Source organism: Paenibacillus sp. UNC451MF (assembly GCF_000686845.1).
In the GTDB taxonomy this organism is placed as follows: Bacteria; Bacillota; Bacilli; order Paenibacillales; family NBRC-103111; genus Paenibacillus_S.
The window spans coordinates 217,014-332,356 of record NZ_JMLS01000005.1; the positions used below are offsets into that span (position 1 = coordinate 217,014).

96 protein-coding genes, 1 riboswitch and 1 other annotated feature (2 of these 98 cut by a window edge) are annotated in these 115,343 nt (G+C 48.3%); of the genes, 67 read left to right on the top strand and 29 right to left on the bottom strand.

From position 1 onward, the window contains the following. Both BP97_RS0110415 and BP97_RS0110420 read left to right on the top strand, forming a co-directional pair. Positions 1-269, top strand: the 3' portion of a protein-coding gene (locus tag BP97_RS0110415) for an alpha-mannosidase (protein ID WP_051620492.1). The gene continues 2,311 nt to the left of window position 1, outside the view; only the last 269 of its 2,580 coding nucleotides appear in the window; the start codon falls outside the window, past its left edge; its stop codon occupies positions 267-269. 258 nt (positions 270-527) lie between these two features. Beyond that, on the top strand, positions 528-1,868 hold the full coding sequence (locus BP97_RS0110420; RefSeq protein ID WP_036745694.1) for a gluconate:H+ symporter: 1,341 nt from the start codon (positions 528-530) through the stop codon (positions 1,866-1,868). Between the two features lie 195 nt (positions 1,869-2,063). On the opposite strand, the gene BP97_RS0110430 is transcribed toward BP97_RS0110420, so the two are convergent. Both BP97_RS0110430 and BP97_RS0110435 read right to left on the bottom strand, forming a co-directional pair. Continuing rightward, positions 2,064-3,653: an ATP-dependent nuclease gene (locus BP97_RS0110430; protein ID WP_028549047.1), complete on the bottom strand. Its 1,590-nt coding sequence runs from the start codon at positions 3,651-3,653 to the stop codon at positions 2,064-2,066. Between the two features lie 160 nt (positions 3,654-3,813). After that, positions 3,814-4,914: a PRK06851 family protein gene (locus BP97_RS0110435; RefSeq protein ID WP_028549048.1), complete on the bottom strand. Its 1,101-nt coding sequence runs from the start codon at positions 4,912-4,914 to the stop codon at positions 3,814-3,816. A 186-nt stretch (positions 4,915-5,100) separates the two neighbouring features. Between BP97_RS0110435 and BP97_RS0110440 the strand changes: the two genes are divergently transcribed. The 8 genes from BP97_RS0110440 (at position 5,101) to BP97_RS39375 (ending at position 14,707) form a co-directional block, all read left to right on the top strand. Next, positions 5,101-5,772 (top strand): FadR/GntR family transcriptional regulator, encoded by a 672-nt coding sequence (locus BP97_RS0110440; protein ID WP_028549049.1) that lies wholly within the window; start codon positions 5,101-5,103, stop codon positions 5,770-5,772. Between the two features lie 366 nt (positions 5,773-6,138). Beyond that, positions 6,139-7,461: an ABC transporter substrate-binding protein gene (locus BP97_RS0110445; RefSeq protein WP_231506267.1), complete on the top strand. Its 1,323-nt coding sequence runs from the start codon at positions 6,139-6,141 to the stop codon at positions 7,459-7,461. Between the two features lie 67 nt (positions 7,462-7,528). Then, the gene (locus tag BP97_RS0110450) at positions 7,529-8,461 is read left to right on the top strand and encodes a carbohydrate ABC transporter permease (protein WP_028549051.1); all 933 of its coding nucleotides are present in this window, start codon (positions 7,529-7,531) and stop codon (positions 8,459-8,461) included. Then, entirely contained in the window at positions 8,461-9,297 is an 837-nt protein-coding gene (locus tag BP97_RS0110455; RefSeq protein WP_028549052.1) for a carbohydrate ABC transporter permease, read from the top strand. Before BP97_RS0110450 ends, BP97_RS0110455 begins: the two co-directional genes overlap by 1 nt. Before the next feature lie 36 nt (positions 9,298-9,333). After that, on the top strand, positions 9,334-10,539 hold the full coding sequence (locus BP97_RS0110460; protein WP_231506268.1) for a trans-sulfuration enzyme family protein: 1,206 nt from the start codon (positions 9,334-9,336) through the stop codon (positions 10,537-10,539). A gap of 164 nt (positions 10,540-10,703) precedes the next feature. Next, positions 10,704-11,807: an acyltransferase family protein gene (locus tag BP97_RS0110465; RefSeq protein ID WP_028549054.1), complete on the top strand. Its 1,104-nt coding sequence runs from the start codon at positions 10,704-10,706 to the stop codon at positions 11,805-11,807. Between the two features lie 311 nt (positions 11,808-12,118). Further along, positions 12,119-13,540 carry a M14 family zinc carboxypeptidase gene (locus tag BP97_RS35860; RefSeq protein ID WP_036745725.1) on the top strand — a complete coding sequence of 474 codons (1,422 nt, stop codon included), beginning with the start codon at positions 12,119-12,121 and terminating at the stop codon, positions 13,538-13,540. Positions 13,541-13,594: 54 nt separating this feature from the next. After that, positions 13,595-14,707, top strand: a complete 1,113-nt coding sequence (locus BP97_RS39375; RefSeq protein WP_064745682.1) for an N-acetylmuramoyl-L-alanine amidase — start codon at positions 13,595-13,597, stop codon at positions 14,705-14,707. 119 nt (positions 14,708-14,826) lie between these two features. Here BP97_RS39375 and BP97_RS0110480 read toward each other — a convergent pair whose 3' ends face one another. After that, positions 14,827-15,621 (bottom strand): YheC/YheD family protein, encoded by a 795-nt coding sequence (locus tag BP97_RS0110480; protein WP_028549055.1) that lies wholly within the window; start codon positions 15,619-15,621, stop codon positions 14,827-14,829. A 191-nt stretch (positions 15,622-15,812) separates the two neighbouring features. Here BP97_RS0110480 and BP97_RS0110485 point away from each other — a divergent pair, with 191 nt between their 5' ends. The 5 genes from BP97_RS0110485 (at position 15,813) to BP97_RS0110505 (ending at position 20,519) form a co-directional block, all read left to right on the top strand. Continuing rightward, positions 15,813-17,045, top strand: a complete 1,233-nt coding sequence (locus BP97_RS0110485; protein WP_028549056.1) for a phenylacetate--CoA ligase family protein — start codon at positions 15,813-15,815, stop codon at positions 17,043-17,045. Continuing rightward, on the top strand, positions 17,042-18,016 hold the full coding sequence (gene sbnA, locus BP97_RS0110490; RefSeq protein ID WP_028549057.1) for a 2,3-diaminopropionate biosynthesis protein SbnA: 975 nt from the start codon (positions 17,042-17,044) through the stop codon (positions 18,014-18,016). The genes BP97_RS0110485 and sbnA overlap by 4 nt, the downstream gene beginning before the upstream one ends. A gap of 11 nt (positions 18,017-18,027) precedes the next feature. After that, positions 18,028-19,002, top strand: a complete 975-nt coding sequence (locus tag BP97_RS0110495) for an ornithine cyclodeaminase (RefSeq protein ID WP_028549058.1) — start codon at positions 18,028-18,030, stop codon at positions 19,000-19,002. Between the two features lie 211 nt (positions 19,003-19,213). After that, on the top strand, positions 19,214-19,591 hold the full coding sequence (locus BP97_RS0110500; RefSeq protein WP_028549059.1) for a hypothetical protein: 378 nt from the start codon (positions 19,214-19,216) through the stop codon (positions 19,589-19,591). A gap of 118 nt (positions 19,592-19,709) precedes the next feature. Continuing rightward, positions 19,710-20,519, top strand: coding sequence for a YitT family protein (locus BP97_RS0110505; protein WP_231506275.1), 810 nt, complete (start codon positions 19,710-19,712; stop codon positions 20,517-20,519). 57 nt (positions 20,520-20,576) lie between these two features. Here BP97_RS0110505 and map read toward each other — a convergent pair whose 3' ends face one another. From map to BP97_RS40155, 3 genes are read right to left on the bottom strand one after another with little or no spacing between them, the layout of a single operon-like run. Continuing rightward, the gene (gene map, locus BP97_RS0110510) at positions 20,577-21,326 is read right to left on the bottom strand and encodes a type I methionyl aminopeptidase (RefSeq protein ID WP_028549061.1); all 750 of its coding nucleotides are present in this window, start codon (positions 21,324-21,326) and stop codon (positions 20,577-20,579) included. Beyond that, a complete protein-coding gene (locus BP97_RS0110515; RefSeq protein WP_028549062.1) occupies positions 21,326-21,820 on the bottom strand; it encodes a hypothetical protein in 495 nt (164 codons plus the stop codon). The genes map and BP97_RS0110515 overlap by 1 nt, the downstream gene beginning before the upstream one ends. Before the next feature lie 11 nt (positions 21,821-21,831). Further along, on the bottom strand, positions 21,832-21,969 hold the full coding sequence (locus BP97_RS40155) for a hypothetical protein (protein ID WP_156043187.1): 138 nt from the start codon (positions 21,967-21,969) through the stop codon (positions 21,832-21,834). A gap of 325 nt (positions 21,970-22,294) precedes the next feature. Here BP97_RS40155 and BP97_RS41560 point away from each other — a divergent pair, with 325 nt between their 5' ends. From BP97_RS41560 to BP97_RS38775, 3 genes are all read left to right on the top strand, one after another. Next, on the top strand, positions 22,295-24,112 hold the full coding sequence (locus BP97_RS41560) for a glycosyltransferase (protein WP_081824020.1): 1,818 nt from the start codon (positions 22,295-22,297) through the stop codon (positions 24,110-24,112). A 16-nt stretch (positions 24,113-24,128) separates the two neighbouring features. Continuing rightward, positions 24,129-26,024: a BclA C-terminal domain-containing protein gene (locus BP97_RS41400; protein ID WP_051620493.1), complete on the top strand. Its 1,896-nt coding sequence runs from the start codon at positions 24,129-24,131 to the stop codon at positions 26,022-26,024. A gap of 64 nt (positions 26,025-26,088) precedes the next feature. Further along, positions 26,089-27,765: an RCC1 domain-containing protein gene (locus BP97_RS38775; RefSeq protein ID WP_051620494.1), complete on the top strand. Its 1,677-nt coding sequence runs from the start codon at positions 26,089-26,091 to the stop codon at positions 27,763-27,765. Positions 27,766-27,855: 90 nt separating this feature from the next. Here the strand turns inward: BP97_RS38775 and BP97_RS0110540 are convergent, their stop codons facing one another. After that, the gene (locus tag BP97_RS0110540) at positions 27,856-28,860 is read right to left on the bottom strand and encodes a pectinesterase family protein (RefSeq protein WP_028549064.1); all 1,005 of its coding nucleotides are present in this window, start codon (positions 28,858-28,860) and stop codon (positions 27,856-27,858) included. A gap of 234 nt (positions 28,861-29,094) precedes the next feature. Between BP97_RS0110540 and BP97_RS0110545 the strand changes: the two genes are divergently transcribed. Further along, on the top strand, positions 29,095-30,099 hold the full coding sequence (locus tag BP97_RS0110545) for an AI-2E family transporter (protein WP_028549065.1): 1,005 nt from the start codon (positions 29,095-29,097) through the stop codon (positions 30,097-30,099). A 59-nt stretch (positions 30,100-30,158) separates the two neighbouring features. Here the strand turns inward: BP97_RS0110545 and BP97_RS41405 are convergent, their stop codons facing one another. The 8 genes from BP97_RS41405 to BP97_RS0110585 form a co-directional block, all read right to left on the bottom strand. Continuing rightward, positions 30,159-32,765, bottom strand: a complete 2,607-nt coding sequence (locus BP97_RS41405) for a winged helix-turn-helix domain-containing protein (RefSeq protein WP_028549066.1) — start codon at positions 32,763-32,765, stop codon at positions 30,159-30,161. Positions 32,766-32,957: 192 nt separating this feature from the next. Beyond that, a complete protein-coding gene (locus BP97_RS35880; protein ID WP_051620495.1) occupies positions 32,958-34,880 on the bottom strand; it encodes a hypothetical protein in 1,923 nt (640 codons plus the stop codon). A 42-nt stretch (positions 34,881-34,922) separates the two neighbouring features. Then, entirely contained in the window at positions 34,923-36,755 is a 1,833-nt protein-coding gene (locus BP97_RS0110560) for a sensor histidine kinase (RefSeq protein WP_028549067.1), read from the bottom strand. Continuing rightward, positions 36,755-37,858 carry a response regulator gene (locus BP97_RS0110565; protein WP_028549068.1) on the bottom strand — a complete coding sequence of 368 codons (1,104 nt, stop codon included), beginning with the start codon at positions 37,856-37,858 and terminating at the stop codon, positions 36,755-36,757. Before BP97_RS0110565 ends, BP97_RS0110560 begins: the two co-directional genes overlap by 1 nt. Positions 37,859-37,977: 119 nt before the next feature. Next, positions 37,978-38,874 carry a carbohydrate ABC transporter permease gene (locus BP97_RS0110570; protein WP_028549069.1) on the bottom strand — a complete coding sequence of 299 codons (897 nt, stop codon included), beginning with the start codon at positions 38,872-38,874 and terminating at the stop codon, positions 37,978-37,980. Positions 38,875-38,898: 24 nt separating this feature from the next. Further along, positions 38,899-39,813: an ABC transporter permease gene (locus BP97_RS0110575; RefSeq protein ID WP_028549070.1), complete on the bottom strand. Its 915-nt coding sequence runs from the start codon at positions 39,811-39,813 to the stop codon at positions 38,899-38,901. A 102-nt stretch (positions 39,814-39,915) separates the two neighbouring features. Then, positions 39,916-41,553, bottom strand: coding sequence for an extracellular solute-binding protein (locus BP97_RS0110580; protein WP_051620496.1), 1,638 nt, complete (start codon positions 41,551-41,553; stop codon positions 39,916-39,918). Between the two features lie 388 nt (positions 41,554-41,941). Further along, entirely contained in the window at positions 41,942-43,111 is a 1,170-nt protein-coding gene (locus BP97_RS0110585) for an oxalate decarboxylase family bicupin (RefSeq protein ID WP_028549072.1), read from the bottom strand. A 266-nt stretch (positions 43,112-43,377) separates the two neighbouring features. Between BP97_RS0110585 and BP97_RS0110590 the strand changes: the two genes are divergently transcribed. From BP97_RS0110590 to BP97_RS0110605, 4 genes are all read left to right on the top strand, one after another. Next, complete coding sequence (locus tag BP97_RS0110590) at positions 43,378-44,109, top strand: SDR family oxidoreductase (RefSeq protein WP_028549073.1); 732 nt, start codon at positions 43,378-43,380, stop codon at positions 44,107-44,109. Positions 44,110-44,168: 59 nt separating this feature from the next. Beyond that, a complete protein-coding gene (locus BP97_RS0110595; protein ID WP_028549074.1) occupies positions 44,169-44,834 on the top strand; it encodes a ThuA domain-containing protein in 666 nt (221 codons plus the stop codon). Positions 44,835-45,038: 204 nt separating this feature from the next. Beyond that, the gene (locus tag BP97_RS0110600) at positions 45,039-45,383 is read left to right on the top strand and encodes an ArsR/SmtB family transcription factor (protein WP_028549075.1); all 345 of its coding nucleotides are present in this window, start codon (positions 45,039-45,041) and stop codon (positions 45,381-45,383) included. Positions 45,384-45,413: 30 nt separating this feature from the next. Continuing rightward, positions 45,414-45,929, top strand: a complete 516-nt coding sequence (locus BP97_RS0110605) for an SRPBCC domain-containing protein (RefSeq protein ID WP_028549076.1) — start codon at positions 45,414-45,416, stop codon at positions 45,927-45,929. Between the two features lie 137 nt (positions 45,930-46,066). On the opposite strand, the gene BP97_RS0110610 is transcribed toward BP97_RS0110605, so the two are convergent. Next, positions 46,067-46,555, bottom strand: a complete 489-nt coding sequence (locus BP97_RS0110610; RefSeq protein WP_028549077.1) for a DUF2798 domain-containing protein — start codon at positions 46,553-46,555, stop codon at positions 46,067-46,069. Positions 46,556-46,933: 378 nt separating this feature from the next. Here BP97_RS0110610 and BP97_RS0110615 point away from each other — a divergent pair, with 378 nt between their 5' ends. From BP97_RS0110615 to BP97_RS0110675, 13 genes are all read left to right on the top strand, one after another. Further along, on the top strand, positions 46,934-47,134 hold the full coding sequence (locus tag BP97_RS0110615) for a PspC domain-containing protein (protein ID WP_028549078.1): 201 nt from the start codon (positions 46,934-46,936) through the stop codon (positions 47,132-47,134). A gap of 37 nt (positions 47,135-47,171) precedes the next feature. Continuing rightward, positions 47,172-47,825 carry a PspA/IM30 family protein gene (locus BP97_RS0110620; protein ID WP_028549079.1) on the top strand — a complete coding sequence of 218 codons (654 nt, stop codon included), beginning with the start codon at positions 47,172-47,174 and terminating at the stop codon, positions 47,823-47,825. Positions 47,826-48,221: 396 nt separating this feature from the next. After that, positions 48,222-48,887: a GntR family transcriptional regulator gene (locus tag BP97_RS0110625; RefSeq protein ID WP_028549080.1), complete on the top strand. Its 666-nt coding sequence runs from the start codon at positions 48,222-48,224 to the stop codon at positions 48,885-48,887. Positions 48,888-49,229: 342 nt separating this feature from the next. Next, entirely contained in the window at positions 49,230-50,684 is a 1,455-nt protein-coding gene (locus tag BP97_RS0110630; protein WP_028549081.1) for a 4-hydroxyphenylacetate 3-hydroxylase family protein, read from the top strand. A gap of 81 nt (positions 50,685-50,765) precedes the next feature. Beyond that, entirely contained in the window at positions 50,766-51,221 is a 456-nt protein-coding gene (locus tag BP97_RS0110635; protein ID WP_028549082.1) for a PNPOx family protein, read from the top strand. A 39-nt stretch (positions 51,222-51,260) separates the two neighbouring features. Then, complete coding sequence (locus BP97_RS0110640; protein ID WP_028549083.1) at positions 51,261-52,034, top strand: carbon-nitrogen family hydrolase; 774 nt, start codon at positions 51,261-51,263, stop codon at positions 52,032-52,034. A 26-nt stretch (positions 52,035-52,060) separates the two neighbouring features. Then, positions 52,061-52,732, top strand: a complete 672-nt coding sequence (locus BP97_RS35885) for a DUF2848 family protein (RefSeq protein ID WP_036745697.1) — start codon at positions 52,061-52,063, stop codon at positions 52,730-52,732. A 4-nt stretch (positions 52,733-52,736) separates the two neighbouring features. Continuing rightward, entirely contained in the window at positions 52,737-53,081 is a 345-nt protein-coding gene (locus BP97_RS0110650) for a cupin domain-containing protein (protein WP_028549084.1), read from the top strand. Positions 53,082-53,131: 50 nt separating this feature from the next. Beyond that, the gene (locus tag BP97_RS0110655) at positions 53,132-54,181 is read left to right on the top strand and encodes a TRAP transporter substrate-binding protein (RefSeq protein WP_028549085.1); all 1,050 of its coding nucleotides are present in this window, start codon (positions 53,132-53,134) and stop codon (positions 54,179-54,181) included. Between the two features lie 9 nt (positions 54,182-54,190). Then, positions 54,191-54,721, top strand: a complete 531-nt coding sequence (locus BP97_RS0110660; protein WP_156043188.1) for a TRAP transporter small permease — start codon at positions 54,191-54,193, stop codon at positions 54,719-54,721. Beyond that, positions 54,718-55,995 carry a TRAP transporter large permease gene (locus BP97_RS0110665; protein WP_028549087.1) on the top strand — a complete coding sequence of 426 codons (1,278 nt, stop codon included), beginning with the start codon at positions 54,718-54,720 and terminating at the stop codon, positions 55,993-55,995. The genes BP97_RS0110660 and BP97_RS0110665 overlap by 4 nt, the downstream gene beginning before the upstream one ends. An 18-nt stretch (positions 55,996-56,013) precedes the next feature. Beyond that, positions 56,014-57,462 carry an NAD-dependent malic enzyme gene (locus BP97_RS0110670; protein ID WP_028549088.1) on the top strand — a complete coding sequence of 483 codons (1,449 nt, stop codon included), beginning with the start codon at positions 56,014-56,016 and terminating at the stop codon, positions 57,460-57,462. A 41-nt stretch (positions 57,463-57,503) separates the two neighbouring features. Continuing rightward, positions 57,504-59,285 (top strand): methyl-accepting chemotaxis protein, encoded by a 1,782-nt coding sequence (locus tag BP97_RS0110675; protein ID WP_028549089.1) that lies wholly within the window; start codon positions 57,504-57,506, stop codon positions 59,283-59,285. 87 nt (positions 59,286-59,372) lie between these two features. Here BP97_RS0110675 and BP97_RS40160 read toward each other — a convergent pair whose 3' ends face one another. Beyond that, positions 59,373-59,537, bottom strand: a complete 165-nt coding sequence (locus BP97_RS40160) for a hypothetical protein (RefSeq protein WP_156043189.1) — start codon at positions 59,535-59,537, stop codon at positions 59,373-59,375. A 274-nt stretch (positions 59,538-59,811) separates the two neighbouring features. On the opposite strand from BP97_RS40160, the gene BP97_RS0110685 reads away from it, so the two are divergent. Continuing rightward, positions 59,812-61,092: an ArsB/NhaD family transporter gene (locus BP97_RS0110685; RefSeq protein ID WP_028549090.1), complete on the top strand. Its 1,281-nt coding sequence runs from the start codon at positions 59,812-59,814 to the stop codon at positions 61,090-61,092. Between the two features lie 20 nt (positions 61,093-61,112). Then, positions 61,113-61,391, top strand: coding sequence for a hypothetical protein (locus BP97_RS0110690; protein WP_028549091.1), 279 nt, complete (start codon positions 61,113-61,115; stop codon positions 61,389-61,391). A gap of 46 nt (positions 61,392-61,437) precedes the next feature. Here the strand turns inward: BP97_RS0110690 and BP97_RS39630 are convergent, their stop codons facing one another. Together BP97_RS39630 and BP97_RS35895 are read right to left on the bottom strand one after the other, a co-directional pair. Beyond that, a complete protein-coding gene (locus BP97_RS39630; RefSeq protein ID WP_081824026.1) occupies positions 61,438-62,178 on the bottom strand; it encodes an ATP-binding cassette domain-containing protein in 741 nt (246 codons plus the stop codon). Positions 62,179-62,297: 119 nt separating this feature from the next. Beyond that, positions 62,298-63,950 (bottom strand): stalk domain-containing protein, encoded by a 1,653-nt coding sequence (locus BP97_RS35895; RefSeq protein WP_051620498.1) that lies wholly within the window; start codon positions 63,948-63,950, stop codon positions 62,298-62,300. 309 nt (positions 63,951-64,259) lie between these two features. On the opposite strand from BP97_RS35895, the gene BP97_RS0110705 reads away from it, so the two are divergent. From BP97_RS0110705 to BP97_RS0110750, 10 genes are all read left to right on the top strand, one after another. Continuing rightward, on the top strand, positions 64,260-64,949 hold the full coding sequence (locus BP97_RS0110705) for a response regulator transcription factor (RefSeq protein ID WP_028549094.1): 690 nt from the start codon (positions 64,260-64,262) through the stop codon (positions 64,947-64,949). Then, positions 64,946-66,409 (top strand): sensor histidine kinase, encoded by a 1,464-nt coding sequence (locus BP97_RS0110710; protein ID WP_231506269.1) that lies wholly within the window; start codon positions 64,946-64,948, stop codon positions 66,407-66,409. Before BP97_RS0110705 ends, BP97_RS0110710 begins: the two co-directional genes overlap by 4 nt. Positions 66,410-66,493: 84 nt before the next feature. Continuing rightward, positions 66,494-67,585 (top strand): TolB family protein, encoded by a 1,092-nt coding sequence (locus tag BP97_RS0110715; RefSeq protein ID WP_028549096.1) that lies wholly within the window; start codon positions 66,494-66,496, stop codon positions 67,583-67,585. Positions 67,586-67,606: 21 nt separating this feature from the next. After that, positions 67,607-68,614, top strand: coding sequence for a hypothetical protein (locus BP97_RS0110720; RefSeq protein WP_028549097.1), 1,008 nt, complete (start codon positions 67,607-67,609; stop codon positions 68,612-68,614). Positions 68,615-68,868: 254 nt separating this feature from the next. Further along, positions 68,869-69,546 carry a YesU family protein gene (locus tag BP97_RS0110725; protein WP_028549098.1) on the top strand — a complete coding sequence of 226 codons (678 nt, stop codon included), beginning with the start codon at positions 68,869-68,871 and terminating at the stop codon, positions 69,544-69,546. Between the two features lie 46 nt (positions 69,547-69,592). Then, the gene (locus BP97_RS35900) at positions 69,593-72,604 is read left to right on the top strand and encodes a chondroitinase family polysaccharide lyase (protein WP_081824028.1); all 3,012 of its coding nucleotides are present in this window, start codon (positions 69,593-69,595) and stop codon (positions 72,602-72,604) included. Positions 72,605-72,709: 105 nt separating this feature from the next. After that, positions 72,710-74,950: a helix-turn-helix domain-containing protein gene (locus BP97_RS0110735; protein ID WP_028549099.1), complete on the top strand. Its 2,241-nt coding sequence runs from the start codon at positions 72,710-72,712 to the stop codon at positions 74,948-74,950. 291 nt (positions 74,951-75,241) lie between these two features. Next, positions 75,242-76,216, top strand: a complete 975-nt coding sequence (locus BP97_RS0110740; RefSeq protein WP_028549100.1) for an ABC transporter permease — start codon at positions 75,242-75,244, stop codon at positions 76,214-76,216. Positions 76,217-76,225: 9 nt separating this feature from the next. Continuing rightward, complete coding sequence (locus tag BP97_RS0110745) at positions 76,226-77,113, top strand: carbohydrate ABC transporter permease (protein WP_028549101.1); 888 nt, start codon at positions 76,226-76,228, stop codon at positions 77,111-77,113. A gap of 57 nt (positions 77,114-77,170) precedes the next feature. Continuing rightward, positions 77,171-78,793, top strand: a complete 1,623-nt coding sequence (locus BP97_RS0110750) for a type 2 periplasmic-binding domain-containing protein (RefSeq protein ID WP_028549102.1) — start codon at positions 77,171-77,173, stop codon at positions 78,791-78,793. An 87-nt stretch (positions 78,794-78,880) separates the two neighbouring features. Here BP97_RS0110750 and BP97_RS0110755 read toward each other — a convergent pair whose 3' ends face one another. Beyond that, the gene (locus BP97_RS0110755) at positions 78,881-79,828 is read right to left on the bottom strand and encodes a DMT family transporter (protein ID WP_028549103.1); all 948 of its coding nucleotides are present in this window, start codon (positions 79,826-79,828) and stop codon (positions 78,881-78,883) included. A gap of 148 nt (positions 79,829-79,976) precedes the next feature. Here BP97_RS0110755 and BP97_RS35905 point away from each other — a divergent pair, with 148 nt between their 5' ends. Next, entirely contained in the window at positions 79,977-80,906 is a 930-nt protein-coding gene (locus tag BP97_RS35905; protein ID WP_051620511.1) for a LysR family transcriptional regulator, read from the top strand. A gap of 132 nt (positions 80,907-81,038) precedes the next feature. Here BP97_RS35905 and BP97_RS0110765 read toward each other — a convergent pair whose 3' ends face one another. Further along, positions 81,039-81,929, bottom strand: coding sequence for a LysR family transcriptional regulator (locus BP97_RS0110765; protein ID WP_028549104.1), 891 nt, complete (start codon positions 81,927-81,929; stop codon positions 81,039-81,041). 169 nt (positions 81,930-82,098) lie between these two features. On the opposite strand from BP97_RS0110765, the gene BP97_RS0110770 reads away from it, so the two are divergent. The 5 genes from BP97_RS0110770 (at position 82,099) to BP97_RS0110800 (ending at position 89,228) form a co-directional block, all read left to right on the top strand. Next, a complete protein-coding gene (locus tag BP97_RS0110770) occupies positions 82,099-83,073 on the top strand; it encodes an ABC transporter ATP-binding protein (protein ID WP_028549105.1) in 975 nt (324 codons plus the stop codon). A gap of 23 nt (positions 83,074-83,096) precedes the next feature. Beyond that, positions 83,097-84,191, top strand: coding sequence for an ABC transporter substrate-binding protein (locus BP97_RS0110775; RefSeq protein WP_028549106.1), 1,095 nt, complete (start codon positions 83,097-83,099; stop codon positions 84,189-84,191). A gap of 9 nt (positions 84,192-84,200) precedes the next feature. Continuing rightward, positions 84,201-85,877, top strand: coding sequence for an ABC transporter permease (locus tag BP97_RS0110780; protein WP_028549107.1), 1,677 nt, complete (start codon positions 84,201-84,203; stop codon positions 85,875-85,877). Positions 85,878-85,881: 4 nt separating this feature from the next. Beyond that, positions 85,882-87,231, top strand: coding sequence for an MBL fold metallo-hydrolase (locus BP97_RS0110785; protein ID WP_036745699.1), 1,350 nt, complete (start codon positions 85,882-85,884; stop codon positions 87,229-87,231). A gap of 608 nt (positions 87,232-87,839) precedes the next feature. Next, entirely contained in the window at positions 87,840-89,228 is a 1,389-nt protein-coding gene (locus tag BP97_RS0110800; protein ID WP_051620512.1) for an amino acid permease, read from the top strand. A gap of 294 nt (positions 89,229-89,522) precedes the next feature. On the opposite strand, the gene BP97_RS0110805 is transcribed toward BP97_RS0110800, so the two are convergent. Continuing rightward, the gene (locus BP97_RS0110805; RefSeq protein WP_028549111.1) at positions 89,523-90,428 is read right to left on the bottom strand and encodes a DMT family transporter; all 906 of its coding nucleotides are present in this window, start codon (positions 90,426-90,428) and stop codon (positions 89,523-89,525) included. Between the two features lie 105 nt (positions 90,429-90,533). Between BP97_RS0110805 and BP97_RS0110810 the strand changes: the two genes are divergently transcribed. From BP97_RS0110810 to BP97_RS35920, 9 genes are all read left to right on the top strand, one after another. Then, positions 90,534-91,409, top strand: a complete 876-nt coding sequence (locus BP97_RS0110810) for a LysR family transcriptional regulator (RefSeq protein ID WP_028549112.1) — start codon at positions 90,534-90,536, stop codon at positions 91,407-91,409. Positions 91,410-91,737: 328 nt separating this feature from the next. Next, positions 91,738-92,745, top strand: a complete 1,008-nt coding sequence (locus BP97_RS35910; RefSeq protein WP_051620500.1) for an ornithine cyclodeaminase family protein — start codon at positions 91,738-91,740, stop codon at positions 92,743-92,745. A gap of 24 nt (positions 92,746-92,769) precedes the next feature. After that, complete coding sequence (locus tag BP97_RS35915) at positions 92,770-94,002, top strand: trans-sulfuration enzyme family protein (protein WP_051620501.1); 1,233 nt, start codon at positions 92,770-92,772, stop codon at positions 94,000-94,002. 50 nt (positions 94,003-94,052) lie between these two features. Next, positions 94,053-94,514, top strand: a complete 462-nt coding sequence (locus BP97_RS0110825) for a DUF6917 domain-containing protein (RefSeq protein WP_036745700.1) — start codon at positions 94,053-94,055, stop codon at positions 94,512-94,514. Next, entirely contained in the window at positions 94,498-94,746 is a 249-nt protein-coding gene (locus tag BP97_RS0110830; RefSeq protein ID WP_028549114.1) for a hypothetical protein, read from the top strand. Before BP97_RS0110825 ends, BP97_RS0110830 begins: the two co-directional genes overlap by 17 nt. After that, a complete protein-coding gene (locus tag BP97_RS0110835; RefSeq protein WP_028549115.1) occupies positions 94,743-96,575 on the top strand; it encodes a cobalamin B12-binding domain-containing protein in 1,833 nt (610 codons plus the stop codon). Before BP97_RS0110830 ends, BP97_RS0110835 begins: the two co-directional genes overlap by 4 nt. A 187-nt stretch (positions 96,576-96,762) precedes the next feature. Further along, positions 96,763-97,182 (top strand): HIT family protein, encoded by a 420-nt coding sequence (locus BP97_RS0110840; RefSeq protein ID WP_231506270.1) that lies wholly within the window; start codon positions 96,763-96,765, stop codon positions 97,180-97,182. Between the two features lie 208 nt (positions 97,183-97,390). After that, a complete protein-coding gene (locus BP97_RS0110845) occupies positions 97,391-98,740 on the top strand; it encodes an ABC transporter substrate-binding protein (protein WP_028549117.1) in 1,350 nt (449 codons plus the stop codon). 246 nt (positions 98,741-98,986) lie between these two features. Next, the gene (locus BP97_RS35920; protein ID WP_442952358.1) at positions 98,987-101,956 is read left to right on the top strand and encodes an OmpL47-type beta-barrel domain-containing protein; all 2,970 of its coding nucleotides are present in this window, start codon (positions 98,987-98,989) and stop codon (positions 101,954-101,956) included. Positions 101,957-102,047: 91 nt separating this feature from the next. Here the strand turns inward: BP97_RS35920 and BP97_RS0110860 are convergent, their stop codons facing one another. Continuing rightward, positions 102,048-103,547, bottom strand: coding sequence for an MDR family MFS transporter (locus tag BP97_RS0110860; protein WP_028549118.1), 1,500 nt, complete (start codon positions 103,545-103,547; stop codon positions 102,048-102,050). 174 nt (positions 103,548-103,721) lie between these two features. Here BP97_RS0110860 and BP97_RS0110865 point away from each other — a divergent pair, with 174 nt between their 5' ends. Continuing rightward, the gene (locus BP97_RS0110865; RefSeq protein WP_028549119.1) at positions 103,722-104,339 is read left to right on the top strand and encodes a TetR/AcrR family transcriptional regulator; all 618 of its coding nucleotides are present in this window, start codon (positions 103,722-103,724) and stop codon (positions 104,337-104,339) included. 82 nt (positions 104,340-104,421) lie between these two features. On the opposite strand, the gene BP97_RS40665 is transcribed toward BP97_RS0110865, so the two are convergent. The 3 genes from BP97_RS40665 to BP97_RS0110880 form a co-directional block, all read right to left on the bottom strand. Next, a complete protein-coding gene (locus BP97_RS40665; RefSeq protein WP_197035445.1) occupies positions 104,422-104,595 on the bottom strand; it encodes a hypothetical protein in 174 nt (57 codons plus the stop codon). Positions 104,596-104,700: 105 nt separating this feature from the next. Beyond that, the gene (locus BP97_RS0110875) at positions 104,701-106,824 is read right to left on the bottom strand and encodes an S-layer homology domain-containing protein (protein ID WP_028549120.1); all 2,124 of its coding nucleotides are present in this window, start codon (positions 106,822-106,824) and stop codon (positions 104,701-104,703) included. A 113-nt stretch (positions 106,825-106,937) separates the two neighbouring features. After that, positions 106,938-107,771, bottom strand: a complete 834-nt coding sequence (locus BP97_RS0110880; protein ID WP_028549121.1) for an AraC family transcriptional regulator — start codon at positions 107,769-107,771, stop codon at positions 106,938-106,940. Positions 107,772-107,953: 182 nt separating this feature from the next. Between BP97_RS0110880 and mgrA the strand changes: the two genes are divergently transcribed. The 3 genes from mgrA (at position 107,954) to BP97_RS35925 (ending at position 111,151) form a co-directional block, all read left to right on the top strand. Further along, the gene (gene mgrA, locus BP97_RS0110885; protein ID WP_028549122.1) at positions 107,954-108,946 is read left to right on the top strand and encodes an L-glyceraldehyde 3-phosphate reductase; all 993 of its coding nucleotides are present in this window, start codon (positions 107,954-107,956) and stop codon (positions 108,944-108,946) included. 58 nt (positions 108,947-109,004) lie between these two features. Then, positions 109,005-109,278: a binding site (T-box leader), on the top strand. A gap of 168 nt (positions 109,279-109,446) precedes the next feature. Beyond that, a complete protein-coding gene (gene trpS, locus BP97_RS0110890) occupies positions 109,447-110,430 on the top strand; it encodes a tryptophan--tRNA ligase (RefSeq protein ID WP_028549123.1) in 984 nt (327 codons plus the stop codon). Between the two features lie 51 nt (positions 110,431-110,481). Then, positions 110,482-110,596, top strand: a riboswitch (SAM riboswitch). Positions 110,597-110,680: 84 nt separating this feature from the next. Further along, complete coding sequence (locus BP97_RS35925; RefSeq protein WP_051620502.1) at positions 110,681-111,151, top strand: NUDIX hydrolase; 471 nt, start codon at positions 110,681-110,683, stop codon at positions 111,149-111,151. Here the strand turns inward: BP97_RS35925 and BP97_RS35930 are convergent. The 3 genes from BP97_RS35930 to BP97_RS0110910 form a co-directional block, all read right to left on the bottom strand. Beyond that, a complete protein-coding gene (locus BP97_RS35930) occupies positions 111,113-112,003 on the bottom strand; it encodes a YitT family protein (protein WP_051620503.1) in 891 nt (296 codons plus the stop codon). The genes BP97_RS35925 and BP97_RS35930 overlap by 39 nt on opposite strands. 200 nt (positions 112,004-112,203) lie before the next feature. Beyond that, positions 112,204-114,543, bottom strand: coding sequence for a UvrD-helicase domain-containing protein (locus BP97_RS0110905; RefSeq protein ID WP_028549124.1), 2,340 nt, complete (start codon positions 114,541-114,543; stop codon positions 112,204-112,206). 155 nt (positions 114,544-114,698) lie between these two features. After that, positions 114,699-115,343: the 3' portion of a YwmB family TATA-box binding protein gene (locus BP97_RS0110910; RefSeq protein WP_028549125.1), read on the bottom strand. 102 nt of this gene lie beyond the right edge of the window; 645 of the gene's 747 nt are visible here — the last part of the coding sequence; its start codon lies off the right edge, out of view — the gene reads right to left on this strand; the stop codon is at positions 114,699-114,701.

Sequence of the window (115,343 nt, forward strand, 5' to 3'; positions counted from 1 at the left end):
ATCATAAGGGAAGTCTGCCGCAAAGCAGCTGCGGAATCAGCTTGTCGTCCGATCAAATTATAGCTACAGTGTTCAAGAGAGCGGAGGACGGAGACGGTTACCTTCTTCGGTGCTACGAGACGAGCGGCAATGAAGCGGAGACAACAATAGAGCTTCCTATGCTTGGACGCACATGGACGGCTCATTTCGGTCCGTGTGAGATTAAGACCTTCAAGCTTCCTGATCTTGCGGACCTTCCAATACAAGAGACGAACCTGCTGGAATTATAAGCGCACCAACTTATCGCGCACTTTTTCCTATCCTACTGATATAGAAGAAAGCACGGGCCTTGTGGTCGGTGCTTTTTTAGTGTGCTTGCGGGGTTATAAACCATTGGATAGCCTACCATCTCGGAACATGGGGAGGGTGCATAAAATGAAGAATCTCGTCGCAAAATAGCAAATAGTAAGTTTTACCCAAAAAGTAGAAAAATGACATTGAAGTAAATGCAGGATGGATATAAGGCTTGAACTTGAGGAGGAAACAGGATGACTTGGCTGGTGGAAGCTTTGCCCTTAGTTTGGATAGCTCTCGGCGTAGTTCTGATGTTGGTCCTAAATATTACCTTCAAATTAAACAGCGTGCTGGCTCTGCTAATCGTGTCGGTGATAGTAGGGATATTGGAGGGGGAGCCGCTGGATAAGCTGGTGCTATCCATCCAGAACGGATTTGGGGGCACTTTAGGAAGTCTGGCACTGATTATCGGCTTTGGGGTAGTCATTGGCAAGCTAATGGTCGATTCGGGAGCCGCGCAGCGAGTAGCCACGACCATATTAAATAAATTCGGCAAACAAAATGTACAGTGGGCAATTATGCTGTCCGGTCTCATTTTTGGAGTGTCGATGTTTTACGAGGTCGCCTTCGTCATTCTGGCTCCGCTGGTCGTCAGTATAGCTATTGAAGCGGAGGTCGCCTTTCTTCCCTTGGGGATGACGATGGTAGCGGCAGCCACCACAGCGCACAGCCTGTTTCCTCCACAGCCTGGTCCCACAGCACTCGTAGCCGCTTATCACGCGGATATGGGGATGGTATACATTTACGGGATTATCGTGGCTATTCCAACGATTATCTGCTCTGGCATTATTTTGCCGAAGCTGCTCAAGAACTTGGATAAGCCTGCGCCTCCGATGCTGCAAAAGCCTAAAGTGTTCACGGAACAGGAAATGCCCAGCTTCGGGATAAGCTTGTTTGTACCGCTTATTCCAGCCATTATTATAACAGCTGCAACCATACTCAAGCTGGTAATGGACCCCAAGAGCGAAGCGTTTATCATTATTAACTTCCTTGGAAGTGCGGTCATTAGTATGTTCATCGCCGTAATTGTCGGGATATTCGCTTTCGGGTTAAATCGCGGCAAAAAAATGCCGGAGATTATGACCTCGTTCGCTGACGCTATCGCATCGGTCGCCATGATTATCTTCATCATAGGCTCTGGCGGCGCATTTAAGCAGGTCATATCCGACTCGGGTGTAGGCAATTATATAGCGGCTCTGATGCAGAATTCAGTCATATCGCCATTTATTATGGCGTGGATTATAACGGTCATACTAAGGCTGGCCACAGGAGCAGGGACGGTTTCGGCGATTACCGCAGCGGGGATTGTGGGACCTCTCATTCCTACCTTTCATGTGGACCCAGCGCTTATGGTGCTTGCCACGGCTTCGGCGAGCAATACGATTACGCATGTGAACGACGCGGCGTTCTGGCTGTTCAAGGAATATTTCAATTTGTCGATTAAGGATACGTTTAAGACGTGGGGGTTACTTGAGTTAACGAACTCCGTAGTCGGGCTGATTATTGTTTTGATATTGAGTTTGTTTATCCATTGAAATAAAAGAGGGGCAGCTGGTTGGCAGCTCCCTGGGTTTGTAGAGAAACCAGTGATGCTGCAAAATTGCGTTTGTCTCCTCTGGGGAATCCCCCATCTCCCACCTTTCGCATTTTATTAGGAATTGATTTCTCAATAGCCATTAGGGAAGCTGATTAGTCAGCTTCCCTTCTTCTTTATGTGGCTGAGTCACAGTTTATCTGCTCTTGAACCATGAAAACATTGCTTTCAGCTGCTTCTCCAGCAAGGAGAGATGTTTATAATCGGTCAGCAAGTTTTTTACTTCCACTGCTAGCTGCGCTTTTTGTACAGAGGTTTCGGGGTACAGTCGTTTAAAGGCTTCTGAAAATTTATCCAATGGCCCATCTTCGCCTTTATTGGGATTTTTCCTAGCATTTTGTAAGTCCTCTACCGTAATAGAGGACTCATGGACAATGTTAAGGGCGGAGACCAGAAGTTCGTCCTCCATCATGTCTTCAAGCTCGCAAGAATCAAAGCCCTCTCGTTCCAACATAATGATGTTCACTTTGTTAGTAAGGCTCTTGTCTTTAGAGATTTTGTCCAGGGCATTCTTTCCTGGTTGGTCATTATCTACGATGACGCAGGTCGACAGGCCGGTCTCTGAAATCACTTTGGCATAGAAATGAGAATTGCTGACGCCTTCAGCACTGAATATATTGATCTCGTCCAAATGGAAACTTGCATTATTGCGATTCAAAAAGAGCTCCATGATTCTAGGGAAAAGAATCTTTTCGGAGAGCCCCTCAACCACGAGGTTATATTGTCCGAGAAACAAGGAATCGCTCAGATGAATGCCTAGATCATTTTTCAATTCGAACCAGTTGTTCCGAACGGCATTTGTGGAAACTATGGTTTCTTTGTCTACGTTACGTTTGACGTGAAAGACGCACTCGTGGTCTGCTCTGTCCAAGAAAATTTGGGAATGAGTCGTCAAAAATATTTGAATTTGTGTTGAGAAGGCCTTTAGGTACTTAAACAATTTGCGCTGTATACCGACGTGCAAATTGGTTTCCGGTTCTTCAAGAGCGAGGACGTAGTCGGATTTATTCAGCATGAGATTGTAGGCGAAGAACAGGACCAGGTAGGTTAGCTGCTGGACCCCGGAGCTTTTATCCCTGAACGCATTACTGTTCCCATGCTCGTCTATGATCGTAACATCAAACAACATTTGTTCTGGATTGGTTATATGGAGGGATACAGCAATTTGCTGATCCCAAATATCTTTAATAAGCTGATTGGCGAACGTTTCAATGCGCTGAATGCTCTCGAGATTTGGTAGCTTAATGTATTGATTAAGGGATTGGACGCTGATTTCCTTATCGGAAAGATCTCCTAGGTAGATGAAGCTAGGAAGATGTTCTTTAAAAATATAATGAGTTTCATGTATTTTATCCCAGCTATCACTTATACGTTTGATAAGAAAAGATTTATCATTATTTATGAAACGAGCTTTCATCACAAGCTTATTGTCAAAAATGGCACTTGGAGAATTATTGATAATGGAATCAGGCAAATCTGTAAAGCAAATTTCAATTTCGTAACTATAGTCAAATTCACTAAACCTATTGGAAAGAAAGTTATTTAATGATAAAGGCAGATCTGAAGGATCAAGCTTATCTTTATTAAAAAAGGCATTCAGCGCCTTAATGATGTTGCTTTTGCCAACGTTATTAGATCCGATAAAAATATTCAGATTGTCATGAAACGTAAGCTCAAAATCTCCTAAAGATTTGAAGCCATTGGTTCTAATGGATTTGATTTTCATAGTATACCTTTCGACATTTTTTTACAGTTTCTTATTTGAAGTCATTATACTTGGTTCTAACTGGATAGTCTATCCAGAAAAATGAAATGTCTCCATGAAAAAAGAGCCACCATTGAAATGGAAGGCTCTTCAAGTTGACTATCTAAAAACATAAATAGAATCAATCACTCAAAACAGTTAATGAAGTTATCTCTTGCAAAATACGCTCGCGAATACGATCCACGACCCGGAAATCCATAGCCTGAACATAGATTTGCTCCAGCTCGTCATGAAGAGATTTGGCTTCAGCCAAATGCTGAGTGGACTGCTTCATTTGAGTGGTATACCTCTGCTTAATTTCGCTTAGCACCTCCGCGTTAGCTTCGTCCGTCCCTGGCTTGATGCAGCGAAGATACATATCGACGATATCGTCTCCTGCGCGGTCCGGGAAATATTCATGCGGCGCGGTGCTGTCGAATATTGCGAAACCGAGCTCACGTACGATGATCATGTCGAGGCTGTTAGGATCGAATCCGCAATGATAAATTTCAATGTCGAATCCGCGTTCGATAGCTGCAGCTGCCAGCTTTTTCAGCATGGTCGATTTACCAGAACCGGGACGGCCTTTGAGGAAGAAGCGTCTGGCCAGGCCTTCCGTCAGATTGGGGACAAAATCGACCGCTCCTGTTGGCGTAGCAGCTCCCAGGAAGCGATGATCTACCCGGCCTTGCTTCTCTAGCTGAAGATCCCCGTACAAAATATCTTTATATTCCTCGGTCAGCTCATCGGCTGCCGCAAAATCCATCGTATCGAAATAAACAGCCTCCCACTCATCATGAATCCGCAGAGCTTCTGCAAATCCAGCGTATGCGCGTTCGTAGGCTTGCTTGATTTGCTCGTTCAAAGCGGCAATGGTATCCCTTTGCTCGTTCAGTTCAGATGCATCCCAAGCTTCTCCAAGATTGACGTATTGCTCTACTGCGCCGGGCAGCTTAGGTTCGATGACATGTGGTGCCGTCCCATCGACAATACCGATCTTAAGGCTTGGAACAATCAGTCCATCCAAAGAATCGCTGTCCGAGGCGCAATGGATCAAGAGAATATCATGCCCGTTGTTTACCAAGTGGTCTCCGATAAAACGAATCAAGCTGGATTTCCCCGTTCCAGGTCCCCCTTTTAAAATATAAAGACGATCCAGTCCTTGTAACGAAGAATCGAAAAGATTCGAGAAGCCGTGAGCTGTATTGCCGCCTGCAAAAAAGTTTCTGACGTTTCCTGTCATTTCCGACACACCTTTCTGGGCTAATGTCATGGTTGCCTAGTTCATCGTATTATCGATCTGTTGAAAAGGTGCGGCTAATTTGCGTTAGGTTCAAAATAAGGAAGTGGTGGGTTCTTTTCCTAAACATAATTGCTATAATGGACTAAAATGAGCTGTTTAATGGGAGAAGGAAGGGAAGAACGAAGCATGAAGAAAATTAACAAGCTGAGGATGCATGAGATGGTTGCCGACGAGCTCAAGACATTCATCCGGGAGCGGGATCTGAAGCAGGGTGACAAGCTTCCTTCTGCCGAGGCGATTATGAAGCTCCTGGGGGTCGGACGTTCTTCTTTACGAGAAGCGCTCCGCTATTTGGAAGCGACGGATGTGGTCGAGGTCGTTAATGGGAAGGGAATCTATGTGAAGGAAGCGGCACAATATCAGATGTCCGCCAAAATAAAAGTTGAGGATGAGAAGTCCGCCCTTCTGCAGCTGATGGAGGTTCGCCGGGCACTGGAGGTGCTTGCGGTACAGCTGGCAGCGCAGCGCTCTACAGCAGAAGATATCGAGGAAATGCGGTACTACTTACACGAAATCGAAACAACGGAAGGACCAGGCAGCTCGGTAGCGGATATGAAGTTTCACCAAGCCATTTATAAAGCCGCAGGCAATCCGATTTTGCAAAGTCTGGTTGAATCCGTCTGGGAGATGTTCTCAGTGTTCTGGAATGCCCCGCTAGGAAGACAAGAGATTTTTAACGATAGTTTTCCATTTCATCAGACCTTATTCGACGCCATAGTTGAGCAGAATCCGACAAAAGCTTGTGAGGAATTGAATAAAATGATGAATAGCATGGAGAAATCGATTCGTAATGTATAGTCCATGTTATTTATAATTACATCATGGTTCTACAAAATTCGATAGAACGCTTACAATGAATAAATTTGAGTTAGGAAACATAACAAAAAAATATTGACTTCGTCCAAACCCCATATTATGATTTGGATAATTAGCAGACCTTAACCTGTCATACAGGTATATAGGTTAATGAGAGATGAATAGGAACCTTTTTTAAAACCTTAACGTCCCTACATACAGAGGGTAGCAAACTATAAGCTTGCTATCATACAGGTATACAGGTGATACATCACATTGGTAAGAGCTTCCGTAATACACGTATTGCAGCGGAGGACTATAACAGACTCATGTCTTGTATAGAAAATAACCATGGTGGAGGTTGGTATTGTGAAGGGGACAAAACGATGGTTGGCCGTTTCATTGATTCCAGTTTTGGCGGCGGGCGCATTTAGCGGATGCTCGAGCGGCGAGACGAAGGGATCGACGGATGGGGGCAGCAGCTCCGGAACCGTCACGCTGAAGATGATCGAAAGCTTGACCAGTCCGGCTCGAACCGATGTCATTAAGAAAATGATCGCCAGCTTCGAATCCGCAAATCCCAACATCAAGGTTGAACTCATCTCTCCTCCACTAGAAAGCGCAGATAATAAAATTTCCACCATGCTGGCGGCCAAAGAAGCTCTCGACGTACTGGAAGTACGCGACGTAACCGTGAAGCAGTTCGTCACCAATAAATGGATTGCCGATTTAACCCCGTACACATCCTCTTGGAGCAACTACAAAGACCTCAATGCCAACTCGCTCGCCATGGCCAACTATATTGACCAAAAGCCCTATTACATACCTTACGGACTTTATCAGAAAATGCTGTTTTACCGAAAAGACTGGTTCGATCAAAAAGGTCTGACTCCGCCAAAAACGTGGGAGGATTTGAGCAAAGCCGCCAAAACGCTGACCGACCCAGCTAACAATCGTTTCGGTTATTCGTTCCGGGGAGGCTCGGGTGCGGATGGATATATTGTCGATCTGCTGCGCGACTACAACGGTAAGAATGTGAATACCGATGATGCGATGTTCTTGAAAAGCGGCGCAACCATTTTCAGCACCCCGGAAGCTAAGCAAGGGATGCAGCTGTACGTGAGCTTATACAAGGACGGTTCCCCGAAAGATTCCGTCAACTGGGCGTTTGCCGAGCAGGTGCAGGGCTTTGTCTCCGGAGCTACCGGTATGCTCATCCAAGACCCTGACACTATCGATCCGGTGAAGCAAAAGCTGAAGGAAGGCACATGGGCTACCGCACCGATGCCGACAGGTCCCTCAGGTGCTTCGCACTATAAGGTAGGAGCTGCAGGCTGGGGAGTGACGTCCTATTCCAAGCATCCGAAGGAAGCATGGAAGCTGATCGAATTCATTTCCAGCCCAGAGCAAAATGCCGTGTTCACGAAAGTAGCGGGAGTGATCCCGATTCATAACAGTGCATCCGTCGATAAATATTTCAAGGAAGGCGCTTATAAGCCTTATATTGATATGGCGAACGACACCGCCCATTACATCCCATACAAGCCGGAGACGGATTATAAAGGCTTCGGTGAATGGAGAAAAATCGTTCAACAGGACGCTCAAGGAGTCCTCCTCGGACAGTTGACGATCGATGATGCTTTGAAAAAATGGGACACTTACTGGGTCAACGAGAAAAAGCAGGGGAAATAAGCCAGTTTATTCAAACGACGGGTAGACGCCGTGCTGCCCGTCACCTCTATTATGGGAGGGACCTCGGATGAAACAACGTGTTGCGCAGCCGTTACGGGAGGGGGGAAGGCCGTTTCGGCTGAACCGTACGCAGACCTTTATTTTCCTATGCTTGCTTCCCACACTGCTCCTTGTTTTCGGATTCACCTATTTTCCCATTCTGAAGGGCATCAGCGTAGCATTTCAAAATTATTCGCTATTTAACTTAACCGATGTCCATTATGTCGGGTTCAAAAATTTTCAAACGGTGCTCGAAGCAGCCCAGTTCAAAACTATATTGAAAAATACGGTCATGTGGGTTGTCATCTCACTCATATTGCAGTTCCTGATCGGCTTCATGATGGCGCTGTTGATGCGCCGCAGCTTCCTGGGACGCGGTATATACCAAGGTTTTGTCTTTTATTCCTGGGCCTTATCCGGATTTTTGATCGGCATTATATGGCGTTGGTTGTTTAACGGACAGATTGGCGTTATCAATGACCTATTGTTGAAGCTCGGCCTGATCACGGAGCGTATCGGTTTCTTGTCCGATCCGAAGTGGGCCATGTTCTCCGTTATCGTGGCGAATATTTGGTATGGGGTAGCATTCTTTGCCATTATGCTGCTGGCAGCCTTGCAGTCGGTACCGTCTGAGTTGTACGAGGCGGCGGAGATGGATGGGGCAAGCAGTTTAAATCAGCTGTTTCAGGTCACCATTCCATACATTATGCCTACGATTATTTCCACGACGGCGCTGCGGGTCATTTGGATTTTTAACTTCCCCGACTTGATCTATGGGATGACCAACGGAGGTCCGGCAGGCTCCACTCACATACTAACGACATACATGCTGGATAAAATCGTTTTTTCAGGTGACTACGGGCAGGCGAGCGCCATCGGAATTATTTGTATTGCCATTCTGGTACTGTTTACGACCTTTTATCTGTTTGCGACTAGAGCGGAAAAAGCGGGTGATTTCTAATGAACAGACGGATGACATTACCCGGAAAAATAGGCAAAGCCTTTATTCTTGCCGTGTACCTGTTATTTATGGTGTTCCCGTTATATTGGATGGTCATTACGTCGCTGAAGCCTCGGAATGATATTTTTACGCTGCCTCTTCAATATTGGCCGAAACAAATTTCATTTGAAAATTACGTGCAAATTTTTAAAATATCCAAATTTCATATTTACATCGGTAACAGTCTTGTAGTTTCTCTTATTTCCGCGGCTATCGTGCTGATTGTGACCATTTTGAGCGGTTATGTTCTGGCTCGGTTTACCTTCAGGGGCAGCCGTCAGCTGATGCTCGCTTTTTTCATAACGCAAATGGTGCCGTTGTTCATAGGCTTCAGCACCTTGTACTGGATGATGTCAAGGATGGGGCTGCTGAATAAACAGGGAGCCTTGATTCTCATGTACACGGTCGGTCTGGTTCCGTTTTGCACCATTATGCTGAGGGGATTTTTTCAGCGCATTCCTGCAAGCCTCGAGGAAGCGGCGATGGTGGACGGCTGCTCTCGAATGAGCGCCTTGTTCCGGGTTATCGTCCCTATTATGATGCCGGGGATATCGGCGACGTTTATTTTTGCCTTCGTGCAGAACTGGAACGAGCTGTTCATGGCGATTATGTTCATTGATAAGGAAAGCTCTAAAACGCTGCCTGTAGCGATGAATTCGTTTATTACGAAGTTCGATATCGACTGGGGCTCTATGTCGGCAGCTACGGTGCTGTCTGTGATTCCGACGGTCATTTTGTTCGCTATTTGCCAGCGTTTTATTGTCGAAGGATTGACGCAGGGAGCGGTGAAGGGTTAGCTCGCAGTGACAAAAACCATCGGAAGGAGAATTCCCGTGGACTCTAACCAAGTAAGGCTGGAAGACGAGGATAACGTTCCTCGACGTACTGTCGATACGAGCACGCGAGTTGCTCATGACCCGCATGACGATAAGCATCAGGGTGCTGTTGTGATGCCGATTTATCAGAATAGCTTGTTCACCTTCGCTACGTATGAAGATTTCGATAGGGCATCTATGGGGAATGACGATGTCCCTGTATACTCACGCGGACATAATCCGACTGTACAGCAGCTGGAAAAGCGCTTAGCTGCTCTTCAAGGCGGAGAAAAGGCCCGATGCTTTGCTTCGGGAATGGCAGCTATCACGACGGCGGTCATTTCACATGTTCGGTCTGGAGACCATGTGATATGCGTGGATCAAGCCTACGGACCGACGCGGGAACTGTTGGGCGTGTTTCTAGCGCAGTATGGAGTGGAGACGACCTTCGTCGATGGAACTTCTATGGAGTCTTTTCAAGCGGCGGTGCGTTCCAATACGCGGGTCATTTACCTGGAGAGCCCGACGACGCAGACGTTTCGGCTTCAGGATCTACGTGCTTGCGCAGAACTTGCCAGCAGCATTGGAGCGGTGACGATTATCGATAATACGTGGGGGACACCCTGTTTCCAGAACCCGTTCGAGTTCGGTATCGACCTCGTGCTGCATTCCATCAGCAAATATATCGGAGGCCATAGCGATATTATTGGTGGCGTGTTGATCGGGAGCGATGAAACGATCAGTCGAATCAACCGCAGTGAGTATCTGCTGCTCGGTGGCATCATGACGCCTCATTCGGCGTCCTTAACGATGCGCGGACTGCGGACGCTGCCCTTGCGTATGGAGAAGCTGGAGCAGAACGGACTCACGGTAGCGCAGCATTTGGAGCAGCTTCCTTTTGTAAGAAAGGTCAACCATCCGGGACTAGTATCCCACCCGCAGCAGGAACTGGCGAAGCGGCAGATGCACGGTTCGAGTAGTTTATTTTCCTTCGAGACCGACCTGCCGCCGGAAGAGATGAAGGCTTGGGCGGGAAGGCTCAACTATTTCCGTATCGGCGTCAGCTGGGGCGGTTACGAGAGTTTGGTTACTGTGGGACGGTCCGTGCCGGGCTGCGAGCCCATACAGGGATCGATAGTTCGGCTGTACGTCGGTTTGGAGCATCCTCAGGTGCTGATAGAGGATATTGAGCAGGCTAGTACGGGGTTAGGTGGGATGGGTTAAATGGAAATATAGGAGCTTTGCCACTGAATAGGGTGGTAAAGCTCCTTCTTTTTATGCACCCTTGAGGTCAGCAGAATATGTAGAAACTTAATGCTTGATGGAAATAACTGTATAATATAAAATAGAGACGTTCGTTATAAAGAATTATTGAAAGGGTGGCTTATTTGATAAATTCTTTGACGTCTTTTAGATTTTTTGCTGCACTAATGGTTTTCTTATACCATATTGGAGTGACAGCCCAATTAGAATTGGGTACAGCTGGAGTGCAATTTTTTTTCGTCTTATCTGGATTTATTTTAGCGTATAACTATCATTCAAAGTTTACAGAATTAGAAGGTGTTCGTATTAAAAAATTCTACATAGCTCGATTTGCAAAAATATATCCCGTACATGTTCTAACGTTTTTAATTTCGCTTCCCCTTGCATTGCTATACTTCAATCCACAGGGTCTATATTTCATAAAGCTCGCTTATATGTCCTCAATAAATTTGCTGCTAATCCAAAGCTTCTTCCCAAATCAGGCTACATATTTTAATTTTAATGGGGTGTCATGGACGTTATCTGTTGAAGCAATATTTTATTTGACGTTTCCATTCTTAGTTTGGATATTTACAAAGCTTAGGATGAATAAAAATGTGTTCCGGGCATTCTTTCTATTCTTGGCGATCTGGATTGCATTGTTACTGTTAAATGCTAAATTAACAGAGGATAATAGCTTTTATGTTTGGTTGTTACATATTTTCCCGGTAGCGAGATTGTTTGAGTTTGCGTGTGGCGCAGTGTTGGGATTAATTTTTGTTGAAAAGTTTTCTGGTGTTAATCAGGTTAAAAGTAAATTTACCGTTCTTGAGCTACTTAGCGTTGGACTTTTTATTGTTTTATTAGTAGTTTCCAGAGGAGTAGATGTAGGGATTGTCCGAGGAGTATATTTCGTTCCTATATGGTGTTTGTTGATATTCGTTTATGCATTTCAAGGTGGATTGATTTCAAAGGTACTTTCAAATAAGACCTTAGTCTATTTAGGTGAAATTAGTTTCTCATTTTATATGGTTCATCAGTTAGTGATTCGATATATGGATTTCTTAACTATTCCAGTCATATATAAATCTAGTATTTCCTTCATCCTTTCAATTCTGTTGAGTTCTTTGATCTTTAAATTCTACGAGGAACCATTGCGCAAAAAACTTCGTTATGGCTTTAACCATTCAAATAAACAGAAATCGATGCAGCTCCCATCATCCCCTTCTATTGAATCACGGTTATCATAGAATAAAAAGAAGGAAGCGAATAATATATAACAATGGCCAGAAAGGGATACCCACCGGAGTATTACAAACAAATCTGAATTTTCATGGGTTTCTCGGCAGACTCAGCGCCAGCCAATCGGCTGGTGCTTTTTCATATTCCCTCGAACACTAAACATCATAAACCGACAAATATCGACCCAATTATAGTAATTTTTATATGAATCTATTAAAATGTACTTGCATATTAGGAAATTCCTCCCACGGAATACATATCATACATCAACGTAAATAGGAGAGATAGAAGCTTGGGAACAGAGAAAAGGTTGAGTAGGATGCAGAATGTAACAGCCGTCCTACTGGGGATGAGTCTTATTTTTGGCAGTACAAATGCAGTTTCAGGAGCGGCTTCTGACCCCATACCGGTGAACAAGGAGATTGTTGACCCATACCAGGAGTACACCTATGAATTAATGTCAGAGCAGATCGATAAGCTAGCTGCCGCTTATCCCGGATTAATCGAGGTCAAGTCGATTGGGACGACGGATTTTGGCCGAGATATTAAGGCAGTCAAGCTGGGTAAAGGGGAAGCTTCCGTCCTAATAGACGGGTCTCAGCATGCCAGAGAATGGATGGGGACAAACCTTATTCTTTATATGATTGACCGGTATGCTTACGCTTATGAGAATAATATGAAATACGATCAGTATGTGGTTCGCGATTTGTTGGATCACTGCTCGATCTGGTTTGTTCCGATGGTGAACCCGGATGGTGTGACGCTTCAACAGAAAGGGCTGGATGCTTTTCCGGAATATTACCATGATTACATGATTAGTATGAACGGTGGCAGTTATAATTTTAAACGCTGGAAGGCAAATGCGAGCGGGATTGACATTAACCGGCAGTATCCTGCTATGTGGACTGGTATTGTCAATTCTCCCAAGTATCCGATGTTCAAGAATTATAAAGGCTCCGAGCCTGCGGAAACAGCGGAAGCGACGAGCATGATCCATTTTACATACCAGATTGATCCGGAAATTGCCTTATCCTATCACAGCTCAGGTGAAGTGCTATATTGGTATTTCAACACGGCACCCGAACATATGGCTCGGGATAAGAAGATGGCAGACAGCATAAGCGCGATGACAGGATATAGTCAGGTCAAACCGGTAAAAGATCCTTCAGGTGGGGGCTTCACCGATTGGTTTATCGCCCAATTTGGGCGGCCTGGGTTTACAGCGGAGTTAGGACCATACCAAGAGGAGACCGAGCTGCCGCTCTGGACCTTCACAGACATATGGAGTGAGAATCAGAATATTGGATTATATATGGCTTCGGAAGGGTATAAGCTCTGGCATGAGCGGTATCCGATGGAAATGATAGAGGAAAACATTCAGCTGCTGGAGCCAGTGCAGCTCTATAATCGTCCTAAGGAGTCGTTTCCGGTTGGTGGAGAGCTGGGCAAAGTAAAAGTAAAGACGGATGCACGCCTAGGAGATTGGTACCGTGTCCCTACGTGGCTTGGTCCGAAGTGGATACGTCTGAACCAAACCCCTTTCTTAAAAGGATCTAGCGAGAAAATGGAGGAGCGTATAAACTTAAGGAGTCCAGCATCTGTTTATAAATATCCTAATCAGGACAATTCTGTACGGCTTGGTGAGTTGAATCCGCAGGAAGTGCAGGCCTTGGAGCGTTGGAACGGCTGGATATTGATCCGCACCTGGTTAGGTGATGGCTGGATCCAGGAGCAAGAGTAGCTTGTTGGATAGATCCGGTATTTAGTAGAGCAAGAATACATAGGAGGGCAATTCATGGTCCGCAGCAATATGAGTTTTATTTCTCTAACGATTGCGCTATTGATCAGTGGGTGGCTGGGACCGACGCAGGTCAGTGCCAGCACGCCTAATGAGCAGATGGTTTGCCTCGATCCCGGGCATCAGCTGTACGGTAACAACGCTCTGGAGCAAGCTTCACCGGACTCCAAAGAAATGAAGGCAAAGGTGACTTCTGGAACCAGAGGGGTCAAGACGAAGAAGCCGGAATATGTGCTCACCCTGGAAGCTTCGCTGTTGCTGAAGGGCAAGCTGGAAAAACTGGGATACAACGTAGTTATGACTCGGGAAACCCATGATGTAGACATTTCGAATATTGAACGGGCCCAGAAGTGCAATGATGTCCAAGCAGACTTGGCGGTACGAATCCATGCGGATGGAGATAATTCTCCGAAAGCACAAGGCATATCCGTGCTGTATCCGGCATCGAGTAAGGGGACACAAGCGTTCTTCGCTCAAAGCAAGGAGGCTGCAGGCGTCATCCTGAACGAAGCGATAGCCGCAACAGGAGCCGTATCGAGGGGGATTGTTCCACGCTCCGATTTGACCGGATTCAATTGGTCGACCGTTCCTTCCGTTCTCATAGAGATGGGCTTCATGACCAACCCGGAGGAAGATGAGAAGTTATCGGATACGAATTATTTGAATCAATTAACAAATGGTATGACTACCGGCATTAATCAGATACTGTCTTCTCCAGCAGATGAACCGGAAGTGGATGCCCAGTCTCAGGTATACTTGGCGGCGCACAGCCAATTATTTGAATTTACAAACGGCAAAATGCTCCGAACCCAGGTAGCACTTTCTCCTCAACTCGTGCAGCTTTCCGCAACAAAAGGTGATTGGGGAAAAGTGAGCACTTGGATCGGGGATAAATGGGTATATATTGGGCAGGGTGCTTATCAGGTTAAGCCTGTAGATAAACAAGTCGTATTATCCGAGGACGCTCCGTTCTACCGAACTCCCTCGGATATGAGTCCGGCGGGAAGGCTGTCCACTCAAAAAATCAATGTGCACGGACAGTGGGATGAATGGTATTTGATCGAGACGTGGATGGGGAGCATGTGGATTTCCGCATGGAATGTAAGTTAATGTTGAAATGGAGGGGGCACGCAAGTACTCCTTCTGACCATAGAAGGTGTTGCCAGGGAGCTAACCGTTACAAGCGGTTCAGCTCCCTTATTGTTTTTCCTGGCATAGAACGGCCGATTTTACCGACGCCGCTGCGGTGCCCTTTTCGCTTTAGAGCACTTCAAGCAATATCGTTTGCCGTAGGCTCTGGCGTAGGCGACGATTTTGCGGATCATCGATTTATTCGGCAGCTTGGTGAACGGGCAAGGATCGGGGCAGGTATTCACTTCCAGAATCCACGGATTTAAGCGGTGATCTATGGCGATATCGAGCCCGAGCTCTTTCATGGCGGGATATGCACGGCTGAACTGCGCCGCCGTCAAGTAGGCTAGGCGATCCATTCTTGCCAATAGCCTGGAGGCTTGCTTCTTTCCTGCGGCAGGTACAAGAAGAGCATGTGCTGGGAAAATAGTGCCGCCCTGGCTGCCATTGCTGACGATTTTGCGCGGATGGGCAACACGAGCGACGGTTCCGGTCCGCTCCCATTTTCCAGCCGGATTTTTTTGGATCATGACGCGAAAATCATAGGGACGGCCTTGGTGTCTCAGCACATGAATCCCTTTTTGAACCAAGTAAGGCTTTCGTCCGATGTGCTTCGTGAGCGAATGGAACATGGTATGGAAGGTTGGAAAGGTTACAGCTCGTACGTCTCTTTGGTAACGATAGGTCCGTTTTGATTTATCCACTTTCATAACTCCGACGCCCTTAGCGCCTGAATCCGGCTTCACATAGACCATATGATGGCGATGCAGCATCTCAGCCAGTCGCTCACGCGTCAATCGACGAGTGACAGGCACATGCCTTGCCAATGTCTGATCGCGCAGTACGACTCGGGTCTTTATCCATTTACTGGATATAAATGTTTGTTTGCTCAATTGATGCCACCCTCATTTCTGCGCAAATATAGCTTACGCTATATCATACGAAGCTTCCTGAACATAGGTGATTGCTAGTCGGCTTTTCCCTCTGCAATAGGCTAATGGACGAACACAGGCGGATGGGGGTGCATAAAGTAACTATGGAAAACAACCAGACTCGATAAGCTGAGAGGAAAGGGGAGGAGACCGTGTCGGTCCCTTTAGAGCTTCAGCAGACCCTAGAACGTATGGCCCGACAATACCCGTGGTATGCGCTTGAGGCCGATGGGAAGCAGTTAGATGGCGGGGGAGAGTGGGAACGTCTGCCGCTGATCACAGCTTCGTTGTTGGAGAAGCACTACTACAGTGATCATAATCCTTTGTCAAAGCGGGACGATTTGAATCGTTACCAGACATCTGGAACAAGCTCCAACCGGCGCAAGACGATCTTCTATTCGGAAGCGGATGAAGAAGCATATATGCGGATCAAGCTCGATGTATTTCGTCATATTGTCGGCTATGGAGGATTTCATAGAGCCTTGGCAGATATGGGTACGGGCCATGCGGAAGCGACTGCGGTTGGGGTATTCCGGCGCCTCGGAATGGAAGTGGAATCCGTGTCGTTTCGGTTGCCGATAGCTCGGCATTTGGACCGGCTAGCACAGTTTCGTCCCGAGGTGCTGTATACGATGCCCTCTATATTGGATCGAATTTTGCTCGCTTCCGAAGATCCTACAGTCTATGGAATTCGCCATGTCATTCTTGTAGGGGAGATGGCTTCTCCTGTCTGGATTCAGCGGGCAGCCGAACAATTGGGTCTGAACGTGCAGCAAATTACGGATACGTACGGTTCTATTGAGATCGGAACTATTGCGTATTTTTCTCATGAGCATGGGAGGTACTTGTTAACCGAGGGATTGCTGGCGGAGGGCATTGCCGCCGAGGATATCGGAGAACATTTGGAGCCTCTTGTGGAAGCGGATGAGCAAGTGCTTGTCTTGACCTCGACGTTAAGGGAAGCGTTCCCCGCAATCCGTTATGTGACCTATGATATCGTGCGTGATATGCGTCCTATCCTAGTAGACGGAGTTTTGCGGCAAAGCTTTCACAGTGTAGTGAAGCGAATCGGTCCGGACTTAAAGCACGGTGAGAAAATAAGCATCTACGATATTGAAGACGTCGTTTACCGTCACCTGAATGCAGCAAGCGTCCGAGTTAAAGTAACTGGAAATGCACTATCCGTTTCTATATATAGTCCTGATGCGGAAGGAGAGGTTCTGAAGAGCATTCGAAGTGATCTGGAGAATCGCATTCCGGAGATAGGCGCGATGATTCGTGCAGGGATTTTGGAAGGGATACAGGTCATCGGAGCGGCATTTGACGATTCGGATCACCGCAGCTCCGTCAAGAATAAAAAAATAAGCTATGAGGTTGAGGGATGAATATGGAGCTCGGAGGAGGCATAGTCGAGACGATCGGCGGTACCCCGCTCATTCAGCTGCGCCAGCTATTCAAAGGCCAGCCATTCCGCGTCTTCGGGAAGATGGAGTGGATGAACCCGGCGGGCAGCGCCAAGGATAGGCCGGCCCTGTTCATGCTGCGTGAGGCGATTCGACGTGGTGAGATTACTAGAGACAGTGTGGTGATTGAATCCAGCTCCGGTAATCTGGCAATCAGTCTCGCGCAATTATGCTGTTATTTGGGGCTGCGCTTTATTTGCGTTGTCGACCCTCGAACGACAGAACAGCATAAGCAAATTATTCGCTGCTTTCATGGGGAAATCGATCTGGTGACGGAACCGGATCGGGAGACCGGTGAATTTTTGCCTGCACGGATTTATAGGGTAGGAGAGCTGCTGCGGCAAATACCGAACAGCTATTGGACGAATCAGTATGGCAACCCGGACAACTACCGCGCTCATGCCGAGACGACCATGAAGGAAATCGGCGAACAGCTCGGGCCCGTCGATTATTTGTTTTGCGGCGTCAGCTCGTGCGGCACGATTCGGGGCTGTATGGAATATATCCGCAGCCAGAAGTGGCCGACTCGAATTATAGCGGTAGATGCGGAAGGCAGTGTTATTTTTGGCGGACCCAAAGGGTCGCGAAAATTTCCCGGGCTCGGCTCCGGCATCACGCCCAGCTTGCACCACCCGGATATGACTGATTTGGTAGTGTATGTGTCGGACCGGGATTGCGTTCAAGGTTGCCGTGAACTGGTCCGTCAAGAAGCGATCCTGGCAGGGGCATCTTCCGGAGGTGTGATTGCTGCTATTCACAAATTGAGCGGCAGCATTCCTGAGGGCTCAGTATGCGCGGCGATATTGCCGGACCGCGGTGAGCGATACTTGAACACGGTTTACAATGATGAATGGGTAAAACAAGAGCTGGAATCCAATCCGAGCTCTTTTTAGGAGGGCGCTGCATGATTTATTTACACGACGGTCATATTCGTGAGATCGGCATCGACTGGAACGAGCTGACCGGGGTGATTGAGGAAGTCATCAAGGTGAAAGACAGCGGGCAGAGCGCTCATCCGTTGAAGCCGTATTTACGGTTTCCCGATGAGCCAGCCAACCGGATTATTGCTATGCCTGCTTATGTGGGAGGAAGCTTCAACATGGCAGGCATCAAATGGATTGCAAGCTTTCCGGGCAACCGGCGCAATGGGCTGCCGCGTGCGCATAATACGATCATACTGAACGATGCCTCCACCGGGGAACCGGTCGCCTTTCTATACAGCGGCTTGTTGAACGCTATTCGTACAGCTGCGGTTAGCGGGGTGATGTTTCGCGCCTATTTAACAGCACGGAAGCCGGCCAACAAATTGCGTGTAGGCATTATCGGATGGGGGCCGATCGGGCGGCTGCATCTTGGAATGTTAGAGAGAATGCTAGGCGACAAGCTGGAGCATGTCACCTTATACGACCTGAATGGAATCGACCCGGACTCTATCCCGGCAGGCGTCAAGAACATTACGACCATTGCGGACGATTGGCGGTCAGTCTACCGCAGCTCTAACGTATTCGCTACTTGCACCGTCGCGGCTGACAGGTATATCGACGAGGTGCCGCTGTCCGGGACACTGCTGCTAAATGTATCCTTGAGGGATTACAAACCGGCCAGCGTGGCCAAGTTAAAAGCAGTCATTATCGATGATTGGAAGGAAGTATGCCGAGAGAATACGGATGTGGAGCAGCTTCATCTCCAACATGGTTTGCAAGAATCCGATACCCGCTCGATCTCGGACGTTATTTGCCGCAACGGGCTGGCTGACTATGCCGCTGATGAGCCGGTTTATTTTAATCCCATGGGGTTGGCTGTATTCGATATAGGCATAGCTGAGTATTATTTGCGAAAAGCGCTTCGGCGTGGAATAGGGATGAACTTGGAAGGATGACGCATCAAAGGACGAACGAATAGGGTTGCCATACCGGATGGAGGAAGGAGTGACTGCGCTTGCAAGCGCTTAGCTTTGTCCAAATTTCGATATTGGCAACATTTTTTTTTACAAGATGCGGTCAATAGGTATATTATTAAGATAGTGATATTTGTCCGTAACAATCCGTACTACTCCTATAGGATATTAAAATATGAAAGGAGGGGGCAGCATGCTCAATTCCCGGCGAAATCGTCAATGGATCATCTTGGTTTGGTTTGTCGTATGCTTGGTTGTATTTCCATTAACCCCTCCCATTTCACAAAATCTTACGTTTGAAGAGAACGTGTTAAGTCAGTTTAACGAAACGCCGGCCTTTATGCGTGTCGCGCCCGAATCCTCCAAGATTACCGTTCCAGTACTCATCCCCCCGGTACCCTGGTACGAACAAGAACGTAATCCCGATCCATGCTATCTACTTCTGATAGTCACCTATATCATCTTTTTACATTCCAAAATACCAAAGCTGCTCAAGAAAGTTGTACTGGCTCCACTGAAATATACCTCGGATTACGTGGTAGTTCCTTATTCAATTCTAACAATGAAGTAGAAATGAATAAGTGTAAGAAGAGGGGATTTCAATGACTAATATTCCGTTATCACAAGAACAAATCGCTGCACAGCATCAAAAAGTAACCCGGACTAAATTTTTCCGTAGAATCTTATTCATGATCTTCGGATCAGCGTTATTCTCTATGGGGTTGGAAATTTTTCTCGTTCCGAACAATATTATTGACGGTGGCATTGTAGGTATTTCCATTATTTTATCTCATTTACTTCATATTCCGTTAGGGATATTTCTGGTTCTGCTCAATCTGCCTTTTCTCATGATAGGCTACAAGCAGATTGGGAAAACCTTTGCTATATCGACATTGTTTTCCGTCCTTATCATGTCTCTGGGCAGTTCGCTTCTGCATTCGATTAAACCGTTCACGATGGACCCTCTGCTTGCAGCCGTGTTCGGAGGCGTTATTCTCGGTATCGGTGTAGGCTTGGTTATCCGTTCGGGCGGCTCACTAGACGGGACAGAGATTGTCGCTATTCTGTTCAGTAAAAAAACGCCGTTCTCTGTAGGCGAAATTGTTATGTTCTTCAACCTGTTTATTCTTAGCAGCGCCGGCTTCGTCTTCGGCTGGGATCATGCTATGTATTCTCTTATTGCTTACTTCGTTGCTTACAAAATGCTCGATATTACAATTGAAGGTTTGGATCAATCCAAATCGGTATGGATCATCAGCGACGAATCGGAAAAAATCGGACAAGCAATCACCTTCCGGCTTGGCCGCGGCGTAACATATCTGAATGGAGAGGGCGCATTTAGCGGTGACGACAAAAAGGTCATCTTCAGCGTCATCACCCGTTTGGAGGAAGCGAAGCTCAAATCCATTGTGGATGAGCACGACCCGAACGCATTTCTGGCTATCGGCAACATTCACGATGTGAAGGGCGGACGCTTTAAGAAAAAGGATATCCACTAACAAAAGCAGGGCAGTTCCAAGAGGTTATTCTTGGAAGCTGCCCTTTTTTATGTCTTGTTAATCCTGTGCTGTCAAAATTAATGGCCCATTGGCGGTAATCGCTACCGTATGCTCATATTGTGCGGATAAGCTGCCATCAACGGTTCTCGCCGTCCAGTCATTCAAATCCATCTTGGCATGCCAGCCTCCGGTGTTGACCATCGGTTCGATGGTGATGACCATGCCTTCCTTTAAGCGGAGGCCAGTTCCGGCTTTCCCATAGTGAGGAACCTGAGGATCCTCATGCAAAGTAGGACCGACCCCATGCCCGCAAAAATCACGCACAACGGAGAACCCTGTTGGCTCCACGAACGATTGGATCGCTTGGCCTATATCGCCTAGGCGATTACCGATCAAGGCTTGCTCAATCCCTTTATACATGGATTGCTTCGTAATCTCCATTAACCGATGGGCCTCTTCCGAAATAGAGCCTACCGCATAGGTCCAGGCGGAATCGGCCAGACTGCCGTTCAAATTGATAACGAAATCAATGGTGACAATATCTCCATCCTGAAGCGGCCGCTCATTTGGAAATCCGTGACAAATCTCGTCATTGATCGAGGCGCAGGTCGCAAAGCGATAGCCATTGAACCCTTTCTGCTCTGGTGTTGCCCCAATTTGAGTCATAAATTGCTCTGCAAAGGCATCGATCTGCAGGGTGGTGATGCCGGGTCGGATGATCTTGGCTATTTCTTTGTGCAGAGCGGCGACTTGTTTGCCAGCTTCATGCATCATTCGGATTTCTTGCTCACTTTTTATAGTTATCATTATTTATTCTCCTTTGGGTGACGTTCTGTTTGCAGACCTTTGAACAGTACCGTGATGACATCACGAATCCATTCTTCAGGGTTTATTGCTCCGTCGCTATCTTTATTGCCGATATAAGCACCCGATGCTCCGATTAATGCCGCGAAAAATACCGAAACCGTTGTTCCAGGCTGCGTGGCTGCAATCTGTCCTGAGCGAATGCCTTCCCCCACTGCCTCCAGAACAGGCTTATACAAGCGCTCGTGAATACTCGCTAACAGTCTTTCGTTGTAATGAACAAGAATAGGCTCCGAGTGAAACCAATTTTTGAACAAAACAAAACCAAAGGGCTGTCGCACCCAGCTCTCCAATTGGAGAGCGGCATATTGTTCCAGACGAACTAACGGGGGCTCCGTTGAATGCATCGCCCTAGCTGTAATATGCTCGGCTTCTTCAAATGCCTCCAGCAGCAAATCCTCCACCAGATGGATCTTATTATTATAGTAATGGTACACGGTCCCGCGGCCTAATCCGGCTTTCGGGCGATATCTCCCATCTCCATCTGCATACCCTTATCCAGAAAAACTTCTACGGCGGTGTTTCGGATTTGGGCAATCCGCTGCTTGCGGATCGCATCGTTTTGTTCAATAGTTCGAGGTGTCAAAGGAGATCCTCCTATTTTAGACATTCATGAATGTCGATTTAAAACTACTTTCATTATATATCCATATCAGGAAAGTTCAACTGAATTCGGAGAGGAAAAAATTTGTCATATGACAAAAGTAATGACAACGTTCACTACAAAACAAATTTCTTTTGATTTATATTAGTAGCTTGATAAATCAACTGCAAGCAAATGTGTTAAATTTAACATTTTATGTTAGCAATTTGTGAGTGGTTAGTAAGGAAAATATGATAGTCTAAAGGTAGATAATGGACTTATTTGTATAATCTTGTTGTCGAAAGGTGTTTCCTTGGGAGGGGATGGTATGAAATATAGCATTGTTTTGTTGGTTCAACATGCGGAGCTGGCAGAGGCATGTATTGCAAGAATCAAACAGTACACCGGCGGGACGTATGAGATCATTGCTATTAATGACGGAGGGGGAGATATTGTAACACGGGTTTTAAAAAGAACCCAAGTACATCACCTTCTAACGAACCATACCAGACTTGGTGTTGCGGCAAGTTATAATCTGGGCGCCGTGATAGCCAAAGGAGAGCGGGTGGTTTTCATAAGGGACCATATTGGGGTCTCCGAGCAATGGCTATTTCATTTGTCTGATTGTTTGGATAACCATCCTGACGCGGCTCTGGTAGGTCCGATGAGCAATGATGTCAGTGGAATGCAAAGGCTTCCTATTCCGTGTGAAACCATGATGCAATTGGACAGGACCGCTAGGGCAATGATATTGACCCAATCGGGCTGTTCTCAAAAAGTGACTCGTCTACTCAGCCATCTTCTTCTAATGCGCAAAGAGGTTCTGGAGCAGTTGGGTGGCTTTGACGAGCGATTCGGTCTGGAAACATATGAGGACGATGATCTTTGCTACCGAGCGCTTCAGGCTGGTTACAGTCTGTATATCGCGCAAGATTGCTTCGTTCGGTATACATCGCCCCCATCTTTATTTCCAGAGGAACCGAATTGGTACTCATCGCAGTTGACGAGAAACCAAGCGATAGCACAGGAAAAGTGGGGAATTGATGTCACCGAGGCTCTAATGAAGTGGACCTATCCGGTTACGGTGAGCTTGTGCATGATTGTCAAAAATGAGGAACAAACATTGGACCGCTGCTTATCGAGCGTCAAAGGGTTGGTTGACGAGATCATCATAGTGGATACGGGTTCAGAAGACAGAACCAAAGAAATCGCCAGCAGTTATACGGATCAATTGTATGACTTCACATGGGTCCAAGATTTCGCCAAAGCAAGGAATTATGCGTTCAGTCAAGCTACTCAGGATTATATCCTATGGCTCGACGCGGATGATGTAGTACAGCCGCACGATGCGGAGAAGCTGCAAAGGCTGCTATCCGCGGTTCAATGGGATACGGATGCAGTTTCGATGAACTACAATATTGCGTTTAACGAAAACGGCCAAGTGACCGTAAGCTCACGCAGAAACCGCTTGGTCAAACGGGAAAAAGGATTTCAATGGATCGGTCCCGTTCATGAGTATTTGAATGTGTATGGCAACATTGTTGCATCCGATATTAGCATTACCCATGACAGGATGCATAAGAACTTATCACGAAATTTGAACATTTATGAAACAAGGCTTGCCGCAGGAGAAGCGTTTAATGCCCGCGATTTATATTATTTTGCCAACGAACTGGCGGACCATGAGCAGTGGGAGCGGGCCATTGGACAGTATGAACAGTTTCTTAAACATACCGACGGATGGGTAGAGGACAAGATTAGGGCCTGTGGCCGGATGGCGGATAGCTTCCACAATCTCGGGAATATCCAAGAGGCCAAGTCTCAAGCGCTTCAATCGTTTATACACGGTCTGCCGAGGGCAGAGAACTGCTGTAGACTTGGATTTTATTGCTTGTCAGAGGAACGGTATGAAGAAGCTGCTTTTTGGTACAAGCTTGCTGCAGATACTCCGAAGCCGGACATGACTAACGCTATCATCGATCATGATTGCTGGACGTGGCTGCCGCATTTACAGCTGTGTGTCTGCTATGACCGATTAGGCAAGAAGGAATTGGCCAATCAGCATAATGAAATGGCTATGAAATTCATTCCGAACAATAGTCAGGTGCTGGCTAACAAGCGATATTTTGAAACGGTTTTATCATAATTAGGGAGGGTTCGTTGTGAAAGAAAAGAAACACAAACTTATATTGAAATCATCTATGGCATTTTTGGTAGTAAGTCAATTTGCAAATACTTTGCCGCTACTGGATTTGTCCAAGCCGAGTGTGGCTAACGCAGCCGCATTTCCTGATGTAGACGCAGCCTCATGGGCCTATAAATCGATTGTCAAAGTCAAAGCGCTTGGGCTTATTGTAGGGGATGATACGGGGCGATTTAATCCGGATAGCCCGGTGAGTCATCAGGAATCGTTAGTGATGGCGCTTCGTTACCTGGGCTATGAAGAAGCGGCGGATAAAGCCGGGAATCCTCCTGTAGGAGTGGACGCATGGGCCAAAAATTGGGCTTGGCTTGCTTTGAGCAAGGGACTCCTCGTGGAGGGCGAAGAAACGCAGGCATCGGACGCCAATTGGGGTAAGCAGCCGGCAAGCCGCGAATGGATCACCCGTTTGGTCATTCGCGCAATGGGTAAGCAGACGGACGCATCGGCTCTGTCCAAGGCTTCGGTACCTTTTGCCGATGCGGGAGCTTTATCGGATTGGTCGGTAGGTTTCGTCAACGCTGCCTTGCAGCTAAAGGTGATCAGCGGGTTTCCGGATCAAACGTTTAAACCCAAAGAGCTAGTAACGAGAGCGCAGCTGGCGACGATTTTGAGCAACGCTGAAGCCGTCGTGAATCAGCTTCCTGAGAGAGTAACGAAAGGGCAGTTTGTAGAATTGTCCGGAAGTACGTTGACGATTACGGATAAGTCAGGTAAAAAAGTGCTCTTTACGATGCATCCTGACAGCATCATATACAACGAAAAAGGACCTGTAACCTCCTTGAAGGCTGGACAAGCCGTGACGGTTGTTCACAGCGGCAGTACAGCTTACTTTGTAGAGGCAGCTGCGCAGCAGCAAGCTGAGGTTCAACATAAGGCTCAACAAGGCGACAAAGGAGAAAAAGGCGATAAGGGTGATAAAGGGGATAAAGGCGATCCCGGAGAGAAAGGCGAAAAAGGTGAGAAGGGAGACAGAGGTTCTTCCGGGGGTGTAGGTCCAGCGGGTTCAGCAGGAGCTGATGGTGCCGATGGAGCTACAGGAGCCACTGGAGCGACCGGGGCAACCGGCGCTATAGGTCCAGCGGGAGCTGACGGTGCTGTAGGACCGGCAGGTACAACAGGAGCGCAGGGCATTCAAGGTGTAACGGGGGCTACTGGGGCTGACGGTGCCATAGGTCCAGCGGGAGCGACTGGTGCGGCAGGAGCAACAGGTCCGACAGGGGCGCAGGGTATCCAAGGTATCACAGGAGCTACGGGGGCAACTGGAGCTGTAGGAGCAACTGGTCAAACGGGAGCGACAGGTCCTCAGGGCACACAAGGCATCCAAGGTATCCAGGGTGTAACGGGTCCTGCGGGAGCCACCGGAGCGACAGGTCCGACAGGCCCGACAGGCCCGCAGGGCGTCCAAGGTATCCAGGGCGTAACAGGCCCAACAGGCGCCACAGGAACAGCTGGAGGGATTGCCACATTCGGATTTGCTGCCAATACTTCAGGCTCGGTTATTGCTGTTATATTGGGCGGGACGGACATTCCGTTGCCTAACAACCAGAATGTAGAAGGGATTACCGTGAATGGGTCGAACACGGTATTCACTGTGACAGAGACAGGCTTGTACTATATCAACTACAATATTAATCTGACAGCTGCACTGTTAGCCAGCTCAAGAATTAATGTTAATGGCGCAACCGTACAGGCAAGTGTACTCAGTCCAACCACATCTCAGTCCCAGTATAATTCCAACGTGATCATCCCGTTAGCCGCAGGGGATACTATTGAGCTTCAACTATTTGGTTTATTGGGAGCCGCTACATTAACTTCTGGCGGCGGGGCTCAACTGGCAATTATTAAATTGAAGTAATACCGTTAAAAGCACGTGGTACATCAATCGGAAATTCCAAATAGAGAGGGTGATCCTCAAATTTATGAAGTACAGAAATCGAAAAACGATGACCATCTTCATGGGCGGTCTTCTCTTGTTCAGCGCTCCTGCGGCCTTTGCGGATTTTGAATCCGCGCATGTGGCCGGGCCGAATCCGAAAGGCTTTAATGGTTCCGCCACAGTTGGTTCATCCATAGCGCCATATAATGTATTGTCTTCTCCATCAACGTCATCAAATGACAGATTGTACGCTGCTGCCGGTACAGGAAGGTCCGTTACCCGAGTTACTTATAATGTCTATGCCCCTATCGAAGCGATACCGGTAGAGAAGCCGACTGTAACGGCAGCTGTTTACCCATCGACATCAATGCCTTTCACTACTTTGACTACCGGAGAGAGACATTCCCTGGCTGTCGGTCAGGACGGCGCTGTGTGGGCGTGGGGCACTGGTCCGGGTACTCATGAGGGAGGGGACAAGTCCTCGCTTACGATTCCCGAAAAGATCCCGGGTCTAAGCGATATCCGATCCGTCAGCGCTAAAGGAATCCATAGCCTTGCTTTGCAAAGCAACGGTCAGGTCTGGGCCTGGGGGGATAACAGCTTCGGCCAGCTGGGCAGCGGAAGTGAGACAAGCCGTTCCTATCCCGTGAAGGTGATGGATGATGTAGCTGCTATTACTAGCGGAGCGACACACAGCGTTGCCCTCAAAAAGGACGGGACCGTTTGGACCTGGGGCTATAATGTATCCGGACAATTGGGAGATGGGACAACCTCTACCCGTTGGAATCCAGTACAGGTCAGCGGCTTGAATCATGTAACAGCTATTTCGTCTTCCGGTTCCTCTACCCTCGCGTTAAAAAACGACGGGACGGTATGGGCTTGGGGGGATAATTACGCAGGACAACTGGGTGATGGGACAAACGATAATCGCAGCACGCCTGTACAAGTTTCTGTATTAACTAATGTTTACGCGATTGCATCGGGAGGCTATCACAGCATGGCACTTCAAAGCGACGGAAGCGTGTATACATGGGGAGACAATCGTTACGGGCAATTGGGTGATGGAACGACTAATAGCCGATTGAAGCCAGAGCGAGTGACGGGCTTGAATGACGTACGCATGCTTGCAGGAGGGCTGTTCCACAGTCTGGCCATTCGCGGTGATGGAAGCGTATGGTCCTGGGGGAGTAACCAATTCGGGCAACTGGGGGATGGCACAACGACGAATCGATCCACGCCTGTAAAGGTTATCTCGATCACCGGCGCAAATATTATTGATGCGGGAACGTTCTCAAGTGCGGCGAAAAGTGAAGATGAAGCATACTTCATGTGGGGTGAGAACAACTCAGGCCAGTTGGGCAATGGAACAACCAGCCCTTCAAGAATTCCGATCACCGTTGCAGACCTTAATGGTGACAAACGAGACACAACGTCTCCAACTGCACCAGAGAATGTGGCTGTTACAGGACTCAGCACGAATTTGATATGTATCGCTTGGATGGATGCTACAGATAATGTTGGAGTAGCAGGCTATGACATCTATAGAGATAACGTCAAGATAGGAAGCAGCCCAACAACCAGCTATATTGACAAAGGACTTAATGCGTCAACGAGCTATGTTTATACGGTGAGAGCGAGAGACGGGGCAGGAAACGAATCGGCTCCCGGCAAAGCTATTACAGCGGCAACTTTGGGCGAAGTGGATGAAATCCAGCACTAATGTTCGAGGCTAAAAACTAGTCGTGTATACATTGAAAAAACCATAGGAACCTGTCTCTTTTATAGAGAACGTTCCTATGGTTTTATCTTTTTACTCAATCGACATGGGATTCCAGCCGTCTTCACCCGCGAGTACCCGCTGGATCGAATAAGATGGGGCCTCCTCCGCAGTCAGTTTCTTCGACCAGGCTACTCTTTGCTCCGAAGAAGCCCCTGGCCCTTGACAGTCATACTCACAGAAAGCGGTTGTCGACTCACTCTCCGGCTTATTCCAGTTGTCCCATCCGGCCATGATAATATGCTCGCCCATCCAGCAGTGTAAGAAGGCGACTTTGGCATAGTTTCTCCATGGTCTGCCAAGATAGACGGATTGTACAGGAGCGTCGCTGGTTAAACGGCAATTATGGAACACATAGCCGAAAGGAACTTCTTCTGGAGTTGAGGGAGCCGTCAGCCAGCCGTGAATGGAATCCGCGGGAAACTCCTTTGCATCTTCTTCGCCCATGCGCCGTTTGGAGAAAATCTCACATTGGTTAAACACGGCTGTCGCCGAACCGAATATGAAGTCGACATCACCCTCCAAATAGCATTGCTCGTAGTACTGCCGTACATTTCTACGAGGAAAGCCTTCACGGGGACCGCCAAAATGTGCCCTTTGCATAGGAGCGGGTGGTAACGGTCCGGTAAATAGCGTATCCTGATGGCCGATAAAACGGCAATTTTTGAACGTTACCCGATCTCCATCCACATAAGCGGCCAGTGCTTGACCGACAAGAGCCCCTCGTCCTGCCGAATTTTCAAACGTAATCTGCTCAGCTGAGAAATCGTCGGCGCCGACGAAGAAGGAATAAGAGTGAAACGTCTCGTAGGGATCTCCGTTAGGAAATGTTTTGCGGGCGTAATCGTCAAAGGTAAGAATCGTATGCTCCGCGCTTTCACCAACCAGACTGACTCTTGGTTTTTCCACATGAATTTTCTCTTTGTAAACTCCGTTTCTTATGTAAATAATGACTCGCTCGGGGTGACCGTTAGGAATTTGATCGAGCGCTTCTTGAACTGTGAGGAAATCTCCACTGCCGTCGGATGCAACTATCATGGGAGCAAACTCTCCTTTTTTATGTGAAAATGATAAATGTTTTGCATCCAGTTTACCAGAAAGAACGTAAATACTATAGACGTATTCGTGCAGACCGACAGTGGAAGTGGACCTGAAGGAACTTAGGTGAGTCGCGAAAGGGACTTGAGCTTCGGATGGCATTGCTATAACGGTTTTCCTTGCTGTACACTAAGAAAGAGATAGTTGAGGGGCCACTTGAATGGAGATGAATCAATGGAGAATGTAAGACGTTTCTTTGCGAATTTAACAGTACGACGATTTTCCATTCTGGCGATAATATGCTTGTTGCTGTTCAGTATTAGAGACATGCTCAACCTGGTTTTGTTAACCTTTCTGATCGCGTATGTCATGCACAGCCTACAGCAAGCTTTGTCAAAAAGAATCAGCAAGTACGTTGTGGTGAACAGTAAGGTCATTATCATCCTGTTATATTTGATTTTCGTTACTATGATCGTTTTTGCTCTGATTCATTATGTCCCTAAGCTTTTTATTCAAATAAAACAGTTAAAAGATAGTCTGGTTGCCTTTACGAATTTACCGGCACCTGAAGACGAGTTTTCCCGCTATATTTATAAAACCTTGAAAGATTTGAATTTACAGGCCTATGTTAAGCAAGGTTTTGAATACGTACTGAGAATCAGTAACTGGGGAACGACTTTCGTCTTGTCTTTAATTCTTAGCCTTGTGTTTATTCTTGAAAAAAGCCGGATTGTTACGTTTACCTTCAAGCTTAAAGCAAGTAAATTATCCTGGCTGTATGAAGAACTGGAGTATTTCGGGAGAAAATTCATTTTATCATTCGGTAAAGTAATTGAAGCACAGCTTCTGATTGCTCTTTGTAACACAGTATTCACGGTGATTGGTCTGTGGATTCTAGGCTTCCCGTACCTTTTTGCCTTGTCCATTATGATTTTCATGCTTAGTCTGGTTCCTGTGGTAGGCTTTGTCGTATCCCTTATTCCATTATGTCTGATCGGATACAATATCGGCGGATTGATGATGATTGTATACGTCATTGCCATGATTGCGGTGCTGCATGTATTGGAAGGATATTTGTTGAATCCGAAACTGATGTCCTCCAAAATGAATCTTCCTATGTTCTACACGTTCGTGGTACTCGTATTTTCCGAGCATTATTTAGGAGTATGGGGCTTGATTCTGGGGATTCCGATTTTCGTCTTCCTGCTGGATATATTGGATGTAGAAACAAAGGGATGATGGAAAGGCAAGTCCGGATTATACCGGACTTGCCTTTTTTGTTTGGACTGTTCAGCCCTTTAAGACTCATGGTCCGACAACCGCAGGTCCTGAACGGCCATCAGGGCTTGAGTCCGCGAGGAAACGCCCAGCTTCTCATATAAACGGGAGAGGTATACCTTGACCGTTCCTTCAGATAAATAAAGCTCGGCTGCTATTTGCTTGTTCGTAGCACCGTTGCGAATTAATCGGATCAGATTTATTTCGTTACGACTCAACGAAGCTGCTGCCGAGGGGGGATGAAGAGCTGATGGCAGCTTCTCATTCGGGAACAAGGTGAGAAGCTGGTTAACATAAGATTCAGAGACGGAGTTCCTGTCGGTTATACCACCCGACTTACTTTGTCCTAAATATATAGACAATAGTTCCGCCATGGGCATACCCTCGTCCAGAAAGCTGCGGACATACCCATTTCTCTCTCCAATAAGAAGTGCCTCATGCAGATAGGATAGGGCTGCGTTTCGCTGTCCCCGCTGATATTCGAGCAAAGCCTGCAGCATGCTGATTTCTACTATGCTTGACAGCAGCTGTTCCCTCTCGCATTGAGGCTTAAGCAGCTCCAATAGTCGAAGAGCTTCCTTCTCCTTGTGCTGTTTCGCCAATAGCCGGACTAAGGTGACATAGTGGTACTCACGATTGAAGGTAGGCCGGTCCTTGGCAGAAACTTGGAGTGGCGCAAGCTCCTTCTTGGCTTCTGCTATGTGTCCGTCCTTCAAGTGAATACGGGCTTTGAACGCCCTTAAGGTATTCACCCAGTGATCGCCAAAGTCTCTCCGCGCTATTTCTATAAGTTCTTCAATTGTAGAGAGAGCGACGTGAGTCAGGCCTTGTGCTATATAAAGAAGAGATTGTGTCATTCGGAGTGGAATGAGCAATCCGGGAGTTTTCTTGCTTATGGCAGCTGCTTCTATGAAAAGTGCTGCAGAACGCGAAGAATCAAGCTGGTTCCATTCGTAATATCCTTCGGCAAGCGACTGCTTTACGTACAAATGAATGAGTGAATGCTGCCATCCATGAGACTCTAGTTTTTCCATAAACAGCTTGCCAACGGCTTCTGTTTCACTTGAAAGCAGCCCTTTAAGCCCTAGTGCTGTTCGCCTCACTTGAGGCTCGGTCATATTGTAGTTGAAGTTATAGTAAGTTGGATTTTCCGGCAGCATCTCGTTGAGCATGTCATGACTGGATGAAAGCCATTTGGTAAATTTCCCAGCAGCAAACAATAGATTCGATTTAACGAACAGGATGCCGCTTTGAAGCTGCTTTTGTCTCATCTTGTCGTCTAGCGATTGGCAGGCTTGATCTACAAGCTCCAGCTCGGCTTCCGAGCGATCAAACTGTCCTGTCAACATAAGGGTAAAAGTGTACATGAGAGACATTTCCAGAGACAGCCCGTATGATTTTGGGAAGCTTTCGAACCAGCGCAACAAAGTGGAAATCTCCCCGCGTTCCAAGACGATTGGGAGATGCTGCTCCAAATAAAGCTCCACTAGAGCAAAGTCTTTGGCCGCAATTGCATGATCGATGGCTTCATCCATCCATCCGCGTTCCGCGAAGCATTTGCTTGCCACAAGGTTGGATTGGAGCCATTGAACGGGATCGTTTTTTTGGAGAAGCTTCTGCAGATACTGGGCAAACAAATGATAGTAGCGATACCATTGATCACGATCGTCTAGAGGAACCAGAAACAAGTTCAGGTTCTTTACGCTTTCGAGCATTTGTAGGCTATCGGTTTCCGGACAGATGCTGGTGCAAATTTGCGAGTCCATCCGATCGAGCACGCTGGTCGCCAGTAAAAATCGATAGACGTCATCGGGAAGCTTGGATACGACTTCATGAAATAAATAATCGGAAACGCTACGGTGATTTCCATGGAATTCTCCGATGAAACGATCGTAATTCGTCTCGGAGCGAAAGGATATCGATACCAGCTGAAGGCCCGTTACCCATCCCTCGGTTTGCAGCATCAACTGCTGAATATGCCGTTGGTGCAGCTCGATACCTGACACCTCATTGAAAAATTGTATCGTTTCATCCTTCGTAAATTCGAGCTGATGAGCGCTAATCTCGGTCCGCTCCTCTTGGAGCATCCATTTAACGGTGGAGAAGGGGAGTTCGGTCCGTGTAGAGATCAGGATGTGAACGCTAGAAGGCAGGTAATCTATAAAATAAGATAGATTGTCATGAATGCGTTGGTCTTCAATTCTATGATAATTGTCCAAAATGAGCGGTAAAGGCTCCGTTAACGAACACAGCTCATTGATTAACGCATCCAGAAAGGTGCTGATGGATGCGCTAGGAAGAATGTTGGCTAACGGCAGGATACGGTCTGCTTGGCTAGGAGCGGCAGACGCAAGCGCGTGGATCATATATCGCCAAAACCTAATATTATCATTATCCAAGTCGTCCAGTGTGACCCACGCACAGGCTTGAGCCTGGGCATGAACCCATTGGGTGAGCAGTGTTGTTTTGCCGAAGCCGGCAGGCGCACATAGGAGGGTGAGGCGGCGCTTCAACCCTGCTGTGATCGAAGCTAGCAGACGATCTCTTGGAATAAGATGCTCCTTCATAGCAGGAGCTGAAATTTTGGCTTTTAACAGGATAAGATCTGTGTCCGTTGTTGGAATCATTGGGTCCCTCACACAATTCGACAAGATTTTGCTAGGAATAAAGTCTGATAATAACTAATTATACGGAATATCGGTGAAAAGTTCACTTACATATACAGGAGAAATAGAATCTACCGGATAGCAAAAAGCACCTGACCATGTTCTTATTGGCAGGTGCTTTTATTGCATGTATTTACAAGGCAGGACGGTAAATTATTTCGTTTCCGGTGTTTTGGCGATGTTTTCTAAAGCACTGTCGCCTAAACGCTCCTTAAGCTGCTGCAAATACAAGCTGCGCGGTTCGACGTGCTGACCGTACCGATCCCAGAATCCGTCTTGACGGGGACGCAAGTCGTGCTGGTTAGGGAGAAACGGACGTTCTTGCTTTCCAATGTGGCCAATCGCGTAATTTTGGGCTGTTGGCGGCTGTTGTACGGTCAGTACACCTTCCGTGTTCCAGGTCACATAGTTGGCACCGGCCCAACCATGCCCGCTGCCCATCCATCCACGGTCACGAATGTAAATAGGAGACTGGACGTTATCGTATAAGCCTCCGACCGACCAACGGTGATGAGGCTCGCTGGCATTGAAGTCAATACGAGATTCGCTGTCCAGGAATACGTTCGGTCCGCTTACTTTTGCATCGAAGACGAAAGCATGCCTTGCCGTCTCGGTATCGCAGCGCTGAACCAGCGACAGCTGCCCTGTGACGTGGAAACAGTACCGGCGTCCACCTGTAATGATGCTGACCATGTCGCGAACCGTGCAGTCTTGAATGGTAACCCATTTGGCATAGCGGTCGATCGTTACAAGGGAGTGCTCCAAGTGGTAGCCTGTGACGTCACGTACCCAAGCATTTTTGACAAAGTTCAGTGTGGCGAAGTTAACGGTATGAGATTCATCTGCGCAGTACGTCGTACTACCGGGTCTTCCGTCCACTTGGGTATCCGTAACCTCCGGATTGAAGTCCGAGTCAATCCTCAAGTTTTCTAGACCTACCTGCTCGATTCGTCCCTTATCGTCATACTGGAACAGCTTTCCGCCGCCCCAACGAGCTTCAATAGCATTGGTTATCGGGGCATCGATAGTGATGACATTGTCCTCGATACCCGTGATCACGCGGTCAAAGAGGAGTTCGAACGGAGCCCATTGCTTCGTTCCACCGGCATTCGGTCGCGGTGTGATCGTATCCATATCGATCTCACTTATCCAGCTTGCATTGCCGTATCGGAGTACGGCAACGGTATCGCCTACCGAATAGCCACTGGCATCGGCGACATGAAAGACTCTCGAGCCTGAAGGGACGTATAGGTCCGTGATGTCCGTACCCGTTTCTTCCAGCAGGTCGGGGGAACTGCCAAGCACCTCAACCAAGTCACGCTTGGCTGTGCCGGTACCATGAAGAATGGTCCCGTCTTCGCCTTGACCTTCTCCTCGCAGCACGACGCCGCTTTCGCGAATATACAGTGTACCCGCAATACGGTATATGCCTCTTTGCAAGAGCAGTGCACCACGGAAGCCGTCTTCGCCAATCGGTAGACAGGAAAGTTCATCGATAGCTTGCTGGATTCGTGCGGTATCGTCACTCTCCCCGGAAGCGGGGCTGAGTGTCAAACGAACCGGTACATTAGGTATCGTCACACCGCCGCCCTTATAGCCGCAGTTAGAGAAGTCAGCGATTCGGTTCCCTTTGTAGTCCGGGACATAAGTCATACTGCCATTCGTGTCCAGATAAGCGATATGGCTTTGTTCGGAGGAAAGGCTTTCTGTATCCATTACCATGAAGGTGAAGTTATCGTATAATGGCGCAGAATCAGCAGGATTCAACCGAATACGGATGATGTACAAACCGTTATCCAAAGGAGTAGATGTGAAAGTAATAAGCTGCTCATGACCTGCAGCTATCGATACTTCCTGTACGGATTGAAGTATCCGGGAATCTGTTGAATTCTCGAGTTCGACAGTTAACTGAATGTCTGCGTAAGCATGAATCCGAACAGCAGGCGGAATAGCACCAGGAGCAAGCACGGCCGGATGACCGATCTGCTGCGTAAGAGTCGGATGCTCCAATGTCCAATCTGCAATTCCAGGAGCGGCTGCGTTTGTATGCAGTGAAGGGTTGGCTTCGTTAATCATTCGTACACTTCCTTTTCTTAGAATAAGATGTCTCAAGAGGACTCAAAAGGGAAATTGCATGCGGACAAAAGCTCCCCCTTGGGGACTGTTGCCGATCTCGATGCCAGCGACAGTTGCGTGATAACGCATTCGCAGCCGGTATTGAATGTTCAAGAGCCCGATGCGTTGAAAATCGGTATAATCCGACTCAGCGTAAGCAAGCTGTTCACGAAGATCGTGCAAGCGCTGTGAGGCAAAACCGGCTCCGTTATCCGTAACCGTTACCTGCAGCGTTCCTTGCTCGGTCCGCTGGACGACGATATGCAAGCTCAACTGCTTGACATTTTTCTCGAAGCCGTGCCGTACAGTGTTTTCAGCAATCGGTTGAAGAATCACCTTCAGGCAGGGGATGTCGAGACAGGCCTCGTCGACCTGCAGTGTGTAGTCGAAAGCATCGCCGTAACGGATTTGAATAATTTGCAAATAACGCTTTAAGTGCTGCACTTCGTCCCGCACGGTAACATCCATATGCCGATAGTTGGCCGTATACCGGAACATATGGGCAAGAGATATCGTGATGCTTTCAATTTCATAATGCCGAATCTGTGTAGCCATGGAGTTAATAATTTCTAATGTATTATACAAGAAATGGGAATCGATTTGGGACTGCAGAGAAAAAAGTACCGCTTGCTGCTCCGCAAGCTTGGATTCGGACAATCGTTTAATATGCTGCTGAAGATCAGACAGCATCACGTTATAGGACTGGGCGAGCGTCGATATTTCGTCCTCACCCTCAATTGTAATCGGAACATCGATCTGTCCCCGGCCGGTTTGCTTCATGAACTGCTTCAGCTTGCTGATTCGGCGGGTGATGGACGAGGATACGAAAATAATAAAAATAGCCGATAGGGCCATACAGACTGCAGCTGTTGCGATAATGATCCGGCGAATATCTAAGACGCTGCCTGCCACCTCGTCATAAGGAATGACGATAACCGATTTCCAATCCGTACCCTCGATGGCTTGATACACCACAATCTCGTGAGAGACTGGAATGATAAAGGAACCTCCCGGAGTATCCTTCACCCGGCTCCGGATGGACTCATCCATCGGTGTCAACAGCTTGTCTCGCTGCGGATGGGCGACAATAAGCCCGCCCGAATCGATGATAAAGCCTACGCCGCTTTTGCCGATGTTGATTTCATTGAGGATGCTCTGCATCAAATCGGGCTTAATATCGATTTTAATGTAGGTCACTCCGTTGAAGCCAACGCGCTTCACTATGCTGACGATCGGCAGCCGTATAGGATTCAAGACCGAATCTACATAATTGGACGTGATGTCGGACAAATAGGTTACCTTTTGCATCGGATTAATTTGATTGAACCAGTGCTCCTGGACCATCTTATAGCCGGGACGAATCCCTGCATCGGTTGTGAAATAGGCTTGATTGCCGGACATATGGTACAGCATGACCGACAATAACTCTGGGTGCGTATTCGTAAACGGCTTAATATAGTCCGATTCCAGCACATAGAAGGGGACGACCGATTCCGCCTGACGTCCAATGCTCAGGTTGCTCCAGGCTTGCAGCTGCTCGCTGGAGCCTAATGTAAACAGAAACCGTTCGTATTCCTGCAAATATCGGACGAGGTTCAAATTAGCCTGCTTCAAAATAAGGCTGCTGAACTGCATGTCGTCCTGCTGAATCTTGCTTGAGGTTTCTCTTACTGTGAAGAAACCGATCAGGAGCAGGTTGGCAAACACGACGAGAATAAAGATGGAGACCAGCTTCCATTTGAATGAAGTTCTCCACCGGGACCACAACGGCTCGAGAAGCCGTACGAAGAGGTTAGAGTGAGCCTGGGCATTCTTTTTAGACGGATGTGGTTCCATTAGGCTTCCGCGACCATACCCATCCGCTTTCGGTACTCCTTAGGAGTAATGCCGCAAAAATCTTTAAAAATTTTCGCGAAATGCTCACTGTTCTCATACCCTACCTGGTTGGCTATCTCGTATATCTTTTGCTGCTGGTCAAGAAGCAGCCGCTTAGCGTTGTTCATTCGAACCTCTGTTAAATAGCCCAGAAGGGTCGACCCGGTGTGCTGTTTGAACAGAACGGCCAAATAAGACCGACTGATCGGAATCAGGTCAGCCAGCTCCGATGCGTTGATCTTTTCATAGAAATGCTGTTCGATATAGGCTTTCACTTGCGTGACCATTTTGGCGTATTCCGACGGCTGATCTTTTTTGCTCTGTTCGATCAATTGAAGCATGCTTTGCTCAAGGCGCATCACTGCAGCCAACCGGAAGTAAAACCGCTTGTCTTGATGCGGCATACCACTTTTGCCGTATCCAAGATGATGATCCGTAATACTGTAGGAGTCGGGTATTGTGAGTCGTGCTTCTTTGGCGATCATATCAATCCACGCTTCAGATAACGGACCGAGCAGGTAGTAGTCGCTTCCCGACCATTGCTCCATAGCCAGCAGCGTATCCATGACCAAAAGCGGGTATTTGTCCGATTGTTGGGTCCGAATCAGGTCTACCCATTTTTTCATAATTTCATGGGAATGGTTTAATTGTTCCGCCAGTAATTTATGGGCACGGTCCATCCGTTCTTTGTGTAACTCGGCCTTGGCGGATTCCAATGCTTGGCGCAAGGCGCTCCGCTCCACCGGCTTCAGAATATAATCTGTCACATGGAGAGCAAGAGCGGCCTTGGCGTAGCTAAAATCGTCATAGCTGCTGACGATGATACATTTCATCCATGGGTAGGACTGGTTGATTTCGTTAATGAGCTCCAGCCCGTCCATGATAGGCATGCGAATATCGGTAATGCAAATGTCCGCATAGTGGGTCTCGAGCCACACGAGCGCCTCCTTCCCATCTGAGGCTTCCCCGCTGATTCTTAGCGTCTCATCACCGCATTGTTCTATTTTAGCAATAAGTCCGGAGCGGATAGGAAGCTCGTCTTCGACAACCAAGATGCGCAGCATGCTGTCTCCTCACATTCAGTTAAGCTTGGATTTTTGTCATACCTTAGATCTTACAATGGGAAGTCGGAAAAGCTCAATAGGGTAATTTATTGTGCTATGTGTAAATTTGTCTTTGCGCCTTAGCCTTTAATAGAGCCGATCATAACACCGCGCACAAAATGTCTTTGTACAAAAGGATACATAATCATCAACGGCAGACTGGAAAAAATAATCAGGGAATATTTCAAAAGCTCATTCAAATACAGCCGTTGATTCTGGTCTGCAATGCTGGTCGTCAATGTATCGGAGGTGTTCATCATCAAGATTTCGCGCAAATAAATTTGCAGCGGAAACAAGCTTTTATTATTCAAATAAATGAGGGGGCTAAAAAATTCATTCCAATGCTCTACCGCGTAGAACAAGGTTATCACGGCAATAATCGCACCGGATACCGGTAGTACGATGCTTATGAGAAAGCGGAAATTGCTGCAGCCGTCCATTTTGGCCGAGTCCAGCAGCTCGTCAGGAATGTTCGACCGGAAAAAGGTCATTGTCATAATGACGTTGAACATGCTCATAGCGTTAGGAATCAGCAGCGCCCAACGGGTGTTCAGCATGCCCAGTTCTTTGACCAGCAGGTAAGAAGGGATCAGTCCGCCCGAGAAAATCAGTGTGAAGGCGAACACCATCATAATGAACTTGCGCCCGGCGAAATCTTTGCGGGACAGCGGATATGCCGCCGCTATCGTCATGGCTACGTTGATCAGAGTACCGACGACCATATAGAAAATACTGTTGGAGTAGCCTATCCAGACTGCTTTGTATTCCACGACGGCCTTATAGCCCTGCAGTCCGAAATCAACAGGATACAGCCATACTTTACCTGCAACGAGAGCCTCCGGCGAACTGAAGGAAGCGCTCAATGTATACAGGATCGGATACAGCACCAGTAAGAAAATAATGAAGGTAAATGCGTAGTTAAACCAGTTAAATAGCTTGTCTCCGCCGGTTTCGCGAATTAATCGGTTTTCAATCATGAGTCAGCCCTCCAAGGATGAAAATTACCATAAGCTTGTATCGTTTACTTTTTTGGCGATTCGATTAGCCGCAATGATCAGCACAAGACCGATTAACGACTTGAACAGCCCGATGGCCGTGGCGTAAGAATAGTTGGGCATCCCCGTAATAAACCCGGTTTTATATACGTAAGTATCGATAACCTCGGAAGCGTCCACGTTCATTGGATTTTGCAGCAGCAGCACCTTCTGGAAGCCGACGGTCATGATTTTACCGAATTCAAGAATTAAGAGCATGACAATGGTCGGCAAAATGCCGGGAATGTCGATATGCCGGATGCGCTGCATTTTGCTGGCGCCATCCACGATAGCCGCTTCGTGAAGCTGCGGATCGACGGAGGAGAGGGCAGCTAAATAAATGATCGAGCCCCAGCCGATATTTTGCCAGACGCCGGACCATACATAGAGCGATTTGAAATAAGCAGGCTCACCAAGCACATTGATCTTATGTCCGACAGCGAATTCGATTAGTCTGGACAGAACGCCTGTCATAGGAGAGAACAGCTGCATGACAATACCGACCAGCACTACAACGGAAATAAAGTGAGGAGCATAAGTGACGAGCTGTACGGCTCTTTTATACCGCTCGCGCCGAATATAGTTAAGGCACAAGGCCAAGACGATAGGTGCAGGAAAACCGATTAACAGATTGTACAGGTTAATGAGCAGCGTATTGCGGATGACCAGCTTGAAATCGTACGAGTTGAAAAAGCGCTGAAAGTGGTCGAATCCGATCCAAGGACTTCCCCAGATACCTTTTATAACGCTGTAGTTTTTGAAGGCGATTTGTAGGCCGAGCATAGGTACATAATGGAATGTGATGACGTAGACGAACGGAATGAGAATCAATGCGTAGAGCTGCCAGTTTTCTAAAATTTGTTTGCGTTTTGCCGAGATCATCTTAACCTTCCTTTCTTATCTGCGGATGAAAAGGGCGGACCCGGGCACCGCAGCAGCCTGTGCTGACGAAACCCGGGTCCTGCCGGTGCTAGCTCATGGAGCTTATTTTTTCGTTTTATCGTAATTGGATTGCAAAATTTGCAGGTACTGCTGCAAACCGGCATTGTCCAGTTCTTTCAAATATTTATCCCAATCCTTATCAATATCCAGGTTGCCCGTAATGAACTTCAGCATGAACTGCTGTACCGTGTTCTGAATGTTTTTGGTCACATCGCCGTATTTGGTCAAATCATCTCCGGACATGAACATGAACGGAACGCGCTTGTCAGCGGCGGCATAAGGCTTGTAGTATTTGTTCGTAATATCGAGGAGCTTGGCTTCCAGCTGGCTGTCCTGGGTTACCACGCCGCCTTCTTGGACATCGCGAGCGGTATATCTTGCTGCTGTTTGTCCCCATCGGATATTGGTTTTCGTTCCGAACGGTACGATCGGATCTACCAACGCCTGTTTACCGTTCAAGCCCATAACGCCTTCGGCAGGACGCTTCCAGCCTGTACCTTCTTTACCCCAGCTGGAGTTCGTGCCTTCTTGAATCCCAACTCTTTCGTCATACAGCCAATCGAGCCAACGAATAGCTGCAACCGGATCTTTCGCATCCTTCGTAATGACGAAGGCGCCTGGAATTGGAGCGAAGCCGCGGTCATAACCGAAGCGCTCTCCGTTCGGGCCTGCCAATACAGGAACCGGTACATAATCCTTGTAACGACCGCTCGGTCCGTTGTCTATCGTGAATTGTCCCCAGTAAAGTCCTGTCGCTGCTCCCAGCCTTGAGCCAGCCGGGTCTTCCGCAAGCGCGGTGAGCGCTTTACGGTCTTGAATGAACGATTCCGGCTGCAGAAGGCCTTCCTGCACTAATTTACGCATGTAGAGCAATCCGTTCTTATAACCAGGCTTGGATGCGGAGAACTCCACCTTGCCATTGTTCAGCTCAACATAATTGCCTTTCTCGTAATAAACGAACGATTGCATGAGGAATGCATCAGGCTCATTATTGGCTGCATTGGCTCCTGCGAAAGGAACAGCTTTCGGATCCATCTGCTTAAATGCTTTCAATACGTTATAAAATTCATCTGTCGTTGTTGGTACTTGCAGCCCAAGCTTGTCCAGCCATGCTTTATTGATCCACATCTTCTTCGGCATCGTGGAATGGACGACTTCGCCGACATTTGGGATGCCGTATATGTTGCCGTCTTGTGCATACATATACTGTTTGACATATGGAGCTTCCTCCATAACCTTCTTGATATGAGGCGCATATTTGTCGATCAGCTCATTCAGAGGCTGAAAAACCCCTTGGGAACCGAGTGCTACGAGCTGACTTGCCGAAATACCGGCATTCATGAACACATCAGGTAAATCCCCGCCTGCGATCGTTACTTGAAGCTTCTCTTCCTTCGCGGATTGTGGAACAACGGTCCAATCGACGTGAATATTTGTTTTATCTTCATACCATTTGGTGAAATCGTTCGTTGTGAGGTCCTCGATGTTCGGATCTCCGACGACGTATACCTTCATCGTTTCTTTGTTCTTCACAATCGGGAACGTTCCAGGCGCGGTAAGATTGTCGGCTGCTGCTTTCTGATCGGCTGCCCCTTTGCTTGCGTCTCCGCCGCAGCCGGTCAGAGCAACGGTCATGCCTAGTGCCACTGCAAGTGAGGCAGGAATGATTTTCTTATTCAAAGCGATTCTCCCCCTGTACTTAACTGTTTCTTCTGTATATTTATTATGTTGGACAGGAGGTGTCATCACAATGAGGGGATTGTCTAAAAACCATAGTGATTGTTTTACAATCCTCTGAGAATGTTCATAAAAAAGAGAGCTTGTTCAGGCTCTGAGTCTTTCGAGAAAACGGATTTATAGGAAGATGACGGAAGACGGGAGGTGGGGTATCCCCTGGAGGAGCGGAAGCGCCCGCCTTTGTTATCGGGAAATCCCCTCTGTAAAGCAATTGAATATTTCCCGATAACAACAGCGGCCGGAGGGGGATACCCCACCGGAGTACCACATACACTTCCGAAGTAGCAGGGGTTTCTCAACACTCTAGAGAGCCTGTTACGCCTCCTAGCGATTAATATTTCACCACAGGCCACTTCTCCTTGCGCAGCGAGTGCATTAGCTCCGGTGAAGCATGCAGGGTATCTTGCACAAGTTGATGCGGAGTTAAAGCCATCCACTGGTTCAGGGATACGTCGGCGAACCGATTGCTCTTGAACATTTCCAGAAACCATAAGCTCTGATTGCCGGTGTTCTGGATATAATGTCCAAAGGCAAACGGAACGTAGCCCACGTCCCCGGCCCGGACGTCAAAGGTTCTGGCTTTACCGTTCGCGGCGAATACGGTCATGCGGCCTTGGCCTGTAAGATAATACTGCCATTCATCATTGTTCGGATGCCAGTGCATTTCCCTCATTCCTCCAGGCTCAATCTCGACCAATGCGGCTGCGATGGCAGTTGAGATCGGGAAGTTGGTAGAGTCTACGATGCGGACCGTTCCGCCTGGAGTGCGGATGGGCTCTTGGGCATACAAGTGATGAGTGAAGCTCAAAGGGATGGTTCCTTGGGGGTCTGCAACCTGTTGAGAAGCAAGAGGCCCGGGGACGCCGGCTTGGAATACATATCTCTGCTTGTTCGGAATGTTGGCGAAGGCACTCTCCGGCACGCCGAAATTGGCGGCCAGGACGTCCTTCGGCGTATGCGCGAACCAGTCCGTGATGCTTAAGGTGTTGTTGTCGGAGAAGGCCCCGTCATCAAAGACAAGCAGAAATTCGCATCCTCCCTCCAAGCCTTGGATGGAGTGGGGAATGCCTGGCGGAAAATACCACAAATCCCCTTGTCCCACGTCTGCAATGAAATTTCGTCCATCCTGATCGACGGCCGTAATTCGAGCACGTCCCAGAAGCATCAGGGACCATTCCGCCTGCTGATGCCAGTGGAGCTCCCGGACTCCACCTGGCGTGAGGCTCATGTTAACGCCTGACAGAGTTGTTGCGATGGGGAGCTCCCTAACTGTAACCTCACGAGCCCAACCACCATGCTCTAAACGCATGTTGGTATCCGAGAACGAAAATCTCATGTTAGGCATAGTGCCCGCATCGGTTGAGGGAGGTACGAGCATATCAGGGTTTTGCAGGTCGCGCATAACATCTCTCGGCCCTAGATCAACGTTCCCAGCACCGTCAGCCCGGATTGGCTGAGGCACTTTGACTTCTTCTGATCGATGAGGCGGCTGTCTGTTCATTTGCATCCTCCTTTAAATTTTCACATGAGGTTTCTGAAGCCGTTTTTCAATTTCATAGTTTCTCTACAGGCTCGGTTTTCGAAGAAAACCTACTTATTTTTCTAATTTATGCTGTGGACGACTTTTCCTATGTCGGATTAAATGATGGAATGACAGCCTTAATTAACGTTGCAAACGAACAGGGATTCAGATGTCACTTGAGGAATAAATAAGGTAGCGCAGCAGCGGATATCTAAAGGTGCAGCTATAGAGGGGAATGAATTCAAATGACAACTCAAATCGCGTTGATCACAGGAGCTGACCGTGGAGTAGGACTGGGCTTGGTTAGTGAACTGCTCAGTCAAGGATTCACTGTGTTTGCAGGGAGATATGCTTCTTCAGAGGGGCATTTGCAGCAGCTTCAATCTGAGTATAAGGACAGATTGAAGCTGGTTGATTTGGATATTGCCGATGGGGACAGCGTCAAAGCAGCGGCGTCTATAGTCGGGCAGTATACCGACCACATTGACCTCTTAATTAACAATGCCGGAATTCTTGGAGATATAGAAGCGACCGTAATGGATGAGCTGGATTACTCGGAAATGCAGCAGGTGTTTAATGTCAATACACTGGGGACACTGCGTGTAACACAAGCATTCCTGCCTATGCTGCTCAAGAGTGCGCGTAAGCTACTTGCCAACATCTCTTCGGAGGCGGGAAGCGTCGGAAGCTGTACCCGTATTAACTGGTACGCGTATTGTATGTCCAAAGCGGCGCTTAACATGCAGTCGGCGCTCATCTACAACCAGTTTAAAGCACAAGGGCTGAAGCTGCTCGTGCTGCACCCAGGCTATGTGCAGAGCTATATGCATGGTGAGCTGAATACAAAGGCATCTCTCACGGTAGAGCAGGCGGCTGCCAACATTGTACGTGTAATCGATAATTATGATTCCTATGAATCCATTGACGGCAAACCGCCATACATTCATACAGCCACAGGAGAGCGGCTAGTGTGGTAATAACCTGGGCAATGCGGATGTAAATGAAGTTTTATTTATAAAAGGAAGGGGAAGTTGGCATGGCGGAGGTTAACGAAAAAGCAGGACAAGCCATTGTGCTCGGTGACGTTGAGCGGATGATTTATCATCCATTGGACCGTATTGAGAAGGATTTGAATGAAATACTTGGAGAGCACTTTGCTGTAACTTTTACCGAGGATTATGAAGTGATGCATAAGGAACGTATCAGAAGCAGCAATGTATTCGTCTCCTATACGGATCGTTGGGACGGTCCGGTGACGGACGAGCAGGCGGAGGGCTTGATCCAATTCGTAGAAGAGGGAGGTGGCCTCGTTGTGCTGCACACGGGGGTTTCGCTCAGCGCACATGATAAGCTGTTAGAGCTTATAGGTGCCCGGTTTACAGGCCATCCTCCATATCAAATGCTGGACTTTGATTCAATAGTGACAGGTGAGTCGGGCAAGCGGCATCCGATCGTACAAGAGCTGGAGCCTTTTCGATCAGAGGATGAGCCTTACCGGTATGCTTTTGCAGAAGGCGTTGAGAAGCAAATCATTCTCCAGTATACCCTGGATGGAGAGAGCTATCCTGCAGCTTGGGTGCGACATGTCGGGAAAGGCCGGATGGTATCGCTGATGCCCGGCCATAATTCCAATTCCCTGCAGCATCCTCAGGTGCGTAAGCTTATTTTGAGAAGCTGTCTTTGGGCTGCGGGTAGGATTTAAAAAGAGTGTACGCAGGTGTGTGCGCTTTAAGGGATCGTCCTGAGGTAAATGGCATCGGCATTGAACCGGTGCTATTTTATTTTTTACTAATATTCCTTGACGGGAATATTCCTTTTGGTGTATATTCATATCAACGGAAGATAACTATAGTGATGAAGGAGATGAGATGATACCTGGAGACCACTACTTAACGAGGTGAGCAGCATGTCAGGGAAGAATCCGGGCATAGACATGACGATGCTGAGCGCTTTGGCGGAACCTAATCGAAGGGATATCGTCGAGCTATTGCGCGACGGTCCCCTGACCGTGGGGGAAATCGCCGATAGGCTGGGACTTCGTCAGCCCCAAGCCTCGAAGCATTTGAAGGTGCTTAGCGACAACGGGATTTTGGAAGTGAAGGCCGAAGCTAACCGCCGGATCTACAAGCTCCGGCCCGAGCCCTTCCAAGCGCTGGATTCTTGGGTAAAGTCATTCCAACGCATCATGGAGGAAAGATTCGACAATCTGGAAGACTACTTGCGGGAACTGCAAAACAAGGAAAAATCATAAAATCATTCAAATCGATGAGGAGGAATTACAATGTCAAACAACGCAATAGTTTCGAGGGTAGAGAATGATCGGGTACTGGTGCTGGAGCGCGTTTTCGATGCGCCGCGCGATCTCGTGTTCAAGATGTTTAAAGAGCCTGAGCATCTTAAACGCTGGTGGGGACCGAGAGGCTGGGAGGTTCCGGTTTGCAACATCGATTTCCGTCCGGGTGGCGTTTGGCACTACTGCATGAAGTGCGTCGATCAGAATCAAGGTGAATTTTATGGTATGGAATCTTGGGGCAAAGGCGTTTATAAGGAGATAGTTGAGCCTGAGATGATCATCTATACCGATTACTTCTCAGATGCTGAAGGCAATATGAACGACACCATGCCTTCGACCGATATTACGTTGGAATTCATCGATTTGGGTGGCAAGACGAAGCTGGTCAACCGTGCTGAGTATGTGTCCGCAGAGGCTCTCAAGACCGTTATGGACATGGGCATGCTGCAGGGCATCACCGAAACTTGGGACCGTCTGGAAGAGCGCCTGAACGAGGTTAAGTAAGAGTAAAAATATAGGGATGGCCGCCTGGCTCTGAGAGCAGGCGGCTGTTTTCATTTTGGCATTTTCTTTGAAACCCGTGGGTAGTCCTTTGCCGCCCATACCTTTGAAATGATTAGTAGGTGCGGCCATCCAGTACTTTAGCTAAAAGATTCCGTAACTCTTTTATCCTTAACGAATTTAACAAATAAATACCGAACAATAGGCCCTACAATTAGGAGTTGTAGAGGGAAAGCGAAGATAAAATTTTTAAAAACTAATGCAAAATAACTCTCAATTAATGTTTCTCCCATTAGGCTGTTAGATAAGTAAGAAGCCACCAATCCATAAAGAGACATACAGAGAACCATTCCACTCACCATAAAAAATGCAAGAGATAGAATCACAAATACCTTCTTAGATTTGTCATATGGTAATGATAGAGCAATTTTCTTTGCCACTGGACCGACAATAAATAATTCCAATAAGGAGGCAATAATAAAGATCAGAACAAGTTGAATAAGTATTTCCGTCAGGGATATCGTGCCAATTAAGCCGTTTGTAAATAAATTATAAAATGTCATGAATACGACCATCCCGGAGCACATCATCAACCCAAAATACAAATCTTCTTTCTTAGTTGCTGGCAATTTCCATCATCCTCTCTGTTTACCCTTGTTATTATAGAGATAGTGGAAGCCTCCGCATAAGTGAACATTCTGTGAATATTTGCTGTGCTCCAATGGGAACATTTCTACCTTTTTTCCTATCTATCCGTGTTAACAGTGAAGGCCATTCAACGAATATGAATGTAAAGAGGCTCTCTGAATGCAGAAGCCTCTTTTTTGCGTTGTTACGGCTTCCTCCCGTCCCAGGTCAGAGGGCTTCCCCGACTTAGGCCTAGGTTACAAAACCGTCGCCGGTCCATTTTGCCGACAACGAGTTCCTACTACAATAAAGACATGAAGAACAGAGGCTAACAAGAACATTGAAACCTAACGAGTAACAATAAAAAAGGAGAACCTGCCATGACAAAACTATTTCGTTCAACATCCAATCGGAGATTAACCGGATTGTGCGGAGGATTAGGTGAATATTTGGGCATTAGCCCTACGTTGATTCGTCTCATTACGATTATCGCGGCTTTCTGCAGCTTCGGAACGACGATGCTGATTTATTTTATCGCAAGCTTGTTCATTCCAAAGCAGTCTTACGTTCATTATTTGTAATAACGGATAAATTCTAACTTATAGGAGGATTCTAAACATGGGAGTATTAAAAAGATTGGTCGATATGTCAAAAGCCGCAGCACACGAGGCATTGGATAAATGGGAACAGCCGGTGACGATGCTGAATCAATATCTCCGCGATATGGAGGAGGAGATTCACTCGGTAGAGCAGGCGCTCACGAAGCAGACGGTTTCCGAGCGCAGGTTAGAGCAGCAAAAGACTGAAAGCGAGCGTGGCGCTGAGCTGAGTGAACGAAAAGCAGCGGAGGCATTAGCCGCAGATCGTACCGTGGAAGCACGGCAAGCGGTGGAAGCCAGATTGACCTATCTGGACAAAGCTGCGCAGTATGCAGAAGCTTATGAAGCGTCCAAGCAGCGTTCCGCTGAACTTGCCTATCAGCTAACCCAAGCCAAAACGGAGTATGCTAGTATGCAGGCCAAACGGAATGAGCTGGCTGCTCGTGCCCAGAAAGTGGAGGGTAGAACGTTGGGTGCCAATAAGCAAGTCTTTAGTTATGGTGTTGAAACGGGAACGGCGGCCCGAGGCTTTCAAAGAATCGAAGAGACGATCATGCAGAAGGAAGCGCAAGTGGAGCTGTTGAGCTCTATGAAGGCTGAAGCTGCTGCATCAAGAGAAGCTTTGATCGAAGAGCAGCTGAAGAGAATAAAAAGCAATGTCGCTTCCTCATAATCCGAGATAGGTGATTATTGAGAAATATCAGAGTCCATTAAATAGTTGAGGATAGCTGTGCGAGCTCCGGAGATTTCCGGGGCTTTCTGTGTACCTAATGTAAAGTTATTTTGAAAAAAGTGCAATCATCCACAGAGTTATTCACACAGTACACAGCCCATTATGATATACTGTGCATAAGTTTATTACTGTCTATTAACATATCCACATACCGAGATGTCCACATGGTAACTATCCATACAACTCCTCCTCCAATTGTATTGCCTTTCCCTTGATTGCTATTTCCAATATTTAATTCTATTGATCAGGTAAAAGATCATATTGACGAAGTTTTTTGTATTTTGTATTATGTATACATAGAACGAATTGTCGATTTGATGAAAGGTGTAGGTTGAAATGGCTCCATCCAAGTTTAATTTAAAACCGATTGATAAACCAACAACCACCAAAGAGAGGGCATACAACGAGATTAAGCATGTGATTTTAAGCGGCTACATTACATCTGAAGAAATTTTTACAGAAGTCAAGCTGGCCGAATTGCTTAATACGTCACGCACTCCGGTGAGGGAGGCTTTGGCCGATCTGATTAAAGAAGGGCTGATCGTCTCGATTCCGCGCAAAGGTATGGCTGTTCGTAAAGTAACGGAAAGCGAAATGGAGCAAATCTTCTTACTTCGCACTACGATTGAAACCAAGGTTATCCAAAAGCTTGCCGAAACCATCAGACCGGAGCAGCTAGAAGAGCTAAGGGACATCTGCAAAGAGCAGGAAGAAGCTATGTCGAACAATGATGATATCGCTTTCATTAAGTTGGATCAGACCTTTCATATTGCTTTAACTCGATTTGTCGAGTATGAATTGATCGAGCAAATGCTGCTGAATTTGCATAATCTTTCACAGCTGATCGGGCTTCGCGCTATTCGAAAGAGCAACCGGATGAAAGAAGTGCTGGAGGAGCACCTGGACATTATCTCTGCCATTGAACGCAAGAATGTCGAGGAAGCCGCTATCGTTATGACGAAGCATTTGGATAACACCAAAGAATCCGTTATTAGCAAATAACTCATGGAGTGAAGGATGCTATAGTCAAAATAATGAAATCGCCATTTGGGAAAGGCCTCCAGAGAGGTTCTTTTCAGAGTAAAAAAGCAAACGCTTACACTATTTATTGAAATATTTGGGTTGGTGACTCTCAATCTATTATGTCATATTTCATTACACAATTCGACAATTTTCTTTGAAAGTATTGACTTAAAACTTAAAAAGTCGTAAGATCAAGTCAGTTAATATAACATGAAAGTTAAATTCAAACGTAGTAAACCACCTTTTTTTTAAGAGTTCAATGTATACACAACACATAATACTAAGTACAAACAAATGGAAAAGATGGAAGGATGATCAGCGATGGTACGTAACGGCAAACAATATGTAGAGTCTTTGAAGGATAACCGCCGCATTTATATCAACGGGGAAATGGTAGAGGATGTAACGACGCATCCGGCATTTGCAGGCATTACCCAGTCCTTTGCCAAGCTGTACGATCTGGCTGCGGATCCTAAGAACGATATGACCTACACGACAGAAGATGGAACGACTGCTAATAAAATATTTATGATTCCGCGCAGTCGAGAAGATTTGGCCGTTCGTCGTCGTGCAATCACCCAATGGGCTGAAGCGACCTGTGGTTTCGCTGGACGCAGTCCCGATCATGTAGCTGGATTTTTAGCCGGCTTTGCAAGCTATCCGGAAGTATTCGGTGAGTATCAGCAAAATGTTTTGGATTTTTACAAATATGCCCGAGATGAAGATTTGTTTGTAACGTATGTCATCATTCCTCCCCAAGTTGACCGCAGTAAAGCGGCTCACGAGCAGGAAGAAAAATATTTGCCGGTCGGTGTTCTCGAAGAACGTGAGGACGGTATTATCGTACGCGGCTCGCAAATGCTCGGCACGAGCTCAGCGGTATCTAACTACTTGTTCGTCAGCTGTATAACGCCGCTCCGACCTGGAGACGAAGACTATGCGATTTCGTTCGTTGTTCCTATGGATGCACCGGGATTGAAATTGTACCCTCGTCCAAGCTACGCAATGGGCAAAGAGAGTGTATACGACTATCCGTTATCCACTCAGTTCGACGAAAGTGATTCCCTGATGGTCTTCGACGATGTGTTCATTCCTTGGAAGCATATCTTCGTATATAAAAATATTGAAGCAACAAGAGACCAGTTCCACAAAACGCCGGCTCACGTGCTCGGAAATAACCAAGCGCAAATCCGCTTGTGTACGAAAGTGAAGTTCCTGATCGGCATTGCCCGTAAAATTACGCAGGTGGGCGGTACAGACAAATTCCCGCAGGTTCAAGAGCGTCTGGGTGAATTGGCATCGCTGGCGGCGACAGTGGAAGGAATGCTGCTCGCAAGCGAGTATGAGTGCACATTGGATATCAATGGTACGGCAAGGCCGCATCAACGTTACTTGTACGGCATCGTAGGGATGCAGGACAAAATTTATGCAAGTGTTATAAGCATATTGCGTGAGCTGGTTGGCGGCGGCGTACTGCAAATGCCATCCTCCTATCATGAGATGGTTAACCCTGAAACCAAAGATGATATCCGTCAATATATTCGTGCAACTGGCGTAGATTCCGAAACAAGAATCCAACTGTACCGTTTGGCATGGGATGTTATCGGTTCCGAGTTCGCGGGCCGACACCAGCAATATGAAATGTTCTATAATGGAGCGCCATTCGTCGTAAGAGGCCATGCGTTCCGCAATTACGGCTATCAAGAGCCGCTTGCTCTTGTGGATCAATTCTTGAGCAGCTACTCCTTGCCGAAAGCGGTAGCGCAAGAGGTTTGATGAGCACCTTATTAGCCATCATTCGGAATATGCGACCCATCTTTATATTCTCGCTATTACCCCAAGGGAGGAATTCGAACCATGTCCAAAGTGATAACAGAGCTCTCTGCAGAAATGATCGAGCAGCTGCAGGGCCAGAATATCGTTCTTCTGAACGTAGTGAACAAAGAGACCGGAGATATTTATTCAACCGCCTTATCGTGGGTATACGCTATCGACCCTGGAACGATCCGTTTCGCGATTGATGCCAAGTCGGACTTTGTACGCATCGTACAAGAAGATCCGAGAGTGCTCCTTAACTTCATATGCGGAGAGACCGTGTATTCCGTGAAGGGAGCGGCAGCCGTGAAGGTGGCACGTACCGAAGAGCTGACTCTCAAGATGGCGCTTCTCGAGGTTCAAGTACAAGAAATTCGCGACATCATCTTTTACGGCGGCAAAATCGTCACACAACCTGCTTTTGTTAAAACCTACAATGCTGACCTAATCAAAAAGCTGGACGACGAGATGAAGCAGGCGCTGACAAGCCTTTCCTAATCATTCATACAAACCGTACAGAAGGAGGAACTCCGATCTATGAAGGTTGCATCGATACAACTAGAAATAAAGGCGCATGAAAGTAAGGAACAGCGCGTGGAGAGAGCATCGGCAATGGTCGATAAAGCGGCTCAAGATGCGGATCTGATCCTGCTTCCGGAAATTTGGGCAACGGGGTACTTCTCATTTGATAAATATGTGGAAGAAGCGGAGACGATCGACGGTCCCTTGGTCCGATGGTTTTCAGCCAAAGCCAAGCAGCACGGCGTGTACTTGTTTGCCGGCAGCTTCGTTGAGCTGAAGGATGGCAAGTATTATAACACGAGCATCTTGTTTGACCGCCAGGGCAAGCTGGTAGGCACCTACGCCAAAACGCATTTGTTCCGTTACGGATCTCAAGAAGGTGAGCTGTTGACTGCGGGCGAAGGAGCGAAGGTGTTCGAAACGGAGTTCGGCAAGGTCGGTTTGACGACATGCTACGACCTACGGTTTCCGGAGCTGTACCGCCAGCAGGTTGATCTGGGAGCGGAGCTGCTGCTGGTGACGTCGGCTTGGCCGCATCAACGGTTGGAGCATTGGAAGCTGTTTAACGCGACTCGCGCTTTGGAAAATCAATGCTTCCTTATTTCATGCAACTGTGTAGGGACTACCCGCAATGTTTTGTTAGGAGGTCACAGCTCCATTGTCGATCCGTGGGGAGTTACCGTAGCATCCGGTGGAGAACACGAGACGATTGTCAAAGCGGAAATCGATCCGGCCGAGGTACAACGGATTAGGGATGTATTCCCTAGCTTGAAGCACCGTGTTTTATAGACAACTTGGGAGAGGACGTACTGACTATGGAATTTATATGTAACGGGACGAAGATTCAGTGGACGCCTGAACGGTTGGTTATCGCCGGATATACGGGCAAAGACCAGGAAGCAGTCAAGAAACATATTGATGAACTCAAGGAATTGGGCGTGCCTGCGCCCCCACAGGTGCCAATGCTGTATGACCTTTCGCCGGAGCTTCTGCAAATCTCTGAAGAGATCACCGTCGTTCAAAACGATGGTAGTGGCGAAGCGGAAGTAGTATTGCTGGACGTTGGCGGAAGCTGGTATGTAGGGCTCGGTAGTGACCATACAGACAGGGTGCTTGAGGCGGTTTCGATTCAAAAATCCAAGCAGGTATGTGCCAAGCCGGTGACCAAGGAAGTGTGGTCGCTGGAATCGATCATCCATCGCTGGGATGATATCGAGATGAATAGCTGGGTGCAGGTAGACGGAGAAGAGAAGCTGTATCAATCCGGTAAGCTCGGCGAGTTTTTGCACCCGAATGATTTGATGCGCATTGTAAAGGATCGCGGATATGTAAGCTCCAATATGGCGCTATACTGCGGAACGCTGCCGCTTCACGGAGGCTTCGTATTCGGAGGCACATTCCGGGCGGAGCTCGTAGACAAGCAAGAAGGGCGTAAGTTGGAGATTCAATATAACACTCATATTTTGAAAAATGCGGAGGAGGAATAAGACAATGGCTAAACCAGAATTGGAATTTGTAGACTATCGTCAATTTGAAGAGGTACCTTTCAGCAAAGTGGAAGGTTTGTCTGAAAGGGTTGTAGCTAAAGATCCGGAATCGGGAGTGGCTACACGTATTCTTATCTTCGCTCCCGGAACGGACACCACGCCTAACGGAGTGCAGATCCACGATTTTTGGGAAGAGCTGTACATTATTGAAGGAACGCTGATCGATCTGACACTGAATCAGGAATTTACAGCAGGGATGGTAGCATGTCGTCCTCCTGGTATGGAGCATGGCCCATGGGTTTCTCCAACCGGCTGCAAAACGTTTGAAGTTCGTTACTATTCCAAGTAAATCAATATAAGCCAAAAAGGCTACAGACTGAACTTTAAGGGGTGGAGTTTATGAAGCATTTGAAAAAAGGAATGGGTTTGCTGTTGTCGTCGTTATTTATGGTATCTGCACTGGCCGGTTGCGGTAACGCCAATGGAGGCGCAGACGGAAAAGCTGCTGGGAGTACGGCATCAGGAGAAAAGAAAATCGTCTTAAAAATGGCCAACATTACAAAGGCAGACAGCCAGCTGAGCTTAACGTTAAAAAATATCGGTGAAGAGCTAAAAGCCAAAACAAACGGGCGTATTTCGCCCCAATATTTCCCTGGCGGCGAGCTCGGCAATGAAACCGATATGATGCAGCAGCTCAACACGGGCAGTATCCAAATGGCTGTCATTACGACGGCACAGCTTAGCAACTCCTCCCCTGCGTTCGGCGCGTGGTTAATGCCTTATTTGGTGGATACGCACGATCAAGCCTACAAGCTATGGACCAGCGATGAATCGATGCAGTTGTTCGATACGTTGAAAAATGAGAATGTGGTTGGTTTAGGCTATGCATCCTCCGGTTTCCGTTACATTCTTGGGACCAAGCCGGTACAAAGCGTGAAGGATTTGGAAGGCTACAAATTGCGGACTACACCAAGTCCTACTATTCTGGACTATTGGAACGGCTTGAAAGCAGGTCCGACGCCAATGCCTCTGACCGATGTGTACACATCCCTGCAAACGGGTGTTATTAAAGGGGTTGACATTGATTCCGAGTCGTTGGCATCGGAGAAATTGACGGAAATCGCTAAAAACCTGAACGCCGACAAGCATATGTACTGGGCTGGCGGTATCTTAATCAATAAGGATTTATGGAACAGCTTGTCTCCAGACGATCAAAAGCTGATTAAAGAAACCGTACTCGCGAAAACCAAGCAAAACAGCGTGGATATTCAGAAAAATGAAGACAAACTGTTAAGTGATGCGAAAACGAAAATGGGCTTGACGCTTAATGAAGTCAAACGTGAGGAATACGATCCGATTGTGAAATCGGTTAGAGAGACGTGGAGCAAGAAATCGCCTGAAATCGCGAAATTCCTAGAAAAAGCTGACAAAATCAAACAAGAGAAGTAGGTGCTTTTCATGAGCGACAGACCTGCAGGGCGCAGCCCCCTCTCGTTAATCACCCTCGCGCTTGATAAGTTTTTGATATGGGTTAGTATTGCGGTTGGAGCTGTATTGGCCATCAACATGATCGTGGCCGTGTTTTATCGATATGTGCTGAGTTCGCCCATCTTTTGGGCGGATGAGCTCTCTTTGTACCTCTTTTGTTGGGCAACCTTTCTAGGAGCCTGTCTTGCTGTAAAACGTTCGGACATGGCTGCGGTGACGTTCCTGCTCAACCGTCTTCCTGAACGGGGACGCATCATCGGCTCGATGCTGATTCAAGTTAGTATTTTATTCTTCGCTGTGGTGATGGGCTACTACTCCATGCTCTGGATCATGAGCCCGAGCGTCATGAACCTGCTATCTCCAGCATTGGCAATGAAAATGTGGAAGCTGTATGTTATCGTGCCGATATCCATGCTCTGCATGGCCGTGTTTACGATTGAACACATCGTTCATTTGCTGCAAGACCTCTTTATCGGTAAAAAAGGAGGTGCGGCACAATGAGTTCAGCTGCTGGCTTTGTCATCCTGCTCTTCATTGGGGTTCCTGTTGCCTTCGTGCTAGGGATAACGACTTTAATTTATGTTTTTTCCACGGGAAATATTGCTTCATTGCAGTCCTTGCCGTCCAAGCTGTTTAACGGCTTGCAAAATTTCGGATTTGTTGCGATTCCGATGTTCGTCCTGCTGGGAGAGATTATGAACCGCGGAGGGATTACGAATCGATTGATTCATTTCGCTACCGTTATCTTCGGTCATTTACGCGGAGGGCTTGCTTACGTTAACGTCGTGGCCAATATGTTCTTGGCAGCAATCGTTGGCTCGTCCAATGTGCAGACAGCCATTATGAGTAAAGTTATCGTTCCTGAGATGGAGAAGCAAGGCTATAACAAGGAATTCAGTACGGCCCTCACGGCGAGCGCCTCCATTATGGGCCCCTTAATTCCTCCGAGCATGCCATTTATTATTTACGGAGTAACCTCAGGCGTATCGATTGGAAGCTTGTTCTTTGCTGGTATTATTCCTGGAATTTTGTTCGCACTCGGTTTCGGTATTATCATCTATGTCACCTTTAGAAAAACAACCGGCAACAAGATGGAACGAAGCTCGGGGAAGGAAATCATACAAAGTTTAATTGGTGTTGTCCCAGCGCTCCTTATTCCCGTTCTTATTATGGTAGGTATCACGACGGGGATATTTACAGCTACGGAATCTGCTGCGGTTGCTGTGTTCGTCGCCATTCTCGTAGGAGCTTTCCTGTACAAGGAATTGAAGCTCAGAGATGTTCCGGGTATTCTGGTACGCACTATTATTACCACTTCATCGGTATCCTTTTTGCTTGCTACAACGAATATTTTCGGTTGGGTACTGCATCTTCAAGGTATCCCGCACATGATTGCGGAGGTTTTCCTGAATCTTGCCGGCAGTACGTTCATGTTCCTTATTCTTCTTAACATTTTGCTCATTGTTATCGGTACTTTCCTTGAAGGTGTGGCAGGCATCATCTTCCTGACCCCGATTCTGCTTCCAATTGCTGCGCAATTTGGAGTTGATCCTATCCACCTGGGTGCCATTATCGTCATTAACCTGACTATCGGTTTGATGCATCCGCCATTTGGTACCGTATTGTTTATCGCTTCGGCAACAACAGGGGTTACAGTAGAGCGGCTTACGATCAAGCTGATTCCATTCTTAATCGTGATGTTCGCGATTCTGTTATTGATCACTTACGTGCCTTGGACTACAACGTTCATTCCTAGCGTATTTGCCCCTAAATAAAAAGGATGTGTATCAGTTATGCAGAGGGGATTTAGCGGTAAAAGCATCATCATGAGGGTCGAATTGCAAACAGGAGAAGTGCAATTCGGTCAGTTTATAACTTTGATTAATGAGAAGGGCGGCGATGTGATTGCCATGGACGTTATTTTCACCGGTCCTGGCAGTACCATTCGCGATATCACCGTCACAGTGAACGAATCGGCACAGCTGCAACATATAGTCGAAGCCGTCGAACAGCTAAAAGGAGTCCGGTTAAGCTCGGTATCAGACCGGACTTTCCTGCTTCATCTCGGAGGAAAGATTGAGATTAAACCCAAGGTTCCTATACAAAACAGGGATGATTTATCTCGTGTGTATACTCCTGATGTCGCAAGGGTTTGCAATGCGATCTATGAAGAACCGGAGAAAGCGTACAAGCTGACAATCAAAAGAAATACGGTGGCTGTCGTCTCAGACGGAACTGCCGTGCTTGGTCTGGGCAATATCGGTCCCTATGCGGCCATGCCTGTCATGGAAGGGAAGGCAATGCTGTTCAAGCAATTCGCCGATGTGGATGCATTCCCTGTATGCTTGGACACCCAAGATACGGAAGAAATCATTGCAGCAATCAAGCATATGGCACCGGCCTTTGGCGGCATCAATCTGGAGGATATCTCTTCACCGCGCTGCTTCGAGATCGAAGCACGTCTTCGCAAGGAGCTGGAGATTCCTGTGTTTCATGATGATCAGCATGGGACGGCTGTAGTCTTATATGCTGGATTGATCAATGCACTGAAGTGTGTTGGTAAATCGATTGACCAAGTCAAGGTCGTCGTTTGCGGTATTGGTGCGGCGGGTATCGCCTGCACACAAATTTTGTTATCGGCGGGCGTGAAGGAAATTATCGGAGTGGATAGAGAAGGCGCGATTGTGGAAGGACATCCATACGACAACCCGATGTGGGACTGGTATGCTCGGCATACGAACCCTAATCGCATCTCAGGTTCTTTGCAGGATGTACTCCGGGGCGCTGATGTATTTATCGGCGTATCCGCTGGGGGATTGCTGAAAAGAGAATATGTCCTGACGATGAATCCGAAACCTATCGTATTCGCGATGGCTAATCCTGAGCCGGAAATCCGTCCTGAAGAAGTGGAAGACATCATCGGGGTTATGGCGACGGGGCGGTCCGATTATCCGAATCAAATTAATAATGTGCTGTGCTTCCCGGGAATTTTCCGGGCAGCTCTAGATTGCCAAGCTTCAACCATCAATGAAGAAATGAAGCTGGCAGCGGCAGAAGCGATCGCTTCGGTGATTACTCCTGAAGAATTGAATTCGTCCTATATCGTACCTAGCGTATTCCATCAAGATGTCGTTCGATTGATCCGGAAGCAAGTGATCCAAGCCGCTATTCGCACCGGAGTGGCAAGACGGATCCCTAGGGAATTTCGCGGCAATGTCGTGGAGTCTGCCGCTGTAATGTAGGAATCACAGCTTGATGATGTTAGGCAGGAGTGGATATTACTGTGACAACAGAGAGACGGTCATGGTTGAAGGTGGACCGACTGCTTCAGTCCCGTTGGAAGCATTTTAAGGTCATTTATAAGCTTTATGTATCCTACTCAGTCATCCTTGCGATTTTGCTCATCATTGGATTTGTTAGCTTATACGGCATCAACCGAATACAGAAAGCAGCAGATCATTTGTACAACACCGAAGTCAACTCGGTTTCTTCTATGCTGGCCTTATCTCAGGATTTCCAGCAGTTAAATTCGACGGTGAGCTCAGCTCTGTTAATGAAGCCTGACTTGGCCATGAAGCAAACCGGCGAGATTCAAACACTAAAGGCGAAGGTTGCAAAAGAGGTTGAGGCAACAAGAAGCAACACGGAGTCTCATCAAATTGAGGAGAGCCAGACTGAAGTGTTCACGACGATCTGGAAGGTATATTCCGACGATTTGGATAATGTACTTCAATGGCTGGCCAAAGCGGATCAGAATGTAGAAGGAACGAACGGTCTAAGCATTGCGGTCAGCATCTATAATCAAAAGATGAAGTCACGCATCGATACGCTTAGCAAGCTGTTGAATGAATGGGTCACCGAGAATCAAGCGGCATCGCAGGAGTCCTATTCCAGTGTTGCTAAGTTAAAGAGTTCTATAATTCTGTGGCAGGCTCTGTTAATCATTGCAGCCGTAATCTGCTCAATCGGGGTAGGGTGGATAGTAGCCCGTTCTATTGTTAAACCGCTCGCCCACGTAGTGGAGAATGCGAATTTAGTGTCTCAAGGTAAGTTGAACCGCAGAATTGAGCTCGATCAATCGGATGAGGTGGGGCTTCTCGCTGCCTCCTTTAACTCCATGATCAGCCATATCTCTCTTATCGTGCAGCAGGTGAAGCAGGCTGGAGATCAAATCGAGACGACATCGGCTTTAGTAGCCTCTATTTCCAAGCAATCCACATCAGCCTCCATCACTATGGATAATGAAATCCGTGACATTGCTTCGGGCGCAACTATCCAAGAGCAATCTTCGGAAGAAACCGCCAAGGCCATGCAGGAGATGGCGGCCGGCGTACAGCATATAGCTGTATCATCGAGCGATGTTGTCGATGCCGCGCAGGATGCGACCCACAAAGCTACCGAGGGGCGGGAAGCCCTGCATAAAACTGTGCATCAAATGGAGACCATTCGCAGAACGGTGCAGAATTCATCGCATGTCATCCGCGGTTTGGAGGAGCAATCACAGCAAATCGGCACCATGATTGCCGTCGTTTCGGATATCGCCGCACAGACGCAATTGTTAGCTTTGAATGCAGCGATAGAAGCAGCCAGAGCGGGTGAGATGGGAAGAGGCTTCGCTGTAGTAGCAGAAGAAGTGCGCAAGCTATCCATCAGCTCGGAGGAATCTACGAAACGGATGACGATCCTTGTTAAAAACATCTTAGGCGGTATACAACAAGCGGTGGAAGGTATGAACCAGGGTACTCAAGAGGTTGAGGAGGGTACCGGTGTATTACATGAAGCGGAGATAGCGTTCCAAACTATTTTGGTGAGCGTACAGCAGGTGTTTGCACGTATTGAGGCGGTTACTGCTACGGTAGAGGAGATTTCTGCGGGAACGGAAGAGGTGGCAGCCTCCTCTGAAGAGAATGCCAAAATATCCAAAGAAGCCGCAAATAAAACCGGTAAGGTAGCCGATACGGTTCAAGCGCAGCGAGAGAGTATGGAGGAGTTGTTATCCTCTGCCCAGTCCTTGGAGAAGCTGGCGGAGCAGCTGCAGAAGGCCATTGTTCACTTCGAGGTTTGAGGCTGAACATCGATCTTGCTAGTTAATAGCAAAAGAGCCGAGTTTGTGACATAGCCATGTCTCGTTGTCTCGACTCTTTTGTTATGATTAACCCCCTGTACGAACTCGGATAACGCCCAGCTCGTTAGCATTGATAGCGAAGGCATTACCCCCTTGACCGACAGTGGCTGTAGCGGTCTGTTTGGCACTGAATTTGGTTTTGCTGTTTTCGGTTTGCACGTTGTTGACGGATTTGCGTTTTCTTCTTCCCATAAGTCCCACCTCCTGTACAAAGTATGCTCGCAATCTAGTGAAGGAGTCGGCGAATGGAGACGCCTACCAGTCTATTTTTTGAGTTATTCATACTTTGCTTTTAGAGGATGATGGGTGTGGAATGCTTTACTTTCCTGAGGAAAGCAGGTAAGATCGAACTATATTTGAATATGTGAAACACTAGGAGGAGCCTGTCACCAAAGGGCTCTTTTTGTGCTTTTATCACATAGGAATGCAGATTTTGGTGAAAATTAGTCAATAAAGAGGAGGAAGTATGGAACAGCAGGCTATTTTGGCAATAGGAATCTTTTTAATCATCTATGCACTGATTATTTCCGAAAAAATTCATCGAACCATTCTCGCTATCATAGGCGCCGTTCTCATGATTGTACTAGGGATTGTAAATCAAGAGACAGCTATTCATCATATCGATTTCAATACGATCGGGTTGCTCGTCGGAATGATGATTATTGTAGGGATTACAGCAGAAACGGGGCTGTTCAAGTATGTTGCTCTGAAGGCAGCCAAGCTGGCCAAAGGAAAGCCAACCCGAATTATGATAGCTTTGGTGGTTCTGACTGCCTCGGGTTCTGCATTTCTGGATAATGTGACGACCGTGCTGCTCATGGTTCCGGTTACTTTAAGTATTACAAGACAGCTGCGAATCAACCCGGTACCGTTTCTTCTGACGCAAATTATCGCTTCGAATGTAGGAGGAACAGCAACGTTAATAGGGGACCCCCCGAACATTATGATCGGCAGTGCGGTGAAAGAGCTGACCTTTATGGCTTTTATTACGAACTTGGCTCCGATTTCCATCATTATTATGCTGGTGTATTTACCGTTGTTTCTCGTGATGTTTCGCAAGCAAATCCGCTCGACCCCGGAGCTCCAGCAAAGCATAATGGAGATGGATGAGCAATCGATGATAACGGACAGCAAGCTGCTGAAAAAATGTCTGTTCGTTCTCGGAATTACGATTTTAGGATTCTTCCTCCATCAGTCGCTTCATTTGGAATCGGCGACCGTTGCGCTTGCGGGTGCGTTTCTATTGCTTTTGTTAACGGGCGAGCGAATGCTGGAAAAAGCATTTCACAGCGTGGAATGGGTTACGTTATTTTTCTTCGTAGGCTTGTTCGTATTGGTTGCAGGCTTGGTAGAAACCGGAGTTATAGCTAAGCTGGCAAAGCAAGCTGTGGAGCTTACCGGAGGGGATCTGTTCGCTTCATCGATGCTGATCCTGTGGCTTAGCGCTATTGCCTCCGCATTTCTGGATAACATTCCTTTCGTAGCTACGATGATCCCGATGATTCAGGAAATGGGAACTATGGGCGTCGATAACCTGGAGCCTCTGTGGTGGAGCCTTGCATTGGGTGCTTGCTTGGGTGGTAACGGAACGTTGATTGGCGCCAGCGCGAATCTGGTCGTCGCAGGGCTAGCAAGCAAGGAAGGCTATGCGATAACATTCGTTAAATACTTGAAGTATGGATTTCCGCTAATGATTTTATCTATTATATTATCGAGCATTTATATTTACTTGCGGTATCTAATATAAGCTGAAGGTTGGTGAAGATAGTGCTGGCGTACAATTACGATGATCAAATGATCGAGCTTAGTGAAACGGCTAATGAAACGGACGTTGAATTTCGTATCCGCGTCATCGGGAATGAGCCCTTTGAGCAAAAAATGAAGGCAGTCCAGAACGAATTTGAGCATAATGAAGTGCTGACGGATGTTTTTTTCTATGCTTATAAAAATCAAGCGTATCAGTTCATCGTCAGAAAAGATTATTATACCGACTTCATTCTAGCTTTGATGAAGCACCGCATATTAAGAAGCGTTGAGTGGAAATAACTGTACCGTCCGGACGAATCCGGACGGTTTTTTTGTATGGATAAGGCTAAATGGAGTCTTGACTCAGCCTCCAAAACGCACCATGCTGCTTTAACAGTTCATTCATAGATCCTGTCTCGACGATGGTCCCATCTTGTAGAACCATAATATGGTTAGATAGTTTGGTTACGGACAGACGATGCGTAATGAAGATTAAAGTAGAACCCTTCAGGTTGTTGATTAAGTGGTTCAGAAGCCGCTGCTCCGTTCCTAAGTCCAAAGCGGATGTGGCTTCGTCGAGAATAAGAATGGACGGCTTACGCAGCAGTGCCCGGGCTATTGTAATTCGTTGGCGTTCTCCCCCGGACAAGGAAAAGCCCTGCTCTCCTACACGGGTATTCAAGCCATCTGGCAGGGTAGACAACCACTCCTCCAGCTCAGCCTGTTTAACGGCTTCGTTAATTCGAGCAAAGTCCGCATCCTCGCTGCCGTAAACAATATTGTCCAGCACCGTGCCGCTGCGAAGCATCGCATCCTGAGTAACACAGAGCACGTGCCGGCGCAGCCAGCTGGGGTCAAGCTCATTTAACAGGATGCCCCCGATACGCAGGGTGCCTGAGGTTGGGTCAGCAAGTCCTAGGAGTAGGTCGGCGAGTGTAGACTTGCCGGAGCCTCTATGCCCTGCAACGGAGACTACTGCGCCTGCTGGAATATGGAAGCTGATGTCACGTAAGGCAGAGCGTTCCCCGTAAGTATAGGAGATTTGCTCCGCTTGGATTGAAAGGTCGCCGATTGATTCGGAGTAGATAGTTCTCTTGTTCGCTTATTTTTTCAATGAAATACGAACGGAAAGCAGGAAAAAGCCCCCGAGTGCAGGCTGTGAGCCGCAAGGGAGGCTTTAAACATTTTAATCGAAGTCATTTTCAATTAATAAGTAAGCTTAACCGTACGTGTTGCATCGATATAGTCTACCTTGGCCCCTAATACTTCGGCAAGGAGCCTTACAGGCACCATCGTATTTTCCCCGATCAGTTGGGCGGGTGTGTCGGTTTGTTTTAATTGTCCGTTCACTTCATAAGCATTCTCGGTCGTAAACAACGTCACCTTCAAGCTGCCCTTCGTATAGATGGCCGCGCGCTTGGCGTTGTCCCATTCTACGTCGGCTCCTAACGCGGAAGCCAGATCTCGGATGTATAAATACGAGAAGCCTTCAAGAATAGCGGGCTGTCTTTTCATTGGGAAGCTGATACCGTCAACGAAGTAGCTGCTATCGTCCAGTCCAAAGCTGGCCGTGCGTTGAAAAGGAGCTACGGTAACGGACGCATTTTTATACTTGGTGGAGTCTTGATGCAGCTTCGTTTTGCCGATTCCAGGCGTCGGCTCAGTGGTGAAATCCCATTCTTTGCTGTCGTTCACCGTGCTGCCGTCACTCTTAGTCACTTGGACGCTCAGCTTCACGCGGTAGGTCTCGTTGGCCTGCAGCGGCTTACTGGGCAGAAGAATGAACGCATTCGCCAGCTTATCGTCGTTATCGGGGGTGTTGACGAGCACATCAACCTTTTGTTTGCTGCTGTCCGTCACTTCTGCACTGACCAGTTTCACCTTCTCGGTCCCCGTCCCGTAGTACTCGGCCATAATAGGATACCCCACGGGGTAAGCTGCGCTTGAGTGCAGACGCAGCGGATCCGGGTCTTCGTTACCGTTGAAGGTCGTAGGGACATAACGGTCGCCTGGAGCCGGAGACAAGACAAGCTGGTTTGTTACAGTCGATGAATAGCCAAATTCAATGATCGTATAATCGCCGACTTTTCCAACTCCGATCTCGCTTACATTAGGATCCAGATACGGGTTTCTATGATATGGCGCATCGAACAAAAGATCCATCGCTTCATTCGTCGCCCCTGATGCGTAAGCCGCGTCTTCTCCGACTTTGGATGTGTAACCGTAGTATGCGGCGCGTTCCAGCGGAGTGGCTCCGATAAATTGCTTCTTGCCCGCCTCTTGCATATGCAGGCTTTCCTGGCTGTCGTTGCTTTGCTTAACTTCGTTAACATTCAAATAGCTCGCGTGCGCAGTGGCGCTGGCATTCAGCCGCTCATTCATTTTAACCGGAGGTAGTCCATATAGAATACGGTAATCATTGAGTGCATTGAACGCCTCCAACTGAGCAGGTACTGCAGCCGCGAATTGACTTTGCGCATCGTTCGCAATTGTGAAGGTCCAGGATTCCTCTAACGGCTGGTAGCCTTTAAAGGTGACGGACATGCGGACAGTATAATTGCCGGGGGTCATGTCCTTGTCCGGTGTATAGGTGAAGGCTCCTTTGTCCTTATCGTAAGCGGCAGCTACAATCGTACCGTTAACGAACATGGAGTAGGCGGTTGGGAACAGGTTGGTGTCCGTCTTTAAATAAAAAGTCAATGTAGGCCGGGTAACCCCAACCGTATTTTGCGGAGCTCCTTGAAAGCCGTATTTAAACGCAAAGGCGCGATCTGCAGGCAGAGCCAAGCTGCTGCACATGATGAGAAAGGCTAGAGCAGTCAGTATCATATACTTGCTGAGTCTTTTTGTCGAAATCAATGGAATGCCTCCTTCTCCTTCGTTCTGTTCTAAAAACACACTTCTGCCTTGATGACTTCGGCAGCCAATCGCCAAATCCCTTTAATAAAATGTTTCCAGCGGCTTGTCCAGAGACATCAAGGCGTCATAAGTATTAACGAGCCAACAGAGAATAAGTTGCAAGCTTCAGAGAAGGAATGCGATCTAAGCGATGAATTCGCCTAACTTGCCGTCTTTTATTTCTAAGCTCTTTTTGAGTGGATAAGGAAATGAATTATAATAAGAAAAAATGGAGGAGCTGGCGTCCGGCCGAATTTGGGAGGGATCAACATGAGCTTTAAAATCATTGTTGCGGACGATGAACAGGCAATTGCTCATGCTGTCGCTTATGCGTTACAACGAGAGGGCTTCGAGGTGGAAACGGCCTACGATGGGGAAGAGGCGCTTCGCAAGGTGGAAACATTCAAACCCCGGGTACTCGTGTTGGACGTCATGATGCCCAAATTGAGCGGGTTCGATATATGCCGGAAGCTAGAGAGCAGAACAGATATCGGTATTTTACTGTTGACCGTCAAAAATGATATCGTCGACAAAATTGTAGGGCTCGAGCTGGGAGCCGATGATTATATGACCAAGCCGTTCGATCTTAGGGAGCTTGTTGCCCGGGTCAAGGCTTTAGGCAGGCGGGTGGAGAAAAAAGGCGAGAGCCAGCCGGGTACTATAATCACCATAGGCAGTCTGCTGCTGCATTTGGAACAGCGGACTGTAAGTGTCGGAGGGGAAGAGCTCGGTCTGACACCCAAGGAATTCGATCTGCTGGCGCTGCTCCTTACCCATATGAAGCGGGTATTTACTAGAGAGGAATTGCTGGAGCAAGTATGGGGGATGGATTATGCAGGGGGGACGCGCACTGTGGACATCCATATTCAGAGGCTCAGGTCCAAGCTCGGTCCAGACCACCAGCTGCTGCTTCAAACTGTCTATGGAGTAGGGTACAAAGCAGTGGGTGACAACATATGATTCGAATGAATTTGAAATGGAAGTTTACCGCCTTCGTTGCGGGCTTGCTGGTGTTCACGATCGTTGTATTATCGCTGCTGGTGCTCAAAGGGGTGTCAGATGATCAACGAACGCAAACGGAAAGCTCATTGGCGCAGCAGACGGGAACGGCTAACCTTCATATTAAGCAGCAGTTCGTTACAGGAACGCGGCTCGAGCCGAAGTCCTTTATGCAGCTGCAAGGCCAGAAGCTGGCCGTAGAGCTTGGTACGATAAGCGGAATGCGAGTCATCTTATATGATTCGGATGGCGTAACGGTCGGCGATTCGCTGCCCATGGCTGCCAAGACGAATGTCTCAGACGCACTTCAGCCTGCTCTGCAGAACAAGATCGCTTATATAACTGAGGGGGACACGTTGGAGTATTTGGCTCCTTTACAAGGTTCTGACGGACAAATCGGCGTCATCCAATATGAAGCTTCCTTAACGACTCAGCGTGCTTTCTATCGGACCATTCTGAGTTTGTTTGTATTTGGCGGGATGATCGTTCTCGTTATCAGCTTCGTGCTCGGGGGATACTATATGAACCGTCAAGCGAACGCGATCAGTCTACTCAAGAAAGCGGCGGACCAAATCCGCCAGGGCGAACGGCTGTTTAAGCCTGCCCTGCAGCGGCAGGATGAGTTGGGGGATTTAAGCCTGGGTATATTTGAAATGAGCGAAGCTATTCAATCGAACCTGAGAGCTTTGGAGGATGAGCAAGGGAAGATGCGCCAGGCGATGCAGAAGCTTCAGGAGCTGGAGCAGCAGCAAAAGCAGTTTATCAACAATATCAGCCATGAATTCAAGACACCGCTCACCTCGATCAAAGCTTATGCGGATCTGTTAGACATGTATGGGGACGATCCTAAGCTGATCAGTGATGCGAGGGAAGCGATATCCAGAGAATCAGGCCGGTTATACGATTTGGTAGAGAAGGTATTGAAGCTGGCCGCGCTGGAAAAATATGAATTCGAGCATCGTCCCGAGCGGGTGGAACTGGCTGGACTGCTGGGCGATATTAGCGACCGGATGAAAGGAAAGGCCGATAAATTCGGCGTAACGATTATCAAGCAGCTGGAGCCCGCTGTTATATGGGCAGACAGGGAAAGCGTCATTCATATTGCGATAAATCTTTTGGATAATGCCATTAAATATAATGTGGAGAATGGCTCTGTCATTGTAAAATGCCATGTCGTAGGTGAGCGGGCGGAGATTGTTTTTCACGATACGGGGGTAGGCATTCCGCTGGAAGGCAGAGACAAATTATTCGAGCCGTTCTATACCTTGAATAAGGACCGTGCCCGGCAGTCCGGCGGTAGCGGATTGGGCTTGGCTCTGGTTAAACAGTTTGTCGAGCAGCAGGATGGGACGATCCATATCGAGGGCTCAGAGGGACAAGGCACGGTGGTTACTATTAGATTCCCTGTACATCCGCAATAAAAAAGTTTACAAGTTCGAAACAAGTTGAAATGCTGCGGATAACATTGAGGTCTATACTCGGAGTAAGCTCTTCGGAAAGGAGGAATGAATCTGAGGCAGAGCGTAACAGCAAGTGTGAAGCAGATGGCGGGCTATGCTGTGCTGATAGCGGCATTCGGCATATTGTTCGCAGGATGTGACGGAAATCAGGAAAGGGCTATTAAGATTATTGATGCTCCTGCTCAAAGTAAAAATGATGAAATTGCGTTAGAACGTGCCGACAGGCTTGAAGGTCTGTATGCCTACGACTGGATGTCGGATCAGGAGCTGCTGGGCTCGGAGAGGGCACTCTCGAATGCGTTACTCGTTGTACATCGGCTGCCGACTGGAGATACGCTGCCAACAGACATTCCTGCAAGCTCCCAAGTGCATATTTCCCCGGATCGTAAGCATGCCGTAGTTCTGAGAATCGGCAAGGCAGAGATGCTGGAATTGGGTGCCCAGTCGTCTTTGTCTTCTTCCGGTCGGTCAATAGAAGTTGGGGGAGAGGGGCTTTCATACCTTCTTAATCAATCACACGGCTCATGGAAAGATAACAGTACGTACATCGTACCGGTGGTCAATCCTCAAAATGAGTACGGCTTGGCGCTGCTTGGAACGGATGGGGGAATTACCTATTTGAGCGTACCTGCTTCAAAGGAGTCGATCGAGAAGATAGAGATGCGAGATAATATCTTCTATATGTTGAACGTGTCCAAGCAGTTGTTGAGGTTTGAGCTTGGAAGTAAGGAAGCTGCGGTTATGTATGAACATATAGCCGATTTCTCTCTATCTCCCGATGGGCAGCAGCTGGCTATCGTAGTAGAAACCGCTGTCGATGAGGAAGCATTGAAGGTGGTTTCTACGGCGGATGTGACCTCAAGCACCTTCGTGGCCAAAGGCCGGCTGCTTAGGCAGCCTTCCTGGTCGCCTGACGGCACCAAGCTGGCTTTTACGGTATTTAATCTGAATCAGGGGATGACAGGATTGTACGTAATGAATGCCAAGACGGGCCGTATGGCACCTATCGCCGCTCAGCCAAATCCGGAGGCTCCCATTCTATGGAGCCCGTCGGGCCGTCAGTTGATGGTTAGCGAAGAGGGAGCTTACGATCGAAGTCGACAGTCGATAACAACCTTGTACCAATTAAATAAATAATTATATATGGAGTGAAGAGATATGAAACGTATGGGGAGTATAATCGTCCCATCCATGCTCGCTATCGCTATGCTTGCCGGCTGCAGCGCCAACGACAAACAGCTGACAGTGAAGAATCCGCCTGAAACGGCCGCTACTCCCCAGCCTGCCGCGACGGCGAAGCCGACCGAAAATAATAAGGAAGATGTACTGAAGCAAATGCAGCTTGCGTCGTCTCAGGCCAAAGAGCCCCGCGAGCTAATAGCATTCATGGATACGAACATACCCAAGGTTGACGCCGCGACGGCTGACAAAATGTTTATCCTGCTGGAGCAGTATGACGAACGGCAGCTCCCGGCCATCAACGCTAATCTCAAACAGCTAATGGGTCAGCCAGGAGCTGCCGAGAAAATGTACGCCCTGTCGTACCCGTTCGATTTCAATCAGATCAAGGGGGACGACAATCTGAAGCAATGGCTGCTTAATCAAGCTGCGGGCAAGCTGGCTCTCGATAACAGCCATGAAGGGGACTTTGCCTGGAAGATCGATTATGCGGCTTTACAAAAAGCGTATTCTCCACGTCTATCAGAGGATATGAAGCACTATCTCGGAGTTAAGGCTACGGAAGATCAGAAGCCGTTTGCCAATGACGGGGGCTTGAAAATAACCCGTAAAGAGCTGGGCGATCGTTTATTGAACATCGAACAGTATTTGACGAAATACCCGAGCGGACAAAAGAGAGCTGAAATGAAGGTGCAATATTCCAATTATATGGCAGAATATATTCATGGTTATCGATACGAGGCCATAGATGAAAAGACAATGAAGCTGATGCCGGAAGTGAAGCTAAGCTACGAACAGCTGGTGAAGCTGCATCCGGATACAAAGACAGCGCAGATTGTTAAAGCCTACCTAGATGAGATCAATAAAAATAAAGACGGAATCTATAAGCCAGGGGAAAAAGGGGTTAGTATCATCGGCGATCCGTTACCGAATATCGGATCGTTCTGGGAGGGGTTGAACGGGAGAATTGATTCTTTGTTCAAGTAGACAATTGCTAGATGGGTTTACTTAAAAGGAGAAGATCCAAGGGCATTTTACCGCAGCATACTTTTGTCATAACGACAAAAGTATGCTCTTTTTGTTATACAGGCACAAGCACTGCAACAGCCCGAGAACCCTTGCTGCTGCTGGGTTATGCAAATTTCGCATACTCTTGTAAAGAAACGGCTTATGTACAAAGGAAGCCGATATTTATTAAACTTAATTATTATTCAAGGAGTTGGAGAGTAGGGGGAAACAATATGTCGTTAGATTCAAAGCAACAGATGATTTATTATAATCCCCTCGCTTCGGACAAAGATGTAAGCGGTTTTCGTTTGGAGGGAGAGGCGTCCGTGTCGTTTTCGAACGGCACCATGCGTATGGAAAATAAGCTCGACCCGGCAGAAGGGCAAGCCTCTAATTTTGTTTTCTGGTGTCCTGAGGACTTTCCTTCGGACATTAGGGTCACCTGGGATTTTCGGCCGATAAGGGAGCCGGGTCTGTGTATGCTGTTTTTTGCAGCCAGCGGACGTCTTGGTGAGGATTTGTTCGCGCCGCATCTGGCTCGCAGGACGGGGCAATATGAGCATTATCATAGCGGTGATATCAACACGCTGCATGTTTCTTATTTTCGTCGTCGGTATCCGGAGGAGAGGGCGTTTCATACATGCAATTTGCGAAAAAGCTACGGAGCTCACCTCGTATGCCAAGGAGCCGACCCCATACCGAGTGTGGAGGACACTCCTGGCACTTACCGCATGGAGCTTATAAAACGCGGAGAATACATCGCTTTTGCGGTCAATGATCTAACGGTTTTTCGATGGACAGATGATGGGCAAACCTATGGCCCAATATTAGGCGGAGGTAAGATCGGTTTCCGGCAGATGGCACCGCTGGTAGGGGAATACGCGAATTTAACTGTATATTCGCTGGATTAAATCGATAGGCTCCGCGGTGGCGGCGGTAGTCGAAAGGAGAACGGTGATGATGATTTACAGCTTCGAAGAAGGGATTCCCGAAAGCTTCGTGTCCGATGAGCAGTCACGGCTTGCGACCAGTGCCCGGAGATCTAAAGACGGTGAATGCAGCTTGCAGTGGGATTATTCGGACCATGGCTTTTTAAAAATAAGAGAGCGTATTGGCTATCGCCCGTTTCAGGAAGGTGCCAAGAGTCAAGCGCGTGATTCCTTTGCGGTTTGGATCTATAATGCCAGACCCATTCAGGAAAAGCTGACTTTTCAGTTTGGGCGCAATGATGGCGAGCAGGTGGATTGCTGGTTTGATTTCCGGCTTAATTTTCAGGGCTGGCGTACCGCTTGGGTTGCCTTTGAGAGAGATATGGAGGGCTTACCCCATCCGGAGATGGACTGCTTGATCATTCGAGGACCGAAGAACGCGGGAGCGGGCACGCTATATATGGATCAGATGCTGCTGTGTACCCCCATCGATCCGCGGTTCCATACTCGGGACGTACAGGTTCCGTTTGTCAATGTTCGTGCGGACGCTGCCGCGAACGCTCATTGGCTGAGTTTATATGCATTTAAACAATTAGAACGGAAGCTGCCTATCCCGGCAGATATAGAACCGGCTCAAACATCAAGCCATAGACAGATGGATGACCGTTTTGAAGCCTACTTTTTACAGAAGAGATCTGTTACGGCAGAGGATATACAGCGAATTGAACGCAAGTTCGCTTCTTATGAGATTTCCTTTGAGGGGAATGGCATATCGGGGCGTCCGGTGGAGCTGCCTTTCTTCGACCATTTTCCGGGACAAGAGAAAGCACGCCTGAAGGCGCTTGCAAATAGTGTGCAGCTCCAAGAATATACGAAGCTGATGATGGATATTGCAGTTTGCTATCGTTCCACAGATCAAACGAACTGGCAACTAACATTGAAAGCAATGTTCATTGATTTGGTCGACTACCTGGAAGACCAGGGCTGGGCGTACGGAAGCTCGCAGGGCACGGTTCATCATTTCGGATACAATTTCCGTAATTATTATCCTGCGGCCTTTTTGATGAGGGACGTATTAAGACAGGAAGAGCGTCTTGAACGAACACAGCGTACGATGTACTGGTTCAGTGGAGCGGGACGCATTCATACTCCGCTGGATGAAGTAGAGGGGAATGTCGATATCTTCAACACCACCTTGCACGGGATGTTTGCCAGTCTGCTTATCATGGAAGAAACTCCTTACAAAGTACGCGAGCTGACGGCGTTCAAGCTATGGTTAAGCCAATCGCTGCTGCCGGCCAGAGGCCTTCGCGCAGCCTACAAAGTAGATGGCTCTGCGTACCATCATGTAAATCATTATCCTGCTTATGCTGTCGGGGGCTTTCTGGGTGTCACTCCGGTGATGTACTTTACCAGCGGTACAGAATACCGTATTACGCAAGAGGCACATGAGACGGTCCGTAATGCGCTGCTCGCCATGCGGCTCTATTCGAACAAGTATGAATGGCTGGTCAGTCTTTCGGCGCGTCATCCTACGGGCAAATGGGCATTAGACATTGAGCCTTTCGAATATATGGCACTATCCGGTACGCCGGACGGGACGAAGGAGATCGACGAGGAGGCTGCCGCCGCTTATTTGCGTCTTCTGAAGCCAGGTGAACCAACTGAAACCGGGGAACTCCTCATGGCGAAGGGAATCAGACCAGAGGCCGATCCAAATGGTCATTGGACGATGAATTATGCTGCGCTAGCCCTTCATCGCAGAGATTCCTGGTTAGCTGGGGTTAGAGGCCACAGCCGCTACTTGTGGGCTAACGAGACCTATGTGAGCGCGAATCTGTACGGCAGATACATTTCACATGGGCATCTGCAAATTATGAGCCAAGGAGCCCCGATTAACAACGAAGACAGCGGCTATCATCATGATGGCTGGGACTGGAACCGATGGCCGGGAACGACGACGGTCCACAAGCCTATTGCTGAACTGCGTTCGGATGTACGCAACGTGGATACGTTTAGCGGGTTCGAGGAGATGCTCATTTCCGATGAAACGTATGCCGGCGGTCTGCACCTTGAAGGGCGCAACGGCATGTTTGCGATGAAGCTTCACGAGAATCCGAAGTATGAAGGATCGCATCGAGCGAGAAAATCGTTCTTTTTCTTCGATAACCGGATTATATGCCTAGGCAGTGACATTGAAAACGACAATGCTATATACGCGACCCAAACTACGTTGTTTCAAAACCATCTTGCCGATCCAAGTGAATCGATCTATTTGAACTCAGTGGGGTCTATTGAAGTATTTCCTTATTCTCGGGATTTGGAATTAGACAACTCCGTATGGATGTTGGATAATAAGGGGAACGGATTTTATATTCCCACTGGTCAGGGCTTAATGCTATCGAAAGCGGTTCAGCATTCGAAACATCAGTCGACCGATGCTGATACAGAAGGGAACTTTGCAGCCGCGTGGCTCGAACATGGAACAGCTCCGAAGGGAAGCGGCTACGAATATGCGATGGTTGTCCACACCGATTCCGTGGAGATGGAGCATTTTTACAATGCTATGCTGACACCGGAAAAGGCGGCATATACGGTACTGCGCAAAGACCGTTCGGCCCATGCGGTCTACGATAGAACTACCCGAACAACAGCTTACGCACTATTCGAGGCTGATGAAAGCGTAAACATAGGGCATTTGACTGCCGTCGATACCCCATGCATGGTGATGATTCGCGAAGAGGATGATCAGTTGTTTGTCAGCGCTGTGGATCCAGATCTGCGCTTGTATGAGGGCATTGAACAGGATCAATACGATGAGCAGGGCAAGCAGGTAGAAGTCAGTTTGTATTCAAGATCATGGGTTCATGCGGAGAGCATTCCGCACACCCTGCGTATAAAGCTAAAAGGAAGCTGGGCTAAGCAAGCAGAGGACAAGAACATTCGTATCGTCGAGTGCGGGGCAGAAGGCACCGTGATTGAGATGACGTGTAAGGATGCCATGCCTCTGGAGCTAACGCTTATCAAAGCCATTCATTAAGTACGGTGAATAAGTAGCGGAGGATGGAAGCGTTATGGGGAAACCCGCGCAGCGGACCGTTATGCACCGGACTTTCATCAAGAACAATGCAGAGAGGATGATTGGATGAAATCAGCGATTAACCGGCTGCCGGTCTTTTATCGATACCTTTTGTCCTACATAGTCTTGCTCTTGCTGCCGCTACTTTTTTTGGGGACAACCGGATATTTGCGTTTGGCCGATATTGTGGGCAATGAGGTGGAGCGGAATAATCAGGCTCTACTGGATAAGCTGCAGGATGAAGTAGATCAAAAGCTGATTCAAATGAACAAAATAGCCGGACAAATTACACAAACGCCGGAGTTGTCCCCCTACGTGCTTACTCACGATCCTCTCAGTATGTATGAAGGGAAGAAAATGCTGGAGAGCCGGGTTGTGGACGACAGCATCCGGGAAATTCTCCTTCATATTCGCGGATCGGACTATTTGTATTCCTCGCTGAGCGTCTATAAGGCGAAAGACTTCGTGACAGATTTTTATCATTACTCCGATTGGAGTGCAGAGCAATTCTCTCAAGATTTGAACAGCCTGACCAAGCCGTTCTTACGTCCTGCTGAGGATGTGAAGATCGACGGGCTGCCGTTTCAGAGACTTATCACCTATTTGGTTCCAATCCCGATCAACAGTCAACGCCCTTATGGTACGGTCATGTTCATGATGAAGGAGGACATGCTGCTGAAAGGGTTGAACGCGGAGCTGACGCTTCCTAAGGGTAATGCCATCGTATTCGACTCGAAAGGGCAGGTGCTGTCCGCCAATAAACAGGAAGATTACTTGAAGGATCCTGAATTTTACAAGCAGCTGACAGAAGAGAAGGGCAGCAAGCTGCTCGACATCATGCATAAGCAATACGTAGTTTCTTATCAAAAATCGTCAAAGAGCGGCCTGCTGTACGTTACGATGCAGCCTCAATCCTTCGTTATGGCACCGGTTAATCGGGTCATTTTCCAATGGATTAATAGTCTGCTGATCATCTTCATTGCGGGCTCCTTGCTTGTCTACCTTGTCATGCTGTTTAATTATAAGCCTGTTAAGCGGCTGGCTGCGCTTGTCGAAGCGGTCCGAGGGCATTCGATTCGTAGGGCAAATGAAATTGACGCGATCGGCAGCGCTATTCACGATATGGCCGACTCGAACCGGATGCTCGGGCGCAAGCTGGAAGAGAACCGTTCCGCTGTCAAGGAGCACTTGCTGGGCAGCTTGTTGAAGGGCGAAATGAAAACGCTGCAAGAGCTCAATGATAGGGGCAATGAAGTAGATATTGTTTTTCCGAACCCGCTAACCGCGGTGCTGATTTTGGAATATCCTTCATCCCTCATTCCTTTCAAGGAGAAGCTGATTTCAGAAATATCCGAGAAATTCGGGGGAGCTTATTTAGGATATTGTAAGGACAGCCTGGAGGAAAAGCGGACGATGTTTATTATGTCCGTTGAAGGCTCCCTGGAGGAATGGAAGTCATGGCTTGGCCAATTGCATGAGCATTTGAGCATGGTGTTCGAAGCGCCTATCACGATGGGCGTCGGGAATATGTATGCAGAGCTGACGCAGGTCGGCAGGTCTTACCTGGAAGCATCCACCGCTATTGACTACAAGCTGATTCGCGGTAGTCAGCGGACGATTTTTTTCGACGAATTGCTGGCTCATGATCATGAGGATATGTTTAATCCGAGACGCGTGCTCGATGATCTGGATATCGTGCTGCAGCATGGCAATCCCGACCGAATCTCGGAGGAGGTTCAGCAAATTGCCGTTCGCATGAAGCAAAGCGGACTGACCTTGTTTATCGCTAGGGAACTTTGCTACGATATGATCCGTAAATTCATAGCTTTGGTGGAAAAGAAACAGCCAGGGACCTCAAGTGGCAGCTTTCCGGATGTCATGGCGTTGACTGATTTCACCACGCTCGATGAAATAGCCGATTTGTTCACTACCGCATGCGCTACGCTGTGCGAATCTCTCAAGGAACGCAAGCCTGCCTCCTCTTCGGCCCTCATCGAGCAAATTACACAATATATTTTGAAGCATTACAGCGAATCTGACTTTTCCGTTCAAAAGATCGCCGATCATTTCTCTTTGTCTTTGTCCTACTTAAGCCGTTACTTTAAGGAGCAGACAGGGCGGACTGTTATGGACTACTTGAACGAAATTCGAATTGATCAGGCTAAGCTGCTGCTTCGTACGGATGACCGTTCTGTAAAAGAAATTGTTTTGCAGGTCGGGTATTACGATGTGTCCAGTTTTATCCGCAAATTCAAGCAGTCGGTTGGAGTTACTCCTGGGGAGTATCGCAAACAGCAGCGTGCGTAAGTCTAAGCCATAGTCATGAGATTCGAAAAAGCCCTGCCATATTTCGAAGCAAACCGCTTAAACCGGACTTCGTTTGTGGCGGGGTTTTATCTGTGACTGCAACTGCAAAATTAGCATATGAGCAGGTCAATTTTGACTGATGCAGACCCCGAAAAGTCCTATATATCAATATTCGCATAGTCGGTTAGTCGATCTCACTTATATACAGAGGCAGCGGTAACGGTGTTAAATAAGATTCATAGAAGCGGTTACAAGCAAGGCAACGACAACATGCGGAGGTGAACGACAAACATGGCGCAACAAACCGATACGGTCCAGACCGGTCTATTAAAGGGTCAAGGAAACACATCCAAATCCCATTTCGCAAAGACCATCCGAAGTATCCTAATCAACTATGATTTATATTTGCTGCTGCTCCCGACTCTTGCGTACTTTATTATTTTTCATTACGTACCGATGTACGGATTGCAGATTGCGTTTCAAAATTTCAATCCTATCAAAGGCTACAGCGGAAGTCCGTGGGTAGGCTTCGACAACTTCGTCCGGTTTTTCGAATCATACCAATTCGGCACGGTCATCAAGAATACGATCGGGATCAGTGTATTTGAACTGTTGGTTGCTTTTCCGGCGCCGATCATTTTAGCACTGATGATCAATCAGTTGACCAGTGAACGTTTTAAAAAATTCGTGCAAACGGTTACTTACGCACCGCACTTCATTTCAACAGTAGTCGTCGTAGGTATCGTGTATCTGCTGCTCTCTCCAAAAACAGGAGCAGTGAATTCGCTACTCGGCCTCTTCGGCATCGATCCTATCTTCTTTATGGGAGATGCTTCCTGGTTCAAGACCGTGTTCGTCTTTTCCGGGGTATGGCAAAGCGTAGGTTGGGGAACCATCATTTATTTGGCCGCGCTGACGGCGGTTAACCCTGATTTGCATGAGGCAGCGGTGGTGGATGGAGCAACCAAGCTGCAGCGCGTCCTCCACATTGACATCCCATCAATTATGCCAACGGTCATTATTATGCTGATTATGAATATGGGGCATATGATGAGCGTCGGGTTCGAAAAGGTGTATTTGATGCAAAATCAGCTGAATGTCGATGCTTCTGAGACCATTCAGACTTATGTGTACAAGGCAGGTCTCGTACAAGCTCAATACAGCTACGCCTCGGCTATCGGACTGTTCAATACCGTCATTAATTTCATTTTGTTAATTTCGGTCAACAAAATCGCGAAATCGCTTAAGCAGACGAGCCTATGGTAGAGGAGTGACATGATGAAGCTGGCAAAAACAAAAGGCGATCTCACTTTCGACGTGGTGAACTACTCGCTGATAACCATTTTACTGATTCTGGTCATCTATCCGCTCTACTTCGTGATTATGGCCTCGGTTACCGATCCTGATTTGATTTACTCAGGCAAGCTGTTGTTTTTCCCCGATCATTTGACCTTGGATGGCTATAAAAAGGTTCTTTCCGAACCTTCCATCTGGCTCGGGTTTCGGAACTCGCTGCTGTATACTGTATTAGGTACGGCTATCAATGTCGTACTGACGGTTTCTGCTGGCTACGCGCTTTCCAGAACGGATTTGGTCGGAAGAAATGTATTCATGTTCCTGCTCGTGTTTACGATGTTTTTCGGCGGAGGACTGATTCCGACCTACTTGTTAATTAAAGATCTCGGGATGCTCAATACCGTTTGGGCGATGGTCATTCCGAACGCTGTATCCGTCTTCAATGTGATCATTACGCGGACGTTCTTCCAATCCAACATTCCGGGTGAAGTACTGGAATCGGCGATGATCGACGGCTGCACCAACATGAAGTTTTTTGTGAAAATAGCGATTCCTTTGGCGCTTCCGATCGTAGCTGTTATGGTACTGTTCTATGCGGTAGGGCATTGGAACTCGTATTTCCAAGCGCTTATCTATTTAAAAAGCAACGCCATGCAGCCGCTTCAGGTGATACTAAGAAACATCCTGATTATGAACGAAGGCTCCGATTTGCAAAATCTGCAGGATGGCTCTCAAGAGCAGCAGAAACGTATGGAGCTTATGAAATACGCAATCATTATCGTATCCAGTTTGCCGGTGCTTGTGCTGTATCCGTTCCTTCAGCGGTTTTTCGTTAAAGGCGCACTGGTAGGTTCACTGAAGGGTTAAATGCGGGCAACCGCTATGAATAGCAGCTAGGGAAGAAGAATAAGGGGGACTATGTCGATGAACAAGAAGAAATGGCCAGTAGCCACAACGGCATTAACGCTTTCGATTGCACTTGGATTGACGGGCTGCGGAGGGGACAAGAGCGCCGCGGGAACAAACGACAAGAAGAGCGGTGAGCTGCCGAGCAACATTAATGCAACAGATTTCCCGATTGCTAAGGAAAAGCTGAACTTGAACTTTGCGGGCTTCAAGCCGCCTTCAGGTAAAGACCTGAATGACTATAAACTGTTCCAGGATATCGAATCCAAAACTAACATTCATATCAACTGGAACTTGACCCCGGGAAGCAGCTGGGCAGATAAGAAAAACCTGCTGTTTGCTGGAGGAGAGCTGCCTGATGCTTTTTACGGGCACGGGATTTTGAGTGAGGATACGGATATTGTCAAGTACGGCTCGCAGGGAATCCTTATTCCGCTGGAGGGGTTGATTGATAAGTATGCGCCGAATATCAAAAAGCTGCTTGATGAAAATCCGACCTATAAGAAGCAGCTGACGGCGCCGGATGGTCATATTTATTCGCTTCCAACGGTTAACGAGACGTATCCGAGAACGAAATCGACGATGTTTATCAACAAGAAATGGCTCGATCAGTTGAAGCTGCCTATGCCAACGACGACCGATGAGCTGTATGCAACTTTGAAGGCTTTTAAGGAGAACGATCTCGGCGGCAACAGCAAGAAGGATCAAATTCCATTGTCATTTGTACAAAACAACGGTAGTAACACGGATATCAACTCATTATTCGGTGCCTTCGGGGTTATCGACCGCGACATTCATAAAGTAGGGCATAACCACCTGTCCGTCGAAAACAATAAGGTTATTTATACAGCTGTACAGCCTCAATATAAAGAAGCGATTCAATTCATTAACAAGCTGTTCGCCGAAGGCTTGGCCGATCAGGAGAGCTTTACCCAGGACGCGAAGGTGTTCAATGCCAAAACGAGCAAAGGGATCGTAGGCGTTGCTATGGACTGGAACCCGAGCAATCAGGACTATGTATCGGTACCTCCATTAAAAGGACCGAACGGACAGAAGGCGGTATGGGCTGATTACCCTGCGGGTATTCTGCTTAGAGGCTCTTTCTCGATCACCAATGTGAACAAAAATCCGGAAGCGACCATGCGCTGGATCGACTATTCCTTTGACCCGAAAATCTCGCTGCAATTCAGCAGTGGTGTCATCGGCGGAGATAGCTTGAAAGAACGTTCGGACGGCAAGTACGATGAGATTACGCTTCCATCCGGCGCCAATGAAGAGGAATTCAAGAAGGTTCCTCCTACCGCATACTCAGTATGGTCATTAACGAATAAAGTAAATGAAATGAAAGTGGTTACGCCGAGCGGCAAACGAAGTAAAGTGGACGTTGATAGCGTATATGCTCCATTCCTCGTAAATAATGGGTTCCCTAAAGCATACTTTACCGCTGAAGAAAGCGACCAGATCTCCCGTTACCTGACCGATATCGATGGCTACGTCGGCAAAATGAGCGCGAAATGGATGATGTCCGGCGGTATCGACAAAGAGTGGGACGAGTATTTGAAAAAGCTTAATGATATGGGTCTTGATAAAATGATGAAAATTTATCAAACGGTGTACGATAGATATAATAGTTCCAAGTAAGGAATTCTACTAGTAAAATAACTAAGGGAATTAAAAGAAAGCTGTCCTTCTGAAATCAGAGGACAGCTTTTTGTATGGGATGGTTGATTAATGTGCAGCTCCAGCCGCTGCCAGACTACCACGTCTACGCTGGTACAGGTTGTTGCTGACTAAAGCAGCGATAATGAGCAGGGTGCCGCCGATATCATATACGGTCATGGAATGACCTTGAAGTACAGTGATGATGAAGGTTGTTACTGGTACAAAGTTAATAAATAAAATGCCGTTGACCGGAGTGAGCAGCTTAATGCCCGTATTCCAGCTGATAAGTGCGAAAAGACCGGCAATCAGGATCATGAAGCTAAGCTCGAAGCCCGCAGAGTACACCATGTGGAACGTAGGGGCATGCAGTATGCCCAGAGCCGTTAAAGACAGCACGATGGCTGCGGATGTTGCCGTACCCATTACGCAGGTTAAAGTCGAATAACGGAGAACCGACCAATCCTTGAATTGGCTGCCGCCGATCGTGTAGACGACCCAGCCGATGACGCCAAGCAAAATGAGAAGTACAGGGAACAGCGCGCCGCCTTGAACGAAAAATGCACTCATGTCGCCTTTCGTAATGACCATGAAGCAGCCTATCAATGCCACAACAATACAGATAATGGTCGGAGGCTCAGGTTTGCGCTGCTTGAATATCCAGAGAAGCAGAACGGAAAGAATAGGCATAAGAGCTTCCATGACGGAGGCCAGAATGACACCGGACGTGCCTAACTGGTTTTGCCCCCAAAATACGAGCAGATTATATACAGTGAAAGCCATCGTACCGAATACCCAAAGTGATTTGGCGCGGCCGCCGAAGCTTAACGCCTTTCTTCCTTCTTTGATCCAAAGCATAATCACCAGAATAATGGAGACGGCGGAATAACGAATAACGGAAAAATAAAAAGGGTCCAGATGGGTAAATGCGCTTTCCGCTACCGGAAACATCGCGCCCCAGGCAACACTTGCCAATAAGCACATCAATACACCTTTGATGATGTGGTCTTTTCTCATTGCTGATATCCTACTTTCTTCCTGAAAATGTACGATTCACACGATTTCTATCTTATTCCCAAAAACATATCATGTAAAATGATTGAAAATGATTATAAACATCATTATTATTGATATTATAAAAGGAGAAGAGAGGAGCCGGCAGGAAGTGGATATTAACGATTTGAAAATATTTCAAACGGTCGCAGAGCACGGCAGCGTCAGCAAAGCGGCGAGAGAGCTCAGCTATGTTCAATCCAATGTAACGGCAAGAATCCAGCAGCTTGAGCATGAGCTTGGAACGACATTGTTCAGCAGACACCGCAAAGGCGTAGCACTGAATGCAGACGGTAGGAAGCTGCTCGAATATACGCAAAAAATATTGAAGCTTATGGATGATATGAAGCAGGCGTTCCATGATCCGGAGGATCCGTCAGGTCCGCTCCTGATTGGGACAGTAGAGACCGTTTCCAGCCTGCCGGGGCTCTTATCCACATATTGCAAGCATTATCCTCGCGTTGACCTCTCGCTGGTCACAGGAGTTACGGAGCATTTGATGAACGAGGTGCTGCAGTATCAGCTGGACGGGGCCTTCGTGACGGGACCGATTCGCCATGCGGAGATGGAGCAGGATTATTTAATTGAGGAAGATCTCGTTTTAATTGCTAAAAAGGATGATGACTGCGATTCTCTCGAGCAGTGTCTGGATAAGCCGCTGCTTGTATTCCGGGCAGGATGCGGGTATCGCGCAAGGCTAGTACAGTGGCTCGGACAGCAGGGTGTTGCGCCCGCTAAAATTATGGAATTCGGGACACTCGAAACGATTCTGGCTATGGTAAGCTCAGGTCTAGGAATATCACTGGTCCCGAAGTCAACCATTACCCATTTGGAAGCGGCTGGCGGGCTCCGCTGCTTTACGCTTCCGGAGCAGTTCAGCCGGATTACGACCGTGTTCATCCGCCGCCGTGATTCTTTATTGGGAGCCACGATGCAGAAGTTTCTGGATAATGTTCATGCGTTCCATCAGAGGAACGGAGCTTCTGTGGCTTCTCCAAATTCGGAGGGAAGGTTTGAATCTGATCGGCTCTCTGCCGGTTAAATGCACTACATTCTGTTATAACAAATTCGCGCCTCCTGAGTTACTCTTCTACAGCGGAATACGCTGTTCGAGGATGTATCAGGAGGTGCTTTTTGCTGTGCTCTGAATTCCGTGCGCGCTTCAAATATAGTTTCACACGGTTGCGAAGCGGTACAGATGCTCCTTGAACTGATCCAGGACCGCGGACTGTCGACGATCGACATTATATGCGTAATATACATACCGTTTATATGAGTTTTTAGGGATGGGTCGGCTTACGAGCTCGCCTCGCTCCACTTCCTTACGGACCGCCAGTTGGGAGACGAATGAGACGCCTTCTCCTAGCATCACCGTCTGCTTGATCGCTTCCAAGGAGTCCAGCTCCATGTGTGCGTTCAACTGGATACCGTTGCTCTCAGCCCATTTGGCGGTCAATTGACGCGTACTCGATTCGGGGCTATGCAGCAGGAACGGAACATGCTCGAGCTGCTCAGCACGGAGCTCCGCATATTCCGCCAATCGATGCTGCGGGGAAGTGATCAGCACTAATTCATCCTCGCATAACACTTGGGCAGCCAGGTGAGGCGCCTGAAATGGTTCGCAGGATAAGATTCCCAGATCAATCTCGTGGTTCAGCAGCATTTCCTTGATGACCGGCGCCGTTTTGACCAGCAGCGTTAAGCTGATTCTCGGATAAGCTTGGGCAAAACCGCTCAAGATGCGCGGCAGAATGTAAGTACCGGGCACATAGCTTGCCCCGATCCGTAACGAGCCTCTGCCCAATTGGTCATATTCCTTGACGACGCGTTCGGCTTCATGGGCCAGCGAATTGATTTTGACGGAGTAGTGGTAGAGCGATTGTCCGGCTTCAGTCAACAATATTTTTCCAAGCCGGGATTCGAATAGCTGAACGCCAAGCTCTTGCTCCAGGCTTTTCATATGAAAGGTGACCGTCGGCTGCTTCAATCCGAGAGCGTCGGCAACGGGAGTAATCTTTTTATGCTTCTCCAACAGTTCGACAATTTGCAGCTTCAGCAGGTTCATATCGCACATCCTTTTGGGTTAGAGATAGGTACGGGTTCAGTATAGAGAAAATCTATGGAATTGAATAGAACCCATTGATAAATTTAACAAAGGCTTTACGCAGAGATAATACTTCCCTGCATTTGGACCTGTACACTGAGGTTAGTTTGGCAGATGGGAAGGGAATTTTATGGATGTCATCATTCAAGGCTTGCAAAAATCGTTCGATCAGGTCCAGGCACTGCAGCCGACCGATCTGCGAATTCAAAAAGGCAGCTTCACAACGCTGCTAGGACCGTCAGGCTGTGGCAAAACAACACTGCTGCGCATGATCGCTGGTTTGGAGACACCAGACCGTGGCGAGCTGTTCGTAGGCGAGGAATGCTTGTTCTCAAGCTCCCGGAAGGTAGATAAACCTGCTCACCGCAGAAACTTCGGGATGGTGTTTCAAGACTTCGCGCTGTGGCCGCATATGACGGTATTCGAGAATGTGGCGTTCGGGCTGCGGGCGAAAGGCAGCACGAAGGATTTGAAGCGCCAGGTTCAGGAGGCCATTGATAAGGTCCGTTTAAGCGGGATGGAGGAGCGTTATCCGCACCAGATGTCCGGAGGACAGCAGCAGCGGGTTGCCTTTGCCCGAGCGGTCGTAACAAGGCCGCAGCTCGTCCTGTTTGACGAGCCGCTCAGTGCGCTCGATGCTCTGCTGCGCGATGAGATGAGGCTTGAGCTGATCAGTCTCGTCCGGGATATCGGGTTGACCGCGCTTTATGTCACACATGACCAGACGGAGGCGATGTCGATGTCCGACGAAATCGTCGTCATGAAGGAAGGGCGTATTCTTCAGAGCGGACAGCCGGAGCAAATATACAATTTGCCAGCACATCCTTTCGTTGCGCAATTTATCGGCAAATCGAACTGGCTGGAAAAGGACAAGCGGATGGTTCGACCGGAGCATGTCCAGTGGCAGCCCGAAAATGTAGTGAATTCGGATCAAAAGACCTATTCGGGTAACATCCGCAGCGTCAGCTATCTCGGTGACCGATATGAGATTCTGATGGATATGGGGACTATGGGCTTTTGGACGGCGTATCATCAAGTGCGTTTGCCGGTCGGGCATCGTACTGAGGTTTATGTATCGCAACGGCACATTCATCACATTTTGTAACCATATGGGGAGGCTTATAACAAATGAAAATGAGAAGCGGATTGAAAAATGGGGCACTTCTTTTACTGACGGCTATGGTCGGGTTTGGAGTCGCAGGGTGCGGAACCTCACAGCAGCAAACGGCAGCAACGAATGGAGCGGCACCAAAGGCCGAACAGCCTTCACAGCAGCCTGCTAAAAATGAGGAAAAGAAAGAAGAGAAGAAGCTGAGCGGCAAGCTGGTTGTTTACAGTGCGGGTCCTAAGGAGCTGGCCGAAAGCATTCAAAAGGGCTACGAAGCAAAAACCGGCGTGAAAATTGAAATGTTCCAAGGGACGAACGGCAAAATTTTATCCCGTATGGAAGCCGAGAAGGCCAATCCGGTTGTCGACGTAGTTGTTCTGGCATCGCTGCCATCCGCCCAAGGCTTGAAGAAAAGCGGCCTTACATTGGAGTATAAGGAAGCAAAAAATGTGGATAAATTGATTCCTGAGTGGTCCGATAAGGAAGGCAACTTCTTCGGCTACAGTGCATCCGCGCTAGGTATCGGCTACAATACGAAGCTCGTCAAAACCCCGCCGAAGGAGTGGACGGACTTAACGAAGGAAGAGTGGAAGGGCAAAGTAAACATTCCAGACCCAGCATTGTCCGGCTCCGCGCTTGATTTCGTTACTGGATATTTGAGCATGAAGGGCGATTCAGGCTGGGATTTGCTCGATCAATACAAGAAGAACGGCGTAGCTATGGCAGGAGCCAACCAAGAAGCGCTTGATCCGGTTATTACAGGCTCCAAAAGCATCGTGGCGGCCGGTGTTGATTACATGACTTATCAAGCTAAGGCTAAGGGCGAGCCTGTCGACATGATCTACCCTGCGAGTGGCACTGTTATTAGCCCGCGTCCAGCAGCAATTATTAAATCCAGCAAAAACGTAGACAACGCCAAAGCGTTTATCGATTATTTGCTGTCCGATGAAGCACAAAAAATGGTGGCTGAAACGTATCTGCTGCCAGGCCGCAAAGACGTTCCAGCCAAAGACCGTCCGGGTGTGGAGCAAATTCCGCAAATGAAAGTGGATTGGAATTGGATGGACACCAACGGCGATGCTGTAACCAAAAAATTCACGCAGTTATTTAAATAAGAGGCAGCTATGTACAGCACAAACACGGGTTCTTTAAAAAAACTGGGGATGACACTGGCGCTGCTGATTCTGACGCTGCTGGTGGTCGTCCCGCTTTTTTTCATCTTTTTGACAAGCGTTCATTCTGGTGAGCAGTGGGATTGGATAGCTCCGATTCGAACGATTCTCGCCAATGAGCTAGGCGAGGTGTTCTGGAATTCCATCTGGCTCGGCTTGTGCGTCATCGTAGGAACGACGGTGTTAGCTCTGCCGTTGGCATGGATATTATCTAGAACCGACTTGAAGCGCCATACGTGGCTTGATATTGTCCTACTGATTCCCTTCATGACGCCGCCGTATATTGGCTCGATGGGCTGGATTTTATTTATGCAGACGAACGGCTATCTGGAGCAGCTGCTTCCTTCAGCCGCAGTGGTGACTCCGGTGTTTTTCACTTCGTTCGGGATGATCGCTATCATGAGCCTTCACTTATTCCCATTCCTGTACTTAATCCTGCGCAATGCGCTCGTACAGATCGGCGGCAGCAAGGAGGAGGCGGCCAGTGTACATGGCGGCGGTTTTCTGTACAGCTTTCGCCGCGTAGTGATGCCACTGCTGCTATCCAGCTATGCGATGGGAGCGTTGTTGATTTTCGTCAAAACGATCGCCGAATTCGGCACCCCGGCTACCTTTGGCCGCAAGATCGGCTTTTACGTGCTGACGTCGGAAATCCATAAATACATCTCAAGCTGGCCGATCGACTTCGGTAAGGCGACGTCGCTCGCTTCCATATTGTTAACCTCCTGCTTGCTCATCTGGTACATGCAGTCGATTGTCAGCCAGCGGTTCACCTATTCGCTGGTCGGAGGCAAAGGCTCCCGCGGGAAGCTGTACCGGCTGAGCGGCTGGATGCGCGGCCTTGTCTGGTTCTATGTGGTAGCCTTGCTAGCAGTTTCGATAGGCATTCCTTACTTCTCGATTATTGCAGCGTCCTTAATGAAGCTGCGTGGAGTCGGCCTGGCTTGGACGAACCTGACGCTTCAACATTATGTGGAGCTTCTTACATGGGGCTCCAAAAGCATGCAAGCGCTGATGAATAGTGTGAGCCTGTCGTTGGTGGGGGCGACCGTTTCGGTCATCCTTGGTACTTATTTCGCCCTGATGATCGGGCGTGCTAGATCGTGGCCGCAGAAGCTGACTGACTTGTTCAGCTTATTACCCAACACGGTGCCGGGTATTGTCATTGTGGTAGGCTTGATTTTGCTATGGAATGCACCATGGAATCCGATTCCGTTGTATAACACGTATGGTATGGTCGTGTTGACCTATGTGGTTTTCTTCCTCCCTTATACAGTACAGTATGTCAAAGCGAATTTCGCCCAACTGGATGATTCGTTATTTCAAGCGGGTCGGGTATTCGGAGGGAGCGCGATATACATTTTCCGTAGAATTTTGCTGCCGCTTATTATACCAGGGATGTTGGCGGGCTGGATGATGACCTTCACGATATCGGTTCGTGAGCTAGTAGCGTCTCTGATGATTTTGCCGCCTTCAATGGAAACGTCGGCAACGTATATTTTTTCTCAATTCGAGCAGGGCAAGGTATCGCTTGGGATGGCGATGGCGGTTGTCTCCGTCGGGCTAACGACGATTTTGCTCCTTGCCGTGAATACGATAAGCGCAAACAAAAAGTGGAGTGTGAAATAAAATAATGCAAGTGACTGTATGGGGCGGTGCCGGGGAGCATGGCCGTTCCTGCTACCTCGTGGAACACCGTCAAACCCGCGTATTGTTGGATTGCGGGGTGAAGAAGGAAGGGACAGGGGAATACCCTCTGCTGGATGAGCAGGCCGTATCCAATTTGGATGAGGTGTTTCTTTCTCATGCCCATGAAGATCATTCCATGGCTCTGCCGCTGCTATACAAGCAAGGCTATGGCGGCAAAGTATGGACGACTCGAGCTACCGTTCGCCAGCTTCCCTCCTATTTTGACGCCTGGAGGCGATATGTGAGGGATCAAGGCTTTGAGCTGCCTTATGAGGAGGAGCATATCCAAGCGATCCGCTATGCGTTCGTTGAAGAAGAAGCCCCGCCCGGCGAATGGCTGGAGCTGTCCGAGAAGCTTAGCGTCTGCTGGGGGAGAAGCGGGCATCTTCCCGGCTCTATTTGGCTGCTGCTCAACATGGAAGGGAGCTTGGCTTTCTTCTCGGGAGACTATACGTCAGAATCGGCGCTGCTCGCGGCGGAAACTCCCAGTGTACCTGCTTATAAAGAGGCTATCCAGAGCGGGTTGCAGGAGTGCGGCAGCACGGCTTCGCAAGAAGCTATCGATCTTTCTATAGTGGAAGCGGCCTATGGTATCGATGAAGATTTCCAGGAGCATAAGCTGATGCAATTGAAAGGGGTGTTCGACTCAGCGCTACAGCAGGGCGACACGGTGCTATTACCAGTACCGACCTACGGAAGAGGACAGGAGCTGCTGTTGTGGGCACTCGATTCATTCCCGCAGGCAAGGATCGTAGTTGAACGAGAGATTATGGACGTATTCGGACAAATGCTGGAATGGCCGGAATGGTTGAAAGAAAATGCGGCACAGCGCATTAAAAACTGCCTATCGGATGAACGTTTGCTTGTAGTGGATCAAGAGACGGAACGGGCTGAAGCACTCGCCGCTAAACCATCGGGCGGTGTCATCGTGTTCACGAACGACGGCATGATGCAATCGGCCAAATGCCGATGGTACTATAGCGAGCTTCGTACAACCGGAAGCTACAGAGTAATGCTGACCGGACATTTGGCCCGGGGAAGCCTAGGCCAGCGGCTGCTTAATGGGGAAGAACCTGGAGAGGACGGCAGCCGAATACATTTTGTCCGATACAAGGTACATCAAGGCTTGCCTGATGTGAAGGCGATGCTGGAAGCGATGCGAGCTAAGCAGACGGTTCTTGTGCATGCAGGGAAAGCTTCTACGGATGCTCTTTACGCCCGTTTAAGAAGCGAAGGGTATGAGGGGCTGAACTCCATGATGCCTGGTGAAGTACTGGTTGTGCAGCCTGGCTGAAGCCTGCTAAAGACCCGGTAGCGGATTTGCTGCCGGGAAACATTGAAAATGAGAGCCATCTAAGATACACCTTTATAAGGATGAAGTTTTCTACCCGTCTTTTTTTGGTACAAACTATCCATATATTTATCAAGCTCCTCTTTTTGCGATGAAGGGGACACATATTTTGCATGATTCAAAACCAAGGTAGCGCCGAACCTTACTACTTTATCCCCGTCATAAATATCTAGATACATAGAAGCACTCCACTTCGGAAAGCCACCTTACCTGCAGCCTCGTCATAAGCCACAGTCGCACCTAAATTGTCCGCCACAAGACGTTCTTTCTCCTTGTTAGTTGCGCTTCGTAATATTGTTTTGGGATAAGGCCTCAGCATAAAATCCACAGGCTGACGTATCGAAAGGAGTATGGGACGGTAAAATATAGAAGGGTTTTGCTGTATTGGCGATTTGAAATTTATTGAAATTGTAAAATTTTTCAATTGATCTTTAACTCCAGCACTACTATTCTATATTAGGCAAGATACAGTCTTATCGGGAACGGTGACGACAAGGGAGTGTTCTTTTTTGAAGGAAGAAAAGCTGAAAAGAGGGCTGAAGGCCCGCCACATGGCCATGATCTCGTTAGGCGGATCCATTGGAACGGGCTTATTTCTGGCAAGCGGAGGAGCCATACATACAGCGGGGCCAGGAGGCGCCCTGTTTGCTTATTTGACCATTGGTATAATGGTGTATTTTCTTGTAACGAGCTTGGGGGAAATGGCAACCTATATGCCGGTATCCGGGACTTTCAGTACGTATGCGACGAGATTCGTCGATCCTGCCTTCGGCTTCGCGCTGGGGTGGAATTACTGGTACAACTGGGCTATTACCATCGCGGCGGAATTAACGGCTGCCACACTGATTATGAAATTCTGGTTTCCTAACAGCTCTTCTTTCTTATGGAGTGCGTTGTTTCTTGCGTTGATGACGCTGCTTAATCTGCTCTCGGTCAAAGGATATGGGGAGACGGAATTTTGGTTCGCGCTTATTAAAGTCATAACCGTTATCGTATTTATTGCTATCGGTCTGCTGATGATCGCCGGCATTTGGTCTCAACAATCGGTCGGATTCCAAAATTGGAAGATAGGCGACGCGCCTTTTCACGGAGGCTTCTTAGCTGCGTTAAGTGTGTTCATGGCGGCAGGGTTTTCCTTCCAAGGGACGGAGCTTGTAGGTGTTGCCGCCGGGGAGAGCGAGAACCCGAGGGAAAATGTGCCGCGTGCCATACGTACTGTGTTTTGGCGCATTTTGTTGTTTTATTTGTTGGCAATTCTCGTCATCGGCTTAATCATTCCTTACACGAATGAAGCGCTATCCAGCGACAACATTACGATGAGCCCTTTTACAATCGTATTTGAAAAAGCAGGCTTGAGCATGGCCGCCTCGGTCATGAACGCCGTCATTTTGACATCGGTGCTATCAGCCGGCAACTCGGGGATGTACGCATCTACTCGTATGCTATGGGTGCTTGCGCAGGAAGGTAAGGCGCCTCGCTTTCTGAAGAAATTGACAAGCCGGGGAGTGCCTGTATTTGCTCTACTGGCAACAGCGGCACTTGGAATGTTCGCTTTCTTATCTTCATTCTATGGGGATGGTTTGGTGTACGTCTGGCTGTTGAATGCGTCCGGTATGTCCGGATTTATTGCGTGGCTGGGCATTGCCATAAGTCATTACGGCTTCCGCCGAGCCTATGTAGCTCAGGGGAAATCGTTGAAGGATCTGCCTTATCGTGCCAAATGGTTTCCGTTCGGGCCGATATTGGCTGGAGTGCTCTGCGTCATCGTCATTATCGGACAAGCGATGGGGGCCTTCTCGGATGGGAAAGTCGACTGGGCGTATATGTTCGCTTCGTATATCGGGATCCCGCTGTTTCTGGTCATATGGCTCGGATACAAATGGAAGTACAAGACGAAGGTGTTGAAGCCTGCGGAGTGCGTATTTGACGAAGAGGAATAGAAAAAAGCCGCTGAAAAGCGGCTTTTTTAGTTGGTGAGAAGCCTTCAGAACCTAAATTCGCTAGTGTACATTTCGGTAGGATATGCCCCTCCAGCCGCTGTTGAAAACCGTAAATTTTCGATTAGAATTAGTGGTATTTTTACGGATTTCAAAGGCGGACGTAAACTCTTCCGAGGCATACCCTACCTACATTTCTGGCGAATTTCTAATAAGGACTCTCATCAAACCAAAAGCCGCCCACGAGGCGGCTTTTTACTATAAAGAGAGGAGTAGGAAGAGAAGAAGTATCTAAGCCTAAGCCGTCTTAAAGTTCTTCTTACTGCGCAAAGCTTTAGGCTTGGAATTCACCAAAACGATACTAAGCAGGATAAGAATAAGTCCTGCGACCAGTGTAACGGTGATTTTTTCACCTAAAAAGAGCACGCTGCAAATAATCGAAATGAGCGGGATAAGGAAGGTAAATGATCCTACTTTGCTTGCTTCACCGGAACCTACAAGCTTGAAGAAGGCAAGCCAGCCAAGAGCAATAACGAAAATAGAAATGAACAATAAGCATACAACGAACGGCAAGTTCCAATGAATATCGGACCAGCTTTCAAAAACGGTGCCAGTACCTGATAACACGATACCGCCGATAAAAATCTGAAGGGCAACGACCCAGATGGCATCTACCTGCCCGGTTGTTTTCTTCATATATAACGTACCTAAGGCCCAACTAATCGCACTGCCGATAGCGAGCCAAATCCCCATAGTCGATATAGGACCGGCAAATCCCCCGCTGCTGATGGCGGCGACCCCGAAGAATCCCAGAACCAAGCCCAGCATCTTCAAACCGAACATAGCTTCTCCAAGCCATAACCAAGAACCTAGACCTAGCAGCACAGGCTGGAAAAACACTAGAGCAGAGAATAGCCCAGCCGGCAAATAGTTCAGTCCAACGGTCTGAAGCCCATAATAAAGGATAATGTTCAGAACGGAAGAGATGAGGTAAATGTGCCATGTTTGCTTTAAGCGCAGCTTTTTATATCTGGGTAACGAGATGAGTACCAGGATCAGCCCACCGATGAATGTCCTTAACCCTGCGAATAGCAATGGCGGTGTGTATTGAAGTGCATATTTGGATAGCGGCCAGTTGATTCCCCATATAATGACGAGAAACGTCAAATAAACGGCAGCCCGTGTACGTGAAAGCTGCGGCATGTAAATCCACTCCTTGTTGTCTTATCTTTTGTCTTTAACCATGATACAATGATTTCTGTAATAAATAAAATGAATGTTAATCATAAGGGGTATACCAAAAACGTTATGACTCATTCTCAACTAAAACTATTAGTCAAAATTGCTGACACCGGAAGCTTTACAAGAGCAGGTCAAGAACTGAATATGACGCAGCCTGCGGTAAGCCGCGCTATTTCTACGCTGGAGGCCGAATTGGGTGTCACCCTCCTTATTCGTGACCGCCGTAAAGGGATTGTACTCACGGAAGTCGGCAAGCGCATCCTTGTTCTTTTCCGTGATATATTGAAAGGCTTTGATAAGGTCGATCAAGAGGTAGCAGCGGAGAAAGGCTTTGAAGTCGGGTTGATCCGTATCGGTTCTTTTCCAGCAGCTTCAGCACATTTTTTACCTAAAATTTTTCGCGTCATTGGCGAGAAGTACCCGCGACTCCGATTCGAGCTTCACGAAGGAAGCATCGATGAGATTAAGGAATGGTTAGCGGCGAGAACGATCGATGTCGGTTGGATTATTCCGCCGAACGATGAGTTTGAAGCCGTTCCCTTACTCAAAGAACGAATGTCATTATTTTTGCGGGAAGATCACCCTTTGCAAAGCCTTGACACCATTCATGTCAAACATCTTGATAATGAACCGATGATCATTTGTAAAGGCGGCTATGAAACTCCAATCTATGAGCTGTTCGAACGAGCTGGCGCTCGGATTCAAGCCAAATTTGTTGTTCACAACGTCAATACGGCTTTAAATATGATTCAAGAAGGTCTTGGGATGGCTATCATGTCCAATGTCTCATTATCACTGTCCTCTTTGCCGCCCAACGTGCGAATCCGCTCTCTGGAGCCGCAGCCTTACAGGGAAATTACATTAGCAGTCCCTTCTCTGGAGGAGTCATCGTTAGCCGTTAAGCTGTTTATTCAAACTGCCAAGGATATCTTTTCCAACTAGTAAAATCTTTAAAATATAAATATCACCCGTACATTCTGTTATCAGCGACACCGAAGCTTCATATGGATAACACGGTGAACCCGCGCGAACTAGTTAAAAGACAGAATTAAGCCGCTTTGTTCTCTCAATGAGGGAACGAAGCGGCTTTTTTGTTGTGGGTTATTGAGTTGGTTCATACGCTTATGAATGCAAACAAGGTTCAGATAATAAAAATAGTCGAAGTAAATGAATGATAGTGATTATCATTATCATAAAATGGGAAAAGCTATAACATAAAGATATGATAATTGTTCTCAGTTATAAAATCAAACCGTTGGGGGATAAGCCAATGCTTTATCTCAATGAATCGGATGTCGCCGCTAGTGGAGGGCATGATTGGATAGCTGCGTTGGAGGATGTAAGGAGAGCTTTCCAGTGCCATGCCCGAGAAGATAGCGTGCTTCCTCCCAAGGTGACGCTGCCGATTCCGTATGCAGAGAAAATAGGGCCCTCCTCAGGGCCTCTTCCGCATTATGTGGCGATGCCCGCCTATTTGGGCGGTAACATCCCTTATGCCGGCTTTAAATGGGTCAGTGTAGGACATCCGTATCAGGTGGATCAACCTGATATTACAGCTGTTATCGTAATCCAATCCCCGGATTCCGGATATCCGGCTGCAATAATGGACGGTACGCTGATTACGGCCATCCGCACGGCTGCTGTAACGGCTGTAGCCGCGCAGGAGCTGGCGCCACCGTACGCAGAGGTGCTTGGGATTATTGGAGCCGGAGCACAGGGAGCCATGCACCTGCGGCTGCTTCCACAGGTTTTGCCGAAGCTTAAGCAAATTCGTCTCTACAATCGGAGCAGGAGTAAAGCTGAGGAGCTGGCCTCTAGAATGAAGAATGAGGTCAAAGCGGAAATTGTAGTGACTGGGCAAGCTCAAGAGGCGGTCGTAGAATCGGATATTTTGGTGACCGCTACGTCTTCCTCAGGAGAGCCGATCGTGCATGGGGAATGGCTGAAGGAAGGAGTTTTGTACGTGCAGGTGGGCAGGCATGAAATTGCCTTCGAAGCCGTACGGCAGTTCGACAAAATCCTTGTCGATGATTGGGAGCAAATCCGACATAGAGGAGTGCAGACGTTGGCTTTAATGGAGCAGGAGGGGGAGTGGCGCTGCTCTTGCCTTCATGGCACGCTTGGCCAGCGGCTGTTAGGGAGGATTGTCGGGCGTGAGTCCGCTTCCGAACGGATTATGTTTAGCAGCATTGGCTTAGGTGTGACGGATCTCGCTATAGCAGCCCGAATTTATGAGCAAGCGACGGCTCGAGGCATCGGACAATGGCTAGCCAGATAATAAAATAGTTAGGAGATAGATGGCATGCTAGGGAAAGAACAACCATCGGCTGAGCCGAGAAGGTTTCATACGGACATCGTGCATGCAGGTGAAGAGACACGTAACCTTTACGGCAGTGTAACGACTCCGATTGTGCAGACCGTCAATTTTTATTTTGAAAGCACGGCTGAGCTGGAGGCATTTTATAGAGAGAAGCATGGATTAAACGATTTGGAAAAGGAAAGATATCCACGGTTCAAATATGGCCGAACGGGGAATCCGACCCAGCAGACCGTGGAGAAAAAGCTGGCCGCACTGGAGGGAGGCGAGGCGGCCTTATTGACCTCAAGCGGCATGAGTGCCGTCAGCACGGCGCTGCTCGACCTGCTATCTGCAGGCGATCATCTGGTGATGGTCGGTGATCCGTATTTTCATATCAAAGAATTCGTCGATCGTTATTTAACGAAATGGAATATTACATCTACCTATGTGCCGATGAATGATTTCACGGCATTGGAACAGGCGATTCAGCCTAACACTAGGATCGTATTTGCAGAAACGCCGACGAACCCGCATATGCGGGTAATGGATATGAAAAAGGCAGTTCAGCTGTGTCGGGAAAAGGGGTTGTATTTCATCGTCGACAGCACCTTTGCCACACCATACAATCTTCGTCCCCTGGAGTATGGAGCCGATCTCGTTATTCATAGTGCGACGAAATTTATTAGTGGTCATAACGATGTCATTGCGGGAGTATTGATCGGGCGGGCTAGTGATATTCACCGCATGCGAGACAGTCTTGAAATTATGGGCGGTACCATTCAACCGATGATGGCCTACTGGGTTACTCGAGGTCTCAAGACGCTGGGGCTTCGAATGGAGAGGCACAATGCGACGGCGCTGCGAGTGGCTCAATTTTTGGATGCACATCCCAAGGTACGCAAGGTGTATTATCCCGGCCTTCCTTCCCATCCGGATTATGCGATCGCTCTATCGCAAATGAGAGGATACGGTGGCGTTGTCACGTTTGAGGTAGATCATCTGGAACAAGCGAGACAAGTGGTTGACGCGATGCGGATTCCTCGGCTCGCTAGCAGCTTGGGGGGCGTGGAAAGTTTGATCAGCGTAACGGCGATGAGCGCGATGGCCTACTTCTTCATGACACAGGAAGAACGGATGGAGCGGGCTATTCCCGATGGGATGATTCGTTTCTCTATCGGTATTGAAGACCCCGACGATATTATAGCCGATTTGGCGCAGGCGCTGGATAAGCTTTGAACTCTGGCAGACGAGGCTGAGGCTGATAGGTGTGACGGGAGGCTGATATGATGGAAAAGGGACAAGATCCTTACACACGCGGACTGATCAATTTCGACCCGTTCGTTGAGAGAAGGCGGATGATCGGTGAGGTGGTCGCCGTTTTAGAGGGGCGGCTGAGCAACAGGGGGCTTGCCTTGATTCATGCCCGTTCAAGAGCATGCCGGAAGCACGATATCCATGAGCTGATCTTGACGGCTGATCCCGAGGCGAAGCCTGGAGTGCAGGTGGATCAGATCGCTTATTTGGCTTTTTTTGAAGTGACGCGGGGAGCCGTGATCGTTGCCGGGGACCGAATAAGGATAGGAGACCGATGGAGCGGTACGGTCGTCGGCTTCGATGAAACGCATGTGCCTAACCATATTAATATTGTAGTAGCTGGAGAAGAAGTGACCGGACGGGAAGCGGGCTTAGGGGTAGGAGACGCGGTTCATATTATACCAGAAGGTGATGAAGATGAACTCAGCTCATGAAGCATTGGAGAGAGTCGTTGATGCCATTGATATCGAGACGTTTATGATATGCGGCAGTGAGCAGGAGGCAGGGCAGCTTATGCTGGAGCTGCTGAATCAAATGGGCTTTCCAAACGGGGACGTGGTGTTTGTTCAGCATGAGGGGCCAGGTGCCCGGGTGAGGGGCCGTGCTTATGTCCATACCCCTGAAGAAGCTCCTCTGCAGATGCTATTGAAGGCGGGAGAAAGATGAGTGTGCAGCGAATATTGCTTGTTCCGCTCGATCCTGTACATGATGTCGGCATCAAGCTGATCCGCAATGGACTTGCGGAAGCAGGGCATGAGACGACGCTTCTGCCCCCTGACCTGACCGTAGATGAGGTTATCGAACGGGCTTTGCAGGGAGATTATGACTGCATATTGCTCAGCCGGACGATGGGCTACGGGGTGATGGAGCTGCTTGCGCGGTTCATCGAGCTTATCAAGTCGGCAGGAATTAGAGACCGCGTCAAGCTCGGTGTCGGGGGCATGGCGATTCGGCCAGAAGTTGTCGATCCGCTAGGCTTTAATGGAAGCTTTGGCCCGGGAACAACGGTAGAGGAGGCCGTTGCCTTCGTAGAGGATAGGCCTGTTAACGAGGCGGTGTCGGGAGCTGTACGGCGGAACAAGCCCCAATTGACTGCTGGATTTTCGTACCGCTATGGAGAGAATCGAATGGGCAGCTTGCTCGACGGCATTGCACGCGAGGCGGTTGACTGGGCTGCGTGCCGTACAACGGCCGCTCTGCAGAGGGCACAGCTTCGCCAGTCCGCCTTCCGGCAGGGAGATCCTGCCGATGGGTTTCGGCTGAGCGGCTCGGCAAAACGCGAATATGCTATGCGCTGCTCGCAGGATATTCGCGATTACTATGCTGCCGGCCATCTGCCCGAACGGGTGCGGCGCATTCGCACCTCCCGATTGGAGGAGGCTGTTTCATTCTGCTTGGCCTCGGCAGGAGGCAAGCAGAGTGTCACGCTGCACCATCAGGGTGCGAAGCCGGTAGTCCTCGTACAATACGGGACCGGATCGCCGCTGATGGATATTACTCATCTCAAGGTGGCGGAGGCTTGGGGGGCGGAAGGTGTCATTCATTTCGATCCGGCTTGGGGAGCGCGGTCGGAGGGGCTGCTCGAGGGCTGCTTATCGTTCCAAGGGGATGGTACGGTCATTACACCGGATAACATTCGGCTGCTTCGTTCCGCCCTATTACCGGAGACCTTGTTCCAGGTAAGGGCGCACCGCGGTCTTAACACGCCCGAGACAGTGGTCATAGCCGGAGAAGCGGGTGCAGACCTAACCAAGATCAATATTGCCTATGGCTCACTTGGCGGAGGTACTGATCCTGAGCGGTTGACAGTCGACGGCATTGCTGCCATGACCTATGCCGCTCAGTACGGGTTGCCTTATGACATTGTAACCAATGAGGAGCTGTGCGGCGTGCCGGCTTACAAAGCATTCGCAGGAATGCTTATCGGCTGTGCATTAGGGAGACTGACCGGAGGCTCTCCGATTCTTCAACCCTTGTTCTGCCATTCTCCAGAAGCAATGCTTAAGGGGAGAATGAGCGATAATTACATCGATTTCAACGCCGCCAAAATTCAGGCGCTGCGGTGCATCATCGACGCGCCGATCTGGCCGGGAGCCCCGTTAGGCTTCATGACCCATACCGAGGATCGGGTGCAATCATCGGTCACTACCTCGCTGCATGCCGCGCTGGCTGCATCGCTACAGGTCGACGCGATGACGATCGCCTCGAGTGACGAAGCATATTCCGGCGGTACGATCTCCGCTCAAGCGAGAGTAGACACGCTTCGCGGAGTGAAGGAAGCGCTCCGCTTCCTGGGGCATGGGCATATAGCACCGACAGCAGCGGCTCAAGGGATGTCCGAGCAGCTGATCGAGCAGATCGAGCGCGTGCTTGAGCAGGTGCGGTCGATCGGCTTTGTCGATTCGCTATATCGCGGTGTGCTGGGAAGCACGGAGGAGGGGGCTTATCCGGGCAGAGCGGGGAAAGGGTCGGTAGAGACTGCCATCCATTACTAGCTTTGCGAAGCTCAATGTGCAGTAGGGGTGTTCACTGTTTTTTCTTGTCGAAGAATATAGCCTTGTGAACAGCCCACCGCCATGCTCGTGCTGCCGACAACTGCCAAAAGAGAATGGACAAACAGGAGGGTGGAGGATTACTATTAAGCAGAGATTGTAAAATCAACCCAAAGGCAGGGGAATTTCAATGACGCAAAGCTGTATTTATTGCACGAAGGACGAACGGATCAACAACCTGATGATCGAAATCGGTCAGCTGCAAGTATCGACATTATTTTTGTTCAGAGAGCAGACGTACCGGGGACGGTGTGTTGTTGCTTTGAACGAACACGAGACGGAGTTTTTCCACCTTTCCCAAGAGAAGCAGGATGCTTATATGCGGGATGTCGCTCAAACAGCACGTGCTATTGAGCAGGCCTTCTCTCCGAACAAAATCAATTATGGTGCTTTCGGTGATACGATGCCTCATGTTCATTTCCACATCGTTCCGAAGTATGAAAATGAGTATACTTGGGGAAAAATGTTCGAGATGAATCCGGCTCCTAACAAGCAGCTTAGCGATTCCGAGTATGAAGAAATCATCGATCTTATCAAAAAGAACTTATAAACCAGCTAACCTAAACCAAAGACACTCTCGGAAGGGTGTCTTTTTTGCACTTCATTTCCCAAAAGAATGAAGATAGGACACGAAGAAGTGTGTTTCGGTTATCGATTTAAGTTAAGTGAGAAGTTATAATCATTTATGAAATCGATTTCATAACGAATCTCGTATGAGACGAAACTCATAGAACGAGAGAATAAGGGGGATTAGTATAGTGCTGCTTAGAAAATGGGGGATCGCTCTGGCTGCGGCTTCGTTCATGGTTCCGACGTTGGCTGCATGCTCGAACTCAAAAGATGAGAAGGCCGCGGAAGCGCCTAAATCGGCTGAGGTCAATTATAATGAGACCGCGACGCTGACTATCGTATCGCAGTTCGGGGACACACAGGAATATTTCGATAAATTGTACGGCAACCGCATCAAGAGAAAGTTTCCCAACGTGACGATCAACTTCATTCCGAGAGGGACCGGGACGGGGATTAATGATCTTGTAGCTGCGGGAACTTACCCGGACATTATGTACGGAAGCTTGTCGGACATCGACGGATTTTTGATCGATAACGGTCTGGCTTACGATATGTCCGAGCTTGTTAAGAAAAATGCATATGATTTAAGCCGGTTTGATCAAGTCCATATTGACAGCATCAAGAATACGAATCCTGATGGCGCCCTTTACGGGCTTCCAATGCCATCTTCTCAAGTTCAAGTGCTATTCTACAATAAAGCTTTATTCGATAAGTTCGGCGTGCCCTATCCGAAGGATGGGATGACCTGGGACGATACGTATGAATTGGCCAAAAAAATGACCAGAACCGATGGCGGAGAGGTTTATCGCGGCTTCAGTTCCTTTATCGGAAGCGTGCTGAGAGACAATCAGCTGTCCTACCCGTATCTGGACCCGAAAGCAGATCAAATGTACGACAATGAGAAATGGAAGCAGCTGCTGTCGAATCTAAGCCGGTTCTATCAAATTCCGAATAATAACCGCGACCCGAAAAAGAAGTCGCAAACCGAAGAATACACAGCATTCCATGCGAAAATGAATGTTGCAATGCAGGTAAACCAGCTGACGCGATATCTGGAATTCCCGAAAGAGCTGAACTGGGATATGGTCACGATTCCTACGTTCAAGGAACTGCCTAATGTGGGCAGCCAATCCGGTGCGTATTACTGGTACATCAGCAACACGAACAAAAACAAGGATCTCTCATTCCATGTCATTTCATACATGCTATCGGATGAAGTTCAGCTCGATATGGCCAAAACGATAGGGTTAGTTCCGTCATTGAAATCGTCGAGCGATATTTTCAAATCGATTGGTCAAGATGTACCAGAGCTCAAAGGGAAAAATATTCAGGCAGTATACAAATATAAGCCGGCGGCTGCGCCTCCGAAGAGAGATAAGGGCTTGATCGGCGCCAACCCGAATGAGCTGAAAAAAATAGTGGAAAAAATATTCGACAGAACGACTTTGGATAACGTTGACATCAATACCGCGTTAAGGGATGCGCAGGAGGAAATGGCCAAACAGGTAGATGCAAAAAAAGCCAATGCGAAGAAATAACTATAAGGACTTGCTCCGGTTTCTAGGGGCAGGTCTTTTTTTGCCTTGGGTAGGGCAGGATAGCTCTAAGCGTAGCCAAGGTTTGCAAAATATGTCGATCATACAGCAGCAATCTGGATCTTTTCTCCTGTTTTTCATTCCGGTATAGTCCTATCCTCCTGACTTCATCAAATATTATCAAATCTTCCAATGCTTTCGTGATAGAATTCAAATTGGTAGTTATATACTTTCTAATAATGGAGGAATATGATGAGTAAACCAATGCATTGGAAAGCAAAGCTGTTGAAAACAACGCTCGCCCTTACTCTCGCATTTCCGCTTCAATCTTTCTTTTTTAGCGGGGGGCAGGAGGCTTTCGCCGAGGGACCTAGTGATCCGGCTCCCTTCATCAACGCGAAGGTTGTCAACGAGAATGCAGGCAAAAAGATCTTGTTCGATAATACGCACGGACAAACAGCCGGCGCTGCGGACTGGGTTATTGACGGCGCTTTTTCCGATTTCGGTAATGCCTTGGCTGACAATGGATACTATGTAAAGGAGCTTCGCAAGTCCAACCCTATCACGGTTGAGGATTTGCAAGGCTACGATGTGTTGGTCATCGGGGAAGCTAATATTCCTTATAAGCAATCGGAACAAGCAGCAATGAAGCAGTATGTTCAAAACGGAGGCAGCATTTTCTTCATCGCCGACCATTATAATGCGGATAGGAACAAAAACCGTTGGGACGCGTCCGAGGTTATGAACGGCTATCGTCGGGGTGCTTGGGAAGACCCTGCCAAGGGCATGAGCGCTGAAGAACGCAATTCTGCCGCCATGCAAGGGGTCGCAAGCTCCGATTGGCTCAATGAAAATTTCGGTGTCAGATTCCGCTATAACGCGCTTGGCGACATCATCACCGATAAGGTTGTGGCACCTGAGCAAGCGCTTGGGATTACTAACGGTGTATCTACTGTAGCTATGCATGCCGGCTCTACAGTTGAAATTTTAGATCCGACCCGGGCCAAAGGAATCGTGTATCTGCCCCAAACGAATGCAGCTTGGCCCAATGCAGTCGATCAAGGCGTATATAATGGCGGAGGCGTAGCCGAAGGCCCTTATGTCGCTATTTCCAAATCCGGCTTAGGTAAAGCCGCATTCATCGGCGACTCCTCTCCTGTTGAGGATGCAACGCCGAAATATTTGCGGGAAGAGAATGGCCAAAGAAAGACAACCTATGACGGCTTCAAGGAGCAAAATGACGGCACGCTGCTCGTTAATATTATTAACTGGCTGAGCAAGAAGGAAAGCTACACCAAGCTGAGCGACGTTAGTGGGCTGCAGCTCGACCAGCCTACGGCATTGCTGCCGTTCGAAGCTCCCGAGGCTTCCACGGAGCCGCAAGCAGAGCCTTGGTCCGCACCGGATGCGGGCTATAGATGGTGGGATGCCTCCAGCTTCAAGGCTGGCTCCTATGGAGGTGCTACAGCCGCACCGAGCGCAGCGTACAGCTTTGTGCATCAGGCGCAGCTTCCGAACGCGCAGCAATTTCAAATCCGCGTTGTAGCGGATAATCTGCCAGCCTACGGGACCGTGTCCGGCTTCAGCGCAGGCATTTATTTAACCGGAGGTACTCAGGTTGCTCAAATTCAAAATGCCGACGGCACTTGGCCGACAGCGTATGGCTATAGTTCCAATTTCAGTGTTACGGCCGACGGTTTAGGCCATGCTTACAAGGATCTCACGGTCCGCATTAAGCCTGATACTAACGGTGCAGCGAGTCTGCGTCTAAGACAAAATGGCAATAACCTCAAGACCGAAGCGGTCACCCTGGCCAATGTGCCTGCCGAGCCGCTTCCGGGAGATAAGCCGCCTGTGCCAGACCAAATCTCGATAGCTGAAGCAAGGGCCAAAGCCGATAATACGCTGGTCACTGTAGAAGGCGTTGTGACTACTGAGCCTGGCGCATTTGGCGGACAAGCCTTTTATCTTCAGGATGCCACCGCCGGGGTGTATGTATTTCAAAGCCAAAGCGGCTTCCACCAAGGAGACAAGGTGAAGGTAACCGCTTCGCTTACCCATTACAACTCGGAGCTCGAGCTGGCTACACCTGTAGCTATCGAGAAGACCGGAACAGCGGAGATTCCGGCAGCGAAGGCAGCCACAGCAGTGAGCGAGGACAATCAGGGTCAGCTCATTGAGCTGTCGAATGTAGTTATTCATAATGTGGTCGCAGCCACGCCAGCCGGCTCATTCGAATTTGATGCGACGGCCGGTTCCGCGACGCATCATGTGCGCGTCGACGGCCGTACGGGCCTTACGCTGGATAAGTTCCCTTATCAGGAGGGGCAAGTCGTGAACGTACGTGGGGTTGCAGCGATTTTCAAAGACACCTACCAGCTGAAGCCTCGCGGTCTGAGCGATTTTACGGCCATCGATATGACGGCTCCAATTACGACAGCAGCATTGTCCGAAACTCCTAACAGCGCTGGTTGGTACCATCAGGATGTGAAGGTTACCTTGTCCGCAGCAGATACCGGCACCGGTGTCGCCTCGACATTGTATAATACGAATGGCGGAGAATGGCTGGGTTATACGGCTCCGCTGATCGTTTCCTCAGAGGGCACGAGCAATCTGCAGTATTATTCTGTCGATGCCGCTGGTAACACGGAAGCTGCTCAATCCCTGCTCATCCGTTTGGATAAAACCGCGCCGATAGTGACCTTGACCCAGTCAGGCCAAACCGTTCACGACGTAACCTATGATGTAGCCTTCACTTTCGAGCTCGTCGCAAAAGACGGATTGTCCGGCGTCGCTTTGCAAAAGCTTCTTTTGGACGGAGTAGAAATCTCTTCAGGCCAAACGCTGCAGGCTAAGCAGCTTGGTCTTGGAACTCATACTGTGAAGTACCGCGTTGAAGATGCTGCAGGGAACATTGCGGAGCAGGACTTCAGCTTCGAAATCTCGTTCAGCACCAGCTTTTCTGCTGTTCATGCATTAATCACACAGCTGGACAAGGGCGGTCACTTCAAGAACAATGGGGAAGCCAAGTCGTTGGATGCGAAGCTGTCCACCGCTGAGAAGCAGTATGAGAAAGGGCATAGGGATCAAGCCATCAAGCATTTGAACGATCTTCAGGACGCAGTGGATAAGGATGCGGACAAAGGAAAAATGACGGCTTCCGCCCAAGAGCAGTTGACCCAACATATTGCTTATTTGCTTCAGTCCATTGCTAAATAAAACAATCTCACTTAAAAGTTCCATTCAATAAAAATTGCGGCAGTCAGAACATCTTATCTGTTCTTGACGGCCGCTTTATTGTTTTGCACCATTATTTGTTGACGGTTTGGGCCAACCTTGCATTCCCTATGGCTAGGCTAGCGAGCAAGCTGACTACCACAAATAAGGCAGCAAGCAAAAAGATATCGTGCAGAGCCCCGCTAAACGCCCTTTGAAGTTCTAGCAATACCGCGTCCGGCATGGTTGCTCTAATGTCTTGATTTAACAATATCTCAGGGTCGGAGAAGGATTGCAGTTGCTCAGACATAACCGAATTCTCTTGGCCCATTCTGTTAGTGATTCCTCTAGCAAGAATTCCTCCCATTACGCTAACGCCAAAGGTACCACCAATGGAACGGAAAAATTGGTTCGAAGATGTAGCCACCCCCCTCTGGTTCCAACCCACGGCATGTTGGGCTGCCGTCCCCAAGGTCGGGAAGATTGCTCCCAATCCCAGCCCGGTAATCAGCATGTAAATCACGATCTGGATTGTGGATGTTTCCATGTTCATCTGAGAGAACAGCAAGAAACCAATCAAAGTTAAGATCAAGCTCGACACCAGGATCACTCGATAGGAAACTATCATCATCCAGCGTCTGCTTCCCATGGTGGTAACAACCGTCGCCAGCATGAGGGGGACTAAGGTGTAACCGGTGACGGAGGCCGACACCCCGATAACTCCTTGTACAAATAGTGGGATGTAAGCGATAGCTCCGAACAAAGCCGCGCTTATAAAGAATCCGGCGATATGGCTGCATGAAATCGTGCGGATTTTAAATAGCTGTAGAGGAATTAGCGGCTCTTGAGCTCTTGCCTCAGCCCAAATGAACGTAATGAGAAATAGGGTACCGATCAAGAATAACCCTAGGATGGGACCGCTATTCCAAGCGTATGAATTGCCTCCCATAACGAGTGCCAAAAGCAAGGATACGACGGCGCCTGTAAAAGTAATTGCACCGAGCCAATCGATGCTTTGTTTGGCAGCGTTAGAACGCTTTTCTTTAAGAGCGAATGCGAGCATAAGAAATGCTGCTAATCCGAATGGAAGGTTGATGAAGAAAATCCAGCTCCAGTTCCAATTGACGAGCATGCCCCCAATGGCTGGTCCACATATACTGGATGCGGCGAACATTGTGCTGAATAATCCCATGAATTTGACCCGCTGCTCCGGCGGGTAAATGTCCGCAATAATGGTAAAGGAGATCGGCATTAACACTCCCGCCCCGAGGCCTTGTATTCCCCTAAAGATGATTAACTCAGGCATCGAAATAGCGTAACCGCACAACAAGGACCCTATTAAGAATAACAACAGACCACATAAAAAAATCCGTTTACGGCCGAATAGATCAGCCAACTTCCCGTAGATCGGCATCATGGTTGTCGAAGCGAGCATATAGACGGAAAATACCCAGCTGTATAACGACATATCTCCTAATTGTTTGGTAATCGTGGGCATTGCCGTAGCTAAGATGGTTTGATCCAATGAGGACAAGATCAAACCGGTTAATAGCCCTGTAGTAATCCATTTTGAATTCCGAGTTTCAATCGACAATATAGTGCACCTCCATTATAATAGACACAGTGTTGTTTTAACGAAGCTGTGTCGATTATATTAAATGCCCTACAAGAAAACGGCAACCAACAAAAACGGTGTGTTTGCCGCATATTTGACACAATACTGCGAACTGTCTTGAAAATTCTGAATAATAGACGAAAGGAGAGCATGATGTCGATTAAAGAAACTACGCCCGACCTTCGGGTTCAACGAACGCTGCAACTGATTCGGGATGCGGTGATCTCTCTGATGGATGAACAAGGGTTCGACCGGACAACGGTCCGCGATATTACGGCTCGCGCTATGATTAATCGGGCGACGTTTTATTTGCATTACGAGGACAAGTACGATCTGTTGAAGAAAATCATCGACGGAATGCTTCACGAATTAAAACAGACCATGGCATTGCCTGTAAGCTTTTCAGCAGAGCAGTTCAATATGAATGCGGAGACCCCTCCGGAATCGTTTGTTCGCCAATTTGAGCACCTAGCTGCCAATGCCCTATTTTATAAAGTGATGCTGGGTCCGAATGGCGCGCCGGGCTTCGCCGGGCGTATGGAACAAGTCATCCAGGAGGCGTTGTTTGAAAGGCAGACGTTGGCACAGCCCAATGAACAGCAGCTCTCCCTCCCACGGGAGTTGATTATTCGCTATGCGACGTCGGCCCATATTGGCCTCATGAAGCATTGGCTGGAGAATAACATGCCTTATTCGCCCCACTACATGGCTACGCAGTTAAAACGGCTCCATTTGCTTGGACCTACGCGGTTGTCTCTTCCGTTGGAGTAGAAAAGAATAGAAAAAAAGACGAGCAAAAGATTTGCCCGCCTTCATTGTGAAGCTGTGAGTCTATTCCTTCAACACGTTCTAATTAAAGGGATTCGGAGCTTTGGATGGCATGCTCCCAGCTAGGAAAGTAATACAAAGCGTTCTGTAACAGCTCCGGATGCGATTGCTTAATTTTTTTCTTGCTCAACGTATCACCGTTTTGTTTGAGCTGCTGAATTTGCGATACGACATCGACTGCACTCATATTAGCTTCCATGAATGAACACCCCTTTTCTCAAGTTACTGTCAATTTTACCCTTATGAGTACAATTTATACGGTTACTTTTGAATTTAGGGGTGACATTTGATGTCATTTAGCCGCTTAATAAGATGTCGCAGTTTCGGGTTTCTTCTGTAGCTGGTTGAACCCTTTCTCCTGAAGATTCCTCAGAAATTGCAGCGCTTCAGCTCTGGTTAAAGGATCGTTTCCACCATAGCCCTCTACGGTAGCAGCCGTCTTGCCCTCCGAATAGCCGCTGCTGAGCAGATAACGAATGGCATCGCGATCCTCCACATAATGTTTACCGCTTAAGCCGGCAATAACCTGGGCAACTTGAACTCGCTGAATGGCTTGATCGCGTGCGTCTCCCGTGAGACCAAGCTGGAAGTGGTTTGCATAGCTATAAAAGGTATCGCTCCAGTCCCCGCCGGTGGGTACATTCAAATCCTTAGTGCTGTTCGGATACATGCGGAAAAGCATGGCCAGAAATTCGGCTTCGGTTACCTTTCCATCCGGATGGAAGTTTCCGTCGGAGTAGCCGTCGACAATATGGTACTGCTGTGCCCACTCAATTGAGGCTTTCGCCCAATGGGAGCCGATATCCCCGAAGGCAGCTGTTTTTGGCCCAGGTGGAGATATATTGACGATTCCATCTGCGGAAACGCCGGATTTTTCTTTTACGTAAACCGTATAGCTAAAGGTTGTGCCTTCAAAGCTCGCCGTAATTTTAGCTGATCCGGCTTTAATCCCCAGAATTGCACCGTTACTGATACTCACATTTTCTGAATCTGATGTAAATTGTACGGAAGAGGACACGTCCGTTTTCGTTCCGCTTATATAATTGGCGGAGAAAGCGGGAACTTTGATCGTACCGCCTACTTCGACTGAAGTAGAGTAATATCCAGGAGGCACCAGGGATTCGATGCTGTCAGCCAGGGTCGTAAAGCTCCACGTTTTATTTTCCTCTGATGAAGAACTCTCATACCGGTTGCCTGCTTGGAAGCGGGCCGTTACGGTATAGGTAGTATTCGGCTTAAGCGGCTCCTTAGGGATGTACAGGATAGCATCCTCGTTGCCGGAATGCTTCGAATCTACCAAATAATAATCGACCTGATTGCCGGAGGCATCGGTAATTTGAGCGCTTATATGATCGAGCTTGCCACCCGATGTTGTACTGATTGAGATCGGATAACCGACCTTGGCGCCGTTTTTGCCGTAGTATTGCAGCGGATTAGGAGTTTCATAAGCGTGCCAGAATGGAGGGACCCCTGTCTGACCGTTATAAGGATAATAGACCTGCTTATAGTTTTGGGCGTTATACACATAATCTTTCGTTCCAGGATTTATAACCGTATAGCCATTGGAAACTCCTATCCCCAAATCGCGGAAAGACGGCATGAGCAGGATAACCCGGTGAAAAGGAGCGTCAATCAACACTTGGGTTGCCCCCGACGGAGCCGTACCGGTGGAGGCTACGGTTTCACCAACGCTGCCTGCTGAGGCATAGCCGAAAGCTTTGGCGCGGTCCCAAGGGCCAACACCGGAGAAGCTTGGTCTGCCTTGTTCCTCGCTATGTCCCATCTTCTTATCGATGTCCTGATAATTGGCATGAGCCTGGGATGCCTTGTTCAAATTTTCATTGAGAGACACTGTCGGAACGCCTACTGCTCTTCTGAGCGTATTTAGCAAATCCAGCGAAGCCTGGCGATGTGCCGCAAGCCGGGTCATATCGATGCCGGAATACACATCAAGGGTGGAAGTAGGAACGATAGGATCGTTTACAACAGGCTTAACGATAGGGGTCTGCTGTCCTTGCTGCTGCTGTTGTTGCTCTTGCGGTGTGTTCTCCACCGTAACCGGTATGGATGCAGTCAAATCGTTGTAACGGATCGTCAGCACGGTAGTTCCCGGACCAACGGCTGTAACGACCCCCCTGGAATTGACGGTAGCCACATTCGTATCGGCTATCGAATAGGTGCATAACGCCGTCACTTCAGCAGAGACACCTGGCTCACCGTAGACGTAGTAGTAGGTCGTGTAAACCGTTCTTAACGTCATGGTCATCTCGAAAACTCCGGGTGCGAGTCGAGTGTATTTGGGCGTTCCGTAAGTTGCATCTGTTACGGATGAGGCTTCCGCTGTGTAGGTGCTTCCGGGAAGAGCCGTAAAAGGAAGTTGCGAGAGCAGCACGGCTGCCACGAGCGGTTTGACAAAAGGCTTGAACATGACGTAATCCTCCAGTTTTTGAATTGTGTAATGTACTATTCTCTACTGGAGGACTAAATCCTTCCAAAATTCGACATTATTTAGGCTGTGTGGGTACTTTGTCCTATGTGAGTTTAGGAAGATTTGCGATAATCGCTTGGAGACTGTTTTCTAAGCTTCTTGAACATTTTTGAGAATAACAGCTGATCTTTATAACCTACGGAGTATGCGATCTCACCTATCGAAAGGGATGGATTGCTCATCAACTCACATGCTTTGCTTATCCGAAAATGGATTAGGTAATCCTGTGGAGTCAGTCCGGTAGCTGATTTGAACAGCTTCGACATATATTTGCGCTCCAAGCCGATCCAATCGGCCATCTCGCCAATAGTAATCGCTTGAGAATAATTGTTATGAACGAATTCGATGGCTTTTTTTACATACAGATCCTGCGTATTTTCCTGCTTGGTTTCAGGGTGTTTGCTTTGGGCGTCTTCGATCAGAACGGACAAAAAGCTGTATAAAGCGCTCAACAAGCGCGTATCTCGGCTGGTGCTCATTTTGCTTGCTTCATAGACCTGCTGAAAGCAGCTTTCGAGAGCTTCTCTCTGTGTACATCGGAATACGGGGTGCTCCAACGATAAGTGAGCCCGTCGTAAATACAGCTCGGAATTGAGCCCATTAAAGGCGATCCAGGAGTAGGTCCAAGGGTCTTGTTCGTCGGCTCGGTAGTAAGCAACGGCTTCAGGACTGAGCAGGAAAACGTCCCCAGAGGTTAAACTGTAGGTTTGCTCGCCCACACGGTAAATGCCTTTTCCACTGTGGACATACAGTATTTTGTAATGGTCCTTTAATCCAGGTCCCCAGGAGTGTCCTGGCGAGCAATGCTCGAACCCGGAGTAAAAAAGCTTTAATTCTATAGTGCGGATTGAGCGATCCGAGTGGAATCTATAGTCGTTATAACCCATGAGCAGCCTCCATAGTTAGGTGCGATATTTACTGAGAGACATTATACCATATAATGAACTCATGCTGACATATGGAATAGTTGTCCTAGGTTATAGAATGGAATAAAGCTTTGGGTAAGGGTAAGAGGATACCCCACCGGGGACACATGTAATTTGGATAAAAACTCTAAGGAGGAAAAATAATGAGCTACATTCCAAGCAATGAAAGATACGATTCAATGGTATATAACCGTTGCGGGAGAACCGGCCTCATGCTGCCGGCTGTATCGCTAGGGCTTTGGCATAATTTCGGCGGGCATGATTCATACGAGAATGGCAGAGCGATGATACGCCGTGCGTTCGATTTGGGCATTACGCATTTTGACTTGGCGAATAACTATGGCCCGCCTCCGGGCAGCGCGGAAGAAAACTTCGGCAAAATTTTGCAAGCGGATTTTGCAGGCTACCGCGATGAAATGATCATTTCCACCAAAGCGGGATATCGTATGTGGCCGGGACCTTATGGGGATTTCGGCTCGAAGAAATATATCGTGTCCAGTCTCGATCAAAGCTTGAAGCGGATGAACTTGGATTATGTCGATATTTTCTACCATCACCGCCCGGATGCCAATACTCCGTTGGAAGAAACGATGGGAGCGCTCGATTTGCTGGTGCGTCAAGGTAAGGCACTGTATGTCGGGATTTCCAACTACAGAGCGGATCGTGCCAAGGAAGCTATTGCGATTCTGAAAAGCATGGGTACGCCAATTGTGATTCATCAGCCTAGATACTCGATGCTGGATCGCTGGGTCGAGGATGGTTTGCTGGATGTGCTGGAGGAGCAAGGTGTGGGTAGCATTGCTTATTCCCCGCTGTTCAAAGGCATTTTGACCGACCGTTATTTGAACGGAATTCCGCAGGATTCCCGTGCTGCAGGCTCCAGTGTGTTCCTCAAGCCGGAGGAGTTGACGGATGAAGTACTCGGTAAAGTGCGTCGTCTCGACGAGCTGGCCAAGCAGCGTGGACAAAAGCTATCGCAAATGGCCATTGCTTGGGTATTGCGAGGCGGCCGTGTGACTACGGCATTGATCGGTGCGAGCAAGGTGAGCCAGATTGAAGACGCGGTGGCAGGTCTTAGCAACCTTGCGTTCAGTGAAGAAGAACTGGCTACAATCGAAAGCATCCTGAAAGGGTAATTTTCGAATATTTGGGAATGAACTGGCGATCATTGTATGGTATAATGAGGCAAATGAATAGCTCGCGATGATGAAGAAGAGTAGGCGTTGCTAAAGACTTCAGAGAGCGGATGGTTGGTGCGAATCCGTGTCGGTGAAACGTTGAATGGGCTTCGGAGTGCGGATCTGAAGGCTTAGGCTGGTAGGTGAAGCGGATGTCTTACCGTTACAAGAGACAGGGTATCGAGCAAGAACTCGATTGCAGATCTTCTATGCTTCCGTACCTGTTAAGTGAGTCTGCCTGAGTGGCAGGCTAATTAAGGTGGTACCGCGAAGTCAACTTCGTCCTTTAGAGGACGAAGTTTTTTTGTGTTTTCTAGGCTTCGAACACGGCAAATATCAGCTGCATGCCGTTTCACGAGAAAAGTATTTTTTAAGGGAGGTGATGGCCATGGAGGATGGCTGGTGGTGGCGCAATACTTGCAAAGCAAATCTAAACCTATTTTTGAGGAGGAAGTTCTATGAAAGAACGTGTGTTAACAGGAGATCGAATTACTGGCAAGCTTCACCTTGGTCATTACGTCGGAAGCTTAAAAAATCGGGTGGAGCTGCAGCATCAATATGAAACATTTATTTTGCTCGCGGACGTGCAGGCGCTGACAACTCATTTTGAAAATCCGCAGCTGATTAGAGATAACTTGAGAAATGTGGCGCTAGATTACCTTGCCGTCGGCATCGATCCTGCGAAGGCAACGTTGTTCATCCAATCAATGATTCCGGAAATCGCCGAGCTGACCGTGTATTTTTCGATGTTCGTCACCGTGAACTCGCTACGCCACAATCCAACGATTAAGACGGAAGCCAAGGAACGGGGATACGAGGATATGTACTACGGTTTTCTGGGGTATCCGGTCAGCCAATCGGCGGATATCGCCTTTTGCAAGGCGTCGTTAATTCCCGTAGGGGAGGATCAAATCCCACATATCGAGCAGACGAGAAAAATTGTCCGGCGCTTCAACGATTTATACGCTCCAGTGCTTGTGGAGCCGAGAGCTCTTGTAGGTGAGCGCTTGGACGGATTGGATGGCGGGAGCAAGATGAGCAAAAGCCTCGGCAATGCGATCTATCTCGATTCGTCTAAGGATGAGCTGACCGATAAAATCAAAAAAGCGAAGACCGACCCGAGCCGCATTCACAAGCATGACCCAGGGCATCCGGATATTTGCCCAATTTACGGTTATCATGCCGCTTTCCGGCCGGAGGGCCAACAGGAAATCCATGAGAGCTGCTCTAAGGGACGTATTGGCTGCGCTGATTGCAAGAAGCTGATTATCGGCTCAATGAACGAGCTTCTGGAACCCATTCGCGAGCGCAGAGAGAAGTATGCAGTCAAGCAGGGCTTCATTGATGAGATGCTGATGTCAGGAACGGAGCAAGCACGCGCTATTGCAAAGGAAACCATGCTGGAGGTCCGTGAGGCGATGAATATCCAATATTTTAAATGATTGCAAAAATTAGACAATACCATTTATAATCAAAACCATAATTGAAAACTTCTCTTATCCAGAGTTCGGCGGAGGGACTGGCCCTATGAAGCCGCGGCAACCGACTTGTCATCAGCAAGCACGGTGCAAATTCCTGCGAGGCGATGGCTGCCTCGATAGATGAGAGGGACGGTTATGTTGAATAGACATTATGCCCCCTTTCATTGGAAGGGGGTTTTTCTGTTATCACAAATGCAAAGGAGAGGTAACGATGCCTATTCGAGTAAGAGTGGCTTGTATTGGCGTGAGGGAGAACAAGATTGTATTAATGAAGAAACTTATCCGTTCTTATTTTAATTTCGATCAGCTTACACCACCGGGCGGAGGAGTGGAGCTGCACGAAACGTTAGAGCAGGCGTGCATCCGCGAAATGCAAGAGGAGACGGGGGTGATTGTTGCCAGCCCGAAGCTCAGGGGAATCCTTTCTTACATTAATCACACGAATGAGGGTCATTCAGTAACTTTGCTTTATGTCAGCACGAACCTGGAAGGCGAGCTGATCACAATGGAACCGGAGAAGCATGTCCCGGAGTGGGTAGACCTGTCTACGTTGTCGAATAACGAGCGAGTCCCGGATTACTACAGAGCGATGATTGCGCGCAGCTTGACGCAGACGGATGTGTTTAACGCAACGATCGAATGGCTAAAGCCGGACGGACGCTTTAGGTGTACGATTCAATGAAGCCGGGGTCGTGCCGGGCTCATGGTTAAAGCCTTCGCCTGCTACATCGTCAGCATCGGTAAAGACGATAAAAGCATGAGGGTCCAAGGCTTGAACAAGTAACTTCAGCTTGTGGGCTTTTTCAGAGGCAAGCACCACCATCATAATAACGCGGTGATCGTCGGTATATCCGCCAGTACCGGATAGCTTCGTCATCCCCCGGTCCAAATCTTGCAGAACGGCTTTGCTGAGAGCATGTTCATGCTCTGATGAAGTAATGATATAGGCAACCTTGGAGCATCGTTGCAGCTTCAGCACCATTTCCATCGATTTCCGGGTCACAAATACGCTGATGAGCGCGTATAAAGCCTTCTCCGGAGCAAGCAAAGCGCCTGCGGCAATAACTACGACGGAGTCCATTGCCATAATAGCTTGGCTCGGCTTGATGGCAAGCCATTTGTGGAGCAGCTGCGCTATTAGGGTAAATCCTCCTGTATTGCCACGAGCACGGAAGACAATTCCGAGCCCGATACCCGTCATAACTCCGCCGTAAATAGAGGCAAGGAGAGGATTGTCTGTCAGCTGCTGCCAGGAATGGGTGAGCAGCACGAAGAAAGGCATCAGCACCGAGCCGACCACGGAGGCAGCGAGAGAGCGAATACCCAGGGCAAAAGCGCTAACCAGCAGAATAAGTAAGCTGCCTATCCATAAAATGATCATAGGGTCGATACGGAATATACCTCCAAGCAGAATAGAAGCCCCTGACAATCCGCCGGAGGCAATGTGGTTCGGGCTTAAAAACCAGTTGAAGCCGAGAGCGACGACTAAGGTGCCTGCCGCTATCATGGTATACCTTTGCAGCTGCCGAATCATCCAAATCCCTCTTCCCGTTTTTTGAGGATTATAAGACGGAATTGCAATCTGCGCAAGAATTCCCATTAATGCGAAACTGCATCTGTGCATCGGCGCTTTTACGGTGGATTCCTTTATCGCAGCGGGGCGGCGGTGCAGGTTCATCCGCTTGGATCGCTACGCTATCGCTATACGGTTGCTCTCTAACCGAAGTGCTTTCTCTATAGTGGAACTTCTTTGCTCCCTCGCTCCATCGGAGCCTGGCACAGTGGACAAGCCTTGCTCTTGAGCTGGCTTTCCTTGCCACTGCTGATCCGCGCCCATGCGTGGCAGCTTCCGCTGGTGCATACCCAAGCAGGTACTGTATGGAGCTTCCTGGTCGCTGAGCTGCGCTCCGGTTTCGGTGCCTGAGCACGGCTCATGATGCCGGAGCTAACCGGCTTCGCAGCAGCCGATGGGGCCGCAGCTTTTGCAGCCGTGCTTGAGGCTGCAGAGGCATCGGTAAAAGGAGCGAGGATGAACCGCGACACGGTTGCCTTTTTGCCGCGGTAATACGCGGGCGAGCTCACGATGAGCTCCTCTTTTGCCCGGGTTATCGCAACATATGCGAGTCGCCGTTCTTCTTCTAGGGCGGCTATAGCTTCCTCCTGAATTTGCTGCCTCGTTCTCTTGTCCCCCTTGCCTGCAGAGCTCCCGGCCTCGACAGCCGAGCTGTGCGGCAAGATGCCTTCCGACAAGCCAATAGCGAATACAACGGGGAACTCGAGTCCCTTGGCCTTATGAATGGTCATCAAGGTGACTGTATCGGTACCGGGATTGTTGCGCATTTGCTCCATGGCTTGATGCATCTCGACCATGTGATCGATATGCTGCACGAATGCCGCTAATGTATCGAAACGCTTGGCGGATACCTCCAGCTCATCGAGCGTCTCCTTCAACAGTTCCTTATGCGGAGTCAGCGACCGGCTATCTGCCGTCTCGAGGAATGCGTCATAGAAGCTCCGGCGTATTTCGCGGACGGCATCCTGAGGCTTCATGTCGGGCAACCGCCGGATGAGCTCGACGCGCTCTTTGACCTTTTCTTTCTGAAAATCTTTCAAATCAGGGAAAGATAACAGATGAATCATCGGTCCTTTTTTACGTTGGATACCTTCGCAATGGAGAATGAAATCCATGCACTTGTCCCGGCTCAAATACAGCGTCTGCAAAATGCCTGCCAGAGCCTCGAAGTCGCGCCGGTTCAAGCCTAACCGCAAATGATCGATGACGGGTCTCACCATCCACTGCTCGTAAAACACATCGACACTTCCGTAGTGGACGAACGGAATGCCTTGTATGACAAGCTCTTCGAGCATAGCTCGGCTGCTGCTTGCGGTTCTATACAATATAGCAAAGTCGCTATAAGTGCGAGTTCCTTGCCCAACTTCCTGCCGTATGAGACTCAGCACGGACTGTGCCTCCTCATCCGTATCTCCCGGACGCAAGTATTGGGGCGATGTGTGGCTTTGCTTGGTAGCCTGCAGCGTCTTGCTCTTGCGCCGTGTATTATGCCGAATCACCTCATTACCTAATCCGACGATACTGGAAGTCGAACGGTAGTTAATGTCGAGCGTGATCGTCTTGGCCCCCGGATATTCCTTATGGAACTGAAGAATGAATTCGTGGTTAGCGCCCTGGAACGTGTAGATGGTCTGATCGTCGTCACCGACGACCATCAGATGATTTTGCGGAGCAGCAATCATGCGTACCAATTCATACTGCAGCCTGTTCGTATCCTGAAACTCATCGTTCATAACATAGCGAAATCGGTTTTGCAATGAAGCCAGAAGAGTTGGCGAGCTGTTGAGCAGCTGATGCGCATAGACCAGAATGTCGTCGAAGTCCATTTTGTTATTGGCGGTTTTCCATTGCTCATATTGTAAAAAAATACGCTTGAGATTGGCCTCATCCGGCGTTCGATCAGGCAAATCGTTCAAGTCGGTCAAATTCATCTTATAGGAAGATAGCGCAGAGAGCAGCGTCTCCGGCTCGTAATCGTCTTGAAGACCCCGTTCGCGAAGCATACGCTTCAATATAATATGCTGATACCGGCCTTCGCTGAAAATCTCCTGCGTATAGCCTTGCTTACGCAGCAGCAGCAGGAAAAAGGAATGAAACGTACGCGCCTGCACCTCCTGCGCCATTCGGCTTGTAATACCGGGCAGCTGAGCGATCCGCTGCTTCATCTCTGCTGCGGCCTTACTTGAGAAGGTAACAAGCAATATATGTGCCGGCTGGACGTGACGGACAGACATTAAATAGCCTGTACGCGCAACCAGTACGGACGTTTTGCCGGAACCAGCGCCGGCCAGCGTAAGCATTGGCCCCTCAAAGTGCCGCACGGCTTGAATTTGCCGGGCGTTCAATGCAATGCCGCGGCTCTCAAGCGCGCGGAAATAAAAAGCATCCGATTGATCATCGGATACCAAGTCCATGCTTGTTTTGGTCGGTGCAATAGCCGCATGAGGGACTTTCTTGCTGCTTGCCCCGAAGGGTGTTTTATAGTAAATGGCGTTAGTCATCCGATCGTATCACCTTTTATGTAGCATCATTTTAGCATCGTAAAGTTGGGTTAGTCCAAACATACGTACTTATGTGAGTGTACATGAAAAGAGAGGAAAGAACAATTCGTTAATGAAGCTTCCCTGAATTAGGAAACGAAGGGGAGTTTAGTAGATTAGTATTCTACCGTTATGGCCGGTATTCCAATAGTAATCCGGTTTTGCTGTGTCACGGAATTGCGATGGACGGCGACCTGCAGATTCATATCCTGCTTGCCGTTCGTAATATGGTCCTTAAACAATGGGGAATAATAGGTAATGCTCGTACTGCCTGCATCTTCATACTGCTCCACTACTTTAGCTTTAAGCTGATTCTTTAACCAATCGTTCAGTGGTGAAGCGTCGGTACGGTAAGCATTCGAAGCGATGCCTTGAATCATCACATTCCACTGCGGTTTAATATGTAGGGAAACGAGTTTGTCTGCCAGGTGCTGCTGAACGGAGAGTATGGTGGCAGCTTCATTAGGCTTTGTCGTCTGAGCAGTAATGATCAGCTCGGATGTGCCATCCGGAAACCCGATCCACAGCAGACTAGTATCAATACCGTCAGGCTGGTCCTGAACGGATGTTTTATACAGCAGGTGATCCGTATCGCGAGTGAATTCTTCGGACACGGGAAGCTCGAAGCGTTGACTTAATTGCTGCCCTATTTGTAGGAATTGTAAATCGTTCGTATAAGATTGATAAGTGCCAGCGTGCTTGACGATCATTTTTTGCTCTCCGTTCATGAACTGCTCCGACAGAGGCATCAGCAGATCAAA

Bases quoted from the DNA above. Each gene is read 5' to 3' on its own strand.
- BP97_RS0110420 (WP_036745694.1), top strand. From the start codon at position 528: ATGACTTGGCTGGTGGAAGCTTTGCCCTTAGTTTGGATAGCTCTCGGC.
- BP97_RS0110430 (WP_028549047.1), bottom strand. From the start codon at position 3,653: ATGAAAATCAAATCCATTAGAACCAATGGCTTCAAATCTTTAGGAGAT.
- BP97_RS0110435 (WP_028549048.1), bottom strand. From the start codon at position 4,914: ATGACAGGAAACGTCAGAAACTTTTTTGCAGGCGGCAATACAGCTCAC.
- BP97_RS0110440 (WP_028549049.1), top strand. From the start codon at position 5,101: ATGAAGAAAATTAACAAGCTGAGGATGCATGAGATGGTTGCCGACGAG.
- BP97_RS0110450 (WP_028549051.1), top strand. From the start codon at position 7,529: ATGAAACAACGTGTTGCGCAGCCGTTACGGGAGGGGGGAAGGCCGTTT.
- BP97_RS0110455 (WP_028549052.1), top strand. From the start codon at position 8,461: ATGAACAGACGGATGACATTACCCGGAAAAATAGGCAAAGCCTTTATT.
- BP97_RS35860 (WP_036745725.1), top strand. From the start codon at position 12,119: ATGCAGAATGTAACAGCCGTCCTACTGGGGATGAGTCTTATTTTTGGC.
- BP97_RS39375 (WP_064745682.1), top strand. From the start codon at position 13,595: ATGGTCCGCAGCAATATGAGTTTTATTTCTCTAACGATTGCGCTATTG.
- sbnA (WP_028549057.1), top strand. From the start codon at position 17,042: ATGAATATGGAGCTCGGAGGAGGCATAGTCGAGACGATCGGCGGTACC.
- BP97_RS0110495 (WP_028549058.1), top strand. From the start codon at position 18,028: ATGATTTATTTACACGACGGTCATATTCGTGAGATCGGCATCGACTGG.
- BP97_RS0110500 (WP_028549059.1), top strand. From the start codon at position 19,214: ATGCTCAATTCCCGGCGAAATCGTCAATGGATCATCTTGGTTTGGTTT.
- BP97_RS0110505 (WP_231506275.1), top strand. From the start codon at position 19,710: ATGATCTTCGGATCAGCGTTATTCTCTATGGGGTTGGAAATTTTTCTC.
- map (WP_028549061.1), bottom strand. From the start codon at position 21,326: ATGATAACTATAAAAAGTGAGCAAGAAATCCGAATGATGCATGAAGCT.
- BP97_RS41560 (WP_081824020.1), top strand. From the start codon at position 22,295: ATGAAATATAGCATTGTTTTGTTGGTTCAACATGCGGAGCTGGCAGAG.
- BP97_RS38775 (WP_051620494.1), top strand. From the start codon at position 26,089: ATGAAGTACAGAAATCGAAAAACGATGACCATCTTCATGGGCGGTCTT.
- BP97_RS0110540 (WP_028549064.1), bottom strand. From the start codon at position 28,860: ATGATAGTTGCATCCGACGGCAGTGGAGATTTCCTCACAGTTCAAGAA.
- BP97_RS0110545 (WP_028549065.1), top strand. From the start codon at position 29,095: ATGGAGAATGTAAGACGTTTCTTTGCGAATTTAACAGTACGACGATTT.
- BP97_RS41405 (WP_028549066.1), bottom strand. From the start codon at position 32,765: ATGATTCCAACAACGGACACAGATCTTATCCTGTTAAAAGCCAAAATT.
- BP97_RS35880 (WP_051620495.1), bottom strand. From the start codon at position 34,880: ATGATTAACGAAGCCAACCCTTCACTGCATACAAACGCAGCCGCTCCT.
- BP97_RS0110560 (WP_028549067.1), bottom strand. From the start codon at position 36,755: ATGGAACCACATCCGTCTAAAAAGAATGCCCAGGCTCACTCTAACCTC.
- BP97_RS0110565 (WP_028549068.1), bottom strand. From the start codon at position 37,858: ATGCTGCGCATCTTGGTTGTCGAAGACGAGCTTCCTATCCGCTCCGGA.
- BP97_RS0110570 (WP_028549069.1), bottom strand. From the start codon at position 38,874: ATGATTGAAAACCGATTAATTCGCGAAACCGGCGGAGACAAGCTATTT.
- BP97_RS0110575 (WP_028549070.1), bottom strand. From the start codon at position 39,813: ATGATCTCGGCAAAACGCAAACAAATTTTAGAAAACTGGCAGCTCTAC.
- BP97_RS0110585 (WP_028549072.1), bottom strand. From the start codon at position 43,111: ATGAACAGACAGCCGCCTCATCGATCAGAAGAAGTCAAAGTGCCTCAG.
- BP97_RS0110590 (WP_028549073.1), top strand. From the start codon at position 43,378: ATGACAACTCAAATCGCGTTGATCACAGGAGCTGACCGTGGAGTAGGA.
- BP97_RS0110595 (WP_028549074.1), top strand. From the start codon at position 44,169: ATGGCGGAGGTTAACGAAAAAGCAGGACAAGCCATTGTGCTCGGTGAC.
- BP97_RS0110600 (WP_028549075.1), top strand. From the start codon at position 45,039: ATGTCAGGGAAGAATCCGGGCATAGACATGACGATGCTGAGCGCTTTG.
- BP97_RS0110605 (WP_028549076.1), top strand. From the start codon at position 45,414: ATGTCAAACAACGCAATAGTTTCGAGGGTAGAGAATGATCGGGTACTG.
- BP97_RS0110615 (WP_028549078.1), top strand. From the start codon at position 46,934: ATGACAAAACTATTTCGTTCAACATCCAATCGGAGATTAACCGGATTG.
- BP97_RS0110620 (WP_028549079.1), top strand. From the start codon at position 47,172: ATGGGAGTATTAAAAAGATTGGTCGATATGTCAAAAGCCGCAGCACAC.
- BP97_RS0110625 (WP_028549080.1), top strand. From the start codon at position 48,222: ATGGCTCCATCCAAGTTTAATTTAAAACCGATTGATAAACCAACAACC.
- BP97_RS0110630 (WP_028549081.1), top strand. From the start codon at position 49,230: ATGGTACGTAACGGCAAACAATATGTAGAGTCTTTGAAGGATAACCGC.
- BP97_RS0110635 (WP_028549082.1), top strand. From the start codon at position 50,766: ATGTCCAAAGTGATAACAGAGCTCTCTGCAGAAATGATCGAGCAGCTG.
- BP97_RS0110640 (WP_028549083.1), top strand. From the start codon at position 51,261: ATGAAGGTTGCATCGATACAACTAGAAATAAAGGCGCATGAAAGTAAG.
- BP97_RS35885 (WP_036745697.1), top strand. From the start codon at position 52,061: ATGGAATTTATATGTAACGGGACGAAGATTCAGTGGACGCCTGAACGG.
- BP97_RS0110650 (WP_028549084.1), top strand. From the start codon at position 52,737: ATGGCTAAACCAGAATTGGAATTTGTAGACTATCGTCAATTTGAAGAG.
- BP97_RS0110655 (WP_028549085.1), top strand. From the start codon at position 53,132: ATGAAGCATTTGAAAAAAGGAATGGGTTTGCTGTTGTCGTCGTTATTT.
- BP97_RS0110660 (WP_156043188.1), top strand. From the start codon at position 54,191: ATGAGCGACAGACCTGCAGGGCGCAGCCCCCTCTCGTTAATCACCCTC.
- BP97_RS0110665 (WP_028549087.1), top strand. From the start codon at position 54,718: ATGAGTTCAGCTGCTGGCTTTGTCATCCTGCTCTTCATTGGGGTTCCT.
- BP97_RS0110670 (WP_028549088.1), top strand. From the start codon at position 56,014: ATGCAGAGGGGATTTAGCGGTAAAAGCATCATCATGAGGGTCGAATTG.
- BP97_RS40160 (WP_156043189.1), bottom strand. From the start codon at position 59,537: ATGGGAAGAAGAAAACGCAAATCCGTCAACAACGTGCAAACCGAAAAC.
- BP97_RS0110685 (WP_028549090.1), top strand. From the start codon at position 59,812: ATGGAACAGCAGGCTATTTTGGCAATAGGAATCTTTTTAATCATCTAT.
- BP97_RS0110705 (WP_028549094.1), top strand. From the start codon at position 64,260: ATGAGCTTTAAAATCATTGTTGCGGACGATGAACAGGCAATTGCTCAT.
- BP97_RS0110710 (WP_231506269.1), top strand. From the start codon at position 64,946: ATGATTCGAATGAATTTGAAATGGAAGTTTACCGCCTTCGTTGCGGGC.
- BP97_RS0110715 (WP_028549096.1), top strand. From the start codon at position 66,494: ATGAATCTGAGGCAGAGCGTAACAGCAAGTGTGAAGCAGATGGCGGGC.
- BP97_RS0110720 (WP_028549097.1), top strand. From the start codon at position 67,607: ATGAAACGTATGGGGAGTATAATCGTCCCATCCATGCTCGCTATCGCT.
- BP97_RS0110725 (WP_028549098.1), top strand. From the start codon at position 68,869: ATGTCGTTAGATTCAAAGCAACAGATGATTTATTATAATCCCCTCGCT.
- BP97_RS35900 (WP_081824028.1), top strand. From the start codon at position 69,593: ATGATGATTTACAGCTTCGAAGAAGGGATTCCCGAAAGCTTCGTGTCC.
- BP97_RS0110735 (WP_028549099.1), top strand. From the start codon at position 72,710: ATGAAATCAGCGATTAACCGGCTGCCGGTCTTTTATCGATACCTTTTG.
- BP97_RS0110740 (WP_028549100.1), top strand. From the start codon at position 75,242: ATGGCGCAACAAACCGATACGGTCCAGACCGGTCTATTAAAGGGTCAA.
- BP97_RS0110745 (WP_028549101.1), top strand. From the start codon at position 76,226: ATGATGAAGCTGGCAAAAACAAAAGGCGATCTCACTTTCGACGTGGTG.
- BP97_RS0110750 (WP_028549102.1), top strand. From the start codon at position 77,171: ATGAACAAGAAGAAATGGCCAGTAGCCACAACGGCATTAACGCTTTCG.
- BP97_RS0110755 (WP_028549103.1), bottom strand. From the start codon at position 79,828: ATGAGAAAAGACCACATCATCAAAGGTGTATTGATGTGCTTATTGGCA.
- BP97_RS0110765 (WP_028549104.1), bottom strand. From the start codon at position 81,929: ATGAACCTGCTGAAGCTGCAAATTGTCGAACTGTTGGAGAAGCATAAA.
- BP97_RS0110770 (WP_028549105.1), top strand. From the start codon at position 82,099: ATGGATGTCATCATTCAAGGCTTGCAAAAATCGTTCGATCAGGTCCAG.
- BP97_RS0110775 (WP_028549106.1), top strand. From the start codon at position 83,097: ATGAAAATGAGAAGCGGATTGAAAAATGGGGCACTTCTTTTACTGACG.
- BP97_RS0110780 (WP_028549107.1), top strand. From the start codon at position 84,201: ATGTACAGCACAAACACGGGTTCTTTAAAAAAACTGGGGATGACACTG.
- BP97_RS0110785 (WP_036745699.1), top strand. From the start codon at position 85,882: ATGCAAGTGACTGTATGGGGCGGTGCCGGGGAGCATGGCCGTTCCTGC.
- BP97_RS0110800 (WP_051620512.1), top strand. From the start codon at position 87,840: ATGGCCATGATCTCGTTAGGCGGATCCATTGGAACGGGCTTATTTCTG.
- BP97_RS0110805 (WP_028549111.1), bottom strand. From the start codon at position 90,428: ATGCCGCAGCTTTCACGTACACGGGCTGCCGTTTATTTGACGTTTCTC.
- BP97_RS0110810 (WP_028549112.1), top strand. From the start codon at position 90,534: ATGACTCATTCTCAACTAAAACTATTAGTCAAAATTGCTGACACCGGA.
- BP97_RS35910 (WP_051620500.1), top strand. From the start codon at position 91,738: ATGCTTTATCTCAATGAATCGGATGTCGCCGCTAGTGGAGGGCATGAT.
- BP97_RS35915 (WP_051620501.1), top strand. From the start codon at position 92,770: ATGCTAGGGAAAGAACAACCATCGGCTGAGCCGAGAAGGTTTCATACG.
- BP97_RS0110825 (WP_036745700.1), top strand. From the start codon at position 94,053: ATGGAAAAGGGACAAGATCCTTACACACGCGGACTGATCAATTTCGAC.
- BP97_RS0110830 (WP_028549114.1), top strand. From the start codon at position 94,498: ATGAACTCAGCTCATGAAGCATTGGAGAGAGTCGTTGATGCCATTGAT.
- BP97_RS0110835 (WP_028549115.1), top strand. From the start codon at position 94,743: ATGAGTGTGCAGCGAATATTGCTTGTTCCGCTCGATCCTGTACATGAT.
- BP97_RS0110840 (WP_231506270.1), top strand. From the start codon at position 96,763: ATGACGCAAAGCTGTATTTATTGCACGAAGGACGAACGGATCAACAAC.
- BP97_RS35920 (WP_442952358.1), top strand. From the start codon at position 98,987: ATGATGAGTAAACCAATGCATTGGAAAGCAAAGCTGTTGAAAACAACG.
- BP97_RS0110865 (WP_028549119.1), top strand. From the start codon at position 103,722: ATGTCGATTAAAGAAACTACGCCCGACCTTCGGGTTCAACGAACGCTG.
- BP97_RS40665 (WP_197035445.1), bottom strand. From the start codon at position 104,595: ATGGAAGCTAATATGAGTGCAGTCGATGTCGTATCGCAAATTCAGCAG.
- BP97_RS0110875 (WP_028549120.1), bottom strand. From the start codon at position 106,824: ATGTTCAAGCCTTTTGTCAAACCGCTCGTGGCAGCCGTGCTGCTCTCG.
- BP97_RS0110880 (WP_028549121.1), bottom strand. From the start codon at position 107,771: ATGGGTTATAACGACTATAGATTCCACTCGGATCGCTCAATCCGCACT.
- mgrA (WP_028549122.1), top strand. From the start codon at position 107,954: ATGAGCTACATTCCAAGCAATGAAAGATACGATTCAATGGTATATAAC.
- trpS (WP_028549123.1), top strand. From the start codon at position 109,447: ATGAAAGAACGTGTGTTAACAGGAGATCGAATTACTGGCAAGCTTCAC.
- BP97_RS35925 (WP_051620502.1), top strand. From the start codon at position 110,681: ATGCCTATTCGAGTAAGAGTGGCTTGTATTGGCGTGAGGGAGAACAAG.
- BP97_RS35930 (WP_051620503.1), bottom strand. From the start codon at position 112,003: ATGATTCGGCAGCTGCAAAGGTATACCATGATAGCGGCAGGCACCTTA.
- BP97_RS0110905 (WP_028549124.1), bottom strand. From the start codon at position 114,543: ATGACTAACGCCATTTACTATAAAACACCCTTCGGGGCAAGCAGCAAG.